The 110,733-nt window shown below is 61.0% G+C and carries 110 protein-coding genes, 1 other RNA gene and 1 pseudogene (2 of these 112 only partly in view); 57 read left to right on the forward strand and 55 right to left on the reverse strand.

From position 1 onward, the window contains the following. A protein-coding gene (gene hisN / locus ABID16_RS14635; RefSeq protein WP_354557084.1) for a histidinol-phosphatase crosses the window boundary here: on the forward strand, positions 1-196 show its end. The gene continues 578 nt to the left of window position 1, outside the view; 196 of the gene's 774 nt are visible here — the last part of the coding sequence; its start codon lies beyond the left edge, outside the window; its stop codon occupies positions 194-196. On the opposite strand, the gene ABID16_RS14640 is transcribed toward hisN, so the two are convergent. Continuing rightward, entirely contained in the window at positions 197-1,189 is a 993-nt protein-coding gene (locus ABID16_RS14640) for an alpha/beta fold hydrolase (RefSeq protein ID WP_354557085.1), read from the reverse strand. 265 nt (positions 1,190-1,454) lie between these two features. Between ABID16_RS14640 and ABID16_RS14645 the strand changes: the two genes are divergently transcribed. After that, positions 1,455-1,919, forward strand: a complete 465-nt coding sequence (locus ABID16_RS14645) for an Hsp20 family protein (RefSeq protein ID WP_354557086.1) — start codon at positions 1,455-1,457, stop codon at positions 1,917-1,919. A 66-nt stretch (positions 1,920-1,985) separates the two neighbouring features. On the opposite strand, the gene ABID16_RS14650 is transcribed toward ABID16_RS14645, so the two are convergent. The 5 genes from ABID16_RS14650 to ABID16_RS14670 form a co-directional block, all read right to left on the reverse strand. Continuing rightward, positions 1,986-2,564 (reverse strand): DoxX family protein, encoded by a 579-nt coding sequence (locus ABID16_RS14650; RefSeq protein ID WP_354557087.1) that lies wholly within the window; start codon positions 2,562-2,564, stop codon positions 1,986-1,988. Position 2,565: 1 nt separating this feature from the next. Continuing rightward, the gene (locus ABID16_RS14655; protein ID WP_354557088.1) at positions 2,566-3,351 is read right to left on the reverse strand and encodes an HvfC/BufC N-terminal domain-containing protein; all 786 of its coding nucleotides are present in this window, start codon (positions 3,349-3,351) and stop codon (positions 2,566-2,568) included. Beyond that, complete coding sequence (gene bufB / locus ABID16_RS14660) at positions 3,344-4,243, reverse strand: MNIO family bufferin maturase (protein WP_354557089.1); 900 nt, start codon at positions 4,241-4,243, stop codon at positions 3,344-3,346. Before bufB ends, ABID16_RS14655 begins: the two co-directional genes overlap by 8 nt. Before the next feature lie 202 nt (positions 4,244-4,445). Then, a complete protein-coding gene (locus tag ABID16_RS14665) occupies positions 4,446-4,757 on the reverse strand; it encodes a BufA1 family periplasmic bufferin-type metallophore (protein ID WP_354557090.1) in 312 nt (103 codons plus the stop codon). Between the two features lie 207 nt (positions 4,758-4,964). Then, on the reverse strand, positions 4,965-6,017 hold the full coding sequence (locus ABID16_RS14670; RefSeq protein WP_354557091.1) for a threonine aldolase family protein: 1,053 nt from the start codon (positions 6,015-6,017) through the stop codon (positions 4,965-4,967). Between the two features lie 595 nt (positions 6,018-6,612). Between ABID16_RS14670 and gltB the strand changes: the two genes are divergently transcribed. Genes gltB through ABID16_RS14695 form a run of 5 tightly spaced genes read left to right on the forward strand, consistent with a single transcriptional unit; the run spans position 6,613 to position 13,869 of the window. Next, positions 6,613-11,313, forward strand: a complete 4,701-nt coding sequence (gene gltB / locus ABID16_RS14675; RefSeq protein ID WP_494337803.1) for a glutamate synthase large subunit — start codon at positions 6,613-6,615, stop codon at positions 11,311-11,313. 59 nt (positions 11,314-11,372) lie between these two features. Next, positions 11,373-11,645 (forward strand): antitoxin, encoded by a 273-nt coding sequence (locus ABID16_RS14680; RefSeq protein WP_354557093.1) that lies wholly within the window; start codon positions 11,373-11,375, stop codon positions 11,643-11,645. Positions 11,646-11,653: 8 nt separating this feature from the next. After that, positions 11,654-12,040, forward strand: coding sequence for a type II toxin-antitoxin system VapC family toxin (locus ABID16_RS14685; protein WP_354557094.1), 387 nt, complete (start codon positions 11,654-11,656; stop codon positions 12,038-12,040). A 32-nt stretch (positions 12,041-12,072) separates the two neighbouring features. Next, a complete protein-coding gene (locus tag ABID16_RS14690; RefSeq protein WP_230839077.1) occupies positions 12,073-12,399 on the forward strand; it encodes a heavy metal-binding domain-containing protein in 327 nt (108 codons plus the stop codon). 15 nt (positions 12,400-12,414) lie between these two features. Continuing rightward, positions 12,415-13,869 (forward strand): glutamate synthase subunit beta, encoded by a 1,455-nt coding sequence (locus ABID16_RS14695; protein WP_354557095.1) that lies wholly within the window; start codon positions 12,415-12,417, stop codon positions 13,867-13,869. Positions 13,870-13,918: 49 nt separating this feature from the next. Here ABID16_RS14695 and ABID16_RS14700 read toward each other — a convergent pair whose 3' ends face one another. Next, a complete protein-coding gene (locus tag ABID16_RS14700) occupies positions 13,919-15,085 on the reverse strand; it encodes an SGNH/GDSL hydrolase family protein (RefSeq protein WP_354557096.1) in 1,167 nt (388 codons plus the stop codon). Between the two features lie 78 nt (positions 15,086-15,163). Further along, positions 15,164-16,387 carry a lytic murein transglycosylase gene (locus ABID16_RS14705; protein WP_435532422.1) on the reverse strand — a complete coding sequence of 408 codons (1,224 nt, stop codon included), beginning with the start codon at positions 16,385-16,387 and terminating at the stop codon, positions 15,164-15,166. 191 nt (positions 16,388-16,578) lie between these two features. On the opposite strand from ABID16_RS14705, the gene galU reads away from it, so the two are divergent. Next, positions 16,579-17,466: a UTP--glucose-1-phosphate uridylyltransferase GalU gene (gene galU / locus ABID16_RS14710; RefSeq protein WP_354557097.1), complete on the forward strand. Its 888-nt coding sequence runs from the start codon at positions 16,579-16,581 to the stop codon at positions 17,464-17,466. Here the strand turns inward: galU and ABID16_RS14715 are convergent, their stop codons facing one another. Beyond that, positions 17,467-18,990 carry an outer membrane beta-barrel protein gene (locus tag ABID16_RS14715; RefSeq protein WP_354557098.1) on the reverse strand — a complete coding sequence of 508 codons (1,524 nt, stop codon included), beginning with the start codon at positions 18,988-18,990 and terminating at the stop codon, positions 17,467-17,469. Positions 18,991-19,275: 285 nt separating this feature from the next. Between ABID16_RS14715 and ABID16_RS14720 the strand changes: the two genes are divergently transcribed. Next, positions 19,276-20,268: a KpsF/GutQ family sugar-phosphate isomerase gene (locus tag ABID16_RS14720; protein ID WP_354557099.1), complete on the forward strand. Its 993-nt coding sequence runs from the start codon at positions 19,276-19,278 to the stop codon at positions 20,266-20,268. Positions 20,269-20,295: 27 nt separating this feature from the next. Here ABID16_RS14720 and ABID16_RS14725 read toward each other — a convergent pair whose 3' ends face one another. From ABID16_RS14725 to ABID16_RS14770, 10 genes are all read right to left on the reverse strand, one after another. Further along, positions 20,296-20,754, reverse strand: a complete 459-nt coding sequence (locus ABID16_RS14725; protein ID WP_354557100.1) for an NfeD family protein — start codon at positions 20,752-20,754, stop codon at positions 20,296-20,298. A 4-nt stretch (positions 20,755-20,758) separates the two neighbouring features. Continuing rightward, positions 20,759-21,772: an SPFH domain-containing protein gene (locus ABID16_RS14730; RefSeq protein ID WP_354557101.1), complete on the reverse strand. Its 1,014-nt coding sequence runs from the start codon at positions 21,770-21,772 to the stop codon at positions 20,759-20,761. A 328-nt stretch (positions 21,773-22,100) separates the two neighbouring features. Further along, a complete protein-coding gene (gene hemH / locus ABID16_RS14735; RefSeq protein WP_354557102.1) occupies positions 22,101-23,129 on the reverse strand; it encodes a ferrochelatase in 1,029 nt (342 codons plus the stop codon). Between the two features lie 144 nt (positions 23,130-23,273). Further along, positions 23,274-23,648: an outer membrane lipoprotein Omp10 gene (omp10, locus tag ABID16_RS14740; protein WP_354557103.1), complete on the reverse strand. Its 375-nt coding sequence runs from the start codon at positions 23,646-23,648 to the stop codon at positions 23,274-23,276. Between the two features lie 233 nt (positions 23,649-23,881). Next, positions 23,882-25,327, reverse strand: coding sequence for a homospermidine synthase (locus ABID16_RS14745; RefSeq protein ID WP_354557104.1), 1,446 nt, complete (start codon positions 25,325-25,327; stop codon positions 23,882-23,884). Positions 25,328-25,481: 154 nt separating this feature from the next. Beyond that, a complete protein-coding gene (locus ABID16_RS14750) occupies positions 25,482-26,354 on the reverse strand; it encodes a heme-dependent oxidative N-demethylase family protein (protein WP_354557105.1) in 873 nt (290 codons plus the stop codon). Positions 26,355-26,356: 2 nt separating this feature from the next. After that, positions 26,357-26,641 carry a YciI family protein gene (locus tag ABID16_RS14755; protein ID WP_354557106.1) on the reverse strand — a complete coding sequence of 95 codons (285 nt, stop codon included), beginning with the start codon at positions 26,639-26,641 and terminating at the stop codon, positions 26,357-26,359. Between the two features lie 3 nt (positions 26,642-26,644). Continuing rightward, entirely contained in the window at positions 26,645-27,490 is an 846-nt protein-coding gene (locus ABID16_RS23625) for an aminotransferase class IV family protein (protein ID WP_435532423.1), read from the reverse strand. Continuing rightward, complete coding sequence (locus ABID16_RS14765; protein WP_354557107.1) at positions 27,487-28,644, reverse strand: aminodeoxychorismate synthase component I; 1,158 nt, start codon at positions 28,642-28,644, stop codon at positions 27,487-27,489. The genes ABID16_RS23625 and ABID16_RS14765 overlap by 4 nt, the downstream gene beginning before the upstream one ends. Beyond that, a complete protein-coding gene (locus tag ABID16_RS14770) occupies positions 28,644-30,464 on the reverse strand; it encodes a M3 family oligoendopeptidase (protein WP_354557253.1) in 1,821 nt (606 codons plus the stop codon). The genes ABID16_RS14765 and ABID16_RS14770 overlap by 1 nt, the downstream gene beginning before the upstream one ends. A gap of 205 nt (positions 30,465-30,669) precedes the next feature. Between ABID16_RS14770 and ABID16_RS14775 the strand changes: the two genes are divergently transcribed. Further along, complete coding sequence (locus tag ABID16_RS14775; protein ID WP_354557108.1) at positions 30,670-32,217, forward strand: sigma-54-dependent transcriptional regulator; 1,548 nt, start codon at positions 30,670-30,672, stop codon at positions 32,215-32,217. A 243-nt stretch (positions 32,218-32,460) separates the two neighbouring features. After that, the gene (locus ABID16_RS14780) at positions 32,461-34,176 is read left to right on the forward strand and encodes a peptidoglycan L,D-endopeptidase MepK (protein ID WP_354557109.1); all 1,716 of its coding nucleotides are present in this window, start codon (positions 32,461-32,463) and stop codon (positions 34,174-34,176) included. A 91-nt stretch (positions 34,177-34,267) separates the two neighbouring features. On the opposite strand, the gene ABID16_RS14785 is transcribed toward ABID16_RS14780, so the two are convergent. From ABID16_RS14785 to ABID16_RS14795, 3 genes are all read right to left on the reverse strand, one after another. Next, the gene (locus ABID16_RS14785; protein ID WP_230829359.1) at positions 34,268-34,525 is read right to left on the reverse strand and encodes a DUF2312 domain-containing protein; all 258 of its coding nucleotides are present in this window, start codon (positions 34,523-34,525) and stop codon (positions 34,268-34,270) included. A gap of 194 nt (positions 34,526-34,719) precedes the next feature. Then, positions 34,720-35,025, reverse strand: coding sequence for a DUF1244 domain-containing protein (locus ABID16_RS14790; protein ID WP_354557110.1), 306 nt, complete (start codon positions 35,023-35,025; stop codon positions 34,720-34,722). 24 nt (positions 35,026-35,049) lie between these two features. Beyond that, on the reverse strand, positions 35,050-35,838 hold the full coding sequence (locus ABID16_RS14795; RefSeq protein ID WP_354557111.1) for an N-formylglutamate amidohydrolase: 789 nt from the start codon (positions 35,836-35,838) through the stop codon (positions 35,050-35,052). Positions 35,839-36,153: 315 nt separating this feature from the next. On the opposite strand from ABID16_RS14795, the pseudogene ABID16_RS14800 reads away from it, so the two are divergent. Then, a pseudogene (locus ABID16_RS14800) lies at positions 36,154-36,537 on the forward strand (DUF1036 domain-containing protein); the annotation flags it as partial. Next, the gene (gene pyk, locus ABID16_RS14805) at positions 36,534-37,973 is read left to right on the forward strand and encodes a pyruvate kinase (protein ID WP_354557112.1); all 1,440 of its coding nucleotides are present in this window, start codon (positions 36,534-36,536) and stop codon (positions 37,971-37,973) included. The pseudogene ABID16_RS14800 and the gene pyk, both read left to right, overlap by 4 nt. Positions 37,974-38,039: 66 nt before the next feature. Here pyk and ABID16_RS14810 read toward each other — a convergent pair whose 3' ends face one another. The 5 genes from ABID16_RS14810 to ABID16_RS14830 all read right to left on the reverse strand — a co-directional run bounded on the left by ABID16_RS14810 (position 38,040) and on the right by ABID16_RS14830 (position 42,918). Then, positions 38,040-38,945 carry a diacylglycerol/lipid kinase family protein gene (locus ABID16_RS14810; RefSeq protein ID WP_354557113.1) on the reverse strand — a complete coding sequence of 302 codons (906 nt, stop codon included), beginning with the start codon at positions 38,943-38,945 and terminating at the stop codon, positions 38,040-38,042. Between the two features lie 179 nt (positions 38,946-39,124). Next, positions 39,125-39,925, reverse strand: coding sequence for an inositol monophosphatase family protein (locus ABID16_RS14815; protein ID WP_354557114.1), 801 nt, complete (start codon positions 39,923-39,925; stop codon positions 39,125-39,127). A gap of 134 nt (positions 39,926-40,059) precedes the next feature. After that, positions 40,060-40,623 carry an elongation factor P gene (efp, locus tag ABID16_RS14820; RefSeq protein ID WP_230838999.1) on the reverse strand — a complete coding sequence of 188 codons (564 nt, stop codon included), beginning with the start codon at positions 40,621-40,623 and terminating at the stop codon, positions 40,060-40,062. A gap of 420 nt (positions 40,624-41,043) precedes the next feature. After that, positions 41,044-42,198, reverse strand: coding sequence for a tetratricopeptide repeat protein (locus ABID16_RS14825; protein ID WP_354557115.1), 1,155 nt, complete (start codon positions 42,196-42,198; stop codon positions 41,044-41,046). Between the two features lie 69 nt (positions 42,199-42,267). After that, positions 42,268-42,918, reverse strand: coding sequence for a thiamine phosphate synthase (locus ABID16_RS14830; protein WP_354557116.1), 651 nt, complete (start codon positions 42,916-42,918; stop codon positions 42,268-42,270). A 296-nt stretch (positions 42,919-43,214) separates the two neighbouring features. On the opposite strand from ABID16_RS14830, the gene ABID16_RS14835 reads away from it, so the two are divergent. Continuing rightward, positions 43,215-43,475, forward strand: a complete 261-nt coding sequence (locus ABID16_RS14835) for an ArsR/SmtB family transcription factor (protein ID WP_354557117.1) — start codon at positions 43,215-43,217, stop codon at positions 43,473-43,475. A 186-nt stretch (positions 43,476-43,661) separates the two neighbouring features. On the opposite strand, the gene ABID16_RS14840 is transcribed toward ABID16_RS14835, so the two are convergent. Next, complete coding sequence (locus tag ABID16_RS14840) at positions 43,662-43,835, reverse strand: YdcH family protein (RefSeq protein WP_112695997.1); 174 nt, start codon at positions 43,833-43,835, stop codon at positions 43,662-43,664. 212 nt (positions 43,836-44,047) lie between these two features. Here ABID16_RS14840 and ABID16_RS14845 point away from each other — a divergent pair, with 212 nt between their 5' ends. The 8 genes from ABID16_RS14845 (at position 44,048) to ABID16_RS14880 (ending at position 50,072) form a co-directional block, all read left to right on the forward strand. After that, the gene (locus tag ABID16_RS14845; protein WP_354557118.1) at positions 44,048-44,251 is read left to right on the forward strand and encodes a YdcH family protein; all 204 of its coding nucleotides are present in this window, start codon (positions 44,048-44,050) and stop codon (positions 44,249-44,251) included. Between the two features lie 13 nt (positions 44,252-44,264). After that, positions 44,265-44,765, forward strand: coding sequence for a 5-(carboxyamino)imidazole ribonucleotide mutase (purE, locus tag ABID16_RS14850; protein WP_435532424.1), 501 nt, complete (start codon positions 44,265-44,267; stop codon positions 44,763-44,765). Then, entirely contained in the window at positions 44,765-45,820 is a 1,056-nt protein-coding gene (locus ABID16_RS14855; RefSeq protein WP_354557120.1) for a 5-(carboxyamino)imidazole ribonucleotide synthase, read from the forward strand. Before purE ends, ABID16_RS14855 begins: the two co-directional genes overlap by 1 nt. A gap of 155 nt (positions 45,821-45,975) precedes the next feature. After that, positions 45,976-46,101 (forward strand): type B 50S ribosomal protein L36, encoded by a 126-nt coding sequence (ykgO, locus tag ABID16_RS14860; protein WP_109856780.1) that lies wholly within the window; start codon positions 45,976-45,978, stop codon positions 46,099-46,101. Between the two features lie 85 nt (positions 46,102-46,186). Continuing rightward, positions 46,187-46,789 (forward strand): tetratricopeptide repeat protein, encoded by a 603-nt coding sequence (locus tag ABID16_RS14865; RefSeq protein ID WP_354557254.1) that lies wholly within the window; start codon positions 46,187-46,189, stop codon positions 46,787-46,789. A gap of 68 nt (positions 46,790-46,857) precedes the next feature. Next, positions 46,858-47,883, forward strand: coding sequence for an alpha/beta fold hydrolase (locus ABID16_RS14870; RefSeq protein WP_354557121.1), 1,026 nt, complete (start codon positions 46,858-46,860; stop codon positions 47,881-47,883). Between the two features lie 115 nt (positions 47,884-47,998). Beyond that, the gene (locus tag ABID16_RS14875) at positions 47,999-49,042 is read left to right on the forward strand and encodes a flagellar motor protein MotA (RefSeq protein ID WP_354557122.1); all 1,044 of its coding nucleotides are present in this window, start codon (positions 47,999-48,001) and stop codon (positions 49,040-49,042) included. 1 nt (position 49,043) lies between these two features. Continuing rightward, complete coding sequence (locus tag ABID16_RS14880; protein ID WP_354557123.1) at positions 49,044-50,072, forward strand: peptidoglycan -binding protein; 1,029 nt, start codon at positions 49,044-49,046, stop codon at positions 50,070-50,072. Here ABID16_RS14880 and ybgC read toward each other — a convergent pair whose 3' ends face one another. From ybgC to ruvC, 8 genes are all read right to left on the reverse strand, one after another. Further along, positions 50,073-50,519, reverse strand: coding sequence for a tol-pal system-associated acyl-CoA thioesterase (gene ybgC, locus ABID16_RS14885; protein WP_354557124.1), 447 nt, complete (start codon positions 50,517-50,519; stop codon positions 50,073-50,075). Next, a complete protein-coding gene (locus ABID16_RS14890; RefSeq protein ID WP_354557125.1) occupies positions 50,516-51,016 on the reverse strand; it encodes an NUDIX hydrolase in 501 nt (166 codons plus the stop codon). The genes ybgC and ABID16_RS14890 overlap by 4 nt, the downstream gene beginning before the upstream one ends. Positions 51,017-51,019: 3 nt before the next feature. Further along, positions 51,020-51,922, reverse strand: coding sequence for a metallophosphoesterase (locus ABID16_RS14895; protein WP_354557126.1), 903 nt, complete (start codon positions 51,920-51,922; stop codon positions 51,020-51,022). Next, complete coding sequence (ruvB, locus tag ABID16_RS14900; RefSeq protein WP_354557127.1) at positions 51,919-52,962, reverse strand: Holliday junction branch migration DNA helicase RuvB; 1,044 nt, start codon at positions 52,960-52,962, stop codon at positions 51,919-51,921. Before ruvB ends, ABID16_RS14895 begins: the two co-directional genes overlap by 4 nt. Before the next feature lie 61 nt (positions 52,963-53,023). Then, positions 53,024-53,635, reverse strand: a complete 612-nt coding sequence (ruvA, locus tag ABID16_RS14905) for a Holliday junction branch migration protein RuvA (RefSeq protein WP_354557128.1) — start codon at positions 53,633-53,635, stop codon at positions 53,024-53,026. Between the two features lie 12 nt (positions 53,636-53,647). Further along, positions 53,648-54,061 (reverse strand): type II toxin-antitoxin system VapC family toxin, encoded by a 414-nt coding sequence (locus ABID16_RS14910; RefSeq protein ID WP_354557129.1) that lies wholly within the window; start codon positions 54,059-54,061, stop codon positions 53,648-53,650. Further along, positions 54,061-54,315: an AbrB/MazE/SpoVT family DNA-binding domain-containing protein gene (locus ABID16_RS14915; RefSeq protein ID WP_354557130.1), complete on the reverse strand. Its 255-nt coding sequence runs from the start codon at positions 54,313-54,315 to the stop codon at positions 54,061-54,063. Before ABID16_RS14915 ends, ABID16_RS14910 begins: the two co-directional genes overlap by 1 nt. 63 nt (positions 54,316-54,378) lie before the next feature. Beyond that, positions 54,379-54,891 carry a crossover junction endodeoxyribonuclease RuvC gene (gene ruvC, locus ABID16_RS14920; RefSeq protein ID WP_354557131.1) on the reverse strand — a complete coding sequence of 171 codons (513 nt, stop codon included), beginning with the start codon at positions 54,889-54,891 and terminating at the stop codon, positions 54,379-54,381. Between the two features lie 240 nt (positions 54,892-55,131). Here ruvC and ABID16_RS14925 point away from each other — a divergent pair, with 240 nt between their 5' ends. The 3 genes from ABID16_RS14925 (at position 55,132) to ABID16_RS14935 (ending at position 59,316) form a co-directional block, all read left to right on the forward strand. Continuing rightward, complete coding sequence (locus ABID16_RS14925; protein WP_354557132.1) at positions 55,132-57,429, forward strand: methyl-accepting chemotaxis protein; 2,298 nt, start codon at positions 55,132-55,134, stop codon at positions 57,427-57,429. A gap of 138 nt (positions 57,430-57,567) precedes the next feature. Beyond that, on the forward strand, positions 57,568-58,200 hold the full coding sequence (locus ABID16_RS14930; RefSeq protein ID WP_354557133.1) for a LysE family translocator: 633 nt from the start codon (positions 57,568-57,570) through the stop codon (positions 58,198-58,200). Positions 58,201-58,320: 120 nt separating this feature from the next. Further along, positions 58,321-59,316 carry an LLM class flavin-dependent oxidoreductase gene (locus ABID16_RS14935; RefSeq protein ID WP_354557134.1) on the forward strand — a complete coding sequence of 332 codons (996 nt, stop codon included), beginning with the start codon at positions 58,321-58,323 and terminating at the stop codon, positions 59,314-59,316. Between the two features lie 20 nt (positions 59,317-59,336). On the opposite strand, the gene ABID16_RS14940 is transcribed toward ABID16_RS14935, so the two are convergent. Beyond that, positions 59,337-59,777 carry a helix-turn-helix domain-containing protein gene (locus ABID16_RS14940; protein ID WP_354557135.1) on the reverse strand — a complete coding sequence of 147 codons (441 nt, stop codon included), beginning with the start codon at positions 59,775-59,777 and terminating at the stop codon, positions 59,337-59,339. A gap of 68 nt (positions 59,778-59,845) precedes the next feature. Between ABID16_RS14940 and ABID16_RS14945 the strand changes: the two genes are divergently transcribed. Next, positions 59,846-61,078 (forward strand): MFS transporter, encoded by a 1,233-nt coding sequence (locus tag ABID16_RS14945; protein WP_354557136.1) that lies wholly within the window; start codon positions 59,846-59,848, stop codon positions 61,076-61,078. 15 nt (positions 61,079-61,093) lie between these two features. Here ABID16_RS14945 and ABID16_RS14950 read toward each other — a convergent pair whose 3' ends face one another. The 3 genes from ABID16_RS14950 to ABID16_RS14960 all read right to left on the reverse strand — a co-directional run bounded on the left by ABID16_RS14950 (position 61,094) and on the right by ABID16_RS14960 (position 63,287). Further along, entirely contained in the window at positions 61,094-61,369 is a 276-nt protein-coding gene (locus ABID16_RS14950; protein ID WP_230838980.1) for a metal/formaldehyde-sensitive transcriptional repressor, read from the reverse strand. A 24-nt stretch (positions 61,370-61,393) separates the two neighbouring features. Then, positions 61,394-62,389, reverse strand: a complete 996-nt coding sequence (gene dmeF, locus ABID16_RS14955; protein WP_354557137.1) for a CDF family Co(II)/Ni(II) efflux transporter DmeF — start codon at positions 62,387-62,389, stop codon at positions 61,394-61,396. A gap of 151 nt (positions 62,390-62,540) precedes the next feature. Beyond that, positions 62,541-63,287: a YebC/PmpR family DNA-binding transcriptional regulator gene (locus ABID16_RS14960; RefSeq protein ID WP_354557138.1), complete on the reverse strand. Its 747-nt coding sequence runs from the start codon at positions 63,285-63,287 to the stop codon at positions 62,541-62,543. 150 nt (positions 63,288-63,437) lie between these two features. Between ABID16_RS14960 and ABID16_RS14965 the strand changes: the two genes are divergently transcribed. After that, positions 63,438-63,941 (forward strand): pyridoxamine 5'-phosphate oxidase family protein, encoded by a 504-nt coding sequence (locus ABID16_RS14965; protein WP_354557255.1) that lies wholly within the window; start codon positions 63,438-63,440, stop codon positions 63,939-63,941. A gap of 51 nt (positions 63,942-63,992) precedes the next feature. Here the strand turns inward: ABID16_RS14965 and ABID16_RS14970 are convergent, their stop codons facing one another. The 3 genes from ABID16_RS14970 to ABID16_RS14980 all read right to left on the reverse strand — a co-directional run bounded on the left by ABID16_RS14970 (position 63,993) and on the right by ABID16_RS14980 (position 67,004). After that, positions 63,993-65,420, reverse strand: a complete 1,428-nt coding sequence (locus tag ABID16_RS14970) for a methyl-accepting chemotaxis protein (RefSeq protein ID WP_354557139.1) — start codon at positions 65,418-65,420, stop codon at positions 63,993-63,995. A 179-nt stretch (positions 65,421-65,599) separates the two neighbouring features. Beyond that, entirely contained in the window at positions 65,600-66,421 is an 822-nt protein-coding gene (locus ABID16_RS14975; protein WP_354557140.1) for a TIGR00282 family metallophosphoesterase, read from the reverse strand. Between the two features lie 16 nt (positions 66,422-66,437). Next, complete coding sequence (locus ABID16_RS14980; RefSeq protein WP_354557141.1) at positions 66,438-67,004, reverse strand: 5-formyltetrahydrofolate cyclo-ligase; 567 nt, start codon at positions 67,002-67,004, stop codon at positions 66,438-66,440. Between the two features lie 114 nt (positions 67,005-67,118). On the opposite strand from ABID16_RS14980, the gene ABID16_RS14985 reads away from it, so the two are divergent. The 3 genes from ABID16_RS14985 (at position 67,119) to ABID16_RS14995 (ending at position 68,584) form a co-directional block, all read left to right on the forward strand. Further along, positions 67,119-67,670: a methylated-DNA--[protein]-cysteine S-methyltransferase gene (locus ABID16_RS14985; protein ID WP_354557142.1), complete on the forward strand. Its 552-nt coding sequence runs from the start codon at positions 67,119-67,121 to the stop codon at positions 67,668-67,670. Between the two features lie 136 nt (positions 67,671-67,806). Further along, positions 67,807-68,049, forward strand: coding sequence for a hypothetical protein (locus ABID16_RS14990; protein WP_354557143.1), 243 nt, complete (start codon positions 67,807-67,809; stop codon positions 68,047-68,049). 289 nt (positions 68,050-68,338) lie between these two features. After that, on the forward strand, positions 68,339-68,584 hold the full coding sequence (locus ABID16_RS14995) for a hypothetical protein (RefSeq protein WP_354557144.1): 246 nt from the start codon (positions 68,339-68,341) through the stop codon (positions 68,582-68,584). A 77-nt stretch (positions 68,585-68,661) separates the two neighbouring features. On the opposite strand, the gene gap is transcribed toward ABID16_RS14995, so the two are convergent. Further along, positions 68,662-69,675 carry a type I glyceraldehyde-3-phosphate dehydrogenase gene (gene gap, locus ABID16_RS15000; protein WP_354557145.1) on the reverse strand — a complete coding sequence of 338 codons (1,014 nt, stop codon included), beginning with the start codon at positions 69,673-69,675 and terminating at the stop codon, positions 68,662-68,664. Between the two features lie 134 nt (positions 69,676-69,809). Next, positions 69,810-71,789, reverse strand: a complete 1,980-nt coding sequence (tkt, locus tag ABID16_RS15005) for a transketolase (RefSeq protein ID WP_354557146.1) — start codon at positions 71,787-71,789, stop codon at positions 69,810-69,812. A gap of 365 nt (positions 71,790-72,154) precedes the next feature. On the opposite strand from tkt, the gene ABID16_RS15010 reads away from it, so the two are divergent. Both ABID16_RS15010 and ABID16_RS15015 read left to right on the forward strand, forming a co-directional pair. After that, positions 72,155-72,430, forward strand: a complete 276-nt coding sequence (locus tag ABID16_RS15010) for a DUF4164 domain-containing protein (RefSeq protein WP_354557147.1) — start codon at positions 72,155-72,157, stop codon at positions 72,428-72,430. Between the two features lie 11 nt (positions 72,431-72,441). Beyond that, the gene (locus ABID16_RS15015; protein WP_354557148.1) at positions 72,442-72,801 is read left to right on the forward strand and encodes a cell division protein ZapA; all 360 of its coding nucleotides are present in this window, start codon (positions 72,442-72,444) and stop codon (positions 72,799-72,801) included. Between the two features lie 8 nt (positions 72,802-72,809). Here ABID16_RS15015 and ABID16_RS15020 read toward each other — a convergent pair whose 3' ends face one another. From ABID16_RS15020 to ABID16_RS15030, 3 genes are all read right to left on the reverse strand, one after another. Then, on the reverse strand, positions 72,810-73,115 hold the full coding sequence (locus ABID16_RS15020) for a HigA family addiction module antitoxin (protein ID WP_354557149.1): 306 nt from the start codon (positions 73,113-73,115) through the stop codon (positions 72,810-72,812). A 29-nt stretch (positions 73,116-73,144) separates the two neighbouring features. Beyond that, positions 73,145-73,423, reverse strand: coding sequence for a type II toxin-antitoxin system RelE/ParE family toxin (locus ABID16_RS15025; protein ID WP_354557150.1), 279 nt, complete (start codon positions 73,421-73,423; stop codon positions 73,145-73,147). 74 nt (positions 73,424-73,497) lie between these two features. Beyond that, entirely contained in the window at positions 73,498-74,781 is a 1,284-nt protein-coding gene (locus ABID16_RS15030; protein WP_354557151.1) for a hemolysin family protein, read from the reverse strand. Between the two features lie 207 nt (positions 74,782-74,988). Between ABID16_RS15030 and ssrS the strand changes: the two genes are divergently transcribed. The 3 genes from ssrS (at position 74,989) to ABID16_RS15045 (ending at position 77,839) form a co-directional block, all read left to right on the forward strand. Beyond that, positions 74,989-75,147: non-coding RNA, 6S RNA (gene ssrS / locus ABID16_RS15035), on the forward strand. Positions 75,148-75,412: 265 nt separating this feature from the next. Further along, positions 75,413-76,612 (forward strand): phosphoglycerate kinase, encoded by a 1,200-nt coding sequence (locus ABID16_RS15040; protein WP_354557152.1) that lies wholly within the window; start codon positions 75,413-75,415, stop codon positions 76,610-76,612. A gap of 204 nt (positions 76,613-76,816) precedes the next feature. Beyond that, positions 76,817-77,839: a class I fructose-bisphosphate aldolase gene (locus tag ABID16_RS15045; RefSeq protein WP_354557153.1), complete on the forward strand. Its 1,023-nt coding sequence runs from the start codon at positions 76,817-76,819 to the stop codon at positions 77,837-77,839. 78 nt (positions 77,840-77,917) lie between these two features. On the opposite strand, the gene ABID16_RS15050 is transcribed toward ABID16_RS15045, so the two are convergent. Further along, the gene (locus ABID16_RS15050; RefSeq protein ID WP_230829399.1) at positions 77,918-78,070 is read right to left on the reverse strand and encodes a hypothetical protein; all 153 of its coding nucleotides are present in this window, start codon (positions 78,068-78,070) and stop codon (positions 77,918-77,920) included. Between the two features lie 180 nt (positions 78,071-78,250). On the opposite strand from ABID16_RS15050, the gene ABID16_RS15055 reads away from it, so the two are divergent. From ABID16_RS15055 to rcdA, 3 genes are all read left to right on the forward strand, one after another. Further along, the gene (locus tag ABID16_RS15055) at positions 78,251-79,546 is read left to right on the forward strand and encodes an MFS transporter (RefSeq protein WP_354557154.1); all 1,296 of its coding nucleotides are present in this window, start codon (positions 78,251-78,253) and stop codon (positions 79,544-79,546) included. After that, complete coding sequence (locus tag ABID16_RS15060; RefSeq protein WP_354557155.1) at positions 79,543-79,734, forward strand: DUF1192 domain-containing protein; 192 nt, start codon at positions 79,543-79,545, stop codon at positions 79,732-79,734. Before ABID16_RS15055 ends, ABID16_RS15060 begins: the two co-directional genes overlap by 4 nt. Positions 79,735-80,086: 352 nt before the next feature. Next, entirely contained in the window at positions 80,087-80,602 is a 516-nt protein-coding gene (rcdA, locus tag ABID16_RS15065) for a protease adaptor protein RcdA (protein WP_354557156.1), read from the forward strand. A gap of 205 nt (positions 80,603-80,807) precedes the next feature. Here the strand turns inward: rcdA and rpmE are convergent, their stop codons facing one another. Further along, on the reverse strand, positions 80,808-81,029 hold the full coding sequence (gene rpmE / locus ABID16_RS15070) for a 50S ribosomal protein L31 (RefSeq protein ID WP_109856819.1): 222 nt from the start codon (positions 81,027-81,029) through the stop codon (positions 80,808-80,810). Between the two features lie 218 nt (positions 81,030-81,247). On the opposite strand from rpmE, the gene ABID16_RS15075 reads away from it, so the two are divergent. From ABID16_RS15075 to ABID16_RS15090, 4 genes are all read left to right on the forward strand, one after another. Further along, a complete protein-coding gene (locus ABID16_RS15075) occupies positions 81,248-83,050 on the forward strand; it encodes an ABC transporter transmembrane domain-containing protein (RefSeq protein ID WP_354557157.1) in 1,803 nt (600 codons plus the stop codon). 142 nt (positions 83,051-83,192) lie between these two features. Continuing rightward, the gene (locus ABID16_RS15080; protein ID WP_354557158.1) at positions 83,193-84,464 is read left to right on the forward strand and encodes a flavin-dependent oxidoreductase; all 1,272 of its coding nucleotides are present in this window, start codon (positions 83,193-83,195) and stop codon (positions 84,462-84,464) included. Between the two features lies 1 nt (position 84,465). Continuing rightward, on the forward strand, positions 84,466-84,777 hold the full coding sequence (locus ABID16_RS15085; RefSeq protein ID WP_354557159.1) for a YciI family protein: 312 nt from the start codon (positions 84,466-84,468) through the stop codon (positions 84,775-84,777). Between the two features lie 59 nt (positions 84,778-84,836). After that, a complete protein-coding gene (locus ABID16_RS15090; RefSeq protein ID WP_354557160.1) occupies positions 84,837-85,118 on the forward strand; it encodes a hypothetical protein in 282 nt (93 codons plus the stop codon). 237 nt (positions 85,119-85,355) lie between these two features. On the opposite strand, the gene ABID16_RS15095 is transcribed toward ABID16_RS15090, so the two are convergent. From ABID16_RS15095 to ABID16_RS15105, 3 genes are all read right to left on the reverse strand, one after another. Continuing rightward, positions 85,356-86,999: an FAD-binding dehydrogenase gene (locus ABID16_RS15095; protein ID WP_354557161.1), complete on the reverse strand. Its 1,644-nt coding sequence runs from the start codon at positions 86,997-86,999 to the stop codon at positions 85,356-85,358. Between the two features lie 44 nt (positions 87,000-87,043). Further along, complete coding sequence (locus tag ABID16_RS15100; protein WP_354557162.1) at positions 87,044-88,087, reverse strand: NAD-dependent epimerase/dehydratase family protein; 1,044 nt, start codon at positions 88,085-88,087, stop codon at positions 87,044-87,046. A 75-nt stretch (positions 88,088-88,162) separates the two neighbouring features. After that, complete coding sequence (locus tag ABID16_RS15105; RefSeq protein WP_354557163.1) at positions 88,163-90,253, reverse strand: autotransporter outer membrane beta-barrel domain-containing protein; 2,091 nt, start codon at positions 90,251-90,253, stop codon at positions 88,163-88,165. A gap of 595 nt (positions 90,254-90,848) precedes the next feature. On the opposite strand from ABID16_RS15105, the gene tolQ reads away from it, so the two are divergent. The 15 genes from tolQ (at position 90,849) to serA (ending at position 109,723) form a co-directional block, all read left to right on the forward strand. Continuing rightward, complete coding sequence (tolQ, locus tag ABID16_RS15110; protein ID WP_354557164.1) at positions 90,849-91,574, forward strand: protein TolQ; 726 nt, start codon at positions 90,849-90,851, stop codon at positions 91,572-91,574. 104 nt (positions 91,575-91,678) lie between these two features. Then, positions 91,679-92,140, forward strand: a complete 462-nt coding sequence (gene tolR / locus ABID16_RS15115; protein ID WP_354557165.1) for a protein TolR — start codon at positions 91,679-91,681, stop codon at positions 92,138-92,140. Positions 92,141-92,149: 9 nt separating this feature from the next. Next, positions 92,150-93,478: a cell envelope integrity TolA family protein gene (locus ABID16_RS15120; protein WP_354557166.1), complete on the forward strand. Its 1,329-nt coding sequence runs from the start codon at positions 92,150-92,152 to the stop codon at positions 93,476-93,478. A 43-nt stretch (positions 93,479-93,521) separates the two neighbouring features. Next, the gene (tolB, locus tag ABID16_RS15125) at positions 93,522-94,826 is read left to right on the forward strand and encodes a Tol-Pal system beta propeller repeat protein TolB (RefSeq protein ID WP_354557167.1); all 1,305 of its coding nucleotides are present in this window, start codon (positions 93,522-93,524) and stop codon (positions 94,824-94,826) included. A gap of 229 nt (positions 94,827-95,055) precedes the next feature. Beyond that, positions 95,056-95,601 (forward strand): peptidoglycan-associated lipoprotein Pal, encoded by a 546-nt coding sequence (gene pal / locus ABID16_RS15130; protein ID WP_354557168.1) that lies wholly within the window; start codon positions 95,056-95,058, stop codon positions 95,599-95,601. 182 nt (positions 95,602-95,783) lie between these two features. After that, positions 95,784-97,040, forward strand: a complete 1,257-nt coding sequence (gene ybgF / locus ABID16_RS15135; protein WP_354557169.1) for a tol-pal system protein YbgF — start codon at positions 95,784-95,786, stop codon at positions 97,038-97,040. Further along, positions 97,025-98,359 carry a tRNA lysidine(34) synthetase TilS gene (tilS, locus tag ABID16_RS15140; RefSeq protein ID WP_354557170.1) on the forward strand — a complete coding sequence of 445 codons (1,335 nt, stop codon included), beginning with the start codon at positions 97,025-97,027 and terminating at the stop codon, positions 98,357-98,359. Before ybgF ends, tilS begins: the two co-directional genes overlap by 16 nt. A 134-nt stretch (positions 98,360-98,493) precedes the next feature. Further along, on the forward strand, positions 98,494-98,640 hold the full coding sequence (locus tag ABID16_RS15145; protein ID WP_354557171.1) for a hypothetical protein: 147 nt from the start codon (positions 98,494-98,496) through the stop codon (positions 98,638-98,640). A gap of 190 nt (positions 98,641-98,830) precedes the next feature. After that, a complete protein-coding gene (ftsH, locus tag ABID16_RS15150; protein WP_354557172.1) occupies positions 98,831-100,759 on the forward strand; it encodes an ATP-dependent zinc metalloprotease FtsH in 1,929 nt (642 codons plus the stop codon). A 302-nt stretch (positions 100,760-101,061) separates the two neighbouring features. Next, positions 101,062-102,258, forward strand: coding sequence for an OmpP1/FadL family transporter (locus ABID16_RS15155; RefSeq protein WP_354557173.1), 1,197 nt, complete (start codon positions 101,062-101,064; stop codon positions 102,256-102,258). A gap of 240 nt (positions 102,259-102,498) precedes the next feature. Continuing rightward, positions 102,499-103,851 carry a phosphoglucosamine mutase gene (gene glmM, locus ABID16_RS15160; RefSeq protein ID WP_354557174.1) on the forward strand — a complete coding sequence of 451 codons (1,353 nt, stop codon included), beginning with the start codon at positions 102,499-102,501 and terminating at the stop codon, positions 103,849-103,851. Between the two features lie 97 nt (positions 103,852-103,948). Then, a complete protein-coding gene (locus ABID16_RS15165; RefSeq protein WP_354557175.1) occupies positions 103,949-105,625 on the forward strand; it encodes a tannase/feruloyl esterase family alpha/beta hydrolase in 1,677 nt (558 codons plus the stop codon). Between the two features lie 218 nt (positions 105,626-105,843). Continuing rightward, positions 105,844-106,677, forward strand: coding sequence for an outer membrane protein (locus tag ABID16_RS15170; protein WP_354557176.1), 834 nt, complete (start codon positions 105,844-105,846; stop codon positions 106,675-106,677). A gap of 192 nt (positions 106,678-106,869) precedes the next feature. Then, positions 106,870-108,051 carry a phosphoserine transaminase gene (locus tag ABID16_RS15175; protein WP_354557177.1) on the forward strand — a complete coding sequence of 394 codons (1,182 nt, stop codon included), beginning with the start codon at positions 106,870-106,872 and terminating at the stop codon, positions 108,049-108,051. A gap of 76 nt (positions 108,052-108,127) precedes the next feature. Then, the gene (serA, locus tag ABID16_RS15180) at positions 108,128-109,723 is read left to right on the forward strand and encodes a phosphoglycerate dehydrogenase (protein WP_354557178.1); all 1,596 of its coding nucleotides are present in this window, start codon (positions 108,128-108,130) and stop codon (positions 109,721-109,723) included. 175 nt (positions 109,724-109,898) lie between these two features. Here serA and ABID16_RS15185 read toward each other — a convergent pair whose 3' ends face one another. Beyond that, a complete protein-coding gene (locus ABID16_RS15185) occupies positions 109,899-110,717 on the reverse strand; it encodes a hypothetical protein (RefSeq protein ID WP_354557179.1) in 819 nt (272 codons plus the stop codon). Next, on the reverse strand, positions 110,714-110,733 hold the 3' end of the coding sequence (locus ABID16_RS15190; protein ID WP_354557180.1) for a fused MFS/spermidine synthase. 1,039 nt of this gene lie beyond the right edge of the window; 20 of the gene's 1,059 nt are visible here — the last part of the coding sequence; the start codon falls outside the window, past its right edge; it ends in the stop codon at positions 110,714-110,716. Before ABID16_RS15190 ends, ABID16_RS15185 begins: the two co-directional genes overlap by 4 nt.

Raw genomic sequence — 110,733 nt, forward strand, 5'->3', positions numbered from 1 at the left:
CGCCAGCGGCAATATCGATCTCGTGGTCGAGAATCAGTTGAAGCCCTACGATGTCGGCGGGATCATTCCGATCATCGAGAATGCCGGCGGCGTCATCACGACATGGGATGGCGGGCGGCCGGAAATGGGCGGGCGCATTGTCGCCGCCGCCACGCCTGCGCTTCACAAACAGGCGATGGAGCTGCTGGCAGGCTGATCAGCCCGTTGTCGTTTCCGAGGTCTCTTCCTCTTCGATCAGGCGGACCGGCTCGGCAAAGCCGCCGGGGATAAATGCGAGCAGGGCAGCCATGGCCTGAGCGCGATATTTCTCGGCCTCCTGGAAGACCTCGTGCTCCGACCCATCGATCGGGATCAGCTTGCCGGCGCGGAAGTAGCGCGACATGCGCTCTATCTCCGGATAGGAGGCGACGCGATCGGCCGTGGGTCCGAGGATCAGGGTCGGTACGGTGATGGATTGCAGATAGGCCGGCGAGACGACCTTGCGGCCGGCCTTCAGGCATTCACGGACCCAGCGCCATGTCGGGGGGCCAAGCGTCAGTTCCGGATACGCGTCGAAGATCGCCTGGTTTCGGGCGAAACGCCTGGGGTCCGAGGTGACGGCATTGGTTTCAAACTTCGAATAATCCCTGTCTTTGCGCGAGGCGCGGCCGCCGAAACCGATGAGGCACATGAGGAGCGCAACGAAGCGCACCATGCGGGGCGAGGGGCGCGTCGAGGCGAGGCCGAGAAACGGCGCCGAAACCACAATCCGCTCCACCCGGTTGCCGATGCGCCGCGCGCTCGCCAGAGCGATCAGCCCGCCCGTCGAGTGACCGACAAGGAAGAAGGGCAGCTTGGCGTCCGGCAGGACGATCTGCTCGAAGAAGGCGTCCAGGTCCTTCTGGTAGTCGCTGAAGCGGCGGACATGGCCGAGGCGCTTGTTCCTGGCAAGACGCGGCGAACCGCCCTGGCCGCGCAGGTCGAACGTTGCGACCCACAGGCCCGCATTGGTGATGTCGGCGATCGTCTCGGCATATTTCTCGATCGGCTCGCTGCGGCCCGGCAGGAGCACGACCGTTCCCTTCGGCGGGGAGGTCTTGCCTTTAAAGACGGCGTAGCGGAGATCGATCCCGTCATGGGTCCTGAAGGTGCCGTCCATATGCACGGGCGGCAGCGGATTGTCGGGGGTCTGATAGAGCAATGCGATCACCGGAAATTCGATTTTGCTAGATGGCGTCCGGCATTAACGCCGGACGCCATCTAGCTCTATGTTACACGCAATTCCGAACGCGAAACCGGATGCCACTTTCGCTGGAATTGCTTCAATCCTGTCATCACCTCTTGAAGCGCAAAAATCAATTCCCATCTGTTTCTTCGAAGATGCCAAACGGGTCTTCTTAAACCGTCTCCCGCCGCCTGAAACGGGGTGTGAGGCATTGAAAACATTGACTGACGTCGCTTCTCAGGAGGACATCATGCGTCACATCGACTACTCTCCCCTTTATCGCTCCACCGTCGGCTTCGACCGTCTTTTCAACATGCTTGACGGCGTTGGTCAGCCCGACCAGTCGCAGAGCTATCCGCCCTACAATATCGAGCGGACGGGTGAGAATGCCTATCGCATCACCATGGCTGTTGCCGGCTTCGACGAAAGCGAACTTTCCATCGAAGCGCGCGAGCATGCGCTGACCGTCAAGGGTGAAAAATCCGCCGAAATCGACAAGGATGTCGACTATCTCTATCGCGGCATTGCCAAGCGCGCCTTCGAGCGCCGCTTCCAGCTCGCCGACTATGTCGAAGTGCGCGGCGCCTCGCTAAAGAACGGCCTGCTCCACATCGACCTCGTGCGCGAAATTCCTGAAACGATGAAGCCGCGCCGCATCGATATCGTTGCCTCCAAGAGCGACGCTCCGAAGGCGATCGAAGGTCAGCTTAACTAACCCATCTCTCCTCCGGTTGAATGAAGAGACCCCCGGTTCCCTGCCGGGGGTCTTTTCGCGTCTGTCTCAGGCTATCTGCGCTTTCGGCGCAAGCCGGGAGAGGATCGCATCGAGTGAGATCGCCCCGCCGCCCTTGAGCGCCAGATAAACGAGCGGCACGCTCCAGAGCAGGCGTTGGTCGGAGATCAGGCTGTCGGGGAAGCGGTCGAAGAGCGCGCCGATTGTCTGGGCATCCGCCATATGGCCGAAGATATCCGTCAGCGTCTGGACGATGACGAAGCCGATCATGCCGACGGACGCCGCGCGGGTGAAGAGGCCGATGACCACCAGCGTCGGCAGGATGAGCTCCATATAGGTGCCGAGCGGCACGATGATCTTCCATGGGAAGAAGGGCAGCGCCCCGACATCGCCGCTCACGGCATCCATGGCCTTCGGCGCGATCTGGTAGAAGGCACCGTCCTGGATCTGGACGAAGCCGGCAAAGCCTTCGCCAACCTTGGTGCCGAAGGAGTTCAGAAAATAGAAATAGAGCACGGCGAAGAACACGAAACGGGCAAAGAGGCCAAGAAACCAGCCTTCCGTCAGCTTCTCGGCAAGGCCGAAGATGCCATCATGCAATTGCTTGATCTTCATCACAAAATTCATGTCAGGAAACCTCCATCCCCTCAAAAAGGACCTTTGAAAATGCGCCTGCCTGAATGATGGCCGAAATGGCGGCCGGCAGGTTGAAGCCGGGATCGGCGGAAAGGGCAGCGCCCGCCGCCTCGCCGAGCGTGTGACCCTCAATGAGCAGGCCGACGAAATCCGCGCCGCCTGTTGGCAGATGGCGAATTTCGGGATCGTAGGCGGGACGCGTGATCAGCCCGTCTTCCGCAACAAAGGGATCGAGGCCGTCCAGCGGTTCGCCGGCGCGGTCGCGGGCCATGATCGTCACGGCAGCGTGTTGAGCGCGCAATAGTCGCGTCGCCGGATGCCTGACGAAGGTGAGGCTCGCTAGCTGTTCCGGCGCGACCCGCTGCAGCACGGCGCCATCCAGCGGAGCGGCGTCGGCGGCATGAAAGCTGTCCAGCCACAGGCGCTCCAGCCGGGCGACCTCGGGCAGGAAGGGCAGGTCGGCCGCCGGTTCGAATCGTTCGATGAAATCCGGAAAGCTTGCGCCATATTCGAAGAGGAGGCGCGAGGCAGGTGGAGTGTCCTGCACGTAAAGCCTCGCCATGGCGCGGAAGAAGTCTTCGCCCACGAGGTTCTGGACGGTGGGAAAGACTTCCGAGAGCGCGTTGACAAGGCTGACGGTCACGTTGTTGCGATAGATCCCGAAGCGCTTGCCGGCGGGTCGGCCGTCGGGTGTCAGAAGGCCGTCCGGAATGGCGTGATCCGGATCGAGCAGGGCTGCGGCGAATGTTTCCTGACGTGATGACGAGGCACTACCCATGGCGCGCGCCCATCAGGTAGGTCGTCGCGTGGCGGGCAAGAATGGCATCGGCGGCTTGCGCTTCGCGGCGGAGCACCGGCCAGTCGGGAACGTCATTGTCCCATTCGACCAGGGTCGGCAGCGGGCCGGTCTGGCTGATGACGATATTGAAGAGATGCCAGACCTCGTCATCGACGGGGCGGTCGTGGGCGTCGATCAGCAGACGCGCGCCGTCCTCGTCTTCATCCTCTGCATGGCCGGCGAGATGGATTTCCTCGACCAGGTCGAGGGGAAAATCGTGCAGATACATCAGCGGCTTGAAGCGGTTGTTGACCGATGAGACCAGCACGTTGTTGACATCGAGCAGCAGGCCGCAGCCGGTGCGGCGGGCAATCTCGCGGATGAAATCTGTTTCGCTCATGGTCGAGCGTTCGAAGACCGCGTAGGTCGACGGGTTCTCGAGCAGGATCTTGCGATGCAGGACCGATTGTACGAGATCGATGTGGTCACACACGCGATCAAGTGTTTCCCGGTCATAAGGCACAGGCAACAAATCGTTGAAATAGCTGTCGTCATGGGTGGACCAGGCGAGGTGTTCGGACACCTGTTCCGGTTCGTAGCGTTCCACGACGGCCTTGAGGCGCGAAAGGTGCATGGCATCGATCCCTCTCTCGGAACCGATCGACAAACCGACGCCATGCACTGAGAGCGGAAAATGCTCTCGCATGCGGGTCAACAGGCGGTGCGGATGCCCGCCAGCTCCCATATAATTTTCCGCATGCACTTCCAGAAAACCGATCCGATAGCTATCCGCGAGGATCGCGTCGGCATGTACGGACTTGAAGCCGGCTCCGGCGCGAGCGGGCAACGTCTTGCCGTTTCGGGCAGGGTAGCCGAGAACTTCCGGTTTCATGAGATTGTTCCTTCAAATGGATTTGGTCATAAAAAAACCGGCGCCCCAGCCGGGGAGAAGCCCGGACGCCGGATCGTTGGGTCAATACCTCCGCCTCTGGTCTTCGTCTCGAGAAATGGACGGACGAGTGAGGCATCGACGCAATTCTGGCGGTCCGGGCTTCGGGAGCCGTTATCGGCTCCGGCCGGCTTTCAGGCCGTTATCAGGCCGGCAGGTCGCGCTTCAGCGCTTCCAGCGAACCCTTGCGATCGCCCGGCAGCTTCATCGTGGTGCAGGTGCCCTTGGCAACGTATTTCCAGGAGTTGCCCTGGTAGTTGACCTTGGACGTGCCGGCGCAGGTCGTGCCGGGGCCGGCGGCGCAGTCGTTCTTGCCGGCCATGGCAACCCCGAAGCACTTTTCCTTGGCGTCGTCAGCGGCAGCCGGCGAGACGGAAGAAACGAAGGTGGTGGCGGAGACAGCCATCATGAGTGCGCTTGCAACAGCGGATGCGCCGATTACGGTCTTGGTGGACATTATGTATTCTCCTCAAATTGTGTCGGGTTCGGCGGGGCTGAAATTCCCGCCGCCGGAGCCTCTCTGGTCCGGTGAAAAGAAACTCGCACATCTTCTGTTGAAATGGAAATCAACCTGCGTTTATCCGACGATAAACAGCGTGTGATCGCAGCGTGACGAGTGCGTCATCGAAGACGCGACGTTTGTGAGCGTCGCGTGATCATCAGGTTACCGAAGGAGTTCGACGAACCGGTCCACTTCGGAAGGCTCGGTCGCGAAGGATGTGACGAGACGGACCAGCGTTTCGTCCGCAGCGATCACGTCATGCAGGTGCTCGGGAATTTCATGCCAATCGGCGAAATGTGCGCCTGCCTCCCTGAGCCGCCGGGAGGCGTCGTTGTGGACGATCGCAAAGATCTCGTTGCCATCTGTCTTCCATGCTTCACGCGCATCGGAGCTTGCGGCAATGCCCGCCCGCAGGCGGTCCGCCATCGCGTTGGCATGGGCGGCAAGTTCCAGCCAGAGGCGGTCTTCGAAATAGGCGTCGAACTGGGCGGCGACGAAGCGCGTCTTGGAGAAAAGCTGGGCCGACTGCTTGCGGATGAAGGGGAGCTGGCGGGCCTGTTCGGGATTCATGAAGACAATGGCTTCCGCGCACCAGCAGCCGTTCTTGGTCGCTCCGAAGGAAAGGATATCCACGCCGCGTCTCCAGGTCATATCCGCCGGAGACACGCCGAGGGCCGTCAGCGCATTGGCGAAGCGCGCTCCGTCCATGTGAAGCGGGACGTTGTTGTCCTTCGCGATACGGCCGATCCGTTCGATTTCATCAAGGCTATAAAGTGTTCCGGATTCCGTGAGTTGGGTGATGGTGACGGCCATCGGCTGGCCGGCATGAATCCAACCCGGCGGGATTGAACGCAGCCCGCGCTCCAGATTAATCGGTTCGATCTTTCCGTGCTGGCCACCGAGCGGTGTGAGACGGGCGGCGCTCGAGAAGAAGCCCGGCGCGCCGCATTCGTCGCGGAAGACATGCGCGCTGTCGTGGCAGAAGATCACGCCGCCAGGCTTGCCGACGCTGGCGAGCGCCAGCGAATTGGCGGCTGTGCCGGTCGAGACGAAGAAGACGGCGACCTCGCGCTCGAAGATGTCGTTGAAGGTCTGCTCGACCTTCTTGTCCAACGCCGAGGTTCCATAGGCCGAGGCGAAGCCGCCGGCTTCGGTCGTCAGCCGCTGGGCAATCTTCGGATGGGCGCCCGCCCAGTTGTCGGAGGCAAAAAACATCGTAAAATCGGCCTTGTTCGTGTCTAACTTTGGATAACGCGGACCTTAGCCAATTGTCCCCAGCGCGGCCACCAGTCACTCGCACGAAACCGGAAATTTGATCATTTGGGCAATATTGCGATCCTTTTCACGGAAGTAGCGAAATTAAATTACGTAAAGTCGTAATTTTGCGAAAGCTTGTGCGGCGAGACGTTAATATTTTCCCTTGAGGCCCTTGCAGCTGGGCCATGTTTCTGGCATAGAACGAATGAAATAGGACAGGTTTGCTGTCCTATTTCGGTCTTGAAGGGCCGAAGCTGCGGCAAAAACGCTGGAAACAGCGACAATTCGCGCTATAGTCCGATCGTCACTTGCGGATGATAACGTCCGCTGAAGGACATCAATCAAGGCATGAGAATTTCGCAGGTTCCTGCGCCGGATAACGGGGCAGGCGAGGCTGAGGGATGCTCAAAGACGGAGATGCACAGCTTTGTGCTGTGCGACGGCCATGAGGGATGCAGCGCTCCGCTGCGTCAAGGGAATGAACAGGGGCGTCCGCGCGTGCGGACCAGTTTTTGGAGGAAGGACGATGACGGATTTGTCGCCATCTCAGGTCATGGGTGTAGACATCGCGGCTGGTGAGACCACGGCCACGAAAACCCGCGCCTTCGCCCGAAAACTCCCGGACGCTCAGGGTCTCTATAACCCGGCTAACGAGCATGACGCCTGCGGCGTCGGCTTCGTCGCCCATATGAAGGGTGTGAAGTCGCACCAGATCGTCAAGGACGGTCTGTTCATGCTGGAAAACCTGACGCATCGCGGTGCTGTCGGCGCCGATCCGCTGATGGGCGACGGCGCGGGGATTCTCGTGCAGATCCCGGATCGCTTCTTCCGTGAGGAAATGGCAAGTCAGGGCGTGACCCTGCCCAAGGCTGGCGAATATGCTGTCGGTCACATCTTCATGCCGCGCGAGGGCGATCAGGTCGCGCATTTCAAGAAGGTCATCGGCGAGGTGATCGCGGAGGAGGGGCAGGTGCTTCTCGGCTTCCGCGACGTGCCGGTCGACAACTCTTCGCTCTCCAAGGCACCCGACATTGCCGCGACCGAGCCGCACCATGTGCAGGTCTTCATCGGCATGGGGGCGGGCGTAGCGTCTGCCGTCGAATTCGAACGCAGCCTCTTCCTGCTGCGCAAGGTGATTTCCAACCGCATCTACAACGAGGGCGGCGGGCAGGAAAACCGCGACTTCTATCCGGTATCGCTGTCGTCCTCGACCATCGTCTACAAGGGCATGTTCCTGGCCTATCAGGTTGGGGCCTATTACAAGGATCTCACCGACCCGCGGTTCGAAAGCGCGGTCTGCCTCGTGCACCAGCGCTTCTCGACCAACACCTTCCCGTCGTGGAAGCTGGCGCATCCCTACCGCATGGTTGCCCATAACGGCGAAATCAACACGCTGCGCGGCAATGTCAACTGGATGGCGGCGCGTCAGGCGTCCGTCTCGTCGCCGCTCTTCGGCGAAGACATCTCCAAGCTCTGGCCGATCTCCTATGAAGGCCAGTCGGATACGGCCTGCTTCGACAACGCGCTCGAATTCCTCGTGCGCGGCGGCTATTCCATGGCGCATGCCGTCATGATGCTGATCCCGGAAGCATGGTCTGGCAACCAGTCCATGTCGCCCGAGCGCAAGGCGTTCTACGAATATCACGCCGCTCTCATGGAGCCGTGGGACGGTCCGGCAGCGGTCGCCTTCACCGATGGTCGCCAGATCGGCGCGACGCTCGACCGTAACGGTCTGCGTCCGGCCCGCTATATCGTCACCTCCGACGATCGCGTCATCATGGCCTCCGAAGCTGGCGTGCTGCCGGTCGAGGAAGAAAAGATCGTCACCAAGTGGCGTCTGCAGCCCGGCAAGATGCTGCTGATCGACATGCAGGAAGGCCGCATCATCTCAGACGAGGAGATCAAGTCCTCGCTCGCCAACGCGCATCCCTATCGCAGCTGGCTCGACAACACGCAGCTGATCCTGGAAGACCTGAAGCCGGTCGAGCCGCGCGCGCTGCGCCGCGATGTCTCGCTTCTGGATCGCCAGCAGGCCTTTGGCTACACGGTGGAAGACACGAAGATCCTGATGTCGCCCATGGCGACGACAGGCCAGGAAGCGATCGGCTCGATGGGCACGGATACGCCGATCTCCGCCATGTCGTCGAAGTCGAAGCTGCTCTACACCTATTTCAAGCAGAACTTCGCGCAGGTGACGAACCCGCCGATCGACCCGATCCGTGAAGAGCTTGTCATGAGCCTCGTCTCCTTCATCGGGCCCCGGCCGAACATTCTCGACCACAAGGGCGCTTCGAAGGCGAAGCGTCTGGAAGTTCGCCAGCCGATCCTGACCAATGGCGATCTGGAAAAGATCCGTTCGATCGGTCACACGGAAGACCGTTTCGACACCAAGACGCTCGACTTCACCTATGAAGCCGAGATGGGCGCCGAAGGCATGCCGGCGATGATCGAGCGTCTCTGCGAGCGCGCCGAAGCCGCCGTCACCAGCGGCTACAACATCATCATCCTGTCGGACCGCCAGATCGGGCCGGACCGCATTGCGATCCCGGCGCTGCTGGCAACGGCCGCCGTGCATCACCACCTGATCCGCAAGGGGCTTCGCACCTCGGTCGGCCTCGTTGTCGAGTCCGGCGAGCCGCGCGAAGTGCATCACTTCTGCTGTCTGGCCGGTTATGGCGCTGAAGCCATCAACCCCTATCTCGCCTTCGATACGCTGATCGACATGCATTCGCGCGGCGAATTCCCGAAGGAAGTCGACGGGTCTGAAGTCGTTTATCGCTACATCAAGGCGGTCGGTAAGGGCATTCTGAAGGTCATGTCCAAGATGGGCATTTCGACCTACCAGTCCTATTGCGGCGCGCAGATTTTCGATGCCATTGGCCTCAATTCCGAGCTGGTCGAGAAGTTCTTCTTCGGCACGGCAACCACGATCGAAGGTGTCGGTCTCGAAGAGATCGCCCGCGAGACGGTGGACCGTCACCAGTCGGCCTTCGGCAATGATCCGGTTCTCGCCGGCACGCTCGATGTCGGCGGTGAATATGCCTTCCGCAAGCGTGGCGAAGGCCATGCCTGGACGCCGGACGCGATCGCCTCGCTGCAGCATGCCGCGCGCGGCAACTCGCGTGACCGGTTCAGTGAGTTCTCCGCGCTGGTGAACGACTCGACGCAGAAGATGAATGCCATCCGCGGCCTCTTCACCATCAAGGATGCCGCAGCGCTCGGCCGCAAGCCGGTCGCGCTCGATGAAGTCGAGCCGGCAGTCGAGATCGTCAAGCGTTTCGCCACCGGCGCCATGTCCTTCGGTTCGATCAGCCGCGAGGCGCATACGACGCTGGCGATTGCGATGAACAAGATCGGCGGCAAGTCCAACACGGGCGAGGGCGGCGAAGAGTCCGAACGCTATCTGCCGAAGCTCGACGGTTCGCTGCCGCTGGAGCGCTCGGCGATCAAGCAGGTCGCTTCCGGCCGCTTCGGCGTGACGACCGAATATCTGGTCAATGCCGATGTGCTCCAGATCAAGGTCGCCCAAGGTGCCAAGCCCGGTGAAGGCGGTCAGTTGCCCGGCCACAAGGTGGATGCGACGATTGCCAAGACGCGTCACTCGACGCCGGGTGTCGGCCTCATCTCGCCGCCGCCGCATCACGACATCTATTCGATCGAAGATCTGGCGCAGCTGATCTACGACCTGAAGAACGTCAACCCGAAGGCTGATATCTCGGTCAAGCTCGTCTCGGAAGTCGGCGTCGGCACGGTTGCCGCCGGTGTGGCCAAGGCGCGCGCCGACCATATCACCATCTCCGGCTACGACGGCGGCACGGGCGCTTCCCCGCTCACCTCGCTCAAGCACGCTGGCTCGCCTTGGGAAATCGGCCTTGCCGAAACGCATCAGACGCTGGTTCTCAACGGCCTGCGTTCGCGCGTTGCGCTGCAGGTCGACGGCGGTCTCAAGACCGGCCGCGACGTCATCATCGGGGCGCTGCTCGGGGCCGACGAATTCGGTTTCTCGACCGCGCCGCTGATTGCTGCCGGCTGCATCATGATGCGCAAGTGCCATCTGAACACCTGCCCCGTGGGCGTGGCAACGCAGGACCCGGTTCTGCGCAAGCGCTTCAAGGGTGCGCCGGAGCATGTCATCAACTTCTTCTTCTTCGTTGCCGAAGAAGTGCGCGAAATCCTCGCCTCCATGGGCTTCACCAGGCTCGACCAGATCATCGGCCAGACCGACATGCTCGGCCAGGAAGAGCTGATTGCGCATTGGAAGGCCAAGGGTCTCGATTTCAGCCGCATCTTCCACAAGGTCGATGCGCCGAAGGAAGCGACCTATTGGACGACGCGTCAGCATCATCCGATCGAGCACATTCTCGACCGGACGCTGATCGAGAAGGCGATGCCGGCTCTGGAATCGAAGACGCCGACCGCCTTCGAAGTGTCGATCAAGAACGTCGACCGTTCCGCCGGTGCGATGCTGTCGGGCGAAGTCGCCATGCGCTACGGCCACAAGGGTCTCAAGGACGACACGATCGACGTGACGCTGCGCGGCACGGCCGGCCAGTCGTTTGCCGCCTTCCTCGCCCGTGGCGTGACCTTCCGCCTCATCGGCGACGGCAACGACTATGTTGGCAAGGGCCTGTCGGGGGGCAAGATCATCGTGCGTCCGCCGGAAAATGCGAAGATCGTGGCTGAAAACTCGATCATCGTCGGCAACACGGTTCTCTATGGCGCGATTGCCGGCGAGTGCTACTTCAACGGTGTGGCCGGCGAACGTTTCGCTGTGCGCAACTCCGGCGCGGTCGCCGTTGTCGAAGGCGTGGGCGACCATGGCTGCGAATACATGACCGGCGGCGTTGTCGTCGTCATCGGCAAGACGGGCCGCAACTTCGCGGCCGGCATGTCCGGCGGCGTGGCTTATGTCCTGGACGAGGAAGGCGATTTCGCCAGCCGCTGCAACATGGCCATGGTCGAGCTCGAGCCGGTTCCGGAAGAGGATGACATGCTGGAGAAGCTGCACCACCATGGCGGCGACCTCATGCACAAGGGCCGCGTGGACGTCTCCGGCGACATGACCCGTCACGACGAGGAGCGCCTCTACCAGCTCATCGCCAACCACCTGCATTACACAGGCTCGCCGCGCGCGAAGGCTATCCTGGATCATTGGACGGAATACCGTCCGAAGTTCCGCAAGGTGATGCCGGTCGAGTATCGTCGCGCGCTTGAGGACATGGAACGCATGAAGATGGGTGTCGCGGCGGAATAAGTTCACTGGGGTCACCTGTTGTGATATGCTGTGGGCATATGACAGCGGTGGAGCCTGATATGAACGAGTATGTGAAAGACGCTGGTGAAGGTGGCGAAGTTGCAGTCGCCATCTTCAAGAATGGTCGAAGCCGTGCTGTTCGCATCCCGAAGGAATTCGATCTTGAAGGTGATCGCGCCGTGATGGTGCAACAACCGGATGGCTCGATCCTGATGCGGACGGCAATGACTGCCGGGCTGATCGAGTATCTCAAGCGGGCGGAAGCCTGGAGTGGAGAGGATTTCGTCGAAAGCGACGATGATCTCGCGCCGCTCGATGAGGTCGAGATCTGATGCGGTACATGCTCGATACGAACATCGTTTCGGCGATCGTGAGGGATCCGCGTGGAAAGGTGTTCGAACGGCTGCTCGAGGTTGGGGAAGAGAACGCCTTTATCAGCATCATCACCCATGGTGAGATCTGGTACGGCGTGAAGAAGAACGGCTCCGAGGAGCTGGCGCAAAAGGTATCGGCAGTGACGCGGCGCCTGTATGTGGCGCCACTGCAGCTGCCCACTGATCAGCGTTACGCCGAAATCCGGCTGGCGTTGAGGCAAGGAAAGAATATCGGTCCAAATGACCTTTGGATCGCGGCACATGCGGTGGCGTTGGACGCCGTGCTGGCGACGAACAATGAACATGAATTTTCCCGGGTGCCGGGGCTGAAGGTCGATAACTGGATGAAATAGGCGCGAGGCCGCGCCGCCTAGGGGACGCTGGAATGATCGTCACGACGACGAATACGATAGAGGGACGCGAGATCGTCGAGTACAAGGGCATCGTCACGGGCGAAGCCATTCTTGGAACGAACGTGTTTCGCGATTTCTTCGCCAGCATCCGCGATATCGTCGGCGGGCGCTCCGGGTCTTACGAGCGGGTTCTGCGCGATGCGCGCGAGACGGCTCTTTCCGAGTTGCAGGGCGAAGCCGCCCGCCTCGGTGCCAACGCAATTGTCGGTGTCGACATCGACTATGAAACGATTTCGACCGGTTCCAGCGGGTCGATGCTGATGGTTTCGGCCTCCGGCACTGCCGTTGTGGTCCGGTAAACAGGTGGGAGTAATATGGGCAAGGTAACAGGTTTTCTGGAAATCGACCGGCAGGTGGCGAAGTATCAGACGGCGTCTGATCGTATCCGCCATTTCCGCGAATTCACGATCCCCATGTCGGATGCGGAAGTGCAGAAACAGGCGGCCCGCTGCATGGATTGCGGCATTCCCTTCTGTCACGGCGATACCGGCTGCCCGGTTCACAACCAGATCCCGGACTGGAACGACCTCGTCTTTTCCGGTAAGTGGAAGGAAGCAATCGCCAACCTCCACTCGACCAACAATTTCCCGGAATTCACCGGCCGCGTCTGCCCCGCGCCTTGCGAGGAAGCCTGCACGCTGAACCTCGAGGACGTACCTGTCACCATCAAGACGGTCGAGCAGGCGATTGCCGACAAGGCCTATGAGCTCGGCTATATCGTGCCGCAGCCCGCGACGGTGAAGACCGGCAAGCGCGTTGCCGTCATCGGCTCCGGCCCGTCCGGCATGGCGGCTGCCCAGCAGTTGGCGCGCGCCGGCCATGAGGTCCATGTCTACGAGCGCGAATCCAAGGCCGGTGGTTTGCTGCGCTATGGTATTCCGGACTTCAAGATGGAGAAGAACTTCATCGATCGCCGCGTCGAGCAGATGCAGGGCGAGGGCGTGACCTTCCATTACGGCTTCAACATCGGCGTCGACATCCCGACCGAGAAGCTGATCGCCGAGCACGATGCCGTGCTTTATTGCGGCGGTTCGGAAACGCCGCGTGAAGCGGGCATTCCGGGTGCCGATCTTGCCGGCGTGCATGATGCCATGCCCTATCTCGTCCAGCAAAACCGCCGCGTCGGCCGCGAAGACATCGACAGCGTCGGCTGGCCGTCCGATCCGATCCTGGCAGGTGGCAAGCATGTCGTCGTTGTTGGCGGTGGCGATACGGCGTCCGACTGCGTCGGCACGGCCTTCCGCCAGGGTGCCGTTCGCGTCACCCAGCTCGACATCCGCCCGCAGCCGCCGGAAAAGGAAGACAAGCTCGCCGTCTGGCCCTATTGGGCGACGAAGATGCGCACCTCCTCCTCGCAGGCCGAGGGCGCTGTGCGCGAATTCCAGGTCGGCACGCTCGAATTCGTCGGCGAAGACGGCATTCTGACGGGCGTGAAGTGCGTTCAGGTGGACGACAAGCGCAAGCCGATCGCGGGCACCGAGTTCATCATCAAGGCCGATCTCGCGTTCATCGCCATCGGCTTCCGCGGTCCGTTCACCGACAGCGTTGTCAAGGAACTCGATGGCAAGATGGCGGTCTCGACCGACAAGCGCGGCTCGCAGAACGTCATCGCCAACACGCGCGACTACAAGACCTCGGTCGACAAGCTCTGGGCTGCCGGCGACGTGCGTCGCGGCCAGTCGCTGGTCGTCTGGGCGATCCGCGAAGGCCGTCAGGCGGCTGCCGCGATTGACGAAGCACTGATGGGCGCGACGAACCTGCCGCGCTGATTGCGGTCAGGTCTGAACGATTTGGAAGCCGCTCTCTCGGGGGCGGCTTTTATTTTGTCCGGATCTTGTAATCGTCCACGCGGCCGGCGGGCGCGGTTCCGGTATCGCCATGGAGGACGAGACGGTCGCGGGCGCTGGGCGCGACGAGCGGCGCGCTCGCACTCGTCGCGATGCGGGCGGCGAGCGCATTGGAACCGTCGAGCGAGGGGTCGGTCATGCTGATCGGGTCGGTCCGGGTAATGGCGACCGGGGCCGGTGCGGATGGCATGGCGAGCTGCGGCAGGCCGTAATCCGATATCGGCGGATTGGCGGTCGCCAGCGGCGCCTGAACGCTTGTGTCGCCGAGGATGCGGCGCAACGGCTTCTCGACGTAGAAGGCTGCTTTGGCGCGACCCGCCTTGGTGAGGCTGACACCATCCGACCCGCGAAGCCGGGCCTGCTGTCCGTCCACGCCGGACCCTGTGGCTGCGAACTTTCCGTCAGCGTCGATGAAACCTTCCCATATGTCGATGAAGGTGCCGCCGGCGGCTTCCACCTGCCGGCGCAGCATCAGGTTGATGGTCACGATGTCGGCGGTCAGTGACGGCGACTGGAAGGGCGGGGCGCCGACCCAGAAGACAGGGACCTGCCGTTTGGTCGCAGCCGATGTCAGCTCCGAGACGCGGCGCTCATATTCGGCGGTCCATTTGGGCGTGTGGAATTCCTCGCGTGTCCCGTCAATGAGCATTCTCTGACGGTCGTTGGAGCCCAGTGCGACCACGACGGCGACGGCCTTCGTTTCGTCGAGAAGGCCGGGAAGCGATGCAAGCCAGTCGCGGTGGTCGTTGCGCACGAGGCCCGACGCACCATCGGTCTTTTCATCGATCACCACGCCCGGCTGACCTGCAAACATGTCCATCAGGCCGTCGCCGACCGAACCGGCCATGAAATCGCCGATGACCAGGACGTGCTTGGCCGTATCAAGCTTTTTCACGGGCTGCGCCGGGTTGCTTGTATCGATGTTCGTGATGGACGAGGGCTTCGGCTTCGGTTTGGCCTTGCGCTTGACCGGTGCTGCCGGGGGTGCCTGTTCGGGCGCCTTGCGCGTGCCAAACAGGAGATCGAACAGCGTGCGATGCCGCTCCTCAGCCATGGCAGGGCCTTCTCCGATCAGAACAACTGCAAAGATGCCGAGCAAAAGCGCGGCAGAAAGCCGGGCGAAGGTCAATCGGGGCATGAAAAATCCGGCGCGTTTCATCGTGCCGGATGTCTTATCATGGAACAGTTGGCAATCAAAAGGCAAGAACGTCCTGCCTCAGCGTCGAAGGTGCTGAAGGAGCGTCTTCGAGGGTTCGGGTTCGCCGTTCAGTCCCTTCCGTTTCATGAAGGCTTCGATGGCCGTCTTGGAGCCGGAGCCTAGATTGCCGTCCACCTCGCCGCTGTAATAGCCGAGCGCCTTGAGACGGGACTGAATCTCGAATTTTTCTTTTGCATCCAGGGCGCCCTCCGGGCGGGGCCAGCTCTGGACGAGACCGGTGGATCCGCCAAGCTGGTCGGCCAGCATGCCGACGCCGAGGGCATAGTTGTCGGAGGCATTGTAGCGCTTGATGACATAGAAATTCTTGGTGAGCAGGAAGGCCGGTCCGCCTTCGCCAGCGGGCATTTTTAGCGTTGCGCGCTCATCCTTGAACTTGAAACCACGGTCGCCGGGGCGGCGAAAGCCAAGCTTTTCCCATTCGGCGATTGTCTTCGTCTTGCCGGCAAGGCTGCCGGCGCGGCCGGGCGCCACGACCTCGTAACCCCAGGTCCGGCCGTTCTCCCAACCGTTCTTGTGCAGCAGGTTGGCGGCGGTCGCCAACGCATCCGGCACGGAGTGCCAGATGTCGCGCTTGCCGTTGCCATCCGCATCGACACCATAGATGAGATAGCTGGTCGGAATGAATTGCGTATGGCCCATCGCGCCGGCCCAGGAGCCGGTCATCTCGGAGGGTTTGATGTCCCCGGCCTGAATGATCTTCAGCGCCGCAATCAGCTGCTTCTTGGCGTAGCCGGCCCGCTTGGGGTCCGCATAGGCGAGCGTTGCCAGCGCCTGGGGCACGTAGTGAAGCTTCTCGGTCTTGCTCAGGACCGCGCCGTAGTTCGATTCCATCGACCAGATGGCCATCAGGATATTGCGATCCACCCCAAAATATTTCTCGATGTTCTGAAGCGAACGCATATTCTTCGCTGCAGCTTCCTTGCCCATCTTGACCGTGTAGGGGTTCACGCGGCTGTCAAGATAATCCCATATCTGCGTCGTGAATTCCGGCTGATACTGGGCTTTCTGCAGCACATCAGGGTCCGGACTGGTGATGCCGGCGAAAGCGGCATTATAGGTCTGGGCCGTGATCCCTGCCTTGGCCGCTTCCGGATAGAATGTCTTGATCCACTTCTCGAAGCGCGCTTCTGCCAGGGCTCCCGTCGGGGCGAGGGCAAGAAAAACGGCTGTAAATCCGCCAAGCAGGACGGATGTCATGGAATTGCCTTGTGCATGCTTCATTGGATCGCTCCTGTGTATGGGACACCGGGTGAGACACGCAAAGTTACAAACAGGACCTCAACAAATTCTTTACCATGCTGAAGATTTTTTGTTAGGTCTCGTTTTTGAGAGGGGCTTCAACTCCCGGTTTTTTAAACATGCAAGCTTATCGAGAGCTTGCGAAACGCTTTTATTTTGCACAAGGCCAATACATGTCACAGTCGAATAAAGTTCGGAAAGCTGTCCTCCCTGTCGCGGGTTTCGGTACGCGCATGCTGCCGGCAACCAAGGCGATGCCGAAGGAAATGATTACAGTCGTCGACAAGCCTGTTCTTCAATATGTCGTCGATGAGGCCATCGAGGCCGGTATCGAACATTTCGTGTTCGTCACGGGTCGAAATAAGGCGGCAATCGAAGATTATTTCGACATCCAGTACGAACTGGAACAGACTCTGAAAGAGCGCAACAAGAAGGCCGAGCTTTCGTTGCTCGAACATCACCGTCTGCCGGCCGGTGCGGCGAGCTTCACGCGTCAGCAGGAGGCTCTCGGCCTCGGCCACGCCGTGTGGTGCGCACGCGACATCATCGGCAACGAGCCTTTCGCGCTGCTTCTGCCGGACATGCTGATGAAGGGCGATATCGCCTGCATGAAGGGCATGATGAACCTGTTTTCCAAGACCGGTGGCAATATCGTCGCCGTGGAGGAATGCGATCCGGCGCTGGCGCATAAATACGGTATCGTGGGCGTCGGCGACGAGATGGATGGCGGCTTCCGCATCACCGGCATGGTTGAAAAGCCGGCCAAGGGCACCGCGCCGTCCAATCTCTACATCAATGGCCGCTATATCCTGCAGCCGGAGATCTTCGAGATTCTCTCGACGCAGGAGCGTGGCGCGGGCAACGAAATCCAGCTGACGGACGGCATGCTGAAGCTCGCCAAGAACCAGGAGTTTTTCGGCTATCGCTTCAAGGGCCGCACATTCGACTGCGGCATGAAGGAAGGCTATGTGCTGGCCAATGTCGCCTATGCGCTGGATCGTCCGGATATCCGTGCGAGCGTCGAAGGCGATCTCAAGGCGCTGCTGGCCGCGCTGAAATAATCAGCGCTTCACCTTCAGTTCGGCAATTGCGCTCCAGGAACGGGTATTGGTCCCGTTCCTGACATCGGTATAGTTCCAGCCGACTGTTCCTGAGAGATCGACGTAGCGGCTGAGGGACCAGGTCAGGCCCGCAGTCGCTGCCCATTCGGTCTGGTCGGATGCCACGCCGGTGGGAGAGAAATGACGGAAGGTCGTCGAGCCGCTGAGCCGGGCGACCAGATTGTCGATCATCTGCTGCGAGAGTGCCGTGCTGACCGTATAATAGGTCGAGCCGCTGACGCCGGCGGTGGTTGAGGGATCGACCCCTGTGGTCAGCGTCAGGTTGACGTCGGTGCCGCGGATCGGCGACCAGTCGATCTTTCCGTCCAGGGTGACCGCGCCAATGCGGGCGAGACGGGAATCGAAGTAGCGAACCTGCTTGTAACCGACAGCGACTTCGCCCCGGAGCTTCTCCTGGAAATCGAGCTGAACGCCGGTCTTGGCGGCGTAGATATCCGAGTTGCGGTTGAAGCCGTTACGGTCGAGCGTCTGGTCGCTGATGGCGCGACCGATGGAGGCTTCCACAAACGGCGTGATCGCCGGCGAGATTTCATAGCCGAGCCGGAGCCGCCCCTGCGCGGTCGTCTGGTTTCGATCGCTCATGGACATGAGCGATCCGTCGCTCAGTGTGGCGGCCGTGTAGACATTGCGCGTCAGTGATCCGGCGACCGTGCCGCGGAACTTGCCGAATTCGCGGGTCACGTCCACGCCCGCGCTGGCGGTGTGAATGCCGGACTGCGTGGTGGCTCCGATGATGGAGTTGGGATCGGTCGAGCTCTGGCGGGCGAAGCTGTAGCCGGCTGTCAGGTTGGCCGTGGTCAGGCGATCGATGTCCAGGCGCAATTTCGCATCGACATTCGCGGTCGGCTTGGTTTCGCCGGTGCCGCCGATATTCGTCTGCCACACGCCCGCAGCAGAAATGCTCAACTGATGCAGCGACCAGTCCGAAATGATATCGGCCTTGCCTGTCGTCTGCAGGAAGCTGCGCGTGGTTGTCGTGGCGCCATAGGTCGTGCTTTCGACGCCGATGCCCTCGCCGATGCTGGGGCGGATAATGAGGGTGCCGACGCGGACACCCGGTGCTTCGATATCTTCGCGGCGCGGCCGAAGATTATCGATGGTGCCCGTGCGCGTGTTGTCGGTCGGCTCGCGGAAATTCATGCGACCGAACATGTCCGGATCGGGGCTTGCGGCTGCCGTTGCGTTGACAGCCGGGCGTACGGTGGTCGTTGCGGGCGTGGTCGGCATGGCCTGGGCGCCGTCATCAACGGGTGCCGCACCATTGTCACCGGTGCGTAGCGAGAAGGTTGACGACATGTCGAGCGGATTGCCTGCCGGGGATGCGGGTATCGATCCGGCGTCCTGCGTGACCGGTGCCATGGTCTGCGCGCTGGCGACCGATGCGACAAGGACAGTCGCAGCGCCGGCGAGGAGAAGCCTCGTCAGGGCGGGCAGGCGAAGCTTGGTGCGGTTTTCGGTCGGCATGAGACGGCGCGGCTTTCAGTATGATTTGTTTTCAAACGCGAAATTATTTCAACATGGTAAACAGTGTGTTGACGCGCGCGGCCGGAGGGGAGAAAAACACGTGAATTCTCGGGTTCGCAATGCGCTACAGGCTTCCTCGTTTTGACAGGCAGCTTGAAGAGACTATATAGAACCTCGCTTGCCCGGGCCTGTCGCAGGGGTTGCAGGCACAAGGGCAGTATTTCCCGCCGGAGACCCGAACGCGCCGCGAGGGTCTGACGAGGCGGGCGCGGAAGGTGCGCAAGCATGATCGACAAGCCGTTTACCACCGATAGGGTAGACATCACCGCCGCCGGAAAGCGGACCGTGGAGACCGGCATGGCCGGCCTTGCGGCGCTGGCGCGTGCCATGGATGGACCGCTCGGCGAGGCTTTTGCGAGAGCGGTGACGACCATCGGCGAAAGCGCAGGCCGCGTTATCGTCACCGGCGTCGGCAAGAGCGGCCATATCGGTTCGAAGATCGCCGCCACCTTCGCCTCGACGGGGACGCCCTCCTTCTTCGTGCACCCGGCGGAGGCCAATCACGGCGATCTCGGCATGATCACGCGCGACGATGCGATCCTTGCGATGTCGTGGAGTGGCGAGACGGCCGAAATGCAGGGCATCATTGCCTTTTCGCGGCGCTTCTCGATCCCGCTGATCGCGGTGACCTCGGGTGAAAAATCGGCGCTGGCGCGGGCTGCCGATGTCGTGCTGCTGCTGCCGAAGGAGAAGGAAGCCTGCCCGCACGGGCTCGCGCCGACGACCTCGACCATGATGCAGCTTTCCATCGGCGATGCGCTGGCGATTGCGCTTCTGGAGGCGCGCGGTTTCTCCGCTTCGGATTTCCGCACCTTCCATCCGGGCGGCAAGCTCGGCGCCTCGCTGACGCATGTCTCCGAGATCATGCATACGGGCGAGGAAATCCCGCTCGTCGGGCTGGGCACGCTGGTTCCTTTTGCGGCGATGGTGCTTTCGGAAAAGCGCTTCGGTTGCGTCGGCGTGGTCGATACGGATGGCTGCCTGGTCGGGATCGTCACGAATGGCGACATGGCGCGCAACATGAGCCGCAATCTCCGCGACACGAAAGTGGAAGAGATCATGACGCGCGGGCCGAAGACGGTGGGTCCGGACACGCTTGCCATGACCGCCATGGCGATGCTCAACGATCACAACATTTCAGCACTTCTGGTGATGGAAGACCGCAAGGCGGTCGGGATCGTGCATTTCCACGATCTGCTGCGGATCGGGGTGGCGTGAGCCTGATTTCCCTTTGGGGAAAAGGCCTTATTCCACCACGACTCCCAATTCATTCCCCGACGCGTTGACGATCCGCACCTTCGCGCCAGCGGGCGCATCCGGTCCCGAGACGCTCCATGTCGTATCGCCGATCTTCACGCGGCCACGCCCATTCTCGATCGCTTCCGTGACCGTGACCACGCGACCGACGAGGCTTTCGCCGCGCTGGTTGAGGTGCGGTTCGTCGCTTGCCGTGTCACCGCGCTTCAGGAGCGAGCGGCCGACAAGCACGGCGACGAAGGAGAGGACGACGAAGGTGACGACCTGGACCTGCCAGGCCCAGATTGCCGAACCCCAGAGGGCGAGCGAGAGAAGGCCCGTGGCGATGCCGGCAAGGCCGATCCAGAACAGGAAAACGCCGGGGACGACGATTTCCAAAATCAGCAGGACGACGCCGAGAACCCACCAGCTCCAGGGGCCTGCGCGGCTGACGAGATCGGCGATCATGGCGTCAGCCTTCGCGGGTCGGAGTGACGGGCGGTGTGACGGCGGGCGTCGTGCGCGGCCGACCGGCAGGCGCTGCAGGGCGCGCTGCGGGGCCGGCCTGATCGCCGAAGACTTCGCGAGCAATGGCACCGATGCCGCCGAGCGAGCCGACGAGGGCGGAGGCTTCCATCGGCATCAGCACGACCTTGGAATTCGGACCGGAGCCAATGGCCTGCATGGCTTCGGTATATTTCTGTGCCACGAAATAGTTGATCGCCTGGATGTCGCCGCTGGCGATGGCCTCGGAGACCATTTTGGTGGCCTTGGCTTCGGCCTCGGCCTGACGTTCACGCGCTTCGGCATTGAGGAAGGCGGACTGGCGCTGGCCTTCGGCCTCCAGAACGGCAGCCTGCTTGGCGCCTTCGGCGCGCAGGATCTGTGCGTTGCGGGCGCCTTCGGCTTCCAGCACCTGTGCGCGCTTTTCACGCTCGGCCTTCATCTGGCGACCCATGGATTCCACGAGATCGCGCGGCGGCTGGATATCCTTGATCTCGACGCGGGTGATCTTGATGCCCCACGGGCTTGCCGCGTCGTCGACGACATGCAGGAGCCGGTCGTTGATCTTCTCGCGGTTCGACAGGAGTTCATCCAGATCCATCGACCCCATGACGGAGCGGATGTTGGTCATCGTCAGATTGAGGATGGCCTGCTCGAGATTGGAGACCTGATAGGCAGCCTGTGCGGCGTTCAGCACCTGATAGAAGGCAACGGCGTCGGCTGAGACGGAGGCGTTGTCCTTGGTGATGACTTCCTGGGTCGGCACCGCAAGCACCTGTTCCATCACGTTCATCTTGTTGCCGAGGCGGTCGATGAAGGGGATGATGAGATTGAGGCCGGGCTCCAGCGTGCGCGTGTAGCGGCCGAAGCGCTCGACCGTATAGCGATAGCCCTGCGGCACGGTCTTGATGCCGGAATAGAGGAAGATGATCGCCAGCACCACGATGGCGATGACGGTGATGTCCGATCCGGTGAAGTCCATGGGTGTCCCTCCAGCGTGGGCGCGCGCTATCCGCGCGGTTTCCCATCATGCTGCAATAAGAACTTGGGAATGGCGATGTTTATTTCAAGGCGGGGGCGGGGAAATCGGTCCAAGAGTTCGTTCGACCTGTGCCCTGTCGTTGATGTAGGCACAAACGGCCCCACATACTCCGTCATGCCGGACTTGATCCGGCATCCAGCCAGCCCGCGTCTGCGGGCTGAGAAGACCCTTACAAAGGAGTCCTTTCGCGCGATGGACATCGCGCGGCTGGATCCCGGATCAAGTCCGGGATGACGGAGGAGAGAGGGCTGACGGAAGAAAGGTGCGTTTAAACCCAGCCCTGCAGCTCCCGCCGCAGCACGGTCTCCAGCACGTTCATCCCGTCCACGCTATCGTTGAGACACGGAATATGCGTGAAGTGTTCGCCGCCATTGTGCTCGAAGCTTTCCTTCGCCTGTTCGGCGATTTCTTCCAGCGTTTCGAGACAGTCGGAGACGAAGCCGGGGTTGAGCACGGCAATGCGCTTGGTGCCGGTCTTGGCCAGTTCCTCGACCGTCTTGTCGGTATAGGGCTGCAGCCATTCTTCTGGCCCGAAGCGGGACTGGAAGGTGACGCGGAACTTTTCCTTCGACCAGCCGAGCTTTTCGCGCACGAGGCGGGCCGTCTTCATGCACTGGCAGTGATAGGGATCGCCGGCCTTGAAATAGGATTGCGGGATGCCGTGGAAGGAGGCGAGCACGACTTCAGGTTCCCAGTCGAGCGTGGCGAGATGCGCGGTGATCGAATTGGCCAGCGCCTCGATATAGGCGGGCTCGTCATGATAAGGCGGCACGGTGCGGATTGCCGGCTGCCAGCGCATTTTCTGCAGCTTTTCGAACGCCTTGTCGTTGACGGTCGCGGTCGTGGCGGCGGCATATTGCGGGTAGAGCGGGAAGAGCACGATGCGCTCGCAGCCGGCGGCCTGAAGCGCCTCGATGCGCGAGGCGATCGAAGGGTTGCCGTAACGCATGCCCCAGTCGACCACGACATTGGGCAGATCCTTGAGGCGCTCGGCCATCAGTTCACCCTGCGAACGGGTATAGGTGCGCAGATAGCTTTCGTTGCGCTCCTTGTTCCAGATCGTCTCATAGGCCTTGCCGACCTTGGCCGGGCGGCGGTTGAGAACGATGCCGTAAAGGATCGGATACCAGAACAGCCGCGACCACTCGATGACGCGGCGGTCGGTGAGGAACTCTTCCAGATAGCGGCGCATGGAGGCCTTGTCGGTGCCGTCGGGGGTGCCGAGGTTGACGAGGAGAACGCCGACCTTTCCGAAGGCGACTTTCGGGTGGTCGGCAGGGAGCGCGCCAGGCATCATGGTCTCAATCTTCCGCTTTCGAATGTCTCTGTCGCCCATATAGGCGAATTCATTGCCATTTGCATTGATGGCAAACGGCAATACGACAAAAAAGCGCGGATGGTTGTCCGCGCTTCCAAGAAATCAGGTCGGGTGATGTATCGCTCAGACGGCCTTGCGGGCGAGCGAGAACTGCGCGCCGGAATCGGTCGTGCAGTTGAGCTGGTTGGACGTCACGAGCGCACAGTTGACGCGCGACTGCGTGTTGCGCACCAGCGAGGTCATGTTGATTTCGACGATCGTCGGGGCCTTGCTCGTATAGGTCCCGGAGGCGAGCAACTGGTTCGTGTCGGTGGTGCGCGTCGTGAACGTGCCGGCCTGGAAGCTCGAGACGATCCCGTTCGGGTCGATCCACTGACCTTCAACGCTGGTCTGCTGCTGTTGCTGGACGGGCGGCAGCGAGCGCGGCGCGGGCGACGACATGCAGCCCGAAAGTGCAAGGCTGGCGCCGAGGGCAAGGCAGAGGTGAGATTTCTTCATAGCATTCTCCGGCATGTTCATGGACCATGAAAGGCTGACGCTCGCGGCGTCTTTATGGCCTTTCCGGCGAATTAAACGTGTCAGCGCACATTTTTTTACAGTGTTGAGCAGCGCGCTCTGGATGCGATTCCTATCCCGTGGACCGAGATTGCAGCGACGCCCCAGTCAAAGCAAGACCGGGGCGTCGAATTTACATATTATCCTATATATTTCGGCGAGACTTCAGGTGCCGCTCAATGAACAAGGATGTTCTTGAACTGCCATGCATCCTTCTCGTCCAGCTTTTCCGGGAAGAGGCCCGGGCGGCCATCGAGCGGGGTCCAGTCGGTATAGTGGCCTTCGACCGGGCCGAGATAGGGCATCTGAACTTCGAGGCAGCGCTTGTAGTCCATCTCGTCGGCCTCGACGATGCCGGCCTTCGGATTTTCAAGCGCCCAGACCATGCCGGCGAGTACGGCCGAGGTGACCTGGAGGCCGGTTGCATTCTGGTAGGGTGCGATGCGGCGGGTTTCTTCCAGCGACAGGCGCGAGCCGTACCAGTAGGCGTTCTTCTCGTGGCCATAGAGCAGCACGCCGAGTTCATCGACGCCGTCCACCAGCTCGTTCTCGTCGAGAACGTGGAGGACGGGCTGCTGGTGGCCCCCATTGCCGAACATTTCATGCAGCGACAGAACCGCGTCGTTGGCCGGATGATAGGCGTAGTGGCAGGTCGGGCGGAATTCGGCTTCGCCGTCCTTGTCCTTCACGGTGAAATAGTCGGCGATCGAGATCGACTCGTTGTGGGTGACCAGGAAGCCATATTGCGGGCCGGGCGTCGGGCACCAGGTGCGCACGCGCGTGTTGGCGCCGGGCTGTTCCAGATAGATGGCGGCCTTGCAGCCCTTCTTGTGCTTCCTGGCGTTCTTCGGCATCCACTTTTCATGCGTGCCCCAGCCGAGTTCGGAGGGCTGCAGGCCTTCCGAGATGAAGCCTTCGGCCGACCAGGTGTTCCAGAAGACGTTCATCGGCTTCGGGTTGATGGTGCGCTGCGTGTCGCGCTCGGCAATGTGGACGCCCTTGACGCCGAGCGTCTGCATGAGCTTGGCCCAGCCTTCGCGGTCGTTGACGGCCGGCTCGTCGATCTTCGTGCCGGTGTCCTTGGCGAGGTTGATCAGCGCCTGCTTGACGAACCAGGAGACCATGCCGGGGTTCGCGCCGCAGCAGGACACGGCCGTCGTGCCGCCGGGGTTCTTGGCCTTTTCCTTGCGCACAGTTTCGCGCAGCGCATAGTTGGTGCGCGCTTCGTTGCCGAGCGAGTTGTCGAAATAGAAGCCGAGCCAGGGTTCGACGACTGTGTCGATATAAAGCACGTCGAGCTTGCGGCAGAACTTGATCATGTCGAGTGAGCCGGTGTCGACCGAAAGGTTGACGCAGAAGCCCTGGCCCTTGCCTTCAGTCAGAAGCGGCTTCAGCAGCTCCTTGTAATTGTCCTTCGTGACATGCGCCTTGATGAAGCGGATGCCGCGTTCTTCGAGCAGCTGCACATCTTCGCCGCGCGGGTCGATGACGACCATGCGGGACTTGTCGAACTTGAAGTGACGTTCGATGAGCGGCAGCGTGCCGCGGCCGATCGAGCCGAAGCCGATCATGACGATCGGGCCGGTGATTTCGCCATAGATCGGATATTGAACGTCAGACATCGGGTCCGTGCTCCTGAAAATGCGCCTGCGAGGAATGCAGGACAGGTTGGCGGGTCCCGTTATCGGGACCTGTGCGCGCTCTAACCACAGAATCGAGTCACAATAAAGTACAAACGAATGTTTGGATGGATGCAGTGCCCGGAAAGCCTGGTCTTCATTGCAGATTTCGCAGAAATGTCATGAGCTTCTCGCGCTTCTCGGTCATGCCCTTGTAGGCCAGTTGCTCCGCGCTCATCGCCTCAAGCCGGGCCGCAAGTTGCTGGGCAAGTTCGGGACGCGCCGTGACGGCGGCAATCGGGTCCTGATAGATGCGGATGGTGAAGAGCATGGCCCCCGTTTCGGGCAGCTTACGCAATGTCTGCCGCTCGACGCGAATGAAATTCGAGGCCGGGTCGAAGCTCTTTCGCGCCAGCCGCGCGCCCTTTTCCGGCGGCCAGTCGAGATCGGCTTCCGGATAGATCGACCAGTTGAAGCGCTCGACCACGCGGCCGGGCGCGATGCGGTCGAACATGCGGACGATCAGCCCGTCATTGCGGCTGCCGGGCTCGAAATCCGGCACGGGACCATGGATTTCGCCGATGGTCTTGCCTGCCTTCTCCTTCAGCGACCATGACGACGGGAAGGCCACATAGCCTGCCGTCACCCGCCAGCCGCCATCGCGGTTTTCGAGAAGGACCAGATCGTCGGCGACGAGAGAGCCGGCGGTAAGCAGCGGCGCCTCGGGGGCATCGAGGGGGATACTGCGGCCGAGGAAGGCAAGGGTGTTGCCGTGCCGCGCATAGACGGTCGCATGCTCGGTGAGCAGATGTGCGATAAGCGTCGCCAGCGCCTCGGCCTGCGCAGCCTCGGAGCCCGCCACCGCCTGAAACACGGCGTCGCGATCCTCGCTCAGCAGCCGGTCCTTCTCCGCCAGATACCGCTCCAGATCCTCATCCGTCTCGATCCAGCGTTCCGGCGCAATCTGCGTCAGCCCGATGGCAAAGGGTTCGGACGAGCCGTCATAGGGCGTGAAGCGGGGCTTTTGCATATTCAGCCCTTCAACCCCTCGAATCCCTCTGCCGTCGTGGTGAAATTCACTTCGACGATGTCGATATCGGCGATGTCGTGGATCACGAACGGGTCTTGGGTGCAGAGCGCTTCGATTGCCGGGCGTTCGCCGCGAGCGAGAATCACGCCGCCGGTGCGGGGGATTTTGCGGCCGGAGGCGATGAAGGTTCCATCGGCATAGGCGGCCTTCAGCCAGTCCATATGGGCGGCCATGTGCTTGTCAGCTTCTTCGGTGGGTTTCTTGTAGGTGAGCGAGATGATGAACATGGGCTAGTCTCCTATAAGTTCCGCACGGATCAGGCCGCGTAGCGAATTGCCGACCAAGAGGTTTCGGCCGTTCAGGTCTTCCGGGCGCAGGTGATGGTTATAGGCCTTGCGGGTGCAGATGAGCGACGTGCGCAGCACGCCGGCGAGGCAGCCGGAGGAGATGGGGGGCGTCATCAGGCGGCCATCGTCGCCTTCGACGAAGAGATTGGTGATCGTGCCCTCTGTGAGTTCGCCTTTTTCGTTGAGGAGGATGACTTCGTTGATGGTCTCGGTCGGGAATTCGGCGCGGGCGGCCTCGTAGAGTGCGCGGCGGGTGGTCTTGTGGCGGATCAGCGGGTCTGTCGAGGCAGTGCGGGTTTTGGCGATGGTGATGCGCCAGATGGTGTTTTCGGGCTGGAGGGTGAAGGGGGCGGCGGTGATGTTGATTTTGCCTGTGGGGGAGAGTTCTAGGCGGAGGCGTTGCACGTTTTGAGGTGCCGCACCCCCCTCTGTCCTGCCGGCGTTCGTCGCTGCAATCGATTCACTGGATCGATTGCTTCGCTCCGCGAACCGCTCCTCACCCCCCGCAAGGGGGGAGATTGGATGGAGCGGCGTTCCGCCTTCATTATTGGCCTTTGCGTCAAGAGCGCAGGTCAGGGCGCTTGCGATCTCCCCCCTTGCGGGGGAGATGCCTGGCAAGCCAGAGGGGGGTACTCCGAGGTGCGCCGCCAAGGCTTCTTCCGCCTTGTCCGCGCCGGCAAAACCCAGCCGTCTTGCCGAGGTCTCCAGCCGTTTCAGATGCAGGTTCAGCCTCGCAATGCCTTCGCCCGGCGTATAGCGCATCGTTTCGAAGAGCGAGAAATCCGTCATCTTGCAATCTCCTCGTCGCCGACGGCGAAGCGGGCCTTCAGCAGCGCTTCGGCATATTCATCCTCAGCCTTCGAATCGAAAACGATGCCGCCGCCGACGTTGAAGGTGGCCTTGCCGTTGTCGAAAAGCGTGATCGTGCGGATCGCCACATTGAACAGCATTTCGCCGGAGGGGGCGATATGGCCGATGGCGCCGCAATAGGCGCCGCGCGGGGTCTGTTCGAGCCGGTGGAGGATTTCCATCGTCCATAGTTTCGGTGCGCCGGTGATCGAGCCGCAGGGGAAGAGGGCGGCGAAAATGTCGGTCAGCGTCGTTTCCTGCAGGAGCTTCGCGCGGACGTGGCTCACCATCTGGTGCAGCGTCGGATAGGTCTCGACCTCGAAGAGCTTGGGCACGGAGAGTGTGCCGACCTCGGTAATGCGTGAGATGTCGTTGCGCAGGAGATCGACGATCATGCGGTTTTCGGCCTTTGTCTTTTCATCCGCCTTCATGGCTTCGATGATGGCGGCGTCTTCCGCCGGGGTCGCGCCGCGCGGGGCAGTGCCCTTCATCGGATGCGTTTCGATCCAGCCGTCTCGATCCACCTTGAAGAAGAGCTCGGGTGAGCGTGACAGGATGATCGGGCCGCCGAGATCGACCAGCGCGCCGTATTTCACCGGCTGGCGTTCGGCGAGTGCATGGAACGCCTCCAGCGGGTCGCCATGCCATTCGGCGTCGATGGGGAAGGTGAGGTTGCCCTGATAGCTGTCGCCCTTGCGCAGATGGTGGTGGAGGATGTCGAAACGGGATTGGTAGGTTTCGAAGTTCCAGCGGGCGCGGGGGGCGGTGAGGAGTGGGAGGTTGGAGCCGGCGCCGTGCGATTCCCTCATCGGAAGGGCCGCGTCTCTTGGCGCGTCAAAAATGCCGAAAAGAAGATAGGGCACCGCCCCGCCATCTTCCGCCAAGCGCTCGATGCGCGGCTCGAAGAGATGTCCGGCTTCGTAAGACAGATAGCCGGCCAGCCAGTGGCCGGCCTTGTGCGCCGCTTGCAATGTCTCAAGCGCCGCAAAGAAATCAGCCTTCCGGTCGACGCGGACAATCTCGCGCGGCTCCGTAAACAGCGTCGTGCGGTCGGCTGGATCGTCGCGAAAGACAATGAAGGGTTTGGCGCTCATTACGCCTTATCTAACGCCTCCAGCTCATCGATCAGCCCTTCGATCATCGACAGTCCCTTGCCCCAGAACGACGGATCGGAGGCATCCAGCCCAAAGGGGGCGAGAAGTTCGGAATGGTGCTTGGTGCCGCCGGCCTTCAGCAGCGCGAAATACTTGTCCTGGAAGCCTTCCGCCGCGTTCTGATAAACGGCGTAGAGCGAGTTCACCAGGCAGTCGCCAAACGCATAGGCGTAGACATAGAAAGGCGAATGGATGAAGTGGGGGATATAGGACCAGTAGGTCTCGTAGCCGCCGCCGGAGAGGTCGATGGCCGGGCCCAAGCTTTCGGCCTGCACCGACATCCAGAGTTCGCCGATCCGGTCGGAGGTGAGTTCGCCTTCTTTCCGGGCCGTGTGGACCTTGCGCTCGAATTCGTAGAAGGCGATCTGGCGCACGACCGTGTTGATCATGTCCTCAACCTTCTGTGCGAGCATGGCCTTGCGTTCGCGTTTGTCCTTTGTCTTGTCGAGAAGGGCGCGGAAGGTCAGCATTTCGCCGAAGACGGAGGCGGTTTCGGCGAGCGTCAGCGGGGTTGCGCACATCAGCGCGCCCTGACCGCCGGCGAGAACCTGATGCACGCCATGGCCCAGTTCATGCGCCAGCGTCATCACGTCGCGCGGCTTGCCCATATAATTGACGAGTACGTACGGATGCGCGGACGGCACGGTCGGATGCGCGAAGGCGCCCGGCGCCTTGCCGGGGCGGACCGGCGCATCGATCCAGTCGCGGTCGAAGAAGGTCTTGGCTATGCCGGCCATTTCGGGCGAGAAGGCGCCGTAGGCCGAAAGAACCGTTTCGCGGGCCTCATCCCAGGAGATCGTTGCATCCGGGGTTTCCGGCAGCGGCGCGTTGCGGTCCCAGAATTGCATCTTGTCCATGCCGAGCCACTTCGCCTTCATCGCGTAGTAACGATGTGACAGGCGCGGGTACGCGTCCTTCACGGCGGCGGCGAGCGCATCGACGACCTCGCGTTCGACGCGGTTCGCCAGATGGCGGCTGTCGGCAATGTCTTCGAACTTGTGCCAGCGGTCGGAAATTTCCTTGTCCTTGGCAAGCGTGTTGGTGATCAGCGTGAAGGTGCGGATATTGGCGGCGAAGGTGGCGGCGAGCGCGCGGGCAGCGCTTTCGCGCTTCTTCGGGTCGCCGCTCTGCAGGAGGCTCAGGGTCGCTTCAAGGCCGAGCGTTTCGCCATCAACGTCGAAGGTCAGCGTTGCCATGGTCTCGTCGAAGAGACGGTTGAAGGCGGCGGCCCCCGTCATCGACTTTTCCATGAAGAGCTGTTCGATGCGGTCTTCCAGCTGGTGCGGCTTTTCCTTGCGCAGATCGCGGATCCAGGGCGCGTAATGCGCGGCGAGCGGATCGATGGCGATGGCCTGCTCGATCACCGCGTCGTCGATGCGGTTCAGCTCCAGCGTGAAGAAGAGCAGGTGGCTGCCGAGATCGGTAAGCTTAGCCTGCGCGTCGCCATAGAGCTTGCCGTTGGCCGGATCGGCCGTGTTGGAGAAATAGGTGAGCCCCGCAAACGAGGCGATGCGGCCGAGAATATCGTCCAGCGCATCATAGTCGCGGATGGCGGCGCCCAGGCCATCATTGCCGGATTTCGTGGCGGCATCCGCCAGCTTGTCTTTCCAGCGGGTTTCAAAAGCGATGGAGTCGGTTGTCGCCTTTTCCAGCGCTGCCTTGAACTCCGGGCTGTCCTTGGAGGGGAAGAGGTCGGCAAGGTTCCAGGAGGGCAGGTCGCCCAGCTCCGGCTTGATCGCGGCCCCTGTCGTTGCGCTCATGGCAGCCAGGTTTTTCGCGAAGTCGAAGGTCCGGTTCAGCATGTCGCCGCTCTCCCTATGTCATTTGTCATTACGCCGATTGAATGCGTTGCGGATCGATAAAATGCAAGCATTTCCGAAAATGGGGTGTTTAGGGGTCCTGTGCCAAGGTGAGGCGACGAAAAAAGCAACGTGCATCCAAGAATAGCACGAAGGGAGAATGTTCGTGGTAGCCCAGATTCTTGTTGTGGATGACGATCCGGTTCAGCGCCGCCTTCTCAAACACGCAATCGAGCAACATGGCCATGAGCCCCATTTGGCCGAGAACGGCCGCGTGGGTCTGGAATATCTGAAAGATGTGGTCGATCGCATCGACGTTGTGGTGCTCGACCTGATGATGCCCGAGATGAACGGGCTGGAATTCATGGCAGCGCTCGCCGACCTCGGCACCGACATTCCGGTGATCGTGCAGACGGGCCAGGGCGGTATCGAGACGGTTGTCGAGGCCATGCGCGCCGGAGCGTTTGATTTCGTCGTCAAGCCGGTCTCGCCCGAGCGCTTGGGTTCCGCTATCGGAAATGCCCTGAAGCTCGACCAGAAGGAAGCACGCGCCAAGGCCGGTCGCCGGTCGCGCTCCTCCCATGTTCGTTTCAGTGATATCGTGTCCGCAAGCCCGGCGATGGATCGGGTCATCGATCTCGCGCGGCGGGCCGCCCATTCCGATATTCCGGTCGTGCTGGAAGGCGAATCGGGTGTCGGCAAGGAAATGGTCGCCAAGGCGATCCAGGCGGCATCCGACCGGTCCGGCAAGCCGTTCATCACCGTCAATTGCGGGGCTATCCCGGCAAATCTGGTCGAAAGTATTCTCTTCGGCCACGAGAAGGGCGCGTTTACCGGCGCGACCGAGCGGCATGTCGGCAAGTTTGCCGAGGCGGACGGCGGCACGCTGTTCCTCGACGAGATCGGCGACCTGCCGCTCGACACGCAGGTGAAGCTCTTGCGCGCCGTACAGTCCGGCGAAATCGAGACGGTTGGCGCGCGCCAGACGCAGAAGGTCGATGTCCGCCTGATTTCGGCGACGAACAAGGACCTGATCGAAGAGGTCAAGGCGGGGCGCTTCCGCGAAGATCTCTACTATCGCCTGAACGTTTATCCGATTGCCATTCCGTCGCTGCGCAAGCGCAAGGAGGATATTCCGGTTCTCGTGCGGGCGCTCGCCGAGCGGCTCGCTCACGAGCAGAAGCTGCCGCAGCCGTTGGGTGTTTCGCCACGGGCGCTCGCGCTGCTGACGGCCTATGACTGGCCGGGCAATATCCGCCAGCTGGAAAACGCCATGTTCCGCGCCGTCGTTCTGGCGCAGGGCCATGAGCTCGATGTCGAGGATTTCCCACAGATCGCCGCGCAGGTTCCGGGTTATTCGATCAATGCGGAGGGGGCGATTTCCTGGGGTGGGCCGGCTCGCCATCAGGCGCCGATGCTGGTCGAGAAGCCGCCGCGTGTCTTCCCCGATTTTGCTGAAAGATATGATACGCAGGAGGCAGCAGTGCCCGTATCCGCAGATAAGACCCCAGATATCATCCCGAGCCTCGGCGACGACGGCGACGTGCGAACGCTGGCCGAGGTCGAAGAGCAGCTCATTCGCTTCGCGCTGAAATTCTACCATGGCCAGATGAGCCAGGTGGCGCGCAAGCTCGGAATCGGACGCTCCACACTCTACCGCAAGCTCAAGGATTACGACATTGATCCGGATCATCCTTTCCGGGATGTTGCCTAAGATTAACTAGGGCTTCAAGAATCCGGTCGAAAGGCCGGGTTCGTCGTTTCCATTTGACGAATTTTTCACTATATAACTATCGCCGTGTTGACTGTGACGTTTCTGCCATCGTCTCACCGCATTTGCATTCCATGTGGGATGTGAGGGAAATTCGCTTTTAATGGGGACGTCCATTTGTCGGTCAATTCGGATGCCATAGGGCGGATGCATAGTATTGCGCCCTTGCGGTCTGTGACGTCAAGAATGCGTGAGATGGCCGTTCGGGGCATTCTCGCCCTGACGCTGGCCTTTGGCTTTGCGTTTGTGGCTGCCGGAGCTGCGCAGGCGGAAACCCGCTCCCTGAAGCTCTATTTCGTCCACACGGGCGAACGCGCCACGATCACCTTCAAACGCAACGGCAAGTTCGATCCGGAGGGGCTCGCCAAGCTCAACCGATTCCTGCGCGACTGGCGTCGCAACGAGCCGACCAAGATGGACCCGCGCCTGTTCGACCTGATCTGGTCGGTCTATCAGAAGAGCGGATCGAGCGACTATATCAATGTCCTGTGCGGCTACCGCGCGCCCGGCACAAACGAGATGCTGCGCAACCGCTCGCGCCATACCGGCGTTGCCAAGGAAAGCCAGCATATTCTCGGCAAGGCCATGGATTTCTACATTCCCGGCGTTCCGCTGGAACGGCTGCGCGAAATCGGCCTGAAGCTGCAGATGGGCGGCGTAGGCTATTATCCGACCTCCGGTTCACCCTTCGTGCACATGGATGTGGGCGGCGTCCGCGCCTGGCCGCGTGCATCGCGCGAAACGCTGGTGCGCCTCTTCCCCGACGGCAAGACGATCCACGTTCCGCCGGATGGCAAGCCGCTGCCGGGTTACGAGGCTGCCATGGCGGACTACAAGCGCCGCATGGGATCCGACAATATCGAGATTGCGTCTTCGGGCGGCCGCAAGAACCTCTTCCAGATGCTGTTTGGCGGTGGCGACGAGGACGAGAGCCCGGAAGCGATCACGGATAATGCGCCGCCGAAGGCCCAGCCACCGAAGGCAGCGCCGCCTGTTCAGGTTGCTACGGCAGAACCCGCGCCGCAGCCTAAGCAGACCTTCATAGAGAACCTGCCCGGAACCACCGTGGCGAATGCCCCGGTTCCCAATGTCCGTCCGTCTGTCGTCGGTGGGCAATCTGCCGATCTGGAGACGGCGCTCGTTTCGCCGGCGCGCAGCTCCGCGACCGATGCGATGGCCTCTGTCCTGCAGCCGCCGGATGCCGGCAACGGCGACTATGCCGATCTCGGCAACTACAAGATCCCGGTTCCGCAATTGCTGGGTGATCGCAAGCAGCCGGGCGAGGCCGATATCGCCGCCGTTCCGCTGCCCGGATCGCGTCCGGATTATCAGGTTGCCTCCGTTGCGCCCGATGCATCGACTGTTGCAGCGCCAGTGCCGACCCTCCAGCCGCCGCAGGCCGCTGACGCGGGTGGCAGTGCGCCGAAGCCCGCGGCAGGAAGTGACGAGATTGCGGCGATGATCCAGCGTATGTCCGGCAATGATGCGGCTGCACCTGCTGCCGTTGCGCCGGCTGCCAAGCCGCAGCAGGTGGCACTGGCCGAGGCCCCGGCCGCTGCGAACAAGCAGCTCACGCGCTCGCTGAAGGCTGATATTCGCCCGGCGCTGGCCGAAGAGGCCTATCAGCCTAAGAAGGGCGCGCGCCCGAACAAGACGGATGCGATTGCCGCATTGCGTGGCTCCCACTCGCAGCCTGCGCAACTGACCGGCGAGATGATCGAGAAGTGGGCGCTGGCCGCCAACAATGCGCAGATCGTTGCGCCGAAGCCGGTCGATGGCGGTCGTGACCGCGATGCGGATGCGAAGCAGGCCGTTGTTGCAAGTAGCCAATCCGATGCGGGCGCGGCAAAGTTCGATCCGGCGCGATTCTCTGGTGCTCAGCCGGTGGCAAAGCCGCAGTGACCCTCTGAATTGTTCTGCAGATGCTCGAATACGAAAAGGCCCGCGTCGAGCGGGCCTTTTTGCATGGATCCGTTTTTTCGGCGCGAACGGCTTATTCCATACCAAGTGCAGCCATGTAGGTTTGCAGGATGGTTTCTTCTTCGATACGCTCGTTGGCGTCCTTCTTGCGCAGGCGAACGATGGTCCGCATGGCCTTCGTATCGTAGCCGCGGCCCTTGGCTTCGCCATAGACGTCCTTGATGTCGTCGCTGATGGACGACTTTTCCTCTTCGAGGCGCTCGATGCGCTCGATCAGCTGGCGCAGTTCTGCGGCGGCGACGTTTTCGACGGCTTTGGTTTCTTCTTCCATGTCATGCTCCTGCTTTGGCCACGGCCGCATGAGGTCGGGCTTGGGGTCTCAAGCTTGGCGTCTTAAGGCTTTGGGTATTGCCGGATGGTAAACCGAATGACAATTTTCCTGGACATACGCATTGCCCGCCAAGGGATGCGGTGACGTGCCGCGAACCCCGTTCGAGGTCAAGGGGGATGTTGAAGTTCTCCGCGTTATTCTTTGGGCCGGTTCACTTCGAATGAGGCTTGCTGTTCCGCGCTGGCTTCACGCTGGTGGAGCTTCTTCCAGTCGTCATAGGGCATGCCGTAGACGGCCTCGCGGGACTGGTCCTTCGTCACCGGCAGGTCTGAATGGTTGGCTGCCTCGAGATACCAGTTGGACAGGCAGTTACGGCAGAATCCGGCCAGATTCATCAGGTCGATGTTCTGCACGTCGGGGCGATGCTGGAGATGGGAAACGAGGCGGCGAAAGGCGGCGGCCTCGAGTTCGGTCTGCTGTTCCTTGGTCAGGTCTGCCACGGGCGTCTCCTTCCTTCTTCTGATTTATTCGTATGCGCCGGTGCGGGACGGGAAAATCTGGTACTCGTGCAGGTCCGGCATGGCATTCATTTCGGCAAAGATCGGCGCAAGCACACCGGCCCATTCATCGACACCGCGCCGGTCGCCGATCAGGTCCTGCCGCACTTCCAGCAACACATGCGGGATGCCGTTGCGCATGCAGTGACGGTACATGGTATCGCCTTTCAGCGCGCCATCATAGGGTTCGTTGTCGCCGGTGACGTAGCCGCGGTTCTCCAGCGCCCTGATGAGAGGGTGGACGGCACGGTGGTCCGTGTCCCACAGAACGCCCGCCTGCCATGGACGCCTGAAACCCTTCCAGTAGGGCGTGAAGGAATGCAGCGAGACGACGAGCGGCGCCTTGCCGGCTGCCATTGCCACCTCCGCGATCGCCTTGTCGACGGCCATGTGATAGGGGCGGTGCCAGGTTTCGATGCGGCGGCGACGCTCTGCGGGGCTGAGCGGGTGGTTCGCGGGGATGATCGCGCCGTCTGAAAGTTTCATGATCAGCGTCGGATCGTCCTCGCCGCGATTGGGGTCGATGAGGAGGCGCGAGAAACAGGAGAGCACGGCCGGGGCGTCGAGCATCGCGGCGAGCCGCTCGGTCAGCGGCTCGATCCCGATATCATAGGCGATGTGGCGGCCGAATGCTTCCTTTGGCAGGCCGAGTGCGTCATAGTCTGCCGGAACATGATTCGTGGCGTGATCGGCAAGGATCAGGAGCCCGGCGGCGGAATTTCCGCCGATCCTTCGGTAGGCCTGGTGATGTGTCATGAAGCGCCCGTGACCGGTATTGCAAGATTGTCATTTTATCGACAATGAGTGATGGCATGGCAGGGAGTGTGGTTCAAGGCCAGAAATGGCTCTTCGACTTCGGTGCGCTTTCTCGACCGGGCACAATACTAATCGATTGAAACCCTCATTGACATTCGGGCTATGGCAGCGCACAACGACAAGACCATCCATCATGGAGCCACAACGGAAACCGTGACCCGTTCAACTCGAAACCCATCCCCCAAACGTTTCGCCAAGCGCCTCGCTGCGCCTGCCGTACTGTTTACGCTCGCGTTTGCGCCTGCCTTCCTCCCGGCAAGCGAGGCGCGCGCCGATTTCCGGGTTTGCAACGGAACGCAGAATCTCGTTGGCGTCGCCATCGGCTATCGTGCCAGCGAAGGCTGGATCACGGAGGGCTGGTGGCAGGTGCCGGCGACGACCTGCGCCACGCTGATCGAAGGCGAATTGAAATCGCGCTACTATTATCTTTATGCCGAGGACGCCGCCCGTGGCGGGCGCTGGACCGGCGACGTGAAGATGTGCGTGGCGGAAAACGAGTTCAAGATCGTCGGCGTCAAGGATTGTTTCGCACGCGGCTACCAGCAGATGGGCTTCAAGGAATATGACACCGGCAAGCAGGGGAGCTGGATGGTTCAGCTCACTGATACGTCGGGAACCCAGGAAAGCCAGAGCAAATGAGACGCAACCGTAAGGTCAAGATCCTAGCAACCCTCGGCCCCGCTTCTTCGGAAGAGGCCATGATCGAAAAGCTTTTCCTGGCGGGCGCGGACCTTTTCCGCATCAACATGAGCCATGCCAGCCATGATGTGATGCGGACGCTCATTGCCCGCATCCGCAATGTCGAAAAGCGCATGGGTCGGCCGATCGGCATTCTGGCCGACATTCAGGGTCCGAAGCTGCGCGTCGGCAAGTTTGCCAATACGAAGGTGACGCTGACGCCCGGCCAGACCTTTACGCTGGACAACAACGAAGCGCCCGGCGACGAAACCCGCGTTTTCCTGCCGCATCCGGAAATCCTGGAATCGGTAAAGGCAGGCGACCGTCTCCTCATCGACGACGGCAAGCTGCATCTGAAGGCCATCAAGTGCGACGGCAAGAGCATCGTGACGGAAGTCATTTCCGGTACGTCGATCTCCGACCGCAAGGGTGTCAGCCTTCCCGATACGCTGCTGGCCGTCGGCGTGCTGACACCGAAGGACCGCGCCGACATCGAAGCCGTGCTCGCGACCAATGATGTCGACTGGGTGGCCCTCTCCTTCATTCAGCGTCCGGAAGATCTGGCCGAAGTGCGCAAGATGGCGCGCGGCCGCGTCGGCCTTATGTCCAAGATTGAGAAGCCGCAGGCGCTCGAACGGATCGATGAGATCATCGAGCTTTCCGACGCGCTGATGGTCGCGCGTGGTGACCTCGGGGTAGAAATGCCGCTGGAAGCCGTTCCGGGTATCCAGAAGCAGCTGACGCGTGCCTGCCGCAGGGCCGGCAAGCCCGTCGTGGTTGCCACACAGATGCTGGAGTCCATGATCACCGCGCCGGTTCCGACGCGCGCCGAAGTTTCCGACGTGGCGACCGCCGTGTTTGAAGGTGCAGATGCGATCATGCTCTCTGCCGAGTCGGCCTCGGGCGCCTATCCGGTCGAGGCCGTCGCGACCATGGCCTCCATCGCACAGAAGGTCGAGGAAGATCAGCACTTCACCGGCATCATCCATGCCCAGCGCTCCGAGCCGAACCCGACGGGTGCGGATGCGATTTCGCTCGCTGCCCGCCAGATCGCCGAGACGCTGAAGCTCAACGCCATCGTCTGTTACACGGCTTCCGGCACGACTGGCCTTCGCGCCTCGCGCGAGCGTCCGGCCATGCCGATCCTGACGCTGTCGCCGATTGTCAAGACGGCGCGCCGTCTGTCGCTCGCCTGGGGTCTGCATTGCGTCGTCACAGAAGACGCGACGGATCTGGACGACATGGTCAACCGTGCTTGCCGCATCGTCGTCAGCGAAGGTTTCGGCGGTCCGGGTGATCGCATCATCATCACGGCCGGCGTTCCGCTTGGCACGCCCGGTTCGACGAACATGCTGCGCATCGCCTATATCGGTTCTGATGGCGTGACGGGTATCTGATCCCCTTCGAAGAGACATTGCAGAAGGCCGCGCGTTCTGACGAACGTGCGGCCTTTTTGGGTTTCGTCAGGTTGCCGGCGAGGGGCCGAGGATTTTCAGCGCGCCCGGATGGATGCGGATGCGGATATCGCGTGGCAGCGGCATGAGTTCGCCGTCCAGAACGCAGCGCGCGGTGGGCGTCCGACGCGGGAAATGTAGTTCGACCTCCTGAACGAGTTCGGAGCGCACGGCAACGTTCTCCTTCAGTTTGCCGCGAAAGAGGTCAAACGCGAGATGCAGCGCGCCCCTCCAGTTGAGGCGCTTGGCGAGATAGAGTCCGAGATGACCGCCATCCAGCCGCTCGGAGATCAGCATGGGGCTCGGGCCGAAGGCATTATTGGAGACCGAGATTGCCGAGACTTTCAGGCTCTCCTCGTTACCATTGGTCTTGCAGGTGACGTCGAAGCCCGGCGGGTCGAGCAGAACGCCGATGGAGGCGCGGATGTTGGCGGCGATCTTGCCGAGACGCGACTTGTAGGCGATCTTTTCGCGTAGGCGGATCATACGCGCATGCATGCCGGCGCTGAACTGGTGGACGAAGGGATTGCCGTTGGCATCGCCGATATCGGCGGCCATGATGTTCCATTCGGCGAGCACAGCAGGGACTGCATTGACGTCGAGCGGCAGGCCGATGGCGCGGGCAAAGAGGTTCATGGTGCCGGCGGGGATAACGCCAAGCGGGTGGCCGCTTTTCCAGGCGATGGCGGCTGCGGCAGACACTGAGCCATCGCCCCCGGCAACAATCAATGCGTCAGTTTGCGGCTCCGCCGCAGCAGCCTTGAGCGCTTCGACGACGTCGCGACCGGCAACGACGCGGCAATCGACCTGATGCCCTTCGGCGGCAAAGGCGGTTTCGAGCAGGCTGACATAGGCCTCGAGGTCCATCGTCCTCAAGGTGCCTGCATCCCGGTTCAGAACAGCAATTGTCCGCATGTCACTCCTGCAGCGTCGGTCGGAAAGCCGGATACGGCTGCCGCAAGACCAGAACGCGAAGACCTGACAGTTAGTGCGCGCGCCCGGCATCCGCAAGGACGCCGGCGAGCAAACGCGGGGAGCGGAGTTGAGGTTCCGGCCGCAATCCCACAATGGGCTGCGGCCGGGCGTCGTGTTTCTCAGCCCTTCGGGATGGGACGATGCGTGACGTCCAGCAGTGCCTTGTGGATGTATTCGTTGCCCGCGACGACGGAGCCGGTTTCGAGCATGTTGGTCTTGCCGTCGAAGTCGGAAACCCAGCCGCCCGCTTCCTTGATCAGGAGAATTCCGGCTGCGATGTCCCAGGCGGCAAGGCCCGTTTCCCAATAGCCGTCGCAACGGCCGGCCGCGACATAGGCGAGGTCGAGCGATGCGGCACCGAAACGGCGAATCCCGGAAACTTCGCCCATGACATGGCGCAGTTCGACGAGGAACTTGCCATGGTTGCCACGGCCGAGATGCGGTACGCCGCAGGTGATAACGCTGTCGGACAGCTCCTTGCGGGCCGCGACGCGCAGGCGACGATCGTTGAGGAAGGTGCCGCCGCCCTTTTCCGCCGTGTAGAGTTCGTCGGTCGCCGGGTTGAAGACGACGCCGGCGACGATTTCGTTGTTGCGTTCGAGTGCTATAGAGACGGCGAACTGCGGAATGCCGTGCAGGAAGTTCGTCGTGCCGTCGAGCGGGTCGACGATCCAGCGATGCGCACCGTCGGTGCCCTTGATCTCGTCGCTCTCCTCGCCGAGGAAGCCATAGGTCGGACGGGCCTTCAGGAGTTCGTCCTTGACGATCTTTTCAGCCTTGCGGTCGGCCTGGGAGACGTAGTCGCCCGGTCCCTTGACCGACACCTGGAGGTTCTGAACCTCGCCGAAATCGCGCGACAGCGACTTGCCGGCCTTGAAGGCGGCCTGGACCATGACATTGAGAAGGGCTGAACGAGCCATGAGACGAATTCCTTTGTCAAAAAACAGACGAGGGCGGGTTGGAGCCCGACCATGTCGCTTGCTTGTCGCGCCGGGTAAGCGAAAAACCGGTTTCCACTTTTTCGCCCGGCGCTTCAGTCGATGCCGCGCGAAGATTAATCTGCGCGGCGGAGATAGGTGAGTTCGTTGGTGTCGACGAGAACGCGTTCGCCGGTCGCAATGAAGGGCGGCACGAGGATGCGGACGCCGTTTTCCAGAATGGCGGGCTTGTAGGAGGACGCCGCCGTCTGGCCCTTGACGACCGGATCGGCTTCCACGATTTCCAGCACCAGCTGGTCGGGAAGCGCAATGCCGATCGGCTTTTCGCCGTAGAGCTGGACGGTGACCATCATGCCGTCTTTCAGGAAGCGGGCGCGGTCGCCGACGAATTCCTGCGGCAGTTCAAGCTGCTCGTAGCTTTCGACATCCATGAAGACGAGGGCGTCGCCCTGTTCATAGAGATACTGGAAGTCCTTCTTCTCTAGAAGAACCTGCTCGACTGTGTCGACGGTGCGGAAGCGCTCGTTGAGCTTCGTCCCGTCCATCAGGTTCTTCATCTCGACCTGATTGAACGCGCCGCCCTTGCCGGGCTTGACCGTATTGCATTTCACTGCCACCCAGAGCCCGCCGTTATGCTCGATAACGCTGCCCGGGCGGATTTCGCCGCCGCTGATCTTCATTCCAGATTGTCCATGCTGATGTGTTGCGGCCGCTGGACCGCATCGTGCGGCTTCCAAGACCATAAATCGCAGAAATATTCAAGCTGAAAGAGATGCCGAAAGAGCGGTCGGCCTGGCCGTGCCGGCCGCTCTCCGACCCGGCAACAAGGCGGCGATAGCCTGGCTGCCGAAGCAGGCAAATGCAGGCGCCGCAGAATATTGCGGAAAGCGAGCTTTAAAAAATCTCCGCTCGCTCCATGAGCTTGGATGATCATGACGCCCCACCCGAAGGCAGGTACGTTCTCTCAAATCGGGACGGGCGTTGCAACGTAAACCGTTTTTTAACCTTAAGCGTCAGGCTTAACGGCTGGAGCAATTCCATCGAAAGTGGAAACCCGGCTTCGCGTCCGGAATTGCGTGCAAACAACCAGATAGGGCTCATCAGCGCAGGCGGATGAGCCGCTGCTGCTTGTTCGCCGCCTCGATGGCCGCCTTCTGCTGCTGTTCGGTCAGGCCCTGGAATGCATCTTCAAGATATTTGTCTTCGCGACCGGCCCGGCGGGACATGACATACCATTTGCCGGCTTCGGCCACATCCTGCTTGGTGCCGATGCCCTGGATCAGCATATGCGCCAGCTTGTTCTGTGCCACGACATTGCCGGCGGAAGCGGCGCGATACATCCAGGCGAAACCGGCGTCCTGGTCGCGCGGGAACTGGATGCCGTCGATCAACCAGATTGCCATGTCGAGTTCGGCGGTATCATAGCCTGCCTTCGCGGCGCGTTGCAGCCAGTCCTTGGCGCTGTCGCGCTTTTCCTTCGGCAGGTCGGGCAGGTTCAGGTAGATCTGCGAAAGGGCATATTCCGCGTCGGCGATGCCCTTGGCGGCGGATTTCTCGTAATAGGGCAGGGCATTGCGCAGGCCCTCCTCGCCGGGCTTCTGGGAGACGAGAATTTGCGCCCAGTTGAAGGCTGCCAGCGGATTGCCCGCATCTGCGGCCTTGCGCATGAGTTCGTCGGCGCGCGCCTTGTCCTGCTTGACCAGTCGGCCCTCCATGAGGATCAGCGCATAGCGGAACATGGCGGACGGGTCGCCGCCGTCGGCCGCCTTCGAATACCAGAAAAGAGCCTTCTGGATATCCTGCTTGACGCCCATGCCGCGCGCCAGAAGTTCGGCGATCAGCGTCTGGGCGGCCGGGTCGCCCAGTTGGGCGCGAGGCAGCGCCTTGTCGAGGGCCGTGATGTAGTAGCCGCGCTGGAAGGCGCCGTATGCCTCATCGACCTTGCCGGTAAAGGGCTTTTCGGCCGGAAGATCAGGCAGGCGCAGGCCCATGCGGTCGTAAAGTCCTGTGCCCGCAGACGGAGTTTCGCCAGGCGTCGAAAGCTGGTCGACCGGCTTGCCATCCGGGCCAAGCACCTTGCCGTCGAGCGGCGCGTCCTTGGCAATTGCGGGTGCACCGGTCGGCTGAGTGACACGGGAGGTCTTGGCCGTTTCACCGTCCGCCGGGGCCGCGTCGTCATCCGCAAGGCCGTCCTGAAGGTTCACGCCCGGCAAGTCATCGGTCGCAAGAGCTGTGTGTGCCGCCGCGCTACCCATGATAGCTGCCAGCGTCAATGCCAATGCCGTTCGACGAAGAGATGAGGTCCCGCACATGGTGACTATATCTTACTCAAACCTTGGCGCTTTTTCGTCAAGAAGCGCATTGGCTTCCGCAACGACAATTGCTGCTCTGTCGGGCTCAGCAAAAACGGCTGCCGAAAGGGCTGCAAATTCCGCGCCCGTCTCGGCAATGGCCAGCACCGATGCCGGATCAGTGCCGCCCATGACGATACAGGGGATCGAAACCATGGAGGCCCACCATTCGCCGAGCGCGAGGTTCTTCGGGTGCGGTTCCGGCTTGATGTCGCCGCCGATCTTGCCGAAGAAGACATAGTCGGGGTCGATTTCTCCGACCTCGAGCGCCTGATGGCGGTCGCTGACGCGGCCGGCTCCCACGATGAGCTTCGGGCGGAATTTTTCCACCGCGTCGGCCAGTTCGGCGAACGGACCGTCGATGTGGAGGCCATCGGCCTTGGCGCGGCCGGCAACGCGGCTATCGTTCAAGATGAGGGCCGCAGCACCTGCTGCCTGGATGACCGGCACCAGAACTTCGGCGTGTTGCTGGAACTCGTCGTCCGAACGGCCGTATCCCGGTACGATGACGGTTGCGACGTCGCCCCCCTTCAGCGCATCGCCGACAATGCGTGCCCGCTCGGCTGCATTTTCAATGTCCGGCGCAATCAGCACGAGGCGGCAGCGATATCTGATATTCGACATGGTGTAGCGCAATCCTTTGGGCGTCCGGCCCTCGCGGGCATCGGGATGTTTCGTGGCAAGACTGCGGGCCGTGGGGCCCCGCCTCGCGGCACGTCCTCGATGATCTCATATACAAGCTTCGCTTCGGTCGCAAAGGGCTCATTGCGTCGCGCGACGACTCAAGCTTATACTGCAACTGCTCACGAAGTGAGCGTGCGGACTAAGAAAGATGCAAGTCTCTCTAAACGTGTCACTTTATTTGTTTGCACTGCACAAAGTCACTTGCCCGTTGGTCAGCTTTATTTTAGGGTCCGCGCATGTCGAAGCCCGATGCATTTTCAGCGATTTCCGATCCGAACAGGCGCTACCTGCTTGAAGAGCTGCGCCGAACCCCGCGCACGGTCAACGAACTGGCGGAAGGCTTGCCCATCAGCCGGCCGGCTGTTTCCCAGCACCTCAAGGCGTTGCTCGACAGCGATCTCGTGAAAGTGACGGCGAAGGGAACCAAGCGGATCTATTCGATCAACGCGCAAGGGTTCAACAAGCTCAATCTGTGGCTCGATCAGTTCTGGGCGTGAAGCGGCAGGACGGTTGTGGCGAACGATCATACACATCAAAAATAAAGCCACCGGAACCGCTATGCCACAAGGCATTTTCAGGGTTCCGATGGCGTTTGCTTTCAGAGGCCGGTCTCACTGCATGACTTTCATGCCGGCCTCTGTTTCGGTTCTATTCGCCTTTCAGGCGAAGGATGAATGCTTGTGTCAATGAACGGATGAGCGAATACGCTCGATTTCATCCTTAATGCGCAACTTGCGCCGCTTGATTTCCCGGATCTTCGTGGCATCTGTTGAGGGCTGGTTCATCGCTGAGTGGAGTTCCTCCTCAAGATCTCCGTGTCTCTTGGTAAGCGTTGCAAGATGAGCCTCGATGTTCATGCGGCACGTCCTTCCTTCCCTAGTGGCCCGCACCCTGTATCGCCTCAGGGTACCCCAAGCCGTAACACCCGAAAGTGTGTCACAGAATTGTAATCTTGTCGAAGGCGAAATCGTGGCGAGGGATAACTTCCCGTAAACGCATTTTTTGTGATAGGAGCGGCGGGCGCAAAATTTGTGTATGATGTTAAGGCGCTACAGAACGGGGAATGGGGATGGCAGACCAGGATCAGGCAGAACTGCGGATGTCGGCCGCGAAGCTCAGGCAGGAGCATGAAGATTACGACGCCGCGATCAATGCCATGATCAAAGTTGGCTGCGACGCGCTTCGCGTGCAGCGCATGAAAAAGAAAAAGCTGGCGATCAAGGACACGCTGACCAAGATCGAGGACCAGATCATCCCGGACATCATCGCCTGAGATGGAGCACGACATGACCTATGCCGGCCCACCGCCTGTCGCCATCATTATGGGCAGCCAGTCTGACTGGGAGACCATGAAGAATGCTGCCGATACGCTCGACATGCTTGGAATCCCCTACGAATCCCGGATCATTTCGGCACATCGGACGCCGGATCGGCTTGTGTCCTTCGCCAAGGGCGCGCGCGAAGAGGGCTTCAAGGTCATCATCGCCGGTGCCGGTGGCGCTGCCCATCTGCCGGGCATGGCCGCTGCCATGACGCCGCTCCCGGTTTTTGGCGTTCCTGTTCAGTCCAAGGCGCTGTCGGGTCAGGACAGTCTTCTGTCCATCGTGCAGATGCCGGCAGGCATTCCCGTGGGCACGCTGGCTATCGGTAGGGCCGGTGCGGTCAATGCTGCGCTGCTTGCTGCAGCCGTGCTGGCGCTGATGGATGAGGATATCGCGCTGAAGCTCGACGACTACCGCGCCAGACAAACTGCCTCGGTCGCAGACTACCCTGTGGATAATAGCTAATGCCTATGAAGACGATCGGCATCATCGGCGGCGGTCAGCTCGGCCGCATGCTGGCCATGGCCGCCGCCCGCCTCAATTTCAGGACCGTCATTCTGGAACCGCAGCCCGATTGCCCGGCCGCGCAGGTCGCCAACCGGCAGATCGTCGGGGCTTATGACAATCCGCATGCGCTGGCCGAACTGGCGGATGCCTGCGATATCGTGACCTACGAGTTCGAGAACGTTCCCGTCGATGCCGCCGAGACGCTGGCGGCTTCGCGACCGGTCTATCCGCCGCCGCGGGCACTGGAGGTTTCGCAGGACCGGCTGACGGAAAAGGAATTTCTCGCCTCCTGCGGCATTCCGACCGCGCAGTTTCGACGCATCGACAGCCAGGACGATCTCGTCGCGGCGCTGGCCGAATTCGACGGGGAGGGCGTGCTGAAAACCCGCCGCATGGGTTATGACGGCAAGGGCCAGAGCGTGTTCCGCAAGGGGGACGATCCGTCTGGCGCCTACGAGGCGCTGGGAAGCGTGCCGCTGATTCTCGAAAGCTTCGTCGCCTTCGAACGCGAAATCTCTGTGATTGCGGCGCGCGGCACCGATGGCAGCTTTGCGGCCTATGATCCGGCAGAGAATGTCCACAAGAATGGCATTCTCCACACGTCAACGCTTCCGGCTTCGGTTTCGTCGGCCACGGCGGCGGCTGCGACGCAGTCGGCCCGTGCCATTCTCGATAAGCTCGGTTATGTCGGCGTGATCGGTGTCGAGTTCTTTGTCGGCGCCGACGGCGCGCTGATTGCCAATGAAATGGCCCCGCGCGTGCATAATTCCGGGCATTGGACGGAAGCGGCCTGCATCGTGTCGCAGTTCGAGCAGCATATCCGCGCGGTTGCCGGTCTGCCGCTCGGCGATGCCGCCCGGCATTCGGACTGCCTGATGCAGAACCTGATTGGCGACGATATCGAGACGGCCGAAGACTGGCTGAAGACGAAGGACGCGCTGCTCCATCTCTACGGCAAAGCCGAGGCGAGGCCGGGCCGGAAGATGGGGCATGTCACCGTTCTGAAACGTTGAAAATGCCGTGTTTCAGGTTCTAGACCGTTGACAGGCGTGTCATGGAACTGTATCACGCCGCCAACCTGAAGAGCGCGCCCTGTCGGCGCGCTTTTGATTGTATAGATTGTGATGAAGGAGCGGAAACGTTTCTTCCAACCACGCGGATCAGTAAAATGAAGATCAAGAATTCGCTCAAGTCGCTGAAGGCCCGCCATCGCGAAAACCGTCTGGTTCGCCGCAAGGGGCGCATTTACATCATCAACAAGCTGAACCCGCGCTACAAGGCTCGTCAGGGCTGATTGCGCGCCGCGCGCCTTCGAGCCGAATGGGGTCTCGGGCGTGATGCAGCATAAATCTGTTGATATTCGACCATGGCGGAGTACGATCTCCGCCATGCGTTTTCTTGTCGTATCAATCCTGCCTCTCGTGATTCTGACCGCCGCCGCGGAGCCGCCCGCGGGCAAGTCCTCTGAGCAGGAGCCGCCACCGCTCGCGGCAACTTCTCCTTCCCAGAAACTGGATACGCTGTTTGCGCAGTTGAAGCGCCTACGCGATCCGTCTGCCGCCGAGGGCGTCGTCGCCCAGATCTGGGGCGTGTGGAACACGTCCGGAAGCGCCACCGTCGATCTGATGCTGCGCTCGGCAGATGCGGCTGCGGCCAAGCAGGAGTATTCGGCGGCGCTCGATTATCTGGACCAGGCGATAGCACTGAAGCCCGACTATGCGGAAAGCTGGAACAAGCGGGCGACGCTGCATGCCAAGACCGGCAATTTCGAGCGTTCCATGGCCGATATCGCGCAGGTGCTCGCCCGCGAACCGCGCCATTTCGGGGCTCTGTCGGGCATGGCGGCGATCCTTGAGGATGCCGGGCAGGATGCGGCGGCGCTGGACATCTGGCGCCGGGTCATCGATCTCTATCCCGCCAATCGCGACGCGCAGGGTCACGTGCGGACGCTTTCGGAAAAGCTCGACGGCAACAAGACCTGATCGCCGATCCAACTTTTAGTATTCTGCGTATTTCCCACAGTGTTTTTGAAAATCGAATCGTTGCCCTTATGCTGAAAGCTCTTCTGGCGCTGCTGGTTGTTGTTCCAATGATGGCGCTGGCTGCCGGATTTGTCTTCACCGTGTGGAAGACCTCGGAATTCGAAACCGTCTATCCGAATATCGGCACGCGGACGGATGTCGGCGGCTATGCGCTGAACAGCGTCGATCTGCCGGCAGGTGCCAATGCTGACCTGCCGCCGATTGTCTTCATCCATGGCGCGAGTGGCAATCTGAGAGATCAGCTCTTTGCCTTCCGGCCCGCACTGGAGGGTCGTGCAAGGCTGATTTTCGTCGATCGGCCGGGCTATGGCTATTCCGATCGCGGTGGGCCGGAGAACGATACGCCGGCAGGGCAGGCGGATGCGATTGCGCACCTCATGGAAAAGAAGGGGATCGATCGCGCGATCATCGTCGGTCATTCGCTCGGTGGGGCGATTGCCGCGAGCTTTGGCGTGCGCCATCCGGACAAGACCGCCGGTCTGCTCTTCCTGTCGGCGGCGACCCATCCGTGGAACGGTGGTGTGGACTGGTATTATGATCTGGCGGCGACGCCGGTCATCGGCACGATCTTCCGTCATACAATGCTTCTGCCGGTCGGGCTGGAGCGGATCGAGAGCGGCAGCCGGGCGGTCTTTGCGCCCAATCCCATGCCGCCTCGCTATGTTGCTGAGACCATGCCGGGCATGATCCTCCGTGCGGGCGCGTTTTACGCCAATGCCATCGACGTCTCCGGGCTGAACGCCTATGTGAGGACCATGGCGCCGCGCTACAAGGAGATTACCGCGCCGACGGTGATCATCACTGGCGACAGCGACGATATCGTTGCTGAGGAAATCCACTCGGTGGGCCTCAAGCGCGATATTCCGAATTCGGAACTCCTTTGGCTCAAGGGCGTTGGACACAAGACGGATTACGTGGCGAACGGCCTTGCTGTGGCAGCGATCGAAAAGCTTGCCGGCAAGCCCCGCGATCTGGCGGCGATGGCAGCGGTTTTCCGCGCGCCGCAGAGCCTGCATGCTGCAACTGCAAGATAGGGCGGCGGGTCCGTCAACCAAGCTGTGCAAGGCCTTGAAGTGCGCATGTTTTTGCGCTTCATTTCAACGCAGTCTTCCACTAACCTCGCGCCAAATTGCTGGAGGTGAATAGTCTATGTCGGATCTGGATGTCACGGTGGAGCGGGATCGGGTCGTCCAGAACGAGGACTATATCCAGAAGCTGTCGAGCCCAATGGCCTATTTCTGGCCGATGGCGATCTTCATCATTCTTGCCGCTTTCGTCGCCGCCATTCTCTACAGGCAGGCGCATGCAGCGTTCATCTCCAATCCGGGACTGAACAGTCTGATCCTGGGCGTGCTTCTCATCGGCATTATTCTCAATTTCAGCCATGTTCTCAGACTGCGGCCCGAGGTGCGCTGGTTCAACGCCTTCCGCGCGGCCGGCAGCATCGACAAGGCGGGCCGCGCGCCGGTCCTGCTCGCGCCTATGCGGGTGCTGCTGGCTGGCAGCCGCAATATCGCGATCTCGGCAATAGCGCTGCGGTCGATCCTGGATTCCATTGCCAGCCGTCTCGACGAGTCGCGCGATACGACGCGCTACCTCACCGGGCTTCTCGTCTTTCTCGGCCTGCTCGGCACGTTCTGGGGTCTGCTCGGGACCATTGGCTCGATCAGTTCCGTCATCCAGTCGCTGAGCGTCGGCTCCGGCGATACGGCTGATGTGTTGAGTGCGCTGAAGGAGGGGCTGTCGGCGCCGCTTTCCGGCATGTCGACGGCCTTCTCGTCTTCGCTGTTCGGTCTCTCCGGCTCGCTTGTTCTGGGTTTCCTTGATCTGCAGGCGGGCCGGGCACAGAACCGGTTCTACAACGAGCTGGAAGAATGGCTCTCCTCGGTGACTGATGTCTCCAGCGATATGGGCGTGCAGGCCGCTCCGGGCGGTTCGCCGCTGATGCCGCTGCAGGCGCAGGATGAAATTCGCCTCGTCACGCAGCAGCTGTCGCGGTTGGCCAGCGAGAGCGCCTCCAACCAGCGCGCCACGACGGCCATGGCCAATCTGGCCGAGGGCATCCAGGGGCTAGTAAAGAACATGCGCACCGAGCAACAGATGCTGCGCGACTGGATCGAGGCCCATCAGTCCGAATCGCGTGATCTTCGCGTGGCGCTCGAGCGTCTCGTGAAGGCGCTGGAGGATAAATAGGATGGCGATCGGTCGCCGCCGCCAGCAGCGGCATATCGATTACTGGCCGGGATTCGTCGACGCGCTGTCGACGATTCTGCTCGCCATCATGTTCCTGCTCACGGTCTTCGTGCTTGGTCAGTTTTTCCTCAGCCGCGAAATTTCCGGCAAGGACCAGGTGCTCAACCGGCTGAACAGCCAGATCAACGAATTGACGCAGCTTCTGGCGCTCGAAAAGAGCGGCAAGCAGGATATGGAGGATCAGCTCGCCGCGCTTCAGGCCTCGCTTTCTCAATCCGAGGGAGACAAGTCACGGCTGCAGAAGCTGCTCGATGCTGGTTCGGGGATCGCCTCGGGCGCGCAGTCGCGGATCGGCCAGCTTTCCGGCGAGCTGGATGCCGAAAAGCAGGTTTCGGCGCGGGCGATGAGCCAGGTGGAGCTTCTCAACCAGCAGATCGCGGCCTTGCGCGCGCAGATCGCTGCCGTTGAGGGCGCGCTGCAGGCGGCGGAGTCCAAGGATCAGGCGTCGCAGGCGCAGATTGCCGATCTTGGACGACGGCTGAACGTGGCGCTGGCGCAGAAGGTTCAGGAATTGAACCGCTACCGCTCCGACTTCTTCGGGCGGCTTCGCGAAATTCTCTCCGACCGCGAGAATATCCGAATTGTCGGCGACCGCTTCGTCTTCCAGTCGGAAGTACTCTTCCCTTCGGGTGGCGCCGACCTGAACGATGCCGGTAAGGCCGAGATGCTGAAACTGGCGCAGGCGATCATTGAGCTTGCCAAGGAAATCCCGCCGGAAATCAACTGGGTGCTGCGCGTCGATGGGCATACGGACAATGTGAAGCTCTCCGGCACTGGTAAATATGCCGACAACTGGGAGCTTTCTTCGGGCCGTGCGACGTCGGTGGTGAAATATCTGATCAGCCAGGGCGTGCCGGCGGACCGTTTGGTCGCTGCGGGCTTCGGCGAGTATCAGCCGATTGCGCCTGGCGATACGCCGGAAGCGCGCGCGCAGAACCGGCGCATCGAGCTCAAGCTGACCGAGAAGTAATCAGGCCTCGCCGAGGAAGGACTTGGCCAGCGTCTCCGGCAGTCGGCGCGGGCGGCCGGACGCATTGACGACAGCGATGATGACCTTGGCAGCGATCAGCAACGTTTCGCCGCGCAGGATTTTCTGGTTCAGCACCATCTTGGCGCCGCCGGCCTTTTCGGTCGCGGTTTCGATGGTCAGCACATTGTCCATCCGGGCCGGCGACTTGAAGTCGATCTCCATACGATGGACAACGAACATCAGGCCTTCGCCATCCATCTGGTGCAGGGCGCTCTGCTCGACGCCGAGGCAGCGCAGGTAATCGGTGCGGGCGCGCTCCATGAAATGCAGATAGCGCGCGTGATAGACGAAGCCCGAGAAATCGGTGTCTTCATAGTAGACGCGCTGCGTGAGCCTGTGGCTGCCATCGGCGGCCAGCTCGCCGGAAAGGGAAAAGGTCTCGGTCATTCGGGCACGCTCTCGCGGTGGATGAGATGTTCGCTTGTCAGGGGCAGATCCGCGATGCGGGCCGGGATGAAATCCGGCTGCAGCGGGAGCGCTTCAAGACGCGCCTTGTCGGCCGGAACCCACTTGAATTCAAGATCGTTCTTCGCGTCGCGCACGCGGTGGACAATCTCCTCGGGTCGAAACGGGAAGTGGTCCGGCATCTGCATGAGGTAATAGACGCCGATCTCGTGCCACTTGCGGCCCTCGAAGCTGAAGAAGTTCTCGACCGTCCACAGATGGCGGATGAACGTCACATCGCAATCCGTCTCTTCCTTCATCTCGCGGATGAGCGTGTCGGCGGAGCTTTCGCCGACTTCCGCCGTGCCGCCGGGGAAGGTCCAGAATTTCTCATGCGTCGCGCGATGGACCAGCACGTGGCCGTCGCGGAAGGCGAGGCCTGCGATGCGCATGTTGAAGAGCCGTTTGGCGAGCTTGATGCGGATGGTTTTGCGCGTCATCGGTCAGCCTATGTCGAGCACCACGATTTCGGGCCATGCCCCAAGACGAAACGGGATCGTCGTGCATCCAAGGCCTCGCGAAACGACGAGATGCCGACCATTTTCCACGATATGGCCGCCCCTGAAACGGGTGCCGAAGCGCGAATTCATCGCCGGCGACCAGCCGAATATGTTGACCTGTCCGCCATGGGTATGACCGGAAAGCGTGAGCGATACGCGATCGGGCACATCGGGGAACGCATCGGGTTCGTGGGCCATCAGGATGACCGGAGCATCATCCGTCACCTTGGCAAGTGTCGCAGGGAGATCGTCTACGCCCCCGTCATCCTCGCGTCCCGGCGGGTGCTGGAAGTGGAAAGCCAGCTGATCGCCAAGTCCGGCAAGCCAGAAGGGTTTGCCGTCCTTCTCGTGCCGGGTCGCGTCGTTGATCAGCAGCGGGATGCCAGCCTTTTCGAAGGCGTGGCCGATCTTCGGCATCAGCCGCGGATCCTTCGTGAAATTCCAGGAATGCCAGTAGTCGTGATTGCCGAGGATGGCATGCGTGCCGAGCGGGGCAGAGAGCCTCTTGAGACAGGCTGCAATATCGTCGTTGGGCAGCGGCACGCCCAGTTCGTCCATGGCGTTCACATAGTCGCCCAGCAGGAGTATCATATCCCCGCCGAGCCCGTTGGCGGTGTCGCAGATGCTCGCCACCCGGTCGATCTCCATCCAACGTTTCGTGGTGTGGATGTCGCTGAGAAGAACCAGGCGCAGCTTGAGGCCGGGCGTCCAGCGGGGCGGGGTGAAAGCGTAGTTCCGGATGCGGGGTGTTCCCATGGCTTCCGCCACCATGCCGTAGCCGAAGAGTGCTGCGGCGGAGGCGAAGGCGGTCGTGGCAAGCTTGAGAAAACCGCGTCTGGTAATCAATCGTTGTCGTCCTGAAAAAGGCTGATCTGGGTTTTTTCGATATCTTTAGGTGGATTAAGGCCCAGGTGTTTCCACGCATTTGCGGTGAGAATACGGCCGCGTGGGGTGCGCTGTATCAAACCCTGCTGGATCATGTAGGGCTCGACGATGTCCTCGATCGCGTCACGCGGCTCGGAAAGCCCCGCAGCGATGGTCTCGATCCCCACCGGACCGCCGGCAAAATTGTGTGCGATCATCGAGAGATAGCGCCGGTCGAGCTGGTCGAGGCCGACATTGTCGACATGCAGCCGGGTCAGTGCCTCATCGGCGATTTGGCGCGTGACGGCCTCCGCGCGGGCGACTTCCGCGAAGTCGCGGACCCGGCGAAGCAGGCGACCGGCGATGCGGGGCGTGCCGCGCGCGCGCCGGGCGATCTCGCGTGCGCCGTCGTCGGTCATGTTCAGTCCCAGCAGGCGCGCGCCGCGCCGCACGATCAGCTCCAGTTCCTCGACGGTGTAGAAATTCAGCCGTACAGGGATGCCGAAACGGTCGCGCAGCGGCGTCGTCAGAAGGCCGAGACGGGTTGTCGCGGCGATGAGCGTGAACTTCGACAGGTCGATCTTGACTGAACGCGCCGCCGGGCCTTCGCCGATGATCAGGTCAAGCTGGAAATCTTCCATCGCCGGATAGAGGATTTCCTCGACTGCCGGGTTGAGGCGGTGGATTTCGTCGATGAAGAGCACGTCGCGCTCTTCGAGATTGGTGAGGAGGGCTGCAAGGTCGCCGGCTTTGGCGATGACCGGGCCGGAGGTCGAGCGGAAATTGACGCCCAGCTCCTTCGCCATGATCTGCGCCAGCGTCGTCTTGCCGAGGCCGGGCGGACCGACGAAAAGCACATGGTCCAGCGCTTCGCCACGGTTCTTGGCCGCCTCGATGAAGATCTTGAGATTGGCGCGTGCTTCGGCCTGACCGGTGAACTCGTCCAGCGACTGGGGCCGCAGCGCCGTATCGACGTCTTCGCCACGTTTTTCAGGATTGAGGAGCGGATTGGGCTGGTTCATGTGGTCGATCCCGTTTCGACAACGGCTTTAGCGATGAACGCGGACGAAGGAAAGGCCAGCCTCACCGCGACAGTTCCTTGAGCCCCAGGCGTATGAGCTTGGCGCTATCGGCCCCTTCTCCGCCATTTTTCAGCGCGGCGGCCACGGCATTTGCAGCCTGGTCGCGGGAATAGCCGAGATTGGTGAGCGCGGAGACGGCGTCCGCCACCGGAGCGCTGGCGACGCCTTCGCCGATCTCCTGCTTGAGCCCCATGTTCACCGCTTCGCCGGCGAAGGCCGGAGCCTTGTTCTTCAGTTCCGTCAGGATGCGGATCGCGACCTTGGGGCCTACGCCGGGCGCGCGCGAAATGGCGGTCTTGTCCTGCAACGCGATGGCATTGGCGAGTTCCGACGGCGTCAGCGTCGAAAGGACCGCGAGCGCCACCTTCGAACCGATACCCTGCACGACCTGCAGCAGACGGAACCATTCACGCTCTAGAGGCGTCGTGAAACCGAAGAGCTTCAGCTGATCCTCGCGCACATAGGTTTCAATGAACAGGACCACCGCCTCGCCGACATTGAGTTTCGAGAGCGTGCGCGCCGAGCAGAAGGCGAGGTAACAGACGCCATGGACATCGACGAGCACGTAGTCCTCGCCGATTTCGTCCACGGTGCCTTTGAGTTTGCCGATCATGGGAAAAGTCTTTCAGGGATGCGTTTCGGGCGAGATGATGTCGAGGTCGGGGAAATAGGCGCGGTAGCCCTTGGGGTCGCGCGTGAGCAGGCTATAGCCGCGCAGATAAGCGTGTGCGCCGATCAGAAAGTCCGGCAGAACGCGCTCCTTGGCGCCACCATTGCGACGATAGGCTCCAAAGGCGCGGCCGGCCGCGAAGGAGGAGAGCCAAGGCAGGCTTTCTCGCAGGAATTCGTCCGCGGGCAAGAGCGCTTCGACCGTTTCGACATTTTCGTAGCGCACCGAAAATTCGGAAAAGATAATCTGATTGATGATCAGCGTTCCGCGCGCGGCAGCCTCGGCGATCTTGCGCCGCGACCAGCCGAGCCAGTTCGGATCGCGCACGGCTACATCGACCAGAATGTTCGTGTCGATCATCGTGGCCATCAGTCGCGATCCCTGGTCAGGGACATCAGCGCGTCGGCATCAAGCATCTGGTCGCCTGTTCCTTCCAGACGGTCGAGCGCCGCAGTCAACCGATCAAGGCGTTGCCGCTCCAGCGCAGCACTCGGGTCGATCTTCGGGGCGACCACCAGTTTTCCGTTCTCGATGGAAAAAATGACTTCGCTATTGGGATGAATGCCGGCCAGCTGCCGCAAATCCCGCGGGATTGTGACCTGGCCTTTGGATGTGACACGCATCGCCGTTTCCTGCTTCCTTAGAGAAGTAAGGAATACTCTTACTCCTAGAACAAGTCAAGAACATCAGCCCGCCAGCATGGCGAGGCGGCTGGCGGCGGCGCCACGATTGTGGGCGTGGCAGATGGCGATGGCGAGGGCGTCGGCGGCGTCATTACCCTTGAATTCAGCCTTCGGCATCAGGACCTTCAGCATCATGTGGATCTGCTGCTTTTCGCCATGGCCGACGCCGATCACGGATTTCTTGACCGCGTTGGGCGCGTATTCCGCCACCTTCAGGCCGGCGCGGGCGGGGACCAGCATGGCAATGCCGCGGGCCTGACCGAGCTTCAGCGTCGCCACGGCATCCTTGTTGACGAAGGTCTGCTCGACGGCGGCTTCGTGCGGCTGGTAGGCGTGGATGATCTCGGCCAGTCCGTCATGCAGCTGGCACAGCCGCGAGGCCAGGTCCATGTCGCCATCGCTGGTGACCGTGCCGGATGCAACGAAACGAAGCGAATTGCCGAGGCTTTCGATGATGCCCCAGCCGGTACGGCGGAGCCCCGGATCGATGCCGATGATGCGAATCATGTCTTTCATGACCCGACGTTAGGACAGAAAGCGGACGCTGCACATGTTGTCCGACCTGGAATATCGCCTCCAGATGCAAGACTTACCCGTTTGAAGGCCATGAAATATCGAATTTCCCTAATTTAAGCAGGCTTTGTTAACCATGAAGTAAGCGCAACCAGTGGAAGAATGGACCATGGATGGCGTGATGCGGAAGTTCTGCGGTGGCATTTGGCACGCCGTGACCTGTCCGCTGTGAGCGGTGGATCGATGAGCCGAGTATTCAAATCAGTCAGGGCCCGTGTCACGGGTCTGTTCGTACTTTTCATGGTGCTGTCGGGCGCCGTGCTCCTGGCCATTGCCTATACGGGCAGCGCTGGCGTGTTTCAGCAACAGGCTTCGGTGTCGCGTGAAGCGACATTGACCTTCCGGGCGGATATGCTTTCCGAGAAACTCGCGCAATTGCGGGGGCAGGCGGAATCGATCGCTCGTATCGAGGCCCTGCAGCAGGACCTGACAAACCTCAAGAGCGGCTGGAAGACCGTGGAGAAGAGCGCCGGAGATGCCGGCAAGGCTTTGATCGACGTCTATGTCACGCGAAACTCCAGCCCTGCAGACAAGCGCGAGCTTCTTGTCAAGGCAGAGGGGCAGAGCGGCTTTTACTTCTCTTCGCATGAAAAGGCGCAAGCCGATGTGCAGACCTATCTGGCGAACGGGCCGTTTTCCGATCTGTTGATGGCCGACACGCAGGGCAATATCATCTATTCCTACAAGAAGTCCGAGACTTTCGCGCGCAATGTCGCCTCGGGCGATCTGGCCAAGTCCGGTCTCGGTCAAGTCTATGCGCTTGCCAACAAGGCCATTGCCGCCTCGAAGGACGGGGAGACGGCGGAAACGGTGTTTTCGGGTCTCGTGATATCGCCGATGACGGGCAAGACCGACATCTATTTCGCCGTCCCGCTGCTGAAACTCGGCGCGCCGCGCGGCTTCGTCATTTTCAAGATCGCGGATCGCGCGCTTGCAGATGTCATGACCAAGGCGCTTCCGGTGGGTGGTGAGGAGCAGGTCAACATCCTCAGCAGCGACGGTCAGGCACTTGGCGTATCTGCGCAAGGTGCGATCGCTACGGTGGACGCCCGGCAATTTTCCTTCATGGCGGATGCGCTGGCAGCGCAGCAGGTGTTCCAGGCGGATTTCCGGCGGGCCGACGGTCCGGCGCGCGTCTTCACCAAGCCGGTTTCTATCTATGGCAGTCGCTATCTGATTGCCGAAAGCGACAGCATTGGCGCTCTGGAGGCCGGCTCCAGACATATCGCCATTCTCATGGCGGGTGCCGGAGCGCTCGTCATGCTGGCAGGCGTCGTGGCGTCTGCCTTCATCCTGAAACGCATGCTTTCGCCGCTCGGCGTTCTGGCCGAAGCGACGCAGGCGGTGTCTGCGGGCGATGTGAGTGCACCGATCCGATTCCAGGACCGCAGCGACGAGATCGGTGTGATGTCGCGCGCGCTTCACGGCTTCCGCCAGTCGCTGCAGCGGCAGAAGGAGATGGAGGCGAATGCGGCCCAGATGGCTGTCGATGCCGAGCGTGAACGCGACCAGCGGCAGGCTGAGCGCGAGGCGCAAGCTCAGCAGTTGCAAGGCGTTGTCAGTGCGCTGGGTTCGGGGCTGGGGCGGTTGGCCGGTGGCGATCTGGCCTGCACCATCGACGGGCGTTTTCCTGCAGAACTCGAAATGCTGCGGCTGGATTTCAACCGTTCTGTCGAGCAGCTCCGCGATGCCATGCTGGCAATCGGCGGCAATTCCGCAGCCGTTCGCGAAGGCTCGGCCGAGATGCGCACTTCGGCTGACCAGCTGGCGGCCCGGACGGAGCGCCAGTCGATCTCCATCAGCCAGGCCGCGGCGGCCATCGATCAGGTGACCAAGGCGGTGCGCGAGCAACTGGCGCGCGCCGAAGATGCTGCCCGCATTGCCAAGACCGCGCGCGACGGCGCCGACGACTCGTCCGGGATCATGCAGAGCATGATCGTCGCGATGGAGAACATTCAGGCCTCGTCGCAGAAGATCAACCAGATCATCGGCGTCATCGATGAGATTGCCTTCCAGACCAACCTTCTGGCGCTGAATGCCGGGGTGGAAGCCGCCCGCGCCGGCGAAAGCGGCAAGGGCTTTGCCGTTGTCGCGCAGGAAGTGCGCGAGCTGGCGCAACGCTCCGCCAATGCAGCCAAGGAAATCACCGCATTGCTGGCGAAATCGACCAGCGACGTTGAAGCAGGCGTTTCGCTGGTGGAGAAGGCCGGTTCCGCAATCGGCGCGATCGGCGGCCACGTTGCCGATATCGACGGGCGCATCCGCTCGATCATGGAATCGACCCGCGAAGAGGCGGATTCACTTCGCGCCATCAACGCCTCCGTCGGCGAGCTGGAACAGGCCACGCAGCAGAATGCCGCCATGGTCGAGGAAACCACGGCAGCCGTCCACAAGCTGGCGCACGAGGCCGGCGAGATGGACCAGCGGCTTGGCCAGTTCCGTCTGGAAGACGATCGCGGCGGGTATCGAATGGCGGGGTGATCGTTCCGGCTCAAGGCCTCCTGTCGGCCGGGGCCGGCTTGCGAAAATTTCCGATATTGCGCATTCTTTCTCCCGCTTTGACGGGTTCGCGTGCGCTAATCCCTTGATGAAATGCATTGGCGGAAAAGAGGGTGATATATGCCGGGAATCGAAGTGCTGATTGCCTTTGTGCTAACGACCGCGGCCTTCGCTTTCATTCCTGGGCCGGCGATGCTCTATGCCGCGGCGCGCACCATGGCGGGCGGGCGTAAGGCCGGACTGATGGCGGTCCTGGGTATTCACATCGGCGCTTATGCGCATGTCGTGGCGGCGGCGGCCGGGCTTTCGGTTCTGTTCCATGCGGTTCCGCTGCTTTACAGCACGGTCAAGCTCGCGGGCGCGGCCTATCTCGTATGGCTTGGGATCTGCCTGTTTCGGGCAAAGGACGGTGCACCGACAGAGATGTCGACGAGACCGGAGACTTCGGCGCGCAAGGCCTTTGCCCAGAGCGTTGCTGTCGAGGTATTGAACCCGAAGACCGCGATCTTCTTCATGGCCTTCCTCCCGCAGTTTATCGACGGCACGGCGAGTTTATCGCTATGGGCGCAATTGGCGATCCTGGGCACAGCGGTGAATGCGATCTTCACATTTGCCGATATCGTCAGTGTTCTGCTTGCCAACCTCATCGTTTCGCGGCTCAAGCAGTCTTCACGGTTGCAAAGACTGGTGCAGCGGACGGGAGGCGCGGTTCTGGTGGGGCTGGGTACGCATCTGGCTCTGCAGCGGAATTGACGCGCTCTCGCCTTGAGGCAGCAGCGACTCGCGTAATTTTGCGGGTATGGCTGACGGGATCACTTGGGTTGGGGCATTTCGGTGCCTAGATAAGGGCCTGCACCTCGAAAGGCCCTTCCCATGACTTTCTTCTCCGTTCTCGATCTCTCCACCGTCAGCGAAGGCGCGACCGTTTCGGACGCGCTGGAGAATACGCGACGCATGGCCATTGCGGCGGAGACGGCGGGGTACAAGCGCTTCTGGCTCGCCGAACACCACGGCATGACGGGGATTGCCAGTGCGGCTACATCGCTCGTCATCGGGCATGCGGGACACGCGACGAAGCGCATCCGTATAGGCTCGGGCGGGATCATGCTGCCGAACCATTCGCCCTATATCATTGCCGAGCAGTTCGGGACGCTCGCGGCACTCTTTCCGGGCCGCGTCGATCTCGGGCTTGGCCGTGCGCCGGGAACGGACATGGCGACCGCGCGGGCATTGCGCCGCGACATGCAGGCGGCGGCCGAGCGGTTTCCGGACGATATTCTTGAGCTGAAGGCCTGGCTCGGGCCGCGCGTCGAAGGTCAGCGTGTGATTGCCGTTCCGGGCATGGGATCGCAGGTTCCCCTCTATATTCTCGGCTCGAGCCTCTACAGTGCGCATCTGGCGGCGGCTCTGGGTCTGCCTTACGCCTTCGCCTCGCATTTCGCGCCCGACCAGCTTTTCGAAGCGATCGACATCTATCGCAGCCGCTTCGAGCCTTCGGATCAGCTGGATCAGCCCTATGTTATGGCGGGCGTCATGGGCGTGGTGGCGGAAACGGATGAAGAGGCGGCCTATTACTTCACCTCGGCCCAGCAGCAATTCGTCAACCTGCGCCGCGGCCGTCCCGGCAAATACCCGCCGCCGGTTGCCGACATGGACGAGCACTGGACGCCGATGGAGCGGACGATGGTGGAACACACGCTGCAATTCGCGGTCGTCGGCTCCAGGGATACCGTGGAGGCAAAGCTCAAGCGCTTTATCAAGGATACCGATGCGGATGAGATCATCGTCTCCTTCACGCTTTTCGATATCGAGAAGCGGCTGGCGGCGGTGAAGGCTGTCTCGGAAATGGAGATGTTCGAGAAGAGCTGAGCGTTTGTCGTCCGGTGCCGTCAAATGACGCCGGGAGTTTGCGGCCTTTTCCTTTTGAGCCGGACACGGCCCTTCTTTCCGGATAGTTCCACCAGCCGGCGGAATGTCGGGCATTCCATATGCGAAGGCGCCTTGCACTCCGCGACGTGACGCAGGGTATCGCGGAGCGCGGTCAGCTGGTGGATCTTGTCGTCTATCTCGTCAGCCTTGCGGTGCAGGGCATCGCGCGGCAGATCGGGCCTGCCACTCTTCCCAAACATGGCCGCGATTTCCTCCAGCGAGAAACCTGCAGACTGGCCCATCGTGATCAGCTTGATCTGCAGCAGCACGTCCGGTGAGAACTGGCGGCGCAAGCCATGGCGGAACAGCGACTGGATCAGGCCTATTTCCTCATAATAACGAAGCGCCGAGGGCTTTACTCCGGTCTGTGCCGACACATCGCCGATGTCGAGAAATTTCATGCTTGACCTCAAGTTGGCTTGAATTCGTAGCCTGCGCCTGAATGCAATTTCAGACAAGGGTGAAAGACATGAACACAGGGAAAATCGATGATACCGGCAGCGCGGCTCCGGTTTGGGTAACGGCTGCGCTGTCGCTCTCGGCGCTGCTGGCATCGCTGGGTACCAGCATTGCGAATATCGCGCTGCCGACGCTGACGCAGGCATTTGCTGCTCCGTTTGCCGAGGTGCAGGCGGTGGTCGTGAGCTATCTGGCGGCGCTTACGGTTTCAGTTGTCGTGGCGGGGCGGTTGGGCGACAGGTTCGGGCTTCGGCGTGTTTTGCTTGCGGGGCTCGGGCTTTTCGCCATCTCTTCGCTAGCCTGCGCCATCGCGCCGGGCCTCGTGCTGTTGATCGGTGCCCGTGTCGGGCAGGGTATTGGTGCTGCCATTCTCATGACGCTGGCGATGGCCCTGATGCGTGAACTGGCAAGTGAGGCTCAGGTGGGGCGAGCCATGGGTCTGCTCGGTACGGTGTCGGCGTTGGGCACGGCGCTCGGGCCATCGCTCGGCGGGCTATTGCTGCCGCTGGCGGGATGGCGTGGGATCTTTGCTGTGCAGGTCCCGCTTGCGCTGATCGCCTTGTTGCTGGTGGCAATTCTGCTGCCCACAGACGCGCCGAAGCCGAAGGCAAAGGCGCCGTCGCTTCTCAGCGTGATGGACCGCCGGCTGTTGCCCAACCTTGTGATCAATGTTCTTGTGGCCGCCGTCATGATGACGACGCTGGTCGTCGGACCGTTCTTTCTCGCCCTGTCATTGGGGCTTGATCCCGCGAGCGTCGGGCTCGTGATGACCGTTGGGCCGGTGATCTCGATTTTGGGTGGTGTCCCGGCGGGTCGGCTGGTCGATGGCTGGGGAAGCGGCCGGGTGCTGAGGCTTGGGCTCGGCCTGCTCTTTCTCGGTACACTGCTGCTCGCGGTCCTGCCGGGCTTTGCCGGCGTAGCAGGCTATATCGTGGCGATTTCCCTGCTGACGCCGGGCTACCAGCTCTTCCAGGCGGCCAACAACACGCTGGTGCTGGCGGATATCAGCAAGGCATTGCGCGGTACGGTATCGGGGTTGCTGAGCCTTTCGCGCAATGCCGGGCTCATCGCCGGGGCCTCGCTCATGGGTGCGGTCTTTGCCTGTGGCGTCGGACGAGCGGATATCGCCAGCGCCAGTGCGGATGCCATCTCAGACGGGATGAGGGTGACATTTCTGCTCGCGGGCGCTCTGATGCTTTTCGCCTTGTTGCTGGAGGTCGCTTTTGGAAGAAAAGCGGCGTGACGCGTCAGGACCTCGCTATTTGAGATAGGCCCTGACGACATCCACCAACTCTCCCGCCGCCTCGTTGCGGTCTGCCTGGGTCAGTTCCGGGGCGGCGAGGTGGTGGTGGATATGGTCCTCGATCACCTCGGCCATCAGGCCGTTGACCGCACCGCGGATGCCGGCAATCAGCTGCATGACCTCCGCGCAGCCCTTTTCCTCTTCCAGCATCCGTTCGACGGCTTCCATCTGGCCGCGCAGCCGGCGGACGCGGTTGATGAGCTTCTGCTTCTCGCGGATCGTATGGGTCATGTCTTCGAGCCTTTGGAAAACCGCTCAGGCGGCGCGTGCTTCCACTTCCACCGTCACATGCGACAGATCGTGGATCACTGCAAGCTTCTCGCGATAATAGGAGGGGGCCTTCGGATGGTCGGCGAGGATCGAGACGATGGCGCCGTGATGGCCGGGGCCGAGCTGCCAGACATGCAGGTCGACGATTTCAGCCCCTTCGCGGGCAACAATCTCACGGATCTCCTCCGGCAGGTCCTCGTCTTCCGGCACATAGTCGAGCAGCGTCGCGCCGGTGTCGCGGATCAGGCTCCAGGACCAGTTGGCGATGACGAGCGAGCCGACAATGCCCATGACCGGATCGAGCCATGACCAGCCGTAGAGGCTGCCCAGTGTCAGGGCGACGATGGCGAGCACCGACGTGAAGGCATCCGCCAGCACATGCAGATAGGCAGCGCGCAGGTTCTGGTCCTTGCCGCCCTCGTCGTGATGATGGTGGTCATGGTCATGGTCGTGTCCGTGGGAATGGCCATGGTGGTGATGGTCGTCCTTGAGCAGCCATGCGCAGACGAGGTTCACCGCAAGGCCGATCACGGCGATCAGGATCGCTTCCCGGAAGTTGATCGAAACCGGCGCGCGCAGCCGCATGAAGCTTTCCCAGGCAATCAGCAGCGCGATCATCGCCAGAACGATGGCGCTCGTAAAGCCTGCCAGATCGCCGAGCTTGCCGGTGCCAAAGGTGAAGCGGGGGTTTCGCGCATGACGGCGGGCATAGGAATAGGCAAGCGCGGCAATGAGCATGGCCGCCGCATGCGTCGACATGTGCCAGCCGTCCGCCACCAGCGCCATCGAGCCGTAGACATTGCCGGCGATGATCTCGACGACCATCATCGTGGCCGTCACGGCAATTACGATCCAGGTCCGCTTCTCGTTGCGGGCGTGGCCTTCGCCCAGAAAGACATGCTCGTGCTGTGCGGGCAGGGCACCGTGGGTCTGGTCGTGATGGTCATCATGCGGATGATGATGGGAATGGTGATCGCTCATGGTCGCGCTCCTATTTAATATAGGGGGGTACCCTATATATGATGCTCTCGCAACAGGTCTTTTGTCGCATGGCGAATCCTGACCAGTGGCCCAAAACGCAAAATCCCCGGACAGGCCGGGGATCGCGCATGCAATGGATTGTCGGGCTGGGTCAGGCCGAAAGCTTGGCCATGACTTCGTCCGATACTTCGAAGTTCGAGTAGACGTTCTGCACGTCGTCGTCGTCTTCGAGGTTGTCGATGAGCTTCATCAGCGACTGGGCCTTTTCTTCGTCGACCGGGACCGTGTTCTGCGGCTTCCAGACGGACTTGACGGTCTCGGCTTCGCCAAGAACGGCTTCGAGCGCCTTGGAGACTTCGTTCGTGTCTTCAAAGCCGCAATAGATCGTGTGGCCTTCTTCGTTGGACTCAACGTCTTCGGCGCCTGCCTCGATGGCGGCTTCCATCACCTTGTCGGCATCGCCCACGGATGCCTTGTAGGTGATTTCGCCGACGCGGTCGAAGGAGAAGGAGACGGAGCCGGTTTCGCCAAGCGCCCCGCCGGCCTTGGTGAAGAGCGAGCGGACGTTGGAGGCGGTGCGGTTGCGGTTGTCGGTCAGCGCTTCCACGATGACGGCGACGCCGCCCGGGCCGTAGCCTTCGTAGCGGACTTCATCATAGTTCTCACCGTCGGCACCGGCTGCCTTCTTAATGGCACGGTCGATATTGTCCTTCGGCATGGACTGCGCCTTGGCGTTCTGGATGGCCAGGCGCAGGCGGGCGTTCATGGACGGATCCGGCAGGCCGGCCTTGGCGGCAACGGTGATTTCGCGCGCAAGCTTGGAGAAGAGCTTCGACCGGACGCTGTCCTGCTTGCCCTTGCGATGCATGATGTTCTTGAACTGTGAATGGCCAGCCATGGCACCCCTATGCGTATTTCATCAGGAATTTTCGAGATTTTGGCGCCTTATAAGGATTTTGAGGCGCTTCGTCCAGATGTGGAACCATTTCGTGCGGTCGCGGATTAACGGGGTGAACCCGACCTCGCGACAAAACGAAAGGACATGACGATGGTAAGCCTCTCGACTGCCAATAAGGACCCGGAAAAGCTCATCTGGGATGAACTCGACCGCGTCAGTGCCGGCATGCTGGGTTTGAACGGGGAGAGCTTCTCCCTGCAGCCAATGTCGCCCAATCTCGATATGGCCACCAAGTCAATCTGGTTCTATACCCGCAGGAGCAGCGATCTCGCGCGCGCCATCGGGCCAGCGGCGCAGGCGACCTTCGTCGTCGTCGGCAAGGACCACGATTTCCATGCTGTGCTGAAGGGGCCGATCGCGCTCGATGCCGATCCGGCTCGCGTTGAGGAATATTGGAGTTCCGTCGTTGCGGCCTGGTATCGCGACGGCAAGGACGATCCGGAACTGACGATGCTCCATTTCCGGCCGACCGAATGCAGCTTCTGGGCCTCGACCGGCAACCTGCTCACCTTTGGCTGGGAGATCGCCAAGGCCAATCTCGATCCGGACAAGGAACCGGATGTGGGCGTGCACAAGCACATCGCGTTTGCATAACAAAAGAGGCGGGGTTTCGGCCCCGCCTCTTTCCTTTGGTGGAATGCACCTTCAGGCGGCGCGGCGGCCGCTGTAGCTCTGCTGTGTGCGAGCGACTTTGAGACGCGAGACCAGTTCTGCGAGATGGCTTGCCTCGGAAGCGAGCGAGTGGCTGGCATTGGCCGTGTTGGACACCATGGCGGCGTTCTGCTGCGTCATCTGGTCCATCTGGGTGATCGCACTGTTGATTTCTCGAACGCCCGTTGCCTGTTCCTTGGCCGACTGGGCAACCTCGGAGATAAGGCCGGTAATGCCGGCGATTTCGCTGACGATGGTCTCAAGCGCCCTGCCGGTCTCGCCGACGAGGTTCACACCCTTACCGACCTGATCGCTCGAGGTGGAGATCAACTGCTTGATCTCCTTGGCGGCATTGGCCGAGCGCTGTGCCAGTTCGCGCACTTCCTGGGCAACGACGGCGAAGCCCTTGCCGGCTTCGCCAGCGCGGGCAGCTTCAACACCGGCGTTCAGTGCCAGAAGGTTCGTCTGGAAGGCGATGTCGTCAATGACGCCGATGATCTGGCCGATCTGACCCGAGGAATGCTCGATCTGCGACATCGCGGCAATGGCGTTCTGCACGACGCTGCCGGAATGTTCGGCGGCCTGCCGGGTTTTTGTCGTGGCGGAGGCGAGTTCGTTGGTGTTCTGCGCGGTGCGCTGCACCGTCGAGGTGATTTCGTCGATGGCGGCTGCGGTTTCTTCCAGCGAACCTGCCTGCTGCTCGGTGCGGCGCGACAGGTCGTCCGTCGAGCGGCTGATCTCGCTGGAGCCGCTGGTAATGCTGGACACGGCCTCCGCAACGGCCTTGATGATTTCTTCAAGTTGCTGCGTCGCGGTGTTGAAGTCACGCTTCAATACGTCGGTCGCAGCCGGGAAGGTGGAATCGATTCGATAGGTCAGATCACCGGCTGCAAGTGCCGTCAAAGCCGTGCGAAGCGCGTGAATGACGGTTTCGTTTTCCGCCGCTGCACGCTTGGAAGCGTCTTCCAGCATCGTCTGGTCATGGATATCCGTGAGCGAACCGCAGGCGCGGATCGTGGTGCCATCCGGCTGATATTTGCAGCCGCCTGTGGCGCGGAACCAGCGATAGCTGCCGTCTCGGACCTTGAGGCGGTAGGCGACATTGTAACGGGCGCGTCCTGATCTGTCCTTAAGGTGTTCCCCGAATGCCGCGAAGGTGGGAGCGACATCGTCCGGATGAAGCCGATCAGACCACGATTCCATTACATTGGGAAACTCTGCTTCGCTCTGATAGCCAATGAGCCTGCGGAACTCGGCCGACCATACCCATTTCGCATCCTTGTGAGCCGCGTCGCCTTCCGGCATCAATGCTTCCCAAAGGCCGATGCCGCAGGCGTCGTCGAGAAGCGACGAGCGTTCACGGACCGCCGTCAGCTCCGCCTTCAGCGCGTCGAGCTCCTTGGTTTTTCCCAATCCCAGCATTTTTCCCTCCATGCCAAAGAATATGGAGGGTAAGCCTAGAATTACTTCAATAAAAAACGGTTAAGATAGTATTTCGCCCCTCGCGATATATTTTGGGGGCGGAAATACAGCCTTTCGTTTATCTTGCGTTGAAATGCGCCTTGCGGTTTGTCAGCCCTGGATTGCAGTGCCGCCCTGGACTACCAGAAATCCGGCACCGTTTCCGATAGCCGCGGGCCAAGTCTCAGCGGCGCGATCTTTTCCGCCAGCCCCGTGCGATCAGAAATTTCAACGGCCAGGCCGCAGATCGTGGCAGGACCATTCGCAGCCTCGAAACGGCCCTTCGGCATCTTGGAAATGAAGCGGTTGATCGGCTCTTCCTTTTCCATGCCGAGCGACGAGTCATAGTCGCCGCACATTCCTGCGTCCGACATATAGGCCGTGCCACCATTGAGAATCTGGTGGTCGGCGGTCGGCACATGGGTATGCGTGCCGACGACGAGCGAGGCGCGGCCGTCGACGAAATGGCCGAAGCATTGCTTCTCGGACGTCGCTTCGGCGTGGAAGTCGAAGATGATGGCATCGGCCTGTTCGCCGAGCGGGCAAGCGGCCAGGATCGCTTCGCCCGTCTTGAAGGGATCGTCGAGTTCCGGATGCATGAAGACGCGGCCCATGATGTTGGCAACCAGCACGCGGGCGCCGTTCTTCGCGATGAAGAGGCCGGAGCCCTTGCCGGGCGTGCCGGCGGGATAGTTGGCGGGGCGCAGGAAGTTGTCGTAGCGGCCGGCGAAGCCGATCGCCTCCTTCTGGTCCCAGACATGGTTGCCTGTGGTGACGACATCGGCGCCGGCGTCGATCGTGTCGATATGAATCTGCTCCGTAATACCGAAGCCGCCGGCGGCATTCTCGCCGTTGACGATGACGAAATCCAGTTTGAAGTCGGAAATCAGGCCGGGCAGGCGCTCCCAGACGGCCGTGCGGCCCGTCTTGCCAACCATGTCACCCAGGAATAGCAGTCGCATCTAAATAAAGTCCGTTCTAGCGAAAACGCGTAAGGCCGCTTTCGGTCAGAATGGCATCGAGCGGCATGTCGTGAGGTTCTGAAGGAATTTCTTCCACCTTCTGGACGTCGAATGCAATGCCGATTAGCCTCGGTTTAAGCCCTTTCCGCAACAAACGGTCGACGGCGCGGTCATAATGGCCCGCGCCGTAGCCAATTCGATTGCCCAGCCGGTCGAAGGCGGAGAGGGGGACGAGCAGGATATCGGGATCGAGTTCCGTGGCTTCGGGGCCGGGGCCTCGCGTGCCGAAGCCGGTATCGACGAGGGGCGCCGTTGGAAGAAGCTCGCGGAAAACGATGGTTTCCTTGTCCAGAACGACGGGCAGGCAGAGCCGCGCGCCGCGCGCTCTGAACGCCGACATCATGGGGCGAACATCGGCCTCGGACCGGATGGGCATGAACCCGGAGATGATCGTGCCGGGGTCGAATGGCAGCGCCTCGGCGTGGTCGACCATGGCAAGGCTTTTCTCGATGCGGCTCTCTGCCGGGATGGCATCGCGGTGCGCAAGGCGCTCCTTGCGGATTTCGGCTTTTGTCAGCGGCACGTCTCGCTCCGGTCTATCTGGCGCGACAATAGGAATTCCTCGCCCTTTGGCAAGCCGGGTCAGATTGCGATCACCGTCTTTCGAACGCATAATCGGACGATGCGAGATCGTCCCATGGATTCGGCTGAATATATGCTCTTCGAGACGGCGCTTGGCGTCTGCGGCATCGCTTGGAGCGAGGCCGGATTGCTGCGTGTTCAGTTGCCGGACAGGGATGCAGCGGCGACGGCCGCGCGGCTGGCCAAGGCCGCGCGCCGGGCAGGGGGCGCGGTTCCGGCTTTTGCCACGGAGACAGCCGAACGGCTTTCCGACTACGCGGCAGGCGAGGCGGTCGATTTCTCCGACATAATTCTGGATTTCGACGGCGTTGCCGCCTTCGAGGCGACCGTTTATCATGCGCTGCGCAGGGTCGGTCGGGGCGAGACCGTGACCTACGGCGAATTGGCGATGCTTGCCGGTTCGCCCGGTGCGGCCCAAGCCGTGGGGACCGCGATGGCCCGCAACCCTTGGCCGGTTGTCGTGCCGTGTCATCGGGTTCTCGCCGCGGGCAACAAGCCGGGCGGGTTTTCCGCGCCCGGCGGTCTCGTCACCAAGGCGAAGCTGCTCGCGATGGAAGGCGTTCATCTCGACGGCGGCGAGCCGATGCTGCCGGGACTTTTCGACTGACGCTCTCGTCTTCGTGATGTCGCCGCGGTCCTGGAACACCATCGCGTTCATCGCGCAGCCGTGATTTGAATGTGAAGGCGATGAAGCGCTCCTTCTCCCGGCGAGGCAATGTAGCCCGCGATTGAGGAGAGAGATCATGATCAAGTTGATGTTTGCCGCCGTCGTTCTTGTCGCTGCGACGGTGCCGGCTTTTGCCGACGATATGATGATGTGCGACGAGGCTCACGTCATGAAGGCGGAGGAGGCCGCCAAGAAGATGCAGGGCGATGGGATGACGATGGCGATGAAGGAAGTCGACATGGCGAAGATGGCGATGAAGGACGGCAAGATGAAAGACTGTACCGACGCGCTCTCCAAGGTCATGAACATGAAGATGTAAGCTCGGCTTGCATCGCCCGATGGGAAAGAAGCGCGCCGTTTCCGGCGCGCTTCGATTGATCTTGGGTTTCGGTTTGCCACGTCCGTGACGCGGTTCCCGGTTATTCCGCAATAATCTCTCAGGTTCAGATTGAGCCAGAAAGACTCTCACTTTCCTTGTTTTAGTTTGTCTTTTCGGAAGGACCGAATTTCCACTTTTCCCTGACAAAGTCTAATGTGACTTATAATTGACTTTATTGAAGCGCCTTCTCTTTATGCGGGCAATCTTGCCCGATGAAGAGGAGAAAATCATGTTCAAGTTGATCGTTGCTACTGCAATCGTCGCGGCAGGACTGGCCACGCCTGTGTTTGCCGCTGACGCGGTGATGTGCGACGACGCACACATGATGAAGGCCGAGACGGCTGCCAAGGCTGCCAAGGGTGACAAGATGACGACTGCGATGAAGGATGTCGACGCCGCGAAGGCTGCGATGAAGGCCGGCAAGATGGACGACTGCAAGACATCGCTCGAGAAGGTCATGAAAGACACGATGTAGGTCTTTCAAGCCTCAATCCATAATAGAAAAAGCGCGCCGTTTCTGGCGCGCTTTGCATTTCAGCCTGATGGTTTCGCTTAGATGAGCTTGGCGAAAGCCACTGACGTATCCAGCATGCGGTTGGAGAAGCCCCATTCGTTGTCGTACCAGGTGAGGATACGCACGAAGTTGCCTTCCATGACCTTCGTCTGGTCGAGCGCGAAGATCGAGGAATGCGGATCGTGGTTGAAGTCGCGCGAAACGAGCGGCTCGTCGGTATAGCCGAGGATGCCCTTGAGCGGACCGCTGGTGGCGGCAGCCTTGATCGCTTCGTTGATTTCCGCAACGGTCGTGGCGCGCTTGGCAACGAACTTGAAGTCGACAACCGAGACGTTCGGGGTCGGCACGCGGATGGACGAACCGTCGAGCTTGCCCTTCAGTTCCGGCATGACGAGGCCGACGGCCTTGGCGGCGCCGGTCGAGGTCGGGATCATGGACAGCGCGGCTGCGCGAGCGCGGTACAGATCCTTGTGCATCTGGTCGAGCGACGGCTGGTCGTTGGTGTAGGAGTGGATCGTGGTCATGAAGCCATGATCGACGCCGATCAGGTCATGCAGAACCTTGACGACCGGCACGAGGCAGTTGGTCGTGCAGGATGCGTTGGAGATGACCATGTGGTCCTTGGTCAGCTTGTCGTGGTTGACGCCGTAAACGACCGTGAGGTCAGCGCCGTCGGCGGGAGCCGAGACGACGACGCGCTTGGCGCCGGCCGTCAGGTGGGCGGCAGCCTTGTCGCGCGCGGTGAAGATGCCGGTGCATTCGAGCGCGATGTCGACGCCCATTTCGCCATGCGGAAGCGTTGCCGGGTCCTTGATCGCCGTGACCTTGATCGGCTTGCCGCCGTTGATGATCAGCGTGTCGCCCGAAACTTCGACCTTGGCCGGGAAACGGCCGTGGATCGAGTCGTAGCGCAGCAGGTGTGCGTTGGTCTCGACCGGGCCGAGGTCGTTGATGGCAACGACCTCGATGTCGGTGCGGCCGGATTCGATGATGGCGCGAAGAACGTTGCGGCCGATGCGGCCAAACCCGTTGATGGCAACTTTAACAGTCATATGGATATCTCCAATCCCGTGGACAATTCCGTTTTCTGGAGCGTAGACCCGACTGGATCAGATCGGCGCTCCAAATTCCTTGATTTCACGCAAGTCCGGAGGCGAAACCGGGAGCCGGTTTCGCCGGAACCGCATCAGACGCGGGCTTCAGCCGCTGCCACCACGGCGTCCACCGTGATGCCGAAATGCTTGTAGAGTTCCTTGTACGGACCGGAAGCGCCGAAGCTCTTCATGCCGATGAAGGTGCCGTGGGAGCCGATGATCTCGTCCCAGCCCTGGCGGATGGCGGCTTCGACGCCGATCTTGACTGCCGCGTTGCCGATGACGGCCTTGCGGTAGTCTTCCGGCTGCTCGGCGAAAAGCTCGAAGCAGGGGACGGAAACGACGCGGGCGGCGATGCCCTTGTCTGTCAGTGCGCGGGCTGCCAGCACGGCGATCTCGACTTCCGAGCCGGATGCAAAGATCGAAACCTTGGCGTCCTTGGCGGCGACGAGCTCGTAGGCACCGAGTGCGCAGAGGTTCTTTTCCGACATTTCGGTGCGAACGGCCATCAGGTTCTGGCGGGTCAGCGCAATGCCGGACGGACGGTCCTGCGTCTCAAGGGCGATCTGCCAGCATTCGGCGGTTTCAGTCGCGTCGGCCGGGCGGAACATCATGAGGTTCGGGATGGCGCGCAACGCCGCCATCTGCTCCACCGGCTGGTGCGTCGGGCCGTCTTCGCCGAGACCGATGGAATCATGCGTGAGAACGTGGATGACGCGGATGCCCATGAGGGAGGCAAGGCGGATCGACGGACGGCAATAGTCCGAGAAGATCAGGAAGCCGCCGGAATAGGGGATGAGGCCGCCATGCAGCGCCATGCCGTTCATGGCAGCGGCCATGCCGTGTTCGCGAACGCCCCAGTGCATGTAGCGGCCGGAGAAGTCCGTCGGCGTGATCGACTTTGTCTGGCTCGTCTTGGTGTTGTTCGAGCCGGTCAGGTCGGCGGAACCGCCGATCGTTTCGGGAACGACGCCATTGACGACTTCCAGCGCGTTTTCAGAGGCCTTGCGTGTCGCGACCGTCGGCTTCTCGTCAGCAAGCTTCTGCTTGTAGGCGGAAATTGCGGCGCCGAAGCCTTCAGGCAGCTTGCCGGCGAAGCGGCGAGTGAATTCGGACTTCTTGGCCGTGTCAGCGGCAGCAAGGCGGGCTTCCCAGTCCGAACGGGCCTTGGCCGAACGTGTGCCGGCCGCGCGCCATGCGTCGAGCACGTCTGCGGGAACGACGAAGGGCTCGGAGTCCCAGTTCAGCTGCTTGCGGGCGGCGGCGATTTCTTCCGCGCCGAGCGGTGCGCCGTGAACATTGTGCGTGCCCTGCTTGGTGGGCGCGCCGAAGCCGATGATCGTCTTGCAGGCGATCATGGTCGGCTTGTCGGACTTCTGGGCGGTTTCGATCGCAGCGGCAATCTCATCCGGGTTATGACCGTCGACAGCGATCGTGTTCCAGCCGCAGGCGCGGAAGCGGGCGTGCTGGTCGGTGGAGTCAGCAACACCGACATGGCCGTCGATGGTGATGTCGTTGTCGTCCCAGAAGACGACGAGCTTGTTGAGCTTCAGGTGGCCGGCGAGCGAAATCGCCTCTTGGCTGATACCTTCCATGAGGCAGCCGTCGCCGCACAGAACATAGGTGTAATGGTTCTGCAGGTCGGCGCCGAACTCGTCGTTGAGCTTGCGCTCGGCAATCGCCATGCCGACGGCATTGGCAATGCCCTGGCCGAGCGGGCCGGTCGTCGTTTCGATGCCCGAGGCGTGACCGTATTCCGGATGGCCGGCGGTCTTGGCGCCGATCTGGCGGAACTGCTTGATGTCCTCGATCGTCATGTCCTCATAGCCCGTGAGGTAGAGGAGCGAGTAGAGCAGCATCGAGCCGTGGCCGGCGGAGAGCACGAAACGGTCGCGGTCGGCCCAGAGCGGCTGCTTGGGATCGAACTTCAGATAGCGCGTGAAGAGCACCGTGGCGATGTCGGCCGCGCCCATCGGCAGGCCGGGGTGGCCGGAATTTGCCTTCTGGACGGCATCCATGGACAGGAAGCGGATCGCATTGGCCATCCGGTTATGTTGTTCGCGCGAGATCATGATTTACCCGTCTTTTCCGGTGTCGATTGAGTGACCGCGCGTTCCTCCCGCGGCCTCCGTGAAATCGCGGAGAGACATAGCAGGTGGGGCGCTGGAGTCAACAAAACTGAGTGTTCTGCGGCATGTCTAACCGCGCTTTCGCGACCGAGTTCAAGCGATAACTTGTCGCGGTCACAATGGCGGCGAGATTTGAAACGATTGATGTCTCATCCACAGCAAAGCGGGTTGGAGTGCGCTCTGATCGCGCCGCGCTTTATTGACGCTAGTCGGTTCAACTGACTACTGTTCAACGATAAGCCGACCGAAGCTGTGACGATTCGCCGGCGCGCAAATGTCTATTCAGCGTATGAGGATGCAGGGCAGAGATGGCTCCGGGAGACAAGACGGTCAAATCGGCAGTCGAGGAACTGAGGGTCGCCGTGCAGGCGCTTGCGGGCGCAATCGACGGTCGCTTTGATCGGGAAATGTCTTCGGCGGAGTATCGGGGGGAGGTGCGACGCGTCCATCAGGACCGCGCCAAGCTCGCGCATGATCTCGACCAGTCCGAATTCCGGGCGAACCGGCTGGAAGAAGTCAACCGCGAGGTTTCCCGCCGTCTGGTGACGGCGATGGAAACCATCCGCGCCGTCCTCGATCGCTGACAGGAAAGATCATGGCCCAGGTCACCGTACAAATCGACGGCAAAGCCTATCGCATGGCGTGCGAAGAGGGCCAGGAAGGGCATCTGACCGAGCTTGCGGCCCGGTTCGACCGCTATGTGATGCATCTCAAATCGCAGTTCGGCGAGATCGGCGATCTACGCCTCACCGTCATGGCCGGCATCATGGTCATGGACGAGTTGTCCGATGTGAGCCGCCGGCTGAAGGCGCTGGAGACGGAAACCGAAAACCTTGCCCGGTCCCGCGAGAGCATGCTGGCCGCTTCTGACAAGAGCGACACGCTGCTCGTTGCGGCGCTTGGCGAGCTGACGAACCAGATCAACGGGATCACGCAGAAGATCAACGGCGGTTGAAGGTTGCCTTACGCCGACTTTAAGGTCGGAATGGCCGAGACATCGATCGAATGCTCGGCCTGCCACGCATCATGGGCAGCCTGCATCCTAAGCCAGACGCCCGCTCCATCGCCGAACAGTTTTCCAAGGCGCGCGGCGACGTTGGGCGAGACAGGCTTCCTTTCGTTGATGATGTCATAAAGCTGCTGTCGCGAAATGCCGAGCAGATTTGCGATCTCGACCTTGGTCTTGCCGGTCGCCGGAATGATATCATCGAGCAATGCGCCCGGATGCGAAGGGCAGCGCTGAATTGGACGTCTAATTTCATTCGTCATGATCTTCGCCTTTTCCTCGGTCCTGCTACTCAATGATACTGTTCCAAATCAACGTTCCAAGCGTCACCGTCCGAGAATTCAAACGTTATGCACCAAGGACCGTTGATATGGACCGTGTATCGAGGCGGCTCAAAACCTCGCAGCGCATGGAAGTTGAAACCGGGCAGATTCATTTCTTCTACGCGTTCTATCTGTTCAAGTCGGTCAAGATGCAGATTTATTCGTCTTTGCAAAGCAGGCTGAACCTTGCTTGAGCGACCTGTTTCGAAAAGCTCTTTCAACGCCTTGCTCTTGAATGTCCTGATCACTGCCGCCTCAACCGTGAACAATCATCAGGAGAAATATGTAAGTTTTTTGCTTACATATGTCAACGCGATTCAGCTTACGCTCGCTCCGCCCGTTTCACCAGCAGCTTGTCGATGCGGCGGTTGTCGAGGTCGATGACTTCGAAATGCCAGCCCTGGGCCGTGAAAGTTTCGCCAAGCACGGGGAGGTGTTTCAGCTCTTCGATGGCAAAGCCGGCGACAGTTTCGAAATCGGGGTCGTCGCCGACGGAAATGTTCATGCGGTCGGCGAATTCGTCGATGGGGGTCCAGCCGGCGACGAGGTAGGAGCCATCCTCGCGAAGAAGAATGGCGGGCTCTTCGGACGTATCATCCATGAAGACGCCGGTGATGGCTTCCAGGACGTCTCCCGAAGTGACGATACCTTCGAAATGGCCGAACTCGTCATAGACGAGAACCATGTGGGCCGGCGTCTGGCGCAGGGCTTCGATAACGTCGATGGCGCCTGAAAGGTCCGACACGACGGGCGCGTCGCGCATGATCGCCTTGAGGTTCAGCTTCTCGCCGCGCAGCAGGGCATCCAGCGCATCCTTCACGAAAAGCACGCCGACGATTTCGTCCGAGGCGCCGTCGCGGACCGGAAGGCGCGAGCGTTGGGTCTTTTGCAGTTGCTCGCGGATTTCCGCATCGGTGTCTTCGATATCGAGAATTTCCACGTCGCGTCGTGGCGTCATCAGGCCGCGTGCCGTGCGGTCTGCCAGGCGCATGACGCCAGAGATCATGGCGGATTCTTCCGCCTCGATGACGCCGGCATGATGGGCTTCGGCAAGAACGGTGCGGATTTCCTCGTCGGTTACGGCGTCATCCGAAGCGCCTTTCTGGCCGAGAAGTGCGAGGACTGCCTTGCCGGAGGCATCGAGCAGCCAAACCAGCGGCAGCGCAAAGCGCGACAGCCAAGACATGGCAGGCGCGACCTTGACGGCAACCGCTTCGGGTGCGCGGAGCGCAATCTGCTTGGGTACCAGTTCGCCGACGATGAGCGACAGATAGGTGATGGCAACGACGACCGAGCCGACGCCCAGCCAGTCCGCTGCGTTTGGCGACATGCCCTGTGCCTCAAGCCAGGTGGTCAGGCGGGCACCGAGCGTTGCACCGGAGAAGGCGCCGGAAAGGACGCCAACCAGCGTGATGCCGATCTGCACCGTCGAAAGAAAGCGGCCGGGGTTCTCTGCAAGGCGGATTGCGGTGGCTGCGCCCTTGCTGCCCTGTTCCGCCAGCATTCTCAGCCGAACGGGCCGCGAGGAGACAACGGCCAGTTCCGACATGGAGAGCACGCCATTGAGAATGGTCAGTAGGACGACGATGAGGATTTCGGTTAGCACGGGAATTCCATGGGGTTGGCCCGCTCGGCACCAGCGGTCTGGTGCCCGGGGTCAATGCATTCGCAAAAGGGGTGACATGGCTGATAGTGTGCGAACGCTCGCATAATAGGTGCTGATTCTGTCGTGTTCAATGCGCGCATTGCAGATGAGTTGCGTAAAACAAAAAGCGGCACTGGTAATCAGCGCACTTTCGGCCTACATTGTGAATGCGGTCTGCGCCTCACGACAGGTCATCACATCCCTGGGGCCATACTCGATCCTAAGGGAACTGTCCCTGACCAGACCCGTGGGTTTGGTCACATGGTGCCCACCTACTTCTGTAGGCGCCCAGGATCGTAAAGCACCATCGGTTGCCGTGGATCGCACTCTTTCTTTTCGTTCACGCAGTTTTTTGCGTTCACGCGCTGGTCGCCCTTCGGGCTGCGCTCCACGGGGGCGCCGGATGACCGGCGACGCGCTCTGCGCTTGCGGTACTTTGTGCCGAGGTTTCCCTTTCATGCTTGGAGCAAAGAAGCCGTGAGGCCTTCGTTTGATCTATCCCCTTGTCTCCAGAACATGTGCGTGTATGGTCCGGTCCGATCCGGAAAGCCGTGCTTTCTTCCCTTCGTCTTATGCCATTCGGGGACCTGCCATGACCTTCAAAACTCTTGACGATCTCAACGACATCGCCGGCAAGCGCGTGCTGGTGCGCGTCGACCTCAACGTTCCCGTCAGTGACGGCAAAGTGACGGATGCGACGCGTATAGAGCGTGTTGCGCCGACCATTCTCGAGCTTTCCGACAAGGGCGCGAAGGTGATCCTGCTCGCGCATTTCGGCCGTCCGAAGGGCGAAGTGGTTGCCGACATGTCGCTGAAGACGATCGCGCCGGCGGTTGAAGCCGTGCTCGACCGCCGCGTGCTCTTCGCCTCCGATTGCATTGGCGATGTCGCGAAGTCCGCAATCGATGCCATGCAGAACGGCGATATCCTGCTTCTTGAAAACACCCGCTTCCACAAGGGTGAGGAAAAGAACACGCCGGAGTTCACCGCAGCCCTTGCCGCCAATGGCGACATCTTTGTCAATGACGCCTTCTCGGCTGCCCACCGCGCGCATGCCTCGACGGAGGGCCTTGCCCATCACATGCCGGCTTACGCGGGCCGCACGATGCAGGCCGAGCTTGAGGCGCTGGAAAAGGGTCTCGGCAATCCGACCCGCCCGGTCGTGGCGATTGTCGGCGGCGCGAAGGTCTCCACCAAGATCGATCTGCTGCAGAACCTCGTGAAGAAGGTCGATGCGCTGGTCATCGGCGGCGGCATGGCGAATACGTTCCTGGCGGCTCAAGGCATCAATGTCGGCAAGTCGCTCTGCGAGCATGATCTCGCTGACACCGCCCGCACGATCCTCGCAGAAGCCGAGAAGGCCGGCTGCGCCATCGTTCTTCCGGTGGACGGCGTTGTTGCCCGCGAGTTCAAGGCCAATGCGGCCAACGAAACCGTTGCCGTTTCTGCCATTCCGGCAGACGCGATGATGCTCGATGTGGGTCCGAAGTCGGTCGAAAAGGTCAATGGCTGGATCGAGAAGGCCGCGACGCTGGTCTGGAACGGTCCGCTCGGCGCCTTCGAGATCGAGCCCTTCGACAAGGCGACAGTTTCTGCCGCACAGCATGCGGCTGCGCAGACCAGGGCCGGCAAGCTCGTCTCTGTTGCCGGTGGCGGCGATACGGTTGCTGCCGTCAATCATGCCGGCGTGGGCGACGATTTCACCTATGTCTCGACCGCCGGCGGTGCCTTCCTGGAATGGATGGAAGGAAAGCCGCTGCCGGGCGTGGATATCCTCAACGCTTCGAAGTAACTGAACTGTTGCGGCCGCCGATAAATTCGGCGGCCGTATTAAATATAATAAAAACAATAGGATTTTTCGGTGAATTTTAAACCGATTTATTTTTATTTAAACCGATTTAGTCAAATTTAAATCGTTTAAGGCATTTTAAGGCCCATTTTCCTCGTCATATTCTTCTGTTATCGGCGGTTAAACGTTGAACGGAGGTGTTTTGAAATGGCCGAACGGATTGAAGATATTGCAGTCGCGATGGTGGCGCCGGGCAAGGGGTTGCTCGCAGCGGACGAATCGACGTCCACGATCAAGAAGCGCTTCGACAGCATCAACCTGACCTCGACCGAGGACAGCCGGCGCGATTATCGCGAGATGCTGTTCCGCGCCGACGACGCGATGAAGAACTACATTTCCGGCGTCATTCTCTATGAAGAAACGCTCTTCCAGAAAGCCAAGGACGGCACGTCGCTGGCCGATCTGATCAAGGCTGCCGGCTCGATCCCCGGCATCAAGGTCGATACGGGCGCAAAGCCCATGGTCAACTTCCCCGGCGAAACGATCACGGAAGGCCTCGACGGCCTTGGCGAGCGTCTTGCCCGCTATTACGAAGCCGGTGCACGCTTTGCCAAGTGGCGCGGCGTGATCGCCGTTTCCGACGTGTTGCCGACGCGCGGTTCGCTGCGCGCCAATGCCCAGGCGCTGGCCCGCTATGCCGCGCTCTGCCAGGCCGCCGGCATCGTGCCGATTGTCGAGCCGGAAGTGCTGATGGACGGTGCACCGGGCACGCATTCCATCGACCGTTCGGAAGAGGTGACGGAATGGACGCTGCGCACGACGTTTGAAGAGCTTGCCGAAGCGCGCGTCAGCCTCGAAGGCATGATCCTGAAGCCGAGCATGGTCATCGACGGCAAGAATGCCCGCAAGGCCTCCGTTGCCGAAGTGGCCGAGCGCACGGTTCGCGTGCTGAAGCGCACGGTTCCCTCCGCCGTTCCGGGCATTGCCTTCTTGTCGGGTGGTCAGTCCTCCGAAGAAGCAACTGCGCATCTGTCAGCCATGAACACCTATGACCTGCCGTGGAAGCTCACCTTCTCCTATGGCCGCGCTCTGCAGGCAACGGCGCTCGCCGCATGGGGTGGCAAGCCGGAGAATGTCGCTGCCGGCCAGCGTGCCTTCACGCACCGCGCCCGCATGAACGGGCTTGCTGCCCTCGGCAACTGGAAGGCGGACCTCGAAAAGGCTGCTTGAGGCCCTTTCGATCCAGTCTTGAAAATCGGACGCGCGGAAGGAAACTTTCGCGCGTTTTTATTTTCCGCGCATTTTCGTCTATCTCAGCAGGCTGACGAACATTGTGATTGCGAAGGCGAAGACGGCAATCTTCCAGAAATCGCCGCGACGGCGCAGGCCCGGCAGACCGAGCGGTTTCACGATATGGACCAGCATGGCCAGGATCAGCAACAAAGCGATAATCTTCGTCACGTTGCTTCATGCCCTGTTCTTGAGTTTCGCCATATCCGTGTCATGATTTCCGTCATAAGCATTCGACAGAGAAGTTTCGGGACCACGATCATCCTTCGCGCTAAAGCAAAGGCGGTCCTCTTTCAAGCCGGACACATATTTATAGGCCTGCCTTGATGCGCGGGTTGGGACGGGACATTCATGCGGCGTAATCTTCTTCCGGTATTTTCGCTTCTGGTCGGAACGCTGTTTCTGTTCTTCGGCAATGGCCTGCATTCGCTGCTTCTGCCGCTCCGTGGCACGGCTGAAGGGTACTCGACGACGACGCTCGGGCTGCTCGGGACGTCCTGGTCGACGGGCTTTGTCGCGGGTTGCTTTCTGGCCCCGATCGTCGTGCGCCGGATCGGCCATGTCCGGGCTTTCTCAGGCTTCCTGTCGCTGACAGCGATCATCGCGCTGCTGACGGGGATACTGATTGAACCTACAGCGTGGATCGCGTTGCGCGCGCTCACAGGATTTGCCTCCGCCGGAACGTCGATGATCATCGAAAGCTGGCTCAACGAGCGCGTCGATAACAAGAACCGTGGTGTCATCTTTTCAACCTATATCATGATCACGCTGGCGGGCGTCGTCGGCGGGCAGATGATGGTGGCTTCGGGCGACATTCACACGACCGTGCTCTTCATGATCGTGGGCATTCTCTATTGTGTGGCCATGCTGCCGACAACGCTGTCCACGGCGGCGTCTCCGCAGCCGCTGAAGAGCGTCAGGCTTGATGTCATTGCTCTCTACCGGAATTCGCCGATCGCCTTTGTCGGCATGGTGCTGATCGGGATTGCCAATGGCGCATTCGGGACGCTCGGTGCAGTCTTCGGCGCGAAAGCCAATCTCTCGTCAGGACACGTTGCTTTGATGATGAGCCTGGCGATTGCCGCCGGCGCCCTGATCCAGATCCCGACCGGCCGTCTTTCCGACCGCATGGATCGCCGTCTGGTTCTGGCGACGCTTGCGGGGATCGGTGCGCTTTCCGGCTGGGTGCTGGCGCTCTTCCAGCCTTCGAATGTCATGGTGCTTCTGGCGATCGTCTCGCTCTATGGCGCATCGGCAAACGCACTCTATCCGCTGGCTGCCGCGCATGCCAACGATCATGCCTCACCGGAAAACTATGTGAAGGTGTCGGGCGGACTGCTCCTGCTTTACGGTCTCGGCACGGTCATCGGGCCGACGCTCGGCGGCCCGGTCATGGCGGCCTTCGGGCCTTACGCGCTTTTCGCCATCACATCACTCGCCCATGTCGCCATCACCATCTACGCTGTCTTCCGGTCGCGCATGCGTGCTCCGGTGCCGACGGCGGATCGCGACGCCTATATTCCGCTCGGCCATATCACCGTGAAGACCCCCGAGAGCTTCAACCTGAGCCCGCTTGCCGGCGGATCGACTGAGGAGGGGCAGGGCGGTGACCGTCATGGCAAGGGCAAGGAGGAGAAAGCGGCATGAGTGTTTTTGACGAGGACCGGCCGACCCGAAAGGTGGCCCACGACATCGGGCAGGATCTTTCTCTTCTTTCGGTGGACGAGCTGAACATGCGGATTGAATTGCTCAAGTCCGAGATTGCGCGCCTTGAGGTCGAGGCTGTGGCCAAAGGCGCCAGCCGTGCCGCTGCTGACAGCCTCTTCAAACGATGATTGCGTGTTCAAAAACGGCACTTTTCCGGCAATGTTAAGTAATCAGAAACCTTCATAAGATATTACTAGGGTCATCCAGAGCTTTCTGGGTTCAGATGGTTCAGCTTCATGAGCGACTTCTGATTTTCTCCCTGTTTTACCTTGAGAGCCGCTTTTTGCGGCTCTTTTTTTGTTTGCGTTGCAACAATTCTGGCCGAAAAACGTGGTCCTGCCACTGGTTAATGGGGGTATTAACCTTTTCTTAAGATTCGGCTTGCGCCCTTGTGCTATTAGCATCATGTTATGTTCACACAAGCAGGGAACAAAAATTCCCTTCAGCCTTTAAGTTTGATGCGTACCGAGGCGATAAAGAATGTCTGACACCGGTTTGAACACCATCAGTTTCGCAGGCCATGCGGCTTCGTCCGCACAGTTCAAGTCGCTCTATGCCGAGGGCATGGCGCTGGTTGAAGAAACCGCGAGCTACCTCGACGGTCCGGGTCGCGCCGCTTCCAAGGTTCTGCCGCGTCAGGTTTCGGTTCTTTACGCCGCAGAATCCATGCGCCTGACCACCCGCCTCATGCAGATGGCCTCCTGGCTGCTCCTGCAGCGCGCCGTCAACAATGGCGAGATGACCCGCGACCAGGTCATGTCGGAAAAGAAGAAGGTTCGTCTCGACGCCTACAACCTCGACCGCGAGGCTCCGGGCTGGGAAGACCTGCCGCTCTCCTTTCGCGAACTGATCGAGCGTTCGCATCGTCTGCAGAGCCGCGTGGCGCTGCTCGACCGCGAAATCTATCGCCCGGCTGACGCGCCGGCTGTTCATGACAACCAGAACAGCGTTCAGGCGCAGCTCTCGCTGCTGCAGACCGCCTTCGGTCGCCACTGACGCCTCTCTTGGTTTCGGACTGAAAGCCGTCCCGCTTTCCCCGGAACGACCATAGAACCATCCTGAGTACGACTTGACGGCGGAGGCAACTCCGCCGTCTTTTTGTTTGTCAAAGGAATGTAGTAGCCGGGGGCGAGGAGACGGCCGCGAAACGCAAAAAACCCGGCACAAAGGCCGGGCTTTCAGAACATGCCTGTCAACAGGATCAGAGGCCGAGGCCGCCGAAGCGCTTGTTGAACTTGGAAACGCGGCCGCCGCGGTCCATGAGCTGCTGGTTGCCGCCGGTCCAGGCCGGATGCGACTTCGGGTCGATATCCAGGTTCAGCACGTCGCCTGCAGCGCCCCACGTGGAGCGGGTTTCGTATTCGGTACCATCGGTCATGACCACCTTGATCACGTGATAGTCGGGATGAATGTCAGCCTTCATAACCTTGTCTTCCTGCCTGGGGTGGGAACAATTGCCGCAGACCATTGCGGCATCTGACCCAAACGCGTAAATGGAGCCGCAACCGAATTTTGGCCGGTCCCCTAATGAGTGCCGTGCCTATACATGAAGGATTGCCGGATAACAAGGCCCGGCGGACAAAACTTGCGCATTCCCGCAAGCCTGCCCGTTGCCTGCCGTCGGCATCTGAGCGAGAGGGAATGGCGTTGAGCGAAGTCGATCATCTGGAAGCACCGCGCACGCGATCGCTGAAGCCGCTGGCCACACTTCTTCCCTATCTCGGCCACTACCGCGGAATGGTCGTCAAAGCGTTGATTTTCCTGACGCTTGCCGCCGTCGCCACGCTGGCTTTGCCGCTGGCCGTGCGCCGCATGATCGACCACGGCTTCTCGCAGTCGGATGCAGGCTTCATCAACAACTATTTCGGCATGCTGATCGCACTGGCGCTGTTGCTCGCCTTTGCCAGCGCCATGCGGTATTATTATGTCATCTCCATCGGCGAGCGGATCGTTGCGGACCTCCGGCGTGATGTTTATTCCCATGTCATCAAGCTTTCCCCGTCCTTCTTCGACGTCAATCAGTCCGGCGAGATTGTCTCGCGGCTGACGGCCGATACGACTCAGGTGAAGTCGGTCGTGGGCGCAACGGCGTCGCTGGCGCTGCGCAACCTCATCCTCTGTCTCGGCGGGGCGGCGATGATGGTTTACACCAGTCCGCGGCTGTCGGCGCTGGTTCTGGTCGCCATTCCCTTCATCGTCTTTCCGCTCATTGCCTTCGGCCGTTCGGTGCGCAAGCGCTCTCGCTCTGCGCAGGATACGCTGGCTGAAGCCTCCGCCTATGCCAGCGAATCGATCGGCGCGATCCGGACTGTTCAGGCTTTCAACGGTGGACCTGCGGCAAGCGGGCGCTATGGGGATGCGATCGAAGGCGCATTCGGTGCTGCGCAGGCGGCGATCCGCTCGCGTTCGATCCTGACCGGCGTGGCGATTTCCATGGTGTTCGGCAGCATCGCCGGGGTGCTCTGGTATGGCGCGCATGCCGTGCTCGACGGGTCGATGTCGGCGGGTACGCTTGGGCAATTCGTGCTTTATGCGGTGGTAGCGGCGTCGAGCCTCGGGGCCCTTTCGGAAGTCTGGGGCGAGATTGCGCAGGCTTCGGGCGCGGCCGAGCGGCTAGCCGAATTGCTCGCCGAAGTGCCGGCCATCCGCGCGCCGGCAAACCCAAAGCGCTTTCCGGCGACTGCCGCCGGCGCAATAGCCTTCAATGACGTGCGCTTTGCCTATCCTTCAGCACCTGAGCGTTCGGCGCTCAAGGGATTGAGCTTCAAGGTCGAGCCCGGCGAAACGGTCGCCATTGTCGGCTCCTCGGGGGCGGGCAAGAGCACCGTACTTTCGCTCATCCTGCGCTATTACGATACGACGGCGGGTGAGATCGCGCTGGATGGTGTTTCTGTTCGTGACGTCGATCCCGCAGAACTGCGGGCGCGGCTTTCCATCGTGCCCCAGGATGTGACGATCTTTGCCTCAACCATTCACGACAACATTGCCTTCGGCCGGCCCAATGCCAGCCGCGCCGATGTCATCGCTGCGGCCAAGGCAGCGCACGCGCATGACTTCATCGAACGGCTCGACAATGGCTATGACACGATGTCGGGCGAGCGCGGCGTGACGCTGTCAGGCGGCCAGCGCCAGCGCATCGCCATAGCACGCGCTATTCTCAAGAACGCGCCCGTGCTGCTGCTGGATGAGGCCACCTCGGCGCTGGACGCGGAGAGCGAAAAGTTGGTGCAGAACGCACTCGACGGGCTGATGAAGGATCGCACGACGATCGTGATTGCGCATCGTCTTGCCACCGTGCTCAAGGCGAACCGGATTCTCGTCATGGACGATGGCCGCGTGGTGGAAGAGGGCAATCACCAGAGCCTTGTCGCCAAGGGCGGTATTTATGCGCGGCTCGCTTCGCTGCAGTTCGATGGCAAGGAACTGGCGGAGCTTCAGGTCTGAGCGCGATTGTCTCGGATGAAATAGTTTGCCGACATAACCTTTAGCCGTTAAAACACCAGCCAACAGCCCCGGGGTTGGGTTTAGGTTCAGTTATGCGCGCCTTCACCGCCAAGAAGTGAAACGCGCCACGCGGGAGGGTTTCATGACCGTCATCATCGCCGGGGCCGGCATTACCGGCCTGACGCTTGCCATTTCGTGCCATCAGGCGGGCATTCCGTTTCGCATCTTCGAACAGGTGAGCGAGCTCAAGCCGCTGGGCGTCGGCATCAACGTGCAGCCGCATGCCGTGCGCGAACTGTTCGAAATGGGCCTTGAGGCGGAGATGGACGCTATCGGCGTGCGCACGCGCGAGGTCGCCTATTTCTCCAAGAAGGGCAAGCAGATCTGGTCGGAGCCGCGCGGGCAGTTTGCGGGCTATTCCTGGCCGCAGTTTTCTGTTCATCGCGGCGGTTTCCAGATGATGCTGTTCCATGCGCTGGAAGAACGCGCCGGCAAGGGCACTGTGGTGACGGGTCGCGAGGCGGTCGATTGCAAGGATGTCGATGGCGGCGTCATCGTCACCTTCCGCGACAAGCAGGGAAATTTGTCCACGGCTGAAGGCACTGTCTTCGTCGCCTGCGAGGGCATTCATTCGAACATCCGCGCCAAGTTCTATCCGGGCGAGGGCGCGCCGCATTGGGGCGGCTCGATCCTGTGGCGCGGCACGGCGAAGGCCAAGCCCTTCATCACCGAAGCCACCATGGGCATGGCCGGCCACGAATGGCAGAAATTCGTGACCTACCCGATCAGCAAGGCCGACCCGGAAACGGGGGAGGCCGAGATCAACTGGATCGCGGAACTGAAATTCCCGCCGGACAAGAAATGGAACCGCGAGGACTATAACCGCCACGGCAATTTCGACGATTTCTTCCCGGCCTTCCAGGACTGGCACTTCGACTGGCTCGACATTCCGAAGCTGATGCAGGACGGCGGCTATTGCTACGAATTCCCGATGGTCGACCGCGATCCGGTCAAGCGCTGGACATTCGGCCGCACGACGCTGGCGGGTGACGCGGCGCACGCCATGTATCCGATAGGTTCCAATGGCGCGTCGCAGGGCATTCTGGATGCCCGCGTGCTGGTGCGCGAATTCATCGCGCGCGGCGTGGGTGTGGAGGCGCTGGAGGCTTACGAGGCCGAGCGCAGGCCGGCGACAACGCGGCTCGTCATGGCCAATCGCGGCAACGGGCCGGACCATGTGATGAACATTGTCGAGGAGCGTTGTGGTGGCGAATTCGAGAAGGTCTCTGATGTGCTCTCCGACGCGGAACTGCAGGAGACTGCCGCCAATTACAAGAAGATCGCCGGGATGGATGTCGATGGGCTGAACAGCCGTCCGTCCATCGTGCAACTGCCGAAGAAGGATGTTGCCTGACATGCCGCATTTCCTCGTCATTTCGCAGGACAAGCCGGGCATGCTGGAGGTCCGCAAGGAAAGCCGCGCCGCCCATCTCGCCCATGTGAAGACCGGCGGCGGCGGGCTTGTGCGCGTGCTCGTTGGCTCGCCGCTCGGTCGCGAGACGATGAACGGCACCTGGATGGTGATGGAAGCTGTCGACGAAGCGGCAATTCAGGCCTTCAATGCGGCCGATCCTTACGAGATCGCCGGACTGTTTGCTTCGCGGGAGATATTGCCCATCCACGCCGTGTTTGATCCATCGCGGATTGTGGCTGAGGATCAGGTTTAGGGGCGTTTGTCCATGTTTGGTGTGTGTGATATTATGCGCACAAGCATGGAGCGGACCCCGTGAACGATCACAAGGAAAGAGCGGCCTTCACGATTTCCAAGTCTCCGAATGCGGAGTTGGAAGGTGTCGTTCCTGCGTCAAAGCGCTCGCGCTTCGTAGAGCAGGCTATTGCCGATGCTCTGCTGCGCGATGCACGCAAGCGTGCGCTTGACGCGCTTGACGCGCTTGACAAGCTTCCATCCTACGATACGAGCGGCGAAGACAGCGTCGAGGTCCTGCGCCGGATCAGGCAGGAGCGGGATTCAGAGATCGCTTTGCGTCACCGCGTAGCGGCCGCTTGAAGCGAAGCTGCCCAGCGTTCGACGTCGCTGTGATCGATGCAATCACCAACGCGTTCAAACTTCTCCCATCTTGACTTGACGATGAGCCATTCATTGTCAGCTATTGCCGCATTGCGAAATTCGGGGTGTTCTTTGGCTCTGTCCTGATGAGTATCGCGGGGCAAGTCTGCCATGGCAGCTCCGTTCAAAGCATGGATAGACAGGCACGATAACATTGTTGCGCAATGTTGCGGGCCCTTATTTCCCCACGCTCTGCCCCGCGACTCTCCCCGAGAAAATGCAGCCGCCGAGAAACGTCCCCTCCAGTGCATTGTAGCCATGATAGCCCCCGCCGCCGAAGCCGGCGACTTCGCCGGCGGCGTAGAGGCCGGGGACGACTTGGCCGTTTTCTTCCAGCACACGGCCTTCGAGGTCTGTTTGCAGGCCGCCGAGCGTCTTGCGGGTGAGGATGTTGAGCCTGACGGCGATGAGCGGGCCTTTTGACGGGTCGAGCAGTCGGTGAGGTTTGGCGGTGCGCATGATCTTGTCGCCGAGATAGTTTCGTGCTCCGCGGATGGCGGTCACCTGCGCATCCTTGGAGAACGAGTTGTCGATCTCGCGGTCGCGGGCTTCCACCACGGCGCGGACGCGCTTGGTGTCGAGGCGGTGTTCGCCGGAAAGCGCGTTCATGCCTTCGACAAGGTCTTCCAGATTGTCGCGGACGACGAAGTCGGCGCCCTTCTCCATGAAGGCCTTGACCGGCGCGTTGGGCTCCTTGCCGAGGCGCTTGAGGAGGAGCGGGATGTTCTTGCCCGTCAGGTCCGGGTTCTGCTCGGAGCCTGAAAGGGCAAACTCCTTCTTGATGATGGCCTTGGTGAGGATGAACCAGCTATAGTCGTAACCGGTGGCCTTGATCGCCTTCAACGTTGCCAGCGTATCGAAGCCGGGCATGGCGGGGGCGGGGAAGCGGTTGCCCTCGGCATCCAACCAGAGTGACGAAGGGCCGGGCAGGATTCGGATGCCATGGTTCGGCCAGATTGGGTCCCAGTTCCGCAAGCCCTCGGTATAGTGCCACATGCGGTCGGCATTGATGACCGAGCCGCGCGCTGCCTGGGTGATGGCAACCATGCGACCGTCGACATGGGCGGGCACGCCCGACACCATGAATTCCGGCGGTTTGCCGAGGCGCTCGACCGGCCAGTTCTTGCGCACCAGATCGTGGTTGCCGCCGATGCCGCCGGAGGCGACGAGCGTTGCGCCGGCGGAGATTTCGAAATCGCCGATTGCGTTGCGGTTGCTCCTGCCGCCGCGCTGGACCGGGTCGGGCGCGAGCGTCGTTCCACGCGCGCCGGTGACGGCGCCGTTGGTGGTGATGAGTTCATCGACCTGATGACGGAAGCGGAAGGAGAGCAAGCCCTTCTTTTCGGCCTCACGGGCGAGGCGTACGAAGGGTTCGAGGACGCCGGGGCCGGTGCCCCAGGTGATGTGGAAGCGGGGGACGGAATTGCCGTGGCCGTTGGCGAGCGAGCCGCCGCGTTCGGCCCAGCCGACGACCGGGAACCAGCGCATGCCGAGCGAATGGAGCCAGGAGCGTTTCTCGCCGGCGGCGAAGTTGAGATAGGCTTCCGCCCATTGGCGCGGCCAATGGTCTTCCGGCCGGTCGAACTGCGCCGAGCCCATCCAGTCCTGGCGCGCGAGATCGAGATTGTCACGGATGCGCATGAAGCGCTGTTCGGGACTGTCGACAAAGAAGAGGCCGCCAAGCGACCAGAAGGCCTGCCCGCCCAGGTTCTGCTCACCTTCCTGATCGAGAACGATGACTTTCAGCCCGCGCGCGATGGCTTCAGTTGCTGCCACAAGACCGGCGAGACCGCCGCCAATCACCAGAAGATCACAATCCATGCCGCTCGCTCCTCCCATGCCTGAGCCGCATGTTCTTGATGTTGTTACAGCGGCCTTTCGGTCCGTCTCAGGCTAGCGTCCAGAGCGCCGGTGTCCAGTCCGTATTTCAGTTGTTTCAAGCGGATAAAGAGGCGGTTGTCGAAGGTGCCGTCGCTGAGGCCATTATCTTTCAGGAAGCGGGCGATTTCCTCGACGCCCTTTTCCAGCGTCCATTGCGGGGCAAAACCCGGAAGCGCTGTCAGCGCCTTGGTGAAATCGACCTTGTAGGAGCGCGGGTCGCCGCCGGTTTCGCCGGTAATTTCGAGATTGGCGGCGGGAAAGGCGGCCTTTACGGCCTGCGCAATGTCGCGCACCTGATAGTTGGCGTCATTGCGGCCGACATTGAAGGCCTGATTGTGGATCGCTTCGCGCGGCGCGGTGGCGGCGGCAAGGGCGGCGCGGGAAATGTCCTCGATATGGACGAGTGGCCGCCATGGCGTGCCGTCCGACATGACCTTGATGATACCAGCAGTATGCGCCCAGCCGGAGAGGTTGTTGACGACGAGGTCGAAGCGGGTGCGCGGGCTGACGCCATAGGCGGTGGCATTGCGCATGAAGACGGGGGAGAAACTGTCTGTCGCCAGCGCTGAGAGCCGTTCCTCGGAGCGGACCTTGGAAATGGCATAGGCGGAAACCGGGTTGAAGGCGGCGGTCTCGTCCAGTGCGCCCTCGTTCCCCGCGGCGCCGTAGATCGAGCAGGAAGAGGCGAAGATGAAGCGGGAGACGCCGGCGTCGCGCGCCAGTTCGCCGAGCCGGGCGGTGGCTTCCAGATTGATGTCATAGGTGAGGTCGGGGTTCAGCGCGCCCATCGGGTCGTTGGAGAGGCCGGCCAGATGGATGACGGCGTCGACGCCTTCCAGGTCTTCTTCCCTAACATCTCGGACGTCGCGGACAATCTGCCGGTCGGGGAGGATGTCGGGCGTCAGCGGCGAAACGCAGGTCTTGAAATAGCCGATATCGAGCCCGGTGGTCCGGTGTCCTGCCTCGCGCGCCAGCCGTGTCAGAACCGGGCCGATGAAGCCCTGATTGCCGGTGATGAGAATATGCATCCGTATCCGCCCCGCATCATTTCCTTTGCACTTTGAATAGCGAAAGGAACTGACGCGAGGCAGGAGCGCGATGGATCAGAATGCGACCTTCAGCCCTGCGCGGGCGGCGAGCGAGTAGGACTTGTCCGTGAAGGCCGTCGCGTCGACGCTGCCGAAAAGGTCGAGTTGCTGCGTGAGCTTGTAGTTGAAGCCCAGGCCGACCGATCCGCCGACCTTGGAGCGTGCGAAGCCGCTGCCTACCGTAAAGCTGTTGCCCGCCAGATTGGCCGAGAAGCCCGCCGGACCAACACGCTGCGCCGCAATGGCCGCCACCTGTACGTAGACATTGCCCGGAAGACCGCGCTGATCGACAAAGGCCTTCCTAACGCGGAACTCTGCGCGCTCTTCGAACTGCTGCGAGACGCTTTTGCCGTAGGTGACATTCTGGGTCGAGCCGGTTTCCGTATAGCCATCAAGGAAGGAGCCGGTGTAGCGCAGGCGGCCCGTCGGCGTGAAGGTCAGCCCGTCGCCGATGGGCATGTTGTAGCCGAGTGCGACTTCCGGCGCCAAGAAATAGCCGCGCACTCTGCCGGTTGCGACTTCCGCGCCATTGTTGATGTAGCGGCGTGTGGTCGCATCGAGGCTGCCGGCCGAGAACGTGCCATCCAGATTGAACGCGCCGAAGGAATAGCGGCCGTAGCCACCTCCGAATACTGTGTCCGTCGTCACATGGTCAAGCGACAGCGCCTGGTTGGTGCGCATGCGCGCCAGCCCGAAGAAGCCGCCGAGACGCCAGTTGTCTTCGCGACGCTCGTAGCCGAGCATCGTGCCGCCGGCATAGGTGCGCTGACCGTTCGTCGTGCCGAAGGGGTCCTGGAAATGGGCGCCGCCAAAGCTGCGCGACCAGACGAAATTGCCGAAGCGGTCATAGGCCTGGCCCGCGCCCTTCAAGAGGGCGTCGCTCGCGCCGGTGGCGGCGGAAGAGGCCACGACATTGGCGAAGGCAGCACGGGCGCGGCTTGTCTTCTGCGACTTGCGGTCGGGGAAGAAGGCTTGTGCGCCCGACGATGTCGTGGAGCCCGAAGTTGCTTCGTTCGACACGGTGTCACCGGTACCCAAATCGGTCGTGCCCACGATGTCGGCGAGGGTTGAAGGCGTTGTACTCAGCACGTCGTTAATGACAGACGATGCGTAGTTTGCCGCGACGGGGGCTGCGGTTACGACTGCCGTGTTGGGGCTGTTGTCCACCACAACGATGTTGCCGGTGCCTGCGCCGCTGAGCCCTGACGTGATCAACTGCTTGCCCGTGCCACGCAAATTGATGGTGTTGGTCCCGAGGACGTAGTTCTTCACGGCGAGCGTGTAGCTGCCCGTGTAGAAGTTCGTCGTGTTGCCGGCCGTGTTGTTGTAGTCGATGCCGTTGGTGAAGACGGAGCCATTGTAGATGTTGAACGTGCTGTTGCCGGCGTTGAGGAAAACGGCGGATGTGCCGCCTGAAATTGTGCCGTAGTTGGAGATGATAGCGCCGGTAGCGGCGCTGATCCCGAGCGTGGCACCGGCGATCAGGCCGCCCGTGTTGTTGGTGACGGTCAACTGCCCGCTGGTATTGTTGATCGCCTCGGCATTCGTAGCCCGGATCGTGCCGCTGTTGTTGATAGTCGCCGCGCCGCCGCCCGAATTCATGAACAGGCCGTTTGTCGCGCCTGTGATCTGCCCGAAATTGGTAATCGAGAGCAGGTTAGCCGATTGATGGTTGATGCCGTAACCGCCGCTGATTGTCCCCGACGCCTGGTTGGTCACGGAAACGTTTGCCGCATTGCCGCCCGTCAGAATGCCAGAACCGTTGCCACCGGTGAGCGCTGTAATAGCGCCACTGTTAAACACCACACTCGCTCCCCCGGCACCGTTGACGCCAATGTCGATTGCGTCGCCGCCTCCGCTGGTGTTCGAGATCGTCGATGAATTGGTGATGTTTGTGCCGGCTGCGGTAATGGTCGTGTTTCCGCTCGCGCTGGTCAGTGTTGCGGTGTTGGTCAGCGTGAGGAAGCCGGTATCCGTGATCGCAACGTTTGCACCGGCATTGGTTGCCGTGTTGTTTGTACAGGTCTGATTGGCGCCATTTGCTGCGCAGGCCGCTGCAGCTTCATCCACCGTGAGCGCGCTTGCCGATAGGGTGAGAGCCGTCAAAATCACGCTCGTGCGAGAGGGTGCCGACACCAGGGCGGCAAAGTACTTTCTGCAATAGATATTCATTTGTTGCCTCTAAAATAACAATGCGCCAACTCGAGAATTCAAAATTGGCGGCCGGGCCTTAAAACTGACGGCCTCGGATGGTTCATATTTCAAATTGATACATAAAGTCGAATATGTGTATGATTTGCCACGGAGTATCGGGCCAGTCAAGGAACTGCCGCCGAACAGAAGAAAGTTTTTTGTTTCGAAAGTGTTAATATCAATGATCCTTGGTATACGCGTTGCAGTTCTCCGGCAGCGTTAAACGGCCGGCATGAAATGAGGGTGCCATTTTAGGAGATCCGGCTCTTCCCCGGCAAAATGCTGCGCTGCATCGGTATTTCATAACCAAGTCTTAACCATAATGGTGTCTTGATGAAATCGATCGAATGCCGCGCAAGCCACGCCTTCCTTTAACCAAATTTGGCAGTAAAGAGGCTAGTCGAGTATGGGCGCTAAGAGCGAAGAGCGGTTGCTGCCGGCATATTGAGACAGATTTTTTCGCCGCCCGGTCCAAAGCCGGGCGTTTGGATTCGAAGGACGCTAGAACATGGAACAGGCAGCTTTGGGCGCAGTGAGCGAGGTCAGCCTCTGGTCTCTCTTCATGCAGGCAGGCATCGTCGTGAAGCTGGTCATGCTCGGCCTCCTCTCGGCTTCCGTCTGGACCTGGGCCATCGTCATCGACAAGGCCGTGACCTTCCGCAAGATCCGCAAGCAGCTTGACAATTTCGAGCAGGTCTTCTGGTCGGGCCAGTCGCTGGAAGAGCTTTACCGCAGCCTTTCGGAGCGTCCCGCCGCCGGCATGAGCGCGATCTTCGTTGCCGCCATGCGCGAATGGAAGAAGTCCTTCGAGCGCGGGGCCCGCTCGCCGATCGGCCTGCAGATGCGTATCGACCGCGCCATGGACGTCACCCTTTCGCGTGAATCCGAATATCTCGAGGGTCGCCTCGGTTCGCTCGCCACCATCGGTTCGGCAGCACCCTTCGTCGGCCTCTTTGGAACGGTTGTCGGTATCATGACCTCGTTCCAGTCGATTGCCGGCTCCAAGACGACGAACCTCGCGGTTGTTGCGCCGGGTATCGCGGAAGCGCTTCTGGCAACGGCCATCGGTCTCGTTGCCGCTATCCCGGCCGTCATCGCCTATAACAAGCTGTCGGGCGATGCCGGCAAGCTGACGTCCCGCATGGAAGGTTTTGCCGACGAGTTCTCGGCCATCCTGTCGCGCCAGATCGACGAGAAGCTCCAGTCTTCTCGTCCGGGTCAGGCCGCGCAGTAACTAACGCGGTCGCTCAAAGCGGCCGGTTCGAACGCTAAGAATATCGCAATTTCCGACGCAAAACCCACTCAATGTTTTGCTGGAATTGCTGAAGGAGTTTTCCGATGGGTATGGCAGTCAGCTCAGGCAAGGGCGGCGGTGGCGGACGCAGAGGCAGCCGTCGCAGGGGCGGCAAGGGTGGCCCGATCGCCGAGATCAACGTCACGCCGATGGTCGACGTCATGCTCGTGCTGCTCATCATCTTCATGGTGGCCGCACCCTTGATGACGGTCGGCGTTCCGGTCGACCTGCCGCAGACCAAGGCCAAGGAAATGAACGCAGAAACGCAGCCGATCACCATTTCGGTGAACAAGGACGGCGCGATCTATCTGCAGGAAACGGTGATCCAGATCGACGAACTGATCCCCAAGCTGCAGGCGATTTCGAAGACCGGTTACGAGGAACGCATCTTCGTGCGCGGCGACATGAATGCCGGCTACGGCACGGTCATGCAGGTCATGGCTGCCATTTCGGCGGCCGGCTACAAGAATATCGGCCTGGTCACGGCCCAGAAGCAGGACAAGTAAGCGAAAACGATGAGGGGCAGTGTTGTCACATCGGCGTTGATACACGCGGTCGTTCTGGCGATCGCGCTTGTCTCGTTGGGTTCGCCGCCGCCGCTCGAAGTGCAGCCGACGGAATCGCTGCCCGTCGATATCGTCCCGATCGAACAGTTCACCAATATCCAGCAGGGCGAGAAGACCGCACCGCTGAAGGAGAAGTCGTCGCCGAAGGCCACGAAGCGTCAGGACAAGGTCGATAATGCCGAGAATGCCGGCGAGAATAATATTGACCTGAAGAGCACGCCGACGCCGTCTCAGCGCCCGCAGAACACGGAAGTGGCCGCCGCGCCGAAGCCGTCGGAAGCCGCCAAGGACACCCAGACGAACAACGTCAAGGAAATCCAGAAGGAGCAGACGGCCGCGCCTTCGCCCTCGACAGCCGTGCCGACTCCCAAGCCGGAACCCACGCCGCCAAAGCCTGAACCGACCCCGCCGAAACCGGAACCGAAGCCGGAGCCGACGCCGCCGAAGCCCGAACCGACGCCCCCGAAGCCGGAACCCAAGCCCGAGCCGAAGACGCAGGAACAGCCCGAGAAGGCCGACGATTCGCCGTCGCCCGATGCGCTGCCCGTGCCGACGAAGAAGCCGACGCCGGACAAGCCGAAGGAAGAGGCGAAGAAGGAGCCGACGCCGGCCGACAAGCCGAAGCCGGAAGACAAGCCGAAGCCCGAGCAGAAGGAAGCCAAGGTCGAGCCGAAGCCGCGTCCGGACACCAAGCCCGACACCAAGACCGATGCGAAGTCCGATTCCAAGTCGGACGCGAAGACGGATGCGAAGAACCAGACCAAGTCCGATACCAAGTCGGCAAGCTCCGATTCGAAGACCGGCAAGGACAAGGAAAAGAAGGAAACGGCGAAATCCGCTTCCTCCCGCGATAGCGACAAGCTGGCTGACGAAGTGTCTGCCCTTCTCAACAAGGAAGACGCAGCCGGCGGCGGAGCGAAGCGCTCCAACCAGGAAGCCTCGCTTGGCGGCAAGAAGACGACGGGCGCGGGCAAACTGTCACAGAGCGAACTCGATGCGCTGAAGGGTGTGATCCAGAATAACTGGAACGTCATTCCGGGCATGATGGATGCGCAGAACATCCGCATTCGCGTGTCCTTCCATCTCGACCGCAGCGGCGAGATCGTGGGCGATCCGCAGGTAACGGTGACGGGGGGTGACGGCAGCTCGAAGGACGTCCTGGCCGCGAGCGCCAAGCGTGCCATCCTGAAATCCGCCCCATTTACCAGTCTACCGGCTGACAAATACGACACGTGGAGCGATGTGATCGTGAATTTCGATCCAAGCGACTTCATGTAACCGAACTTAACCCGGCCTCGACCGTTTGAGAGCGAGAGACACGATGAAAAGCATGATAATCCGGACATTGTTCATGATGGGGGCGCTGGTTGCGTTCGCGGCCAGTCCGGCCCGCGCGACCGTCGAACTCAATATTAACAAGGGCAACGTCACGCCCCTGCCGATCGCCATCACCGACTTTCTCGCGAAAGACGGCGTCGGCAAGCAGGTCTCCGACGTGGTGGCCGCCGATCTGAAGCGCTCGGGCCTCTTCGCGCCGATCGACAGCAAGGCCTTCATCGAGAAGATCACCAATCCGAGTGCTGCCCCGCGCTTCCAGGACTGGCGCACGATCAACGCGCAGGCTCTGGTCACGGGCCAAGTCGTCAAGGAAGCCGATGGTCGCCTCCGCGCCGAGTTCCGCCTCTGGGATGTCTTTGCCGGCCAGCAGATAATCGGCCAGCAATATTTCACGCAGCCGGAAAACTACCGCCGTGTCGCTCATATCATTGCCGATGCGATCTACGAGAAGATCACGGGCGAGAAGGGCTATTTCGACACGCGCGTCGTCTTCGTCTCGGAAAGCGGTCCGAAGAATGCCCGCAAGCGCCAGCTCGCGATCATGGACCAGGACGGCTTCAACGTTCGCTCGATCACCAACTCGAACGACATCGTCCTGACGCCGCGCTTTTCGCCCAACCATCAGGAAATCACCTACATGTCGTTCGAAGGCAACCAGCCGCGGGTTTACCTGCTGCAGCTGGAAACCGGGCAGCGCGAAGTGGTCGGCAATTTCCCCGGCATGACCTTCTCGCCGCGCTTCTCGCCAGATGGCCAGCGCGTGATCATGAGTCTCGAAGAGGGCGGCAACGCCAACATCTTCACCATGGACCTGCGTTCGCGCACGACGACGCGTCTGACGTCCACGGCCGCCATCGACACCTCGCCCTCCTATTCGCCGGATGGCAAGCGGGTGACGTTTGAAAGCGATCGAGGCGGCAGCCAGCAGATCTATGTCATGAACTCCGACGGTTCGGGCCAGACGCGCATCTCGCATGGTGACGGTTCCTATTCCACGCCGGTCTGGTCGCCGCGCAACGATCTGATCGCCTTCACCAAGCAGGCGGGTGGCAAGTTCTCCATCGGCGTGATGAAGCCGGACGGGTCGCAGGAGCGCATCCTGACGACGAACTTCCACAACGAAGGTCCGACCTGGGCCCCGAACGGCCGCGTGATCATGTTCTTCCGGCAGAATGCCGGCGAGGCCGGTCCGCGTCTCTATTCGATCGACCTGTCCGGCTACAACGAACAGCAGATCCCGACGCCGGCTTTCGCATCCGACCCGGCGTGGTCGCCGCTTCTCGATTGAGTTCGAATGACAAGACTTCAGGGGCCGCGCCGAGAAATTTGCGCGGCCCTTGTGATTCCAGGGCGCCTCTGGTCAAGTCCGGACGACGCCACGTTCTCGCCTCAATCTCCTGAAAAGCAAGGCTTTGAGGCTCTTTTAACGCTTTGTTAACCATAATCGTTGAACACCGGTTAACTGAAGAATGTTACGTTCCGGCAACCTCGATTGAAATATCCCAAGGAGACTGGCGATGAGCCACATTTCTAGCCTGAGCGCTCACGGCATGCAGAAGCTGGCGCGCAATCCCGTCATCATTGCTACCTTCATGGCGCTTTCGCTCGCGGGCTGCGCCTCCAAGAAGGGCCTTCCGAACAATGCCAACGAACTCGGCCTTGGCGCGAATGGCGTGAACGGCGCCAATGCAACACCCGGTTCCTCCCAGGACTTCACGGTCAATGTCGGCGACCGCATCTTCTTCGACACGGACTCCACGCAGATCCGCGCCGACGCTCAGCAGACGCTCGATCGTCAGGCCCAGTGGCTTGCCAAGTATCCGAACTACAAGATCACCGTCGAAGGCCATGCCGACGAACGCGGCACGCGCGAATACAACCTCGCGCTCGGTGCCCGCCGCGCCAACGCAACGCGCGACTATCTCGTATCGCGCGGCGTTCCGGCGGCCCGCATGAAGACGATCTCCTACGGCAAGGAACGTCCGGTCGCGACCTGCGACGACATCTCCTGCTGGTCGCAGAACCGTCGCGCCGTCACCGTTCTCGGTGGTGCAGGCAGCTAAGGCGGTGGCCGAAAGGTCTATTGAGTATAGAGGGCGGCCTTCGGGTCGCCCTTTTTGTTGAAGGGGTTTTTCTCCTTAGTTTGGCCAGAGTTTCATTGCTTTTTGTCCGCAATCGGCGATGTTGGCGGCATGTTGAGCGTACAATCTGCGAATCGTTTGGCCGCGAATCATTTGAGGTGATGATGAAAAGACTGGTTTTGGCTGGCGTGATGGCTGCTGTCCTTGCGGGGGCAGGGGGTGCTCACGCCGGGACGCTTGGGAATTGGCTGCAGGGGCGGCCCGCACCGCAGCCGTCGGCAGCAATCAACGTTCAGGCTTCGAATGCCGAGGTGCAGATCCAGCAATTGCAGGAGACTGTCCGGCAGCTGACCGGGCGCATCGAGGACATGAATTTTCAGGTCCTGCAGATGCAGGAGCAGCTGCGCAAGACCCAGGAAGACAACGAGTTCCGCTTCCAGCAGCTTGAGAAGAAACCTGCCGGCAAGAAGACCGAACTTGAGACGCCGGCTGGCTCGCAACCCAACAAGGAGGCGGCCGCTGCGGCCGCCTCCACGCCGTCTGCAGCGTCTGCATCAACCCCGGCCGCAACTATCGACCAGCCAAAGACGGTCGAGCAGGCAGCTGCACTCCCATCCACGCAAATCGGTGAGGACAGCGTGGGTGATACGGCAGGTATTCCCGTTGCCGGCGACACTGCACCCGCAGCCGATCCGACCATTGCAAACCAGACTGCCGCCCCGGCAGGCGCTCAGGCCGCACAGCCGGCGGCCAATGCGCCGAACGAGATGGCGAACATGAAGCCCGGCACGCTCGGCAGTCTGATTTTCAATGGTGACGGCAGGATTGTCGAAACGACGCGCAATCCGGCTGACAATTCCGCTGACACGCTGCCGGGCGTGAAGCCTGCTTTGCCGCCTGTGCAGGGTGCATCGAAGCCGGCCGCGGCAACCGCGCCCGCTGCCGCCACTGCGACTGCGCCGGCTGCAGCTTCCAAGCCGATGGAGCAGGCCTCTATCACGCCGAAGGCCGCCGCCACGAGTGCTGCGCCTACCGCTGACCAAAGTTATCAGCAGGCCTATCAATCCATTCTGAGCGGCAACTACTCGGAAGCCGAAAAGGGGTTCAAATCCTATCTCGACACGTTTCCCGGCAGCCAGAAGGCGGCGGATGCGTCTTTCTGGATGGGTGAAGCGCAGTATTCGCAAGGCCATTACAACGATTCCGCCAAGACATTCCTCAATGCCTTCAAGACCTACGGCCAGTCGCCCAAGGCGCCCGATATCCTGCTGAAGCTCGGGATGTCGCTGGCGGCGCTGGACAACAAGGACACGGCCTGCGCGACATTCCGTGAAATTCCGAAGCGCTATCCCAAGGCGTCGAAGGCCGTGATCACCAAGGTCGCCTCCGAGCAGTCGCGCCTTTCATGCCCGGCGGGCTGAGCGAATTTCCGACCATTTCGCCGCAGGAGGCGGCCCGGCGCTACCTCGATGGCCAGCCTGGCGGCGCAACGGTGGCGGTCGCGCTTTCCGGCGGCGGCGATTCGGTGGGGCTGCTTGTTGCTCTCATCGAAGTGGCTTCGCAGGTTGCGCGGGATATCCGGATTGCAGCGATCACTGTCGATCACGGGCTTCGGAGTGAATCTCCGGATGAGGCGCTGGCGATGGCGGAATTCTGCCGCCTGCGGCATATCCCGCACCTCATCATGCCGTGGACCGAAGTCAAACCGGCAACCGGCGTCAGTGCCGCAGCGCGGCAGGCGCGCTACGGACTGCTTGCGGAGGGGTGTCAGCGGCTCGGTGCGGGCTGCCTGGTGACAGCGCACACGCTGGACGACCAGCTGGAGACGGTGGAGATGCGCCGCCTGCGCAGCGAGACCAGTTTGCGCGGGCTTGCCGGCATTGCGCCGGCGGCACTGTTTTTCGGGACGCTTGCTGTCCATCGGCCGTTTTTGAGCGTGCTGCGGGCGGACATCCGCCGCTATCTCATCGAGAAAGAAATCCGTTGGTTCGACGATCCCAGCAACGAGAACCCGAAATACGAGCGGGTGCGTGTGCGACAGGCAGGCCGTTTTGTCCACGGTGCTGCCGAGGTCCTGGCCGCTGCGCGTAGGCGCACGGCTCTGGCTGGTGCTGCCGCCAGCTACCTCCTTGAGCACGCCCGCATGCCGCTGCCGATGCTGTTTTCTCTCGATCTGCCCCCGCGGAACGGTGACAAGGCGGCCTTTGCGCTGGCGCTCGCGACGCTGATTGCCCTGGCGGGCGGACAGGCGCACCTTCCTAGCGAGGAGCAGCTTGAACGGCTGCACGCCCTAGCTGGCCTACCGGGTTCGAACGCTGCCCTATCGGTGGGACGCACGGTTGTGGAGCGGAGGAGGGATGTGCTCTTCATCGGTCGCGACCGGCGCAATCTGCCGACCTTGAAAATACAGGCCGGCGAAAGTGCTATTTGGGATGGCCGTTTCCGGGTGGCTGCAATTCCAGGCTCTCCTGTCGTCTGCGACCCGCATGTGGCGTCCAAGATCGTCGAGGGCGTGCCGCCGCGGATTGCGCAGCGGGCGCTTGCGACACAACCCGATTGTGCGGCAATCTCTTCTTCCGGTATCGCTGGCCTGGAAGTTTCTCCCTATCTAGCCCTCTTCGAAACTGTTCTTTCCAGCTTCGATCGGTCGCTGGCAGACGCCTTATGTCAGCTGACCGGGCGCCCGGTTTTCCCCGATTTTATGGCGCGCGGGCTCGAAACGTCTCCGATTCAGCTGTAATGGAGATCAGGCGATGTTCGAACTCTCTCGACCTTGCCTGCTCTTGAAGTTGCTGTCCGATTGGTAGCGTTCGAAACCTGGAGCCGATCCGCGGTGGATCGCCATGGGCTTTCGTCATGGTATGGAGTTCGACGATGCGGGTAAAATCAATGGCGCTCTGGATCGTCGCGCTGCTGCTTGCCGTTGCACTCTTTTATCTGTTCCGCGATGAAATGGCGCGACAGGGTGCAAAAGAGGTGGGTCTAACGCCTTCGCTGCCGGGCCTGCACGCCGCTTCATGAGTGGCCCGTGACCTGCGCCCGGTCGTCAAACGTCGCTCGCCAGAACTCCCGATCCGCCGATTTGAGCTTTTCGTATACTATTTGACACGAAGCATTGTCTTCTTGCCTTGGCAAGGCCATACGCGGGACCTATGTTAAGGCCCAGAATAACAGCGGTTTCAGCCGTTGCGACACATGACCGGGGAGTTCGATGAACCCTAATTTACGTAATTTCGCCCTTTGGGCAATCATAGCGCTGCTGCTGATCGCGCTGTTCACGATGTTTCAGTCGGCGCCCGCGCAGACAGGTTCGCGCGAGATTCCCTATTCGCAGTTCCTGCACGATGCCGATGCATCGCGCATTCGCGATGTGGTGATCACCGGTCATCGTATCACCGGCTCCTATACGGAGAACGGGGCGACTTTCCAGACCTATGCGCCCGGCATTGACGATAGTCTCGTCGACCGCCTGCAGGCCAAGAACACGGTCGTGACCGTGCGTCCGGAAACAGACGGGTCTTCGAGCTTCCTCTCCTATCTCGGCACGCTGCTTCCGATGATCCTGATCCTTGGCGTCTGGCTGTTCTTCATGCGGCAGATGCAGGGTGGTTCGCGTGGTGCGATGGGCTTCGGCAAGTCCAAGGCCAAGCTTCTGACCGAAGCGCATGGCCGCGTGACGTTTGACGATGTGGCCGGTGTCGATGAGGCCAAGCAGGATCTGGAAGAAATCGTGGAATTCCTGCGCGATCCGCAGAAGTTTCAGCGTCTGGGCGGACGCATTCCGCGCGGTGTCCTGCTCGTTGGCCCTCCGGGCACGGGCAAGACGCTGCTGGCGCGCTCGGTTGCGGGCGAAGCCAATGTGCCTTTCTTCACGATTTCCGGTTCTGACTTCGTGGAAATGTTCGTCGGTGTCGGCGCAAGCCGTGTCCGCGACATGTTTGAACAGGCGAAGAAGAATGCACCGTGCATCATCTTCATCGACGAAATCGACGCTGTCGGGCGCCATCGCGGTGCCGGTCTCGGCGGCGGTAACGATGAGCGCGAACAGACGCTCAACCAGCTGCTCGTCGAAATGGACGGGTTTGAAGCCAATGAAGGCATCATCCTGATCGCCGCGACCAACCGTCCGGACGTTCTCGACCCGGCGCTCCTGCGTCCCGGCCGTTTCGACCGTCAGGTCGTCGTGCCGAACCCGGATATTGTCGGCCGCGAACGTATCCTCAAGGTTCACGTCCGCAACGTGCCGCTGGCGCCGAATGTCGATCTCAAGGTTCTGGCGCGCGGCACCCCCGGCTTCTCGGGCGCCGATCTGATGAACCTCGTCAACGAAGCCGCTCTCATGGCCGCACGGCGCAACAAGCGTCTGGTCACGATGCAGGAATTCGAAGACGCCAAGGACAAGATCATGATGGGCGCGGAACGCCGCTCGTCCGCCATGACCGAAGCAGAGAAGAAGCTGACGGCCTATCACGAAGCCGGACACGCCATCGTCGCCATGCATGTGCCGGTCGCAGATCCGGTTCACAAGGCAACGATCATTCCGCGCGGCCGTGCACTCGGCATGGTTATGCAGTTGCCGGAAGGCGACCGCTATTCGATGAGCTACAAGTGGATGATCTCGCGCCTCGCCATCATGATGGGTGGACGCGTGGCGGAAGAAATCACCTTCGGCAAGGAGAACATCACCTCTGGCGCATCCTCGGATATCGAGCAGGCCACCAAGCTTGCCCGCGCCATGGTCACGCAATGGGGCTTCTCCGACGAACTCGGACAGGTTGCTTATGGCGAGAACCAGCAGGAAGTGTTCCTTGGTCATTCAGTCTCGCAGTCCAAAAACGTCTCCGAGACGACGGCCCAGAAGATCGACAGCGAAGTTCGCCGTCTGATCGACGAGGCCTATACCGATGCCAAGCGGATTCTCACCGAGTATCACGACGGCTTCGTGGCATGCGCCGAAGGTCTGCTTGAATACGAAACGCTGACGGGCGACGAAATCAAGCAGCTGCTGAAGGGCGAGAAGCCCTCACGCGACCTTGGCGACGATACGCCGCCCAGCCGCGGTTCGGCCGTTCCTTCCACGGGCGCGCGAAACGAATCGAAGTCCAAGCCGGACGAAGGCCTTGAACCGCAGCCGCAATAGGCAAGTGGAATAGCTGAGAAAAAGCCTGCCCCGGAGACGGTGCAGGCTTTTTTATTACCGCAATTTCATATTGAGACGGCGTCGTAAAACTGCAACAGCGAGGGCGCATGACAGAAAATAATTCCATTAAGTGAGTATTTTTCGAGGAAAATAGGAATATTTTGCCTTCTTGCTGCCGTCTTCACCCCCTTCAATCATGGCTTACGTAAGATTTTTTTGTGATACAAATGGGGCAGGCGGCCAAATGGTGGTTGCAGCCATCAACAGGCGCGGTATTCTCCCCTCATAGACGGGAGGATCTCATGATCGTTAACAGTTTCAAACTTGGCCTTGTTTCGGCACTCGCTGCTGTTCTTTGCACAAGCTCGGCATTCGCAGGCGGCTTCTCGCGCGGCGATGCAAATACCGACATTCTTTTCGAGCCGGGTACGGCGAATATCGATGCGGGCTTCATCTACGTGTCGCCGCAGCGCAGCTATGATACGATTTCGGGTGCAAAGGGCACGGACGGTAAATTCACCGACGATTACTGGATCCCGAGCGTTGCTGTTGCTGCACGCCCGACCGACATGTTTGGATGCGCGCTGACCTATACCCAGTCGTTTGGCGGCAGCGCAACCTACGGCACGCAGGCGCAGACTGCCGAAGCCACTAACTATATCGCCGCAGCTGTGGCTGGCGGTACCTCGCTTGCTGTCGCGCGTGCTACTGCAAACCCGACATCCTCCAAGGGCTTCACCAGTAACGAGTACGGCGCGACTTGTGACCTTAAGTTTGACGCAGGCACTGGCAAGTTCCACGTTCTTGGCGGTCTTTTCCTGGAAGACTTTTCTTACACGGCTCAGACCCCAGGCGGAACGTTGTCTTTCAAGGATAACGGCACCGTCGGTTACCGCGTCGGCGCCGCTTATGAAATTCCGGAATATGCTTTGCGCGCGTCGCTGATGTATCGTTCGCAAGTCAAGCATAATGCGACGGGCAGCTTCGATTTCTCCGCAATTGCTCAGCGTGGCAATGGTGGGATCGCGCGTGCTGCAGCGGCTGGTAGCGGCACGCTTCCGCAGTCGATCAAGCTCTACGTTCAGTCGGGCATTGCGCCTGACTGGCTGGTATACGGGTCGGTCGAGTGGACGAACTGGAGCGTGTTGCAGACCCTGAATTATACCGTCGGCGCGACGCCCAAATCGGATAAGTACTACTGGAAGGATGGCTGGACCATTCAGGGTGGGGTTGGTCACAAGTTTAACGACACGATTTCCGGTACTTTGAACGTCACTTGGGATCAGGGCGTTGGCACGGGTGCGGACATCCAAACGGATACCTGGACGTTTGGTGCAGGCGCTCTCATCAATGCCGGTCCGGGTGTGCTGAAGGTTGGTGCTGGGATAAGCTACCTCACGGCCGGCAGCCAATCGACCGCAAGGGGTGCTAGCTACAACGCCACGTCGCCGGGCAGCTGGGCCTATGCGCTCGGTGCGTCCTACAACATCAAGTTCTGATCTCTCGGACTTGTTGACTTGATTGAAGAGCCCTGCGGGTAACCGCGGGGCTTTTTCGTTTTCATAACAGGATATTTTGCTGCGTTTCCGAATTTGATGAGGCTTTTATTGAATTTTATGGCAATGACACCGGAAAATCCGGCTTCCGCCTGCGCGCATCCTCTTGCAGCGGGGCGAGAGGCTCAATAAGGACCAGCAAGAAACGGGCCTTCGGGGCCGGCAAGATGGGGTGGGCGACACATGAAGAAGCGCTATTTCGGCACGGACGGTATTCGCGGGCAGGCCAATCGTGCGCCGATGACGGCAGAAATCGCCATGAAGGTCGGCATGGCAGCGGGCAAGATCTTCCGCAATGGTGGCCATCGCCATCGGGTTGTCATCGGCAAGGACACGCGTCTCTCCGGCTACATGCTGGAATATGCCATGGTGGCTGGCTTCGCCGCCGCGGGCGTCGATGCCTTCATCCTCGGGCCCATTCCGACGCCTGCTGTTGCGATGCTGACCCGGTCGCTGCGTGCGGATGTCGGCGTGATGATCTCCGCCTCGCACAATCCCTATCAGGACAACGGCATCAAGCTTTTCGGGCCTGACGGTTACAAGCTTTCGGACGAGATTGAGAAAGAGATCGAGGCTATGCTCGATCAGGATCTGTCCCCGCATTTTGCAGCGCCCGACGATATCGGTCGCGCGAAGCGTATCGATGGCGTTTATGACCGCTATATCGAGCATGCCAAGCGCACCCTGCCGCGCGATGTGACATTGAGCGGTCTGCGGATCGCCATCGACTGCGCCAATGGCGCGGCTTACAAGGTTGCTCCCGCGGTTCTTTGGGAGCTCGGTGCCGAAGTCGTCACCATCGGCGTCGAGCCCAACGGCACGAACATCAATCTCAACTGTGGTTCCACGCACCCGGAAGCGCTGGCGCAAAAAGTCCACGAGGTGCGCGCCGATATCGGTATCGCGCTGGATGGCGACGCCGACCGTGTCATCATCATCGATGAAAAGGGAAATGAAATCGACGGCGACCAGTTGATGGCGCTGATCGGGGAGACCTGGGCCAGTGACGGTCTCCTGCGCGGCGGCGGCATCGTGGCGACCATCATGTCGAATCTCGGGCTCGAGCGTTTCCTGATGTCGCGCGGCCTGACGCTGGCGCGCACCAAGGTTGGTGATCGTTATGTGGTCGAACACATGCGCAGCTTTGGCTTCAATGTGGGTGGCGAACAGTCCGGTCACATGGTGCTTTCCGATTTCGGCACGACCGGCGATGGCCTCGTGGCGGCTTTGCAGGTTCTGGCCTGCGTGAAGCGCACCGGCAAAACGGTGAGCGAGGTTTGCCGTCGATTCGAGCCGGTGCCGCAGTTGTTGAAGAACGTGCGCTATTCGGGTGGCTCTCCGCTTGAAAACAAGACCGTCAAGGAAGCGATTGCTGCTGCCGAGTCCGATCTGAAGAAGAACGGGCGTCTGGTGATCCGGCCCTCCGGCACGGAACCGCTGATCCGCGTGATGGCGGAAGGCGATGACCGGGGCCAGATCGAGCAGATCGTCAATGACCTGACGGGCGTGATTGCCGGAGCCTCAAACGCAGCCTAACTTTGCACCGCATATTGTTATGATGCATAATCATCATTGACGGCTTGCCAGGGCACATCTAACCTTACTCCCGTTCTGTTGGATCTGGGAGGAAGCCATGATGGGACGTTTGAAATACGGGCTGCTGGCATCAGCATGCCTGATGTCCGTCGCGTTGACGGGAGGTGCGCATGCGGCTCAAAAGCTTGCCTGCGAAGGACTGACGGGCGAGGCGCTTGGCCTCAAGGATATCAAGATCCTTTCGGCAGTTTCGAAGCCTGTGGGCGCTGACAGCCCGATCGCGCACTGCCTCGTCAAGGGCGTGACGGCAGAAAGAACCGGGGCTGACGGAAAGCCGTATTCCATCCATTTCGAATTCCGCTTGCCGGACGACTGGAATGGCCGGTTCGTTCACCAGTTCAATGGCGGGAACGACGGTGTCGTCGTGCCGGCCATGGGGTTGCCAGTGGCCGCAAGCACGCAGAAGAGCGCGCTTGCCCGGGGGTTCGCTGTCCTGTCATCGGATGCCGGGCATGATGGCAAAGCCAATCCAGATGCCGGGCTTGCCGGCAGCAACATGTTCGGCCTCGACCCCGAGGCGCGCGAGTTCTACGGCTACAAGGCTGTCGAGTTTCTTACGCCGATGGCAAAGTCTTTCATCAAGGCTTATTACGGTTCGGGGCCTGAATATTCGTATGGTGTCGGCTGTTCCAATGGCGGCCGCCACGGCTTCGTGGCCGCATCGCGCCTCGGCAAGGATTATGATGGCATACTGGCTGGCGCGCCGGGCTTCGATCTGCCCAAGGCGGCCCTGCAACACGCTCTCGATATTCAGCAGTTGCATGCGATCAATGGTGATGTCCGCAAGGCGCTCACGGTGGCGGACCAGCAGATTGTCGCGCAACGCATCCTGGCCAGCTGCGACAAGCTCGACGGTCTGGAAGATGGCATCGTGTCAGACACTGCCGCCTGCCAGAAGGTCTTCAAACCACAGGATATGATTTGCCAGCCCGGCCAGAATTCCTCCTGCCTGCCTGCCGAAAAGGTGAAGGCGCTGGAGACGATGCTGGCCGGACCGAAGAACTCGAAAGGGCAACAGCTTTATTCCGACTGGTCCTGGGATCCGGGTATTGGTGGAGGCAACTGGCGCTTCTGGAAAGTCGAAAGCCCTATTCCGCCGTGGGATCACATGCCACTGATTGCCGTCATGGGGGCGGGGTCGCTCGCACAGATCTTCACGACGCCTCCGACCAAGGTTGGTGGCGATCCTGGATCGCTGGAGAAATTCCTACTGTCTTTCGACTTTGACAAGGACGCGCCCAAGATTTTCGCCACCGATGAAACCTATCGCCAGTCTGCTATGGGTTTCATGGCGCCAACGGATGTGGACAACCCCAGGCTTTCCGATTTCGAGGCTGCCGGTCACAAGATGATCGTCTTCCACGGTTTGGGCGATCCGGTCTTCTCGTTCAATGACACCCGCAACTGGTACGAGCGGCTCTCTGCCAACTACGGCGGCGGTGCCGGAAAGTTCGTGGAACTCTATCCCGTGCCGGGCATGACCCATTGCGAAGGCGGCCCGGCGACCGACCAGTTCGATCTGTTCGAAAAGCTTGTCGGCTGGGTGGAAAAGGGCGAGAGGCCGGCTGATGTGACTGCGTCGCTCAATCCGAAAAACAAGGATGTGCCAGTCAGCTGGCCGCAGTCCAGAACGCGCAAACTTTGTCCCTATCCGCAGGTTGCACGATATACAGGCGGGAATCCCGAGGATGCCGCCAGCTTCGCCTGCCAATAGGCGAGACCAGACAGATGCGGAAGCCGGCTTGACGCCGGCTTTTTGCTGGCTGCGGGATTTTTTCATAAGCCATTCGAAGCATTTATCATTAACCGGCGGTTTAGCGGCATGGTGAATTTTCTTGGTTAAGTTCAATTTAACGATTGCAATCTACAGTCCGGGGTCATGGGTCTGACGGCGAAGCACGCCGCCGGCGCAACCGAGTTCCGGAGATGAAAATGAAAAAGCTGATGTGGAGTGCCATTGCTGCGGCGATGCTGGGTGCAAGCGCCCATGCTGCAGATCTTCCCCAACCCGATGTCGTTCAGGCTCCGTCGGCAGAAGTCCAGATCGCTTCGATCAGCGGCTGGTATCTGCGCGGCGATGCGTCTTACAGCATCATGAAAATCCGTGGTGCGGACTACTCCATCACCAACGCGCAGACCGGCTTTAACGGTGGCAACACTTTCGCCCGTACGAGCATGGAAAACAGCGCGACATTCGGCGTCGGTGCCGGTTACCAGTTCAACAATTATCTGCGTAGCGACGTGACGCTGGACTACACGTTGCGTTCGACCTTCAACGGTTCGACGGACGGCTTCTGCGGCAACGGCAATCCGTGCAGCTCGCGCGATATTTCGCACGTTTCGATCTTCAGCCTTCTGGCCAACGCCTATGTCGATCTCGGCACCTATGGCAGCGTAACGCCTTACGTCGGCGGCGGTATCGGTGCGTCGCATGTTGACTGGGACGTCCTGTCGAACTCGGACGACGACGGCACCTTCATTCATGGCGGTACGTCCAGCTGGCGCTTTACCTATGCCCTCATGGCCGGCGCATCCGTTGATCTGACCTGCAACCTGAAGGCCGATGTCGGCTATCGCTATCGCCACATCAACGGCGGCGCGATGTTCAACAGCATCAGCTTCAACTCCGGCGTCCAGGTTGGCCCCGGTCGCGACTCCGGCTTCGATATCCATGAAGTCCGTGGCGGTCTGCGCTACCAGTTCGGCAATGGCGGTTGCGGCGAAGTCGCTGCTGCTCCGCCGGCTCCGATGCCGGTCTACAAGTAAGATCCTGTCGATTTGATCCTGAAAGCCCGCCTTGTGCGGGCTTTCTTGCGTTTGCGCGCCGGTTCTCCTTTCGCGGCAAAAATTTTGTCGTTTGCGTCATGTGGCGCTTGACTGTGAAAGTCTAATCCCATATTTCCAGCGGCGGGACACTCCTCCCCAACGAGGAGCCAACTATCTGGAAGGATAGACGACATGGCTGATACCGCCGCAAAGCCGGGCCTGCGCCCGCAAAACACTCATTTCTCTTCTGGCCCTTGCTCGAAGCGCCCCGGTTGGTCGCTCGATGCACTTTCCGATGCTCCCGTTGGCCGTTCGCACCGTGCGAAGGTTGGCAAGGCGAAGCTGAAAGAGGCCATCGACCTCACCCGCGAAATTCTCGAAGTGCCGGCTGACTACCGCATCGGTATCGTGCCCGCTTCCGACACCGGCGCCGTCGAAATGGCGCTCTGGTCGCTGCTCGGCGAGCGCCCGGTCGACATGGTCGCCTGGGAAAGCTTTGGCGCCGGCTGGGTGACAGACGTCGTCAAGCAGCTGAAGCTCAAGGACGCCCGCAAGATCGATGCGCCCTATGGCGAACTGCCGAACCTTGCCGAGATCAATTTCGACCATGACGTCGTCTTCACCTGGAACGGCACGACCTCGGGCGTTCGCGTTCCGAACGCCGACTTCATCCCGGCTGATCGCAAGGGTCTGACGATCTGCGACGCGACGTCGGCCGCCTTTGCGCAGAACCTCGATTTCGCCAAGCTCGATGTCGTCACCTTCTCCTGGCAGAAGGTTCTGGGCGGTGAGGGTGGTCATGGCGTGATCATCCTTTCGCCGCGCGCTGTCGAGCGTCTGACGACCTACGTTCCGGCCTGGCCGCTGCCGAAGATTTTCCGCATGACTTCCGGCGGTAAGCTGATCGAAGGCATCTTCACGGGCGAGACGATCAACACGCCATCCATGATCTGCGTCGAGGACTATATCGATGCGCTGAAGTGGGCGAAGTCGCTCGGCGGCCTGAAGGCCCTGATGTCACGCGCTGACGCCAACGCCAAGGTCATTGCCGGCTTCGTCGCGGCGAACGACTGGATCGCCAACCTTGCCAAGGATCCGGCAACGGCTTCCAACACGTCTGTCTGCCTGACGATTGCCGACAAGGACGTGCTGGCGCTCGACGCCGACGCGCAGGCCGCGTTTGCCAAGGGCATCGTGACGCTTCTCGACAAGGAAGGCGTCGCCTATGATATCGGCGCTTACCGCGATGCACCGTCCGGTCTTCGCATCTGGGCTGGCGCGACCATCGAGACCGCCGACATGCAGGCGCTGATGCCGTGGCTGACCTGGGCTTATCAGACCCAGAAGGCAACGCTCGCCAAAGCTGCTGCCTGAGCTGATTTTAGCCCTGCCTGACGAAGGCGGGGCTCGTTCCCTCAAAATGAATGAACCCTTTTCAGGAGGCCTCACCATGGCACCTCGCGTACTCGTATCTGACGAACTGTCGGAAACCGCCGTCCAGATCTTCCGTGATCGCGGCGTTGAAGTGGATTTCATGCCGAAGCTCGGCAAGGACAAGGAAAAGCTCCTCGAGCTTATCCCGCAATATGATGGTCTTGCCATCCGCTCGGCCACCAAGGCGACGGAAAAGCTGATCGCCGCTGCGACCAATCTCAAGGTCATCGGCCGCGCCGGTATCGGCGTCGACAACGTTGACATTCCGGCCGCGTCCAAGCGCGGTATCATCGTGATGAATACGCCCTTCGGCAACTCGATCACGACCGCGGAACATGCCATTGCGCTGATGTTCGCCGTCGCTCGCCAGCTTCCCGCCGCCGACACCTCCACGCAGGCCGGCAAGTGGGAGAAGTCGAAGTTCATGGGTGTCGAAATCACCGGCAAGACGCTCGGCGTCATCGGCGCCGGCAATATCGGCTCCATCGTTTGCTCGCGCGCCATTGGCCTGCGCATGAACGTGATTGCCTATGACCCCTTCCTCTCGAAGGAGCGCGCGCAGGAAATGGGCGTTGAGAAGGTCGAGCTGGACGAGCTGCTCGCCCGCGCCGACTTCATCACGCTGCATGTGCCGATGACGGACAAGACGCGCGGCATCCTCAACAAGGAAGCACTTGCCAAGACGAAGCCCGGCGTTCGCATCATCAACTGCGCCCGTGGCGGTCTGGTTGACGAGGCAGCGCTTGCCGAAGCCATCAAGTCCGGCCATGTCGCTGGCGCCGGTTTCGATGTGTTCGAAGTCGAACCCGCAACCGAAAGCCCGCTCTTCGGCCTCGACAACGTCGTCTGCACGCCGCATCTTGGCGCATCGACCACGGAAGCCCAGGAGAACGTCGCGCTGCAGGTTGCCGAGCAGATGTCGGACTACCTCGTCAAGGGTGCCGTCTCCAACGCGATCAACATGCCCTCGATCACCGCTGAAGAAGCGCCGATCCTCAAGCCCTTCATCCGGCTTGCCGATTGCCTCGGCGCCTTCGTCGGTCAGGTCACGGAAGGCCCGATCAAGGAAATCGAAATCCTATTCGACGGCGTTACCGCCACGATGAACACCAAGGCGCTGACCAGCGCGCTTCTCGCCGGCCTCATCCGCTCGCAGGTGTCCGATGTGAACATGGTTTCGGCTCCGATCATGGTCAAGGAAAAGGGCATCATCGTTTCCGAGGTCAAGCGTGACAAGACGGGCGTCTACGACGGCTATATCAAGCTGACAGTGACGACCGAGACGCAGACGCGCTCTGTTGCCGGCACAGTCTTCTCGGACGGCAAGCCGCGCTTCATCCAGATCAAGGGCATCAACATGGACGCCGATGTCGGCGCCAACATGATCTACATTGCCAACACCGACGTTCCCGGCATGATCGGCTACATGGGCACGACGCTGGGCGAGGGCGGCGTCAACATCGCCAACTTCCAGCTCGGCCGCGACAAGCAGGGCGGCGACGCCATTGCGCTCCTTTATGTCGACGAGAAGGTCAAGGACGAGGTTCTGGCCAAGCTGACCGCCCACCCGGCGATCCGCCAGGCCAAGCCGCTGGCGTTCAACGTCGACTGAGACTGGCCGGCTGATAGCCTTTTATCGCGCCGCCCGTGTAGTATGCCACTCGGGCGGCGCGCCGCTTTGGGCAATACCTGCCTGCAACCGGCACTTTTGACCCGTAAGCGCCCTATCTTTTTGGTCTTGCAAAAATCCGGATGCGAAGCCGGTTTCGAGCTTCGATAAAATTGCTCTACAAAAGCAGGCTGACGAGCAAATCGGCAAAGATGAGAATTGCGATGGCCGTCTCTGCCAGAATTTCGATCCGGAACCGTTTGAATTCGATCAGCCTCTCGGTGATGATTTCAAGTCTGTCTTCTATGAGCTCCACGTTTTGCTCGTATACATCAAGCTCAGTAGTCGCCGCAGATTGCTGGACGAGTTCGCCGAAAATTCGCTTTGCCAGCGACCCGTCGATGTATTGCGGCAGTTGAACCAGGCTGCTGACCCACACGATCTTGCCACGGAGCCGGTTAGCCGCCACATAGCGATCGTTCATTTCGGCGTAGCGCTTCAGGCTCTTGTGCGTCGGCGGACTGACAAGGTCGCCCACCTCGTCGAGTACCCTCAAATGCGCCTCGATGCCGCCGCGAATGGCTGCAAGCTGTGACTTGAGTTCCCAAAAGGCCGCGACGCCTGCTATGGTCGGCGGGATCGATTGAGAAGCAGCATAAACGATGGCGCTGTTTCCGATCAATTTCACCGAAGCCATTCGGGTTGGCACTTCCAGAACAAAATCCGTCTGGTGCAGCGCCGAAAGGTGCCTCGTTAACAGATCGATATCGGAGGCGCTGACGGTGGTTTCGTTCTCGAAAAGGTAGATCTTCCAATCGTTTCTGTTGCCGTCCAGATCGTCCGCGAGGCTTTGCGGCCTGAAATGACCGGCATGCGTCAGCGGCAGGGTCACTTCTCCATCGAACGCGCTCCGGAGCTGGCTGAAGGGCAGAACGGTATCACCGACATAGCGAATCTCTGGATTGCCTTGCTGTCGGTTGGGCGTCTCGGTGCTCATGCACTTCTCGCAGGGA

Origin of the sequence: Limnomicrobium aquaticum, from assembly GCF_040545545.1 — a bacterium.
Classification (GTDB): domain Bacteria; phylum Pseudomonadota; class Alphaproteobacteria; order Rhizobiales; family Rhizobiaceae; genus Ensifer_A; species Ensifer_A aquaticum.

What these genes read in the sequence shown, in the direction of transcription:
- gltB (WP_494337803.1), top strand. Translation starts at nt 6,613, where the DNA reads ATGGGTGTAGACATCGCGGCTGGTGAGACCACGGCCACGAAAACCCGC.
- ABID16_RS15155 (WP_354557173.1), top strand. Translation starts at nt 101,062, where the DNA reads ATGATCGTTAACAGTTTCAAACTTGGCCTTGTTTCGGCACTCGCTGCT.
- gap (WP_354557145.1), bottom strand. Translation starts at nt 69,675, where the DNA reads ATGACTGTTAAAGTTGCCATCAACGGGTTTGGCCGCATCGGCCGCAAC.
- ABID16_RS14975 (WP_354557140.1), bottom strand. Translation starts at nt 66,421, where the DNA reads ATGCGACTGCTATTCCTGGGTGACATGGTTGGCAAGACGGGCCGCACG.
- tolR (WP_354557165.1), top strand. Translation starts at nt 91,679, where the DNA reads ATGGGTATGGCAGTCAGCTCAGGCAAGGGCGGCGGTGGCGGACGCAGA.
- ABID16_RS14990 (WP_354557143.1), top strand. Translation starts at nt 67,807, where the DNA reads ATGATCAAGTTGATGTTTGCCGCCGTCGTTCTTGTCGCTGCGACGGTG.
- ABID16_RS15010 (WP_354557147.1), top strand. Translation starts at nt 72,155, where the DNA reads ATGGCTCCGGGAGACAAGACGGTCAAATCGGCAGTCGAGGAACTGAGG.
- pal (WP_354557168.1), top strand. Translation starts at nt 95,056, where the DNA reads ATGAGCCACATTTCTAGCCTGAGCGCTCACGGCATGCAGAAGCTGGCG.
- ykgO (WP_109856780.1), top strand. Translation starts at nt 45,976, where the DNA reads ATGAAGATCAAGAATTCGCTCAAGTCGCTGAAGGCCCGCCATCGCGAA.
- ABID16_RS14665 (WP_354557090.1), bottom strand. Translation starts at nt 4,757, where the DNA reads ATGTCCACCAAGACCGTAATCGGCGCATCCGCTGTTGCAAGCGCACTC.
- ABID16_RS14810 (WP_354557113.1), bottom strand. Translation starts at nt 38,945, where the DNA reads ATGCGGACAATTGCTGTTCTGAACCGGGATGCAGGCACCTTGAGGACG.
- ABID16_RS15085 (WP_354557159.1), top strand. Translation starts at nt 84,466, where the DNA reads ATGCCGCATTTCCTCGTCATTTCGCAGGACAAGCCGGGCATGCTGGAG.
- pyk (WP_354557112.1), top strand. Translation starts at nt 36,534, where the DNA reads ATGAGACGCAACCGTAAGGTCAAGATCCTAGCAACCCTCGGCCCCGCT.
- ABID16_RS14875 (WP_354557122.1), top strand. Translation starts at nt 47,999, where the DNA reads ATGTCGGATCTGGATGTCACGGTGGAGCGGGATCGGGTCGTCCAGAAC.
- ABID16_RS14995 (WP_354557144.1), top strand. Translation starts at nt 68,339, where the DNA reads ATGTTCAAGTTGATCGTTGCTACTGCAATCGTCGCGGCAGGACTGGCC.
- galU (WP_354557097.1), top strand. Translation starts at nt 16,579, where the DNA reads ATGTCACAGTCGAATAAAGTTCGGAAAGCTGTCCTCCCTGTCGCGGGT.
- dmeF (WP_354557137.1), bottom strand. Translation starts at nt 62,389, where the DNA reads ATGAGCGATCACCATTCCCATCATCATCCGCATGATGACCATCACGAC.
- ABID16_RS14965 (WP_354557255.1), top strand. Translation starts at nt 63,438, where the DNA reads ATGGTAAGCCTCTCGACTGCCAATAAGGACCCGGAAAAGCTCATCTGG.
- ABID16_RS14715 (WP_354557098.1), bottom strand. Translation starts at nt 18,990, where the DNA reads ATGCCGACCGAAAACCGCACCAAGCTTCGCCTGCCCGCCCTGACGAGG.
- ruvC (WP_354557131.1), bottom strand. Translation starts at nt 54,891, where the DNA reads ATGAAAGACATGATTCGCATCATCGGCATCGATCCGGGGCTCCGCCGT.
- ABID16_RS14705 (WP_435532422.1), bottom strand. Translation starts at nt 16,387, where the DNA reads ATGAAGCATGCACAAGGCAATTCCATGACATCCGTCCTGCTTGGCGGA.
- ABID16_RS14695 (WP_354557095.1), top strand. Translation starts at nt 12,415, where the DNA reads ATGGGCAAGGTAACAGGTTTTCTGGAAATCGACCGGCAGGTGGCGAAG.
- ABID16_RS14935 (WP_354557134.1), top strand. Translation starts at nt 58,321, where the DNA reads ATGACTTTCTTCTCCGTTCTCGATCTCTCCACCGTCAGCGAAGGCGCG.
- rpmE (WP_109856819.1), bottom strand. Translation starts at nt 81,029, where the DNA reads ATGAAGGCTGACATTCATCCCGACTATCACGTGATCAAGGTGGTCATG.
- bufB (WP_354557089.1), bottom strand. Translation starts at nt 4,243, where the DNA reads ATGAAACCGGAAGTTCTCGGCTACCCTGCCCGAAACGGCAAGACGTTG.
- ABID16_RS14855 (WP_354557120.1), top strand. Translation starts at nt 44,765, where the DNA reads ATGCCTATGAAGACGATCGGCATCATCGGCGGCGGTCAGCTCGGCCGC.
- ABID16_RS15015 (WP_354557148.1), top strand. Translation starts at nt 72,442, where the DNA reads ATGGCCCAGGTCACCGTACAAATCGACGGCAAAGCCTATCGCATGGCG.
- ABID16_RS14815 (WP_354557114.1), bottom strand. Translation starts at nt 39,925, where the DNA reads ATGGCTCGTTCAGCCCTTCTCAATGTCATGGTCCAGGCCGCCTTCAAG.
- ABID16_RS14825 (WP_354557115.1), bottom strand. Translation starts at nt 42,198, where the DNA reads ATGGGTAGCGCGGCGGCACACACAGCTCTTGCGACCGATGACTTGCCG.
- ABID16_RS14915 (WP_354557130.1), bottom strand. Translation starts at nt 54,315, where the DNA reads ATGCGTGTCACATCCAAAGGCCAGGTCACAATCCCGCGGGATTTGCGG.
- ruvB (WP_354557127.1), bottom strand. Translation starts at nt 52,962, where the DNA reads ATGAACCAGCCCAATCCGCTCCTCAATCCTGAAAAACGTGGCGAAGAC.
- ABID16_RS15165 (WP_354557175.1), top strand. Translation starts at nt 103,949, where the DNA reads ATGATGGGACGTTTGAAATACGGGCTGCTGGCATCAGCATGCCTGATG.
- serA (WP_354557178.1), top strand. Translation starts at nt 108,128, where the DNA reads ATGGCACCTCGCGTACTCGTATCTGACGAACTGTCGGAAACCGCCGTC.
- purE (WP_435532424.1), top strand. Translation starts at nt 44,265, where the DNA reads ATGACCTATGCCGGCCCACCGCCTGTCGCCATCATTATGGGCAGCCAG.
- ABID16_RS14940 (WP_354557135.1), bottom strand. Translation starts at nt 59,777, where the DNA reads ATGAAATTTCTCGACATCGGCGATGTGTCGGCACAGACCGGAGTAAAG.
- ABID16_RS14930 (WP_354557133.1), top strand. Translation starts at nt 57,568, where the DNA reads ATGCCGGGAATCGAAGTGCTGATTGCCTTTGTGCTAACGACCGCGGCC.
- ABID16_RS14845 (WP_354557118.1), top strand. Translation starts at nt 44,048, where the DNA reads ATGGCAGACCAGGATCAGGCAGAACTGCGGATGTCGGCCGCGAAGCTC.
- ABID16_RS14770 (WP_354557253.1), bottom strand. Translation starts at nt 30,464, where the DNA reads ATGAGCGCAACGACAGGGGCCGCGATCAAGCCGGAGCTGGGCGACCTG.
- ABID16_RS15145 (WP_354557171.1), top strand. Translation starts at nt 98,494, where the DNA reads ATGCGGGTAAAATCAATGGCGCTCTGGATCGTCGCGCTGCTGCTTGCC.
- tilS (WP_354557170.1), top strand. Translation starts at nt 97,025, where the DNA reads ATGCCCGGCGGGCTGAGCGAATTTCCGACCATTTCGCCGCAGGAGGCG.
- ABID16_RS15100 (WP_354557162.1), bottom strand. Translation starts at nt 88,087, where the DNA reads ATGCATATTCTCATCACCGGCAATCAGGGCTTCATCGGCCCGGTTCTG.
- ABID16_RS14680 (WP_354557093.1), top strand. Translation starts at nt 11,373, where the DNA reads ATGAACGAGTATGTGAAAGACGCTGGTGAAGGTGGCGAAGTTGCAGTC.
- ruvA (WP_354557128.1), bottom strand. Translation starts at nt 53,635, where the DNA reads ATGATCGGCAAACTCAAAGGCACCGTGGACGAAATCGGCGAGGACTAC.
- omp10 (WP_354557103.1), bottom strand. Translation starts at nt 23,648, where the DNA reads ATGAAGAAATCTCACCTCTGCCTTGCCCTCGGCGCCAGCCTTGCACTT.
- ABID16_RS14960 (WP_354557138.1), bottom strand. Translation starts at nt 63,287, where the DNA reads ATGGCTGGCCATTCACAGTTCAAGAACATCATGCATCGCAAGGGCAAG.
- ABID16_RS14645 (WP_354557086.1), top strand. Translation starts at nt 1,455, where the DNA reads ATGCGTCACATCGACTACTCTCCCCTTTATCGCTCCACCGTCGGCTTC.
- ABID16_RS23625 (WP_435532423.1), bottom strand. Translation starts at nt 27,490, where the DNA reads ATGACGGATTTCTCGCTCTTCGAAACGATGCGCTATACGCCGGGCGAA.
- ABID16_RS14780 (WP_354557109.1), top strand. Translation starts at nt 32,461, where the DNA reads ATGCGTGAGATGGCCGTTCGGGGCATTCTCGCCCTGACGCTGGCCTTT.
- ABID16_RS14970 (WP_354557139.1), bottom strand. Translation starts at nt 65,420, where the DNA reads ATGCTGGGATTGGGAAAAACCAAGGAGCTCGACGCGCTGAAGGCGGAG.
- tolB (WP_354557167.1), top strand. Translation starts at nt 93,522, where the DNA reads ATGAAAAGCATGATAATCCGGACATTGTTCATGATGGGGGCGCTGGTT.
- ABID16_RS14910 (WP_354557129.1), bottom strand. Translation starts at nt 54,061, where the DNA reads ATGGCCACGATGATCGACACGAACATTCTGGTCGATGTAGCCGTGCGC.
- ABID16_RS14840 (WP_112695997.1), bottom strand. Translation starts at nt 43,835, where the DNA reads ATGAACATCGAGGCTCATCTTGCAACGCTTACCAAGAGACACGGAGAT.
- ABID16_RS14690 (WP_230839077.1), top strand. Translation starts at nt 12,073, where the DNA reads ATGATCGTCACGACGACGAATACGATAGAGGGACGCGAGATCGTCGAG.
- ABID16_RS14795 (WP_354557111.1), bottom strand. Translation starts at nt 35,838, where the DNA reads ATGACACATCACCAGGCCTACCGAAGGATCGGCGGAAATTCCGCCGCC.
- ABID16_RS15095 (WP_354557161.1), bottom strand. Translation starts at nt 86,999, where the DNA reads ATGGATTGTGATCTTCTGGTGATTGGCGGCGGTCTCGCCGGTCTTGTG.
- ABID16_RS14830 (WP_354557116.1), bottom strand. Translation starts at nt 42,918, where the DNA reads ATGTCGAATATCAGATATCGCTGCCGCCTCGTGCTGATTGCGCCGGAC.
- rcdA (WP_354557156.1), top strand. Translation starts at nt 80,087, where the DNA reads ATGTCTGACACCGGTTTGAACACCATCAGTTTCGCAGGCCATGCGGCT.
- ABID16_RS14650 (WP_354557087.1), bottom strand. Translation starts at nt 2,564, where the DNA reads ATGAATTTTGTGATGAAGATCAAGCAATTGCATGATGGCATCTTCGGC.
- ABID16_RS14890 (WP_354557125.1), bottom strand. Translation starts at nt 51,016, where the DNA reads ATGACGCGCAAAACCATCCGCATCAAGCTCGCCAAACGGCTCTTCAAC.
- ABID16_RS15120 (WP_354557166.1), top strand. Translation starts at nt 92,150, where the DNA reads ATGAGGGGCAGTGTTGTCACATCGGCGTTGATACACGCGGTCGTTCTG.
- ABID16_RS15055 (WP_354557154.1), top strand. Translation starts at nt 78,251, where the DNA reads ATGCGGCGTAATCTTCTTCCGGTATTTTCGCTTCTGGTCGGAACGCTG.
- tolQ (WP_354557164.1), top strand. Translation starts at nt 90,849, where the DNA reads ATGGAACAGGCAGCTTTGGGCGCAGTGAGCGAGGTCAGCCTCTGGTCT.
- ABID16_RS14870 (WP_354557121.1), top strand. Translation starts at nt 46,858, where the DNA reads ATGCTGAAAGCTCTTCTGGCGCTGCTGGTTGTTGTTCCAATGATGGCG.
- ABID16_RS14720 (WP_354557099.1), top strand. Translation starts at nt 19,276, where the DNA reads ATGATCGACAAGCCGTTTACCACCGATAGGGTAGACATCACCGCCGCC.
- efp (WP_230838999.1), bottom strand. Translation starts at nt 40,623, where the DNA reads ATGAAGATCAGCGGCGGCGAAATCCGCCCGGGCAGCGTTATCGAGCAT.
- ABID16_RS14765 (WP_354557107.1), bottom strand. Translation starts at nt 28,644, where the DNA reads ATGAGCGCCAAACCCTTCATTGTCTTTCGCGACGATCCAGCCGACCGC.
- ABID16_RS14730 (WP_354557101.1), bottom strand. Translation starts at nt 21,772, where the DNA reads ATGGACTTCACCGGATCGGACATCACCGTCATCGCCATCGTGGTGCTG.
- hemH (WP_354557102.1), bottom strand. Translation starts at nt 23,129, where the DNA reads ATGATGCCTGGCGCGCTCCCTGCCGACCACCCGAAAGTCGCCTTCGGA.
- ABID16_RS15020 (WP_354557149.1), bottom strand. Translation starts at nt 73,115, where the DNA reads ATGACGAATGAAATTAGACGTCCAATTCAGCGCTGCCCTTCGCATCCG.
- ABID16_RS15040 (WP_354557152.1), top strand. Translation starts at nt 75,413, where the DNA reads ATGACCTTCAAAACTCTTGACGATCTCAACGACATCGCCGGCAAGCGC.
- ABID16_RS15170 (WP_354557176.1), top strand. Translation starts at nt 105,844, where the DNA reads ATGAAAAAGCTGATGTGGAGTGCCATTGCTGCGGCGATGCTGGGTGCA.
- ABID16_RS14880 (WP_354557123.1), top strand. Translation starts at nt 49,044, where the DNA reads ATGGCGATCGGTCGCCGCCGCCAGCAGCGGCATATCGATTACTGGCCG.
- ABID16_RS14925 (WP_354557132.1), top strand. Translation starts at nt 55,132, where the DNA reads ATGAGCCGAGTATTCAAATCAGTCAGGGCCCGTGTCACGGGTCTGTTC.
- ABID16_RS14670 (WP_354557091.1), bottom strand. Translation starts at nt 6,017, where the DNA reads ATGTTTTTTGCCTCCGACAACTGGGCGGGCGCCCATCCGAAGATTGCC.
- ftsH (WP_354557172.1), top strand. Translation starts at nt 98,831, where the DNA reads ATGAACCCTAATTTACGTAATTTCGCCCTTTGGGCAATCATAGCGCTG.
- ABID16_RS14950 (WP_230838980.1), bottom strand. Translation starts at nt 61,369, where the DNA reads ATGACCCATACGATCCGCGAGAAGCAGAAGCTCATCAACCGCGTCCGC.
- ABID16_RS14700 (WP_354557096.1), bottom strand. Translation starts at nt 15,085, where the DNA reads ATGCCCCGATTGACCTTCGCCCGGCTTTCTGCCGCGCTTTTGCTCGGC.
- ABID16_RS14785 (WP_230829359.1), bottom strand. Translation starts at nt 34,525, where the DNA reads ATGGAAGAAGAAACCAAAGCCGTCGAAAACGTCGCCGCCGCAGAACTG.
- ABID16_RS15075 (WP_354557157.1), top strand. Translation starts at nt 81,248, where the DNA reads ATGGCGTTGAGCGAAGTCGATCATCTGGAAGCACCGCGCACGCGATCG.
- ABID16_RS14725 (WP_354557100.1), bottom strand. Translation starts at nt 20,754, where the DNA reads ATGATCGCCGATCTCGTCAGCCGCGCAGGCCCCTGGAGCTGGTGGGTT.
- ABID16_RS15185 (WP_354557179.1), bottom strand. Translation starts at nt 110,717, where the DNA reads ATGAGCACCGAGACGCCCAACCGACAGCAAGGCAATCCAGAGATTCGC.
- ABID16_RS14985 (WP_354557142.1), top strand. Translation starts at nt 67,119, where the DNA reads ATGGATTCGGCTGAATATATGCTCTTCGAGACGGCGCTTGGCGTCTGC.
- ABID16_RS14655 (WP_354557088.1), bottom strand. Translation starts at nt 3,351, where the DNA reads ATGGGTAGTGCCTCGTCATCACGTCAGGAAACATTCGCCGCAGCCCTG.
- ybgC (WP_354557124.1), bottom strand. Translation starts at nt 50,519, where the DNA reads ATGACCGAGACCTTTTCCCTTTCCGGCGAGCTGGCCGCCGATGGCAGC.
- ABID16_RS14745 (WP_354557104.1), bottom strand. Translation starts at nt 25,327, where the DNA reads ATGTCTGACGTTCAATATCCGATCTATGGCGAAATCACCGGCCCGATC.
- ABID16_RS14750 (WP_354557105.1), bottom strand. Translation starts at nt 26,354, where the DNA reads ATGCAAAAGCCCCGCTTCACGCCCTATGACGGCTCGTCCGAACCCTTT.
- ABID16_RS14685 (WP_354557094.1), top strand. Translation starts at nt 11,654, where the DNA reads ATGCTCGATACGAACATCGTTTCGGCGATCGTGAGGGATCCGCGTGGA.
- ABID16_RS15175 (WP_354557177.1), top strand. Translation starts at nt 106,870, where the DNA reads ATGGCTGATACCGCCGCAAAGCCGGGCCTGCGCCCGCAAAACACTCAT.
- ybgF (WP_354557169.1), top strand. Translation starts at nt 95,784, where the DNA reads ATGAAAAGACTGGTTTTGGCTGGCGTGATGGCTGCTGTCCTTGCGGGG.
- glmM (WP_354557174.1), top strand. Translation starts at nt 102,499, where the DNA reads ATGAAGAAGCGCTATTTCGGCACGGACGGTATTCGCGGGCAGGCCAAT.
- ABID16_RS15080 (WP_354557158.1), top strand. Translation starts at nt 83,193, where the DNA reads ATGACCGTCATCATCGCCGGGGCCGGCATTACCGGCCTGACGCTTGCC.
- tkt (WP_354557146.1), bottom strand. Translation starts at nt 71,789, where the DNA reads ATGATCTCGCGCGAACAACATAACCGGATGGCCAATGCGATCCGCTTC.
- ABID16_RS15045 (WP_354557153.1), top strand. Translation starts at nt 76,817, where the DNA reads ATGGCCGAACGGATTGAAGATATTGCAGTCGCGATGGTGGCGCCGGGC.
- ABID16_RS15060 (WP_354557155.1), top strand. Translation starts at nt 79,543, where the DNA reads ATGAGTGTTTTTGACGAGGACCGGCCGACCCGAAAGGTGGCCCACGAC.
- ABID16_RS14835 (WP_354557117.1), top strand. Translation starts at nt 43,215, where the DNA reads ATGTCGAAGCCCGATGCATTTTCAGCGATTTCCGATCCGAACAGGCGC.
- ABID16_RS14945 (WP_354557136.1), top strand. Translation starts at nt 59,846, where the DNA reads ATGAACACAGGGAAAATCGATGATACCGGCAGCGCGGCTCCGGTTTGG.
- ABID16_RS14755 (WP_354557106.1), bottom strand. Translation starts at nt 26,641, where the DNA reads ATGTTCATCATCTCGCTCACCTACAAGAAACCCACCGAAGAAGCTGAC.